This is a genomic window from Bacillus sp. SRB3LM, assembly GCF_015712745.1.
Lineage (GTDB): Bacteria > Bacillota > Bacilli > Bacillales > Bacillaceae_G > Bacillus_A > Bacillus_A thuringiensis_K.
In genome coordinates this window covers 115,343-230,685 of sequence record NZ_VWVQ01000103.1, presented here as the reverse complement: position 1 = coordinate 230,685, position 115,343 = coordinate 115,343, and the positions used below count along the sequence as shown (strand labels likewise).

Here is a 115,343-nt window from a genome sequence, read left to right as displayed (position 1 = left end):
AAAAAGATGCATTATTAGAAGAGATTACCGATTATGTATTAAATAAAGAGGTTACTAGTGCAGAAGCATTCAGTACAGCTCGTTACGTATTACTTGATACACTTGGATGTGGAATTTTAGCACTGCAATATCCAGAATGTACGAAATTACTAGGACCAGTTGTGCCAGGAACAATCGTGCCAAATGGTACACGTGTACCAGGTACGTCTTATGTACTAGATCCAGTAAAAGGTGCATTTAATATCGGATGTATGATCCGTTGGTTAGACTATAACGATACTTGGCTTGCAGCAGAGTGGGGACATCCATCTGATAACCTAGGCGGAATTTTAGCAGTTGCAGATTATATTAGCCGTGTTCGTATTTCAGAAGGAAAAGAAGCTTTAAAAGTACGTGAAGTATTAGAAATGATGATTAAAGCACATGAAATTCAAGGCGTGCTTGCTTTAGAAAACAGCTTAAACAGAGTTGGTCTTGACCATGTATTATATGTAAAAGTAGCAACAACTGCAGTAGTTGCGAAAATGCTTGGCGGAACACGTGAAGAAATCTTTAATGCATTATCACATGCGTGGATTGATAATTCTAGTCTTCGTACATATCGTCATGCTCCAAATACGGGCTCACGTAAATCATGGGCTGCAGGCGACGCAACGAGCCGCGGTGTTCATCTTGCAATGACTGCTCTAAAAGGTGAAATGGGTTATCCAACAGCATTATCTGCGCCAGGATGGGGATTCCAAGATGTATTATTCAATAAACAAGAATTAAAATTAGCAAGACCACTAGAGTCATATGTAATGGAAAATGTATTATTTAAAGTGTCATATCCAGCAGAATTCCATGCACAAACGGCTGCAGAATGTGCAGTGAAGTTGCATCCGGAAATTAAAGAGAGATTAGATGAAATTGACCGTATTACAATTACAACTCATGAATCAGCAATTCGTATTATTGATAAAGAAGGTCCATTAAATAACCCAGCTGATCGTGATCATTGTTTACAATACATTACGGCAATTGGTTTATTAAAAGGAGATATCGTTGCAGACGATTATGAAGATGCAGTAGCAAACGATCCACGTGTAGATGAATTACGTAATAAGATGGTTGTTGTTGAAAACAAACAGTACAGTTTAGATTACCTTGACCCGAACAAGCGCTCAATCGCCAACGCTGTTCAAGTTCACTTTAAAGATGGCACAGTAACAGAAAATGTGGAATGTGAATATCCACTTGGTCACCGCTTCCGTAGAGACGAAGCAATTCCAAAAGTTGTTCAAAAATTCACTGCAAATATGGCAGGTCATTATTCTAGTAAGCAACAAGAACAAATTCATGAAGTTTGTTTAAATGAAGAAAAACTAGAAAATATGAATGTAAACGAATTTGTAGATCTATTCTTAATTTAATAATAGGGGGGAATTTAGAATGGCTTGGGTTGTGAAAAAGCAGTCAACACAAGAGGAGCTTGCGAATCGATTCCGAGCTTTAGTAGAAGCAAATGAAATTTTGCAAATTCCAGGTGCTCATGATGCAATGGCAGCTCTTGTTGCGAAAAATACAGGTTTTTCAGCTCTTTATTTATCAGGAGCTGCTTATACTGCAAGTAAAGGCTTACCAGATTTAGGTATCGTGACGTCTACTGAAGTGGCTGAGAGAGCAAGAGATTTAGTAAGAGCTACAGACTTACCTGTTCTTGTTGACATTGATACAGGATTTGGTGGTGTACTAAATGTGGCGAGAACAGCTGTAGAAATGGTGGAAGCGAAAGTAGCAGCTGTCCAAATTGAAGATCAGCAATTACCAAAAAAATGTGGACATTTAAATGGTAAGAAACTTGTTACTACAGAAGAATTGGTTCAAAAAATTAAAGCGATTAAAGAAGTTGCACCGAGCTTATACATTGTAGCACGTACTGATGCTCGTGGCGTTGAAGGATTAGATGAAGCAATTGAAAGAGCAAATGCATATGTAAAAGCAGGTGCAGACGCAATTTTCCCTGAAGCGCTTCAATCAGAGGAAGAATTCCGTCTATTTAATAGTAAGGTAAATGCACCTTTGCTTGCGAATATGACTGAATTCGGAAAAACTCCATATTATAGTGCAGAGGAATTTGCGAATATGGGTTTCCAAATGGTTATTTATCCTGTAACTTCACTTCGCGTTGCAGCGAAAGCGTATGAAAATGTGTTTGCTTTAATTAAAGAAACAGGTTCTCAAAAAGATGCACTTTCTAATATGCAAACGAGAAGTGAATTATACCAAACAATTTCATATCATGACTTTGAAGAGTTAGATACTGGTATTGCAAAAACAGTATTATCAGAAGATCAATAGATAAAGCAGCGAAGGCGATGAAAATACATCTTTGGCAAAATAAAATGCTTGATGTGAAAAATCATCGCCTTCTATTTTCAAAAAAGATATTCCACTCATCGTAGACGAGCATAAGCAAAAAGCTATGAAAGCCGAATGATAGGGGGATACATATGGAGAAAACGAAGTTACCATGGGATGAATTTTTTTCACTTAATAAAGATATAAATCATACTTACTTTACACCAGAAGATTTTTCAGGTGATGAAGATTTAATCGCAAAAACGACAGAACAATTCGTTAAACAAGAAATTGTTCCACAAATGGAGAATATTGAACAACATAACTATAAAGTTTCTCGTCAATTATTTGAGAAAGCTGGGGAACTTGGATTATTAGGCATTGAGGTACCAGAAGATTATGGCGGGTTCGAGTTAGGAAAGGCTGTCTCAGGTCTTGTAGCAGAGAAAATGGGTTACGCTGGTGCGTTTAGCGTTTCTTTTAATATACACGCTGGTGTCGGTACATTGCCTTACATATATTATGGAACGAAAGAGCAAAAAGAAAAATATTTACCGAAAATCGCATCGGGAGAATGGATTGGGGCTTATGCTTTAACAGAGCCAAATGCTGGTTCGGATGCATTAAGTGCAAAAACAAGCGCCGTATTGAATGAAGAGGGAACAGCTTGGAAGTTAAATGGTGAGAAGCAATGGATTACAAATGCTCATATGGCAGATGTATACGTTGTTTTTGCGAAGACAAATAAAGGAATGACAGCGTTTATTGTTGAAAGAACATGTGAAGGTGTATCTATTGGATTAGAAGAAAAGAAAATGGGGATTAAAGGTTCTTCAACAGCGACTCTTATTTTAGAAGATGTTGTCATCCCTGCTGATAATGTTTTAGGGGAAGTTGGGAAAGGGCATCACGTAGCCCTTAATATTCTTAACTTTGCTAGACTTAAACTTGCTTTTGGAAATATTGGAACAGCAAAACAAGCAATTGGTTTGTCGGTTCAATATGGAAAAGAGCGAAAACAGTTCCAAACGGAATTAGTAGACTTTACGATGATTCAAGAGAAAATTGCAAATATGATCATTGCTACATATGGAGCCGAAAGTGCAGCTTATCGTACAGCAGGTGTAATCGATGAAGCAATTCATGAGAGCGATGAAGATCTTATGAAGAAAATGTCCCAATTTGCAATTGAATGTGCACTGAATAAAGTAAATGCTTCTGAAACACTTGCTTATATCGTAGATGAAGCTGTACAAATTCATGGTGGTTACGGTTATATGCAAGAGTATGAGGTAGAACGATTATATCGTGATGCAAGAATTAGTCGTATTTTTGAAGGAACGAACGAAATTAATAGATTAACAGTTGCTAAAATGTTAATGAAACAAATCGAACAATTAGAAGACACTGAAGTAGAAAGTAATGTAGCAAATGTAGAAAGAAACCATCGTTACATTTTATTAGCGAAAAAATTGTTGAAACAATCTTTGAAAACGCTCTCTAAAACTCCAGGCCTAAAAATTGACCAAGAACAAGAATATTCACGTGTAATTTCAAATATGTTGACGGACGTGTACGTCATGGAATCAGCATTTTTACGTACGAGAAAAGCGGTACGTAAAAATGGAGAGGAAAAAGAACGTACGAAGCAACTAATAACGGATGTTATTTGTGAAGAAGGATACCGTAAAGTAGAAGAAGCGGTGATCTCTGTACTTTCAGCGGCTGTTACAGAAGAACAAGATAGACATGTGATTTTAGCTGAAATCCGTCAATTATTAGTGCCTTTATACACGAACGTATTTACGAAGAAGAGAGAAATTGCGAAAGCTATTATAAATCGCGGGAAATATATTGTGTAAATAGGAGGAAAGCGATATGAAAAAGATTGGTTTTATCGGTTTAGGTAACATGGGCCTTCCAATGTCAAAAAATCTAGTTAAATCAGGTTACACAGTATATGGCGTGGACTTAAATAAAGAGGCGGAAGCGTCCTTTGAAAAAGAAGGCGGAATTATCGGTCTATCAATCTCAAAACTAGCAGAAACATGTGATGTAGTTTTTACAAGTTTACCTTCACCTCGCGCTGTTGAAGCGGTATATTTTGGAGCTGAAGGATTATTTGAAAATGGTCACTCGAATGTAGTTTTCATTGATACAAGTACGGTATCGCCGCAGTTAAACAAACAGTTAGAGGAAGCTACAAAGAAAAAGAAAGTAGACTTTTTAGCAGCACCTGTGAGCGGTGGTGTAATCGGAGCCGAAAACCGTACATTAACGTTTATGGTTGGTGGATCAAAAGAGGTATATGAGAAAACGGAATCTATCATGGGCGTACTAGGCGCGAACATTTTCCACGTTAGTGAGCAGATTGATAGTGGTACAACTGTTAAGTTAATTAATAACTTATTAATTGGTTTTTATACAGCTGGTGTGAGTGAAGCTTTAACATTAGCGAAAAAGAACAATATGGATTTAGATAAAATGTTTGATATTTTAAATGTAAGTTACGGTCAAAGTAGAATTTATGAACGTAATTATAAAAGTTTTATAGCACCTGAAAACTATGAGCCAGGATTTACTGTGAACTTATTGAAGAAAGATTTAGGATTTGCAGTTGACTTAGCTAAGGAAAGCGAACTCCATTTACCGGTAAGCGAAATGTTATTAAACGTATATGACGAAGCGAGTCAAGCTGGATATGGTGAAAACGATATGGCTGCTTTATATAAGAAAGTTAGCGAGCAATTAATTTCTAATCAAAAATAAATTATACAAAGGAGAGAATACAATGATTACAACTGAAATTAAACGAGTAAAAAATCACATTAACGGTGAGTGGGTTGAATCGACAGGTACGGAAGTAGAAGCAGTTCCAAATCCAGCGACTGGAAAAATTATCGCTTACGTTCCACTATCTCCCAAAGAAGATGTTGAAAAAGCTGTTGAAGCGGCAAAAGCAGCATTCGAAACATGGTCTAAAGTACCAGTTCCAAATCGTTCAAGAAATTTATATAAATATTTACAGCTATTACAAGAAAACAAAGATGAGCTTGCAAAAATCATTACGCTAGAAAATGGTAAAACGCTAACGGATGCAACAGGTGAAGTACAGCGTGGTATTGAAGCGGTAGAACTTGCAACATCTACGCCAAATTTAATGATGGGTCAAGCACTTCCGAATATCGCTAGCGGAATTGATGGATCAATTTGGCGCTACCCAATCGGAGTTGTTGCTGGTATTACGCCGTTTAACTTCCCGATGATGATTCCGTTATGGATGTTCCCACTTGCAATTGCTTGCGGTAATACATTCGTATTAAAAACATCTGAAAGAACGCCACTTTTAGCGGAGCGACTTGTAGAATTATTCTATGAAGCAGGATTCCCAAAAGGCGTATTAAATTTAGTACAAGGCGGAAAAGATGTTGTAAATAGCATTTTAGAAAATAAAGATATTCAGGCTGTCTCGTTCGTTGGCTCTGAGCCGGTAGCACGTTACGTATATGAAACTGGTACGAAACACGGAAAACGTGTACAAGCGTTAGCAGGTGCGAAAAACCATGCGATTGTAATGCCAGATTGCAATCTTGAGAAAACAGTACAAGGTGTAATTGGATCTGCATTTGCAAGTAGTGGAGAGCGCTGCATGGCATGCTCAGTAGTAGCAGTAGTGGATGAAATTGCTGATGAATTCATTGATGTATTAGTAGCAGAAACGAAAAAATTAAAAGTAGGCGATGGCTTTAACGAAGAGAACTATGTTGGACCATTAATCCGTGAATCTCATAAAGAGCGCGTTTTAGGCTACATTAATAGCGGTGTAGCAGATGGGGCAACTTTATTAGTAGATGGCCGTAAAATTAATGAAGAAGTTGGAGAAGGTTACTTTGTAGGTGCGACAATCTTTGATGGCGTGAATCAAGAAATGAAAATTTGGCAAGATGAGATTTTTGCTCCAGTATTAAGCATTGTACGAGTTAAAGATTTAGAAGAAGGTATTAAACTAACAAATCAATCTAAATTTGCAAATGGTGCAGTTATTTATACGTCAAACGGTAAACATGCACAAACGTTCCGTGATAATATCGATGCTGGTATGATCGGTGTAAACGTAAACGTTCCAGCACCAATGGCATTCTTCGCATTTGCAGGAAATAAAGCGTCATTCTTTGGTGATTTAGGTACAAATGGTACAGATGGCGTTCAATTCTATACACGTAAAAAAGTTGTAACTGAGCGCTGGTTTTAATATAAAATAAACAGTCAAATTAGTTATTAAATGAAAACCACCACTATTAATAGTGGTGGTTTTCATCTTGTTAATTACTTTTTTCAAAAGCAAGTTTAATACCAAAACCAATTAAGACGACTCCCGTTAACCCTTGAATATAACGTTGCGTCTTCGGTTTTTTCATAAAAGCACTAATTTTATCAATTAAAAATATATAAAAAGCGAACCAAATGGCTGTTAAAACGAGGTAAGTAAGGCCCATTACGAGTAGTTGGATAAACGTATTATGATTTGGATTTAAAAATTGCGGTAAAAACGTTAAAAAGAATACTGCAACTTTAGGGTTTAATAAATTCGTAAGAAACCCTTGTCGAAAGCAAGAGGTGTGTTCATCTTCATTATTCAAAGATATATCGTTCGTATCAATGCCTTCTTTATTTCTTACTGCTAAAAGTGCTTTAATACCAATATAAATTAAATATAGAGCCCCAACGTACTTGAAAATAGAAAATAAAAGAGCTGACTTTACAATAAGTGCAGAAAGACCAATTACAGCAGCTAAAGTATGAATTAATAGTGCAACACATGTACCAAACACTGTTTTTACTCCGCCGACTTTACCAGCAACTAATGTATTTTTTGTAGCCATTGCTGTATCAGGACCAGGTAAAATAATAAGACAAATAGACATAATGATGAAAAGAAAATAATTTTCAATCATAGTCGCTCCTCCTTTTTTATTTTTAGAATATTTGATTAAAAATAGTGTAGCATATATTTGGATTTAATAAAATTAAATTTTATTAAAAATCATTAAATAAAAAAGGCTATATAGTAGCTGTAATTACACTACTATATAGCTTCGATTTTATACTGCTATTTGCGGGTAGTAAGATTTTCACCGCACAAGATTTAGCTGAAGCAAAGAAGTTAGGTGGGGGATGAACGAGACACCCCCTCATGACAGTTTCATTTTATGCATTAAGTAAGTTAAAGAAACGATTCACATCTTCTTCTGAAACGTCACTTAACTGTTTATATTTATAATTCGGATTTTGATCTTTATCAACGACAACGGAGCGTACTCCTTCGAAGAAATCTTCATGTCTCATGAAATTTTTAGCAAGTATAAGGTCCGTAGCGAAACATTCTTTAACGGATTTATCTTTTCCATCAATAAACTGTTTTAATGTTACTTTTAGTGAAATAGGGGATTTTGATAACAGTGTTTCTTTCGTTTTTAGAGCAAAGGAACTTTCATCTTTCTCCAATGAATGGATGATTTCTTCAATTGTATCGAAAGCAAAATGTGAATTGATTACTTCTATTGAAGGAGCAAGCTCGCTTTCTAAGTTTGGAGCAGTTGCAAATGTACGAATAACTTCTTTTAAATTAGTATGTACATCATCTTCTTTATGCCAATTTACACTTTCAAGTTCAGTAAGAAACTTTGGTAATGAATCAGATGTCATAAAGTAATCAGCAGCATTAATAAATAATACGTCAGAAGCTTTTAAAATAGATGCTGTTAAAGCAACGAATCGTCCTGTATATCCAGGCGCTTTATTTAAGAAATATGCAGCTCCGACGTCTGGGAAGAAGCCGATATTCATCTCTGGCATTGCCCATTTCGTACGCTCAGTTACAATGCGATACTTCGCACCATTTGTAAGACCGACACCACCACCCATTACAATTCCATCTAAACAAGCAATAATCGGTTTTGTATATTGATAAATATATGTATCAATTTCATACTCTTCTTCAAAAAAACGTTCTGCATGTTGCAATGCCACTTCATTGGAACGCGCTTCATAAAGAGTTTTAATGTCGCCGCCTGCACAAAAACCTTTTGTGCCAGCTCCTTTTAACACGATAAGTGCAATACGCTCATCGTGTTCCCATTCTTTCAGTTTTTGTCCGATAGGCTGTAACATGTCATAAGATAAAGAATTAAGTGCTTTTGGACGGTTTAAAGTAATTGTCGCAACGCCGTTTTCACTAACAGAAAATAAAACGTGTTCAGTCATAATGCTTCCTCCCTTACATATCTTCTTATTCTTAATTCTTGATATGTACTGAAATGTCCTTTATAAATTTTGTCAAAAGTTGACGGTAAATATTAATTTGGTCACTGCATATTTTGACGAGTTATCTTTGCAGGATTTCAGAGACTGAGGGGGAATATTACAACATTACTGTAAGTGTAATTATTTGAAGTTATAATGATAAAAGCGCTATTATATAGGTGTGAAATGTTCATTATCAATTCTAAAAGTGTGTTTGAAGAAAAAATAAATCGTACAATTGTAATAAAAAATTTTACACTGAATTAGAAATAGAGAAAGGAGAAATCGGAATGCCAGGACCTTTACTATTGTCGGTTATTATTTTGTCTTTTTTAATGATAGGAATAACGCAGTATTTTCATCATACAGATACGACAGAAGAAGTGAAGGATAAAGTACGTCTCGTATTTCCGATTTTTATAATATCTATTTCATTCTGTATTTTATTAAATAAAGATGGGTACATTGTCGCAGTGTTCTCATTTTTCGTCGCAATCGTTTTAATTACCGTTTTATATTATGTAATGAAAGACTTTATACAAAAATAAAGATGTCATAATAGGCATTTTTATTTTGGGGAAAATATAAAATTTCACATACCGTATTTTATATAAAATACATAAAACATATAACAATAGAAAAGTGTGTACTTTGCTGTGTATGTACTTGTCAATCTTGCATAGCCACTATACTATTAAAATGTAGAGATTATAAAAAGGGGTTGTATCTATCATGAAATTTGAGATGCACACAAAAATTATTTCAAATGAAAAAGAAGTAAGATTACATATTGAAGAAAATATATTTCAATTAATATTGGATGGTTATCACTTATTTACAGTTCAAGAAATATTGCCTTTATATAAATCAAATGAAGAAAGAATTGGAAGTGCAACGATATTGAAGCTAGAGTGGGAGAACGGAAAAACTACAATAAACTATCAACTCGTTTCACTAAAATCAGTAAATTAAAAGGAGTAGAAAAATATGAAGTTATTTCATACAGCGGATTGGCATTTAGGTAAGCTTGTTCATGGCGTGTATATGACTGAAGACCAAAAGATTGTATTAGATCAGTTTGTACAGGCTGTTGAAGAAGAAAAACCAGATGCTGTAATTATTGCAGGGGATTTATATGATCGAGCAATTCCACCTACAGAAGCAGTAGACTTATTAAATGATGTGCTGCAAAAAATAGTTATTGATTTACAAACACCAGTTATTGCAGTAGCTGGTAATCATGATAGTCCGGATCGTATCCATTTTGGAAGTAGTTTAATGAAAAAACAGGGCTTACATATTGCAGGTCAATTTCAATTCCCGTATGAACCTGTTGTACTAAATGATGAATATGGAGAGGTTCACTTCCATCTAATACCGTATGCAGACCCAAGCATAGTGAGGCACGTGTTAAAAAATGAAGACGTACGTTCTCATGATGATGCGATGCGCATTTTTATGAATGAGCTCTCTGAAACGATGGATAAAGAAGCTAGACATGTATTTGTTGGACATGCATTTGTAACTTCTTCAGGAGAAGCGGAGGAGAATACAAGTGATGCAGAACGACCACTTTCAATTGGTGGTGCTGAATATGTAAATAGTCATTATTTTGATAAGTTTCATTACACAGCGCTTGGACATTTACATCAAGCGCATTTCGTACGTAATGAGACGATTCGATATTCAGGTTCACCACTTGCCTATTCAATTTCTGAAGAGAAACATAAAAAAGGTTATTACATTGTAGAACTGAATGAAACTGGTGAAGTAGCAATTGAAAAAAGGTTACTTTCACCACGTCGCAAAATGCGAACAGTAGAAGCGAAAATAGATGAATTATTACAGCACCCAGTAAGTGAAGATTACGTATTTGTAAAATTATTAGACGAAAACCCCGTCTTACAACCAATGGAGAAAATACGATCTGTATATCCAAATGCAATGCACGTTGAAAGAGCGATGCAAAGGCGAGAACTAACAGATACAAATGAAGTAACTGTTTCAAGACATAAAACGGATGATTTATCTCTTTTAAAGGCTTTCTATAAAGAAATGAAAGGGTTAGATTTATCAGAAGAGAAAGAACGCCTATTTATAGATGTATTACAAACAGTGCAAGAACGGGAAGGTGAACGAGGATGAGACCGATTCAGCTTATTATGACAGCATTCGGGCCATATAAACAGAAAGAAGTAATCGATTTTGAAGATCTTGGAGAACATCGTATTTTCGCTATTTCTGGGAATACAGGAGCTGGAAAAACAACGATTTTTGATGCGATTTGTTATGTGTTATATGGTGAGGCTAGTGGAGAAGAACGTAGTGATACGAGCATGCTTCGAAGTCAATTTGCTGATGATAATGTTTATACAAGTGTTGAACTAACCTTTCAGTTAAAAGGGAAACGCTATGAAATAAAACGACAACTTGGACATAAAAAACAAGGGAACAAGACGATCACAGGACATGCAGTAGAATTATATGAAGTAATTGATGAAGAGAAGGTTCCAGCCGTTGATCGTTTTCATGTAACGGATGTAAATAAAAAAGTAGAAGATTTAATTGGTTTAAGTAAACATCAATTTAGCCAAATTGTTATGTTACCCCAAGGGGAATTCCGAAAACTATTAACATCTGAGACGGAAAACAAAGAAGAGATCTTACGTCGTATTTTTAAAACGGATCGTTATAAGTTAATGCGTGAGTTACTTGACCAAAAACGAAAACAATGGAAAGACGTCTTACAAGAAAAGCAGAAAGAGCGAGAGTTATACTTCCGCAATGTTTTTAAATTACCAATCCGTGATGGAGCATTATTAGAGACTTTAGTGGAACAAGAACATGTAAATACGCATCAAGTAGTAGAAGCATTAGAACAAGAAACAGCTGTGTATAAGGCAGAGGTTGAGCAATTACAAGTAGAACAAGATGTTCAAACGAAGCAATTAAAAGATGCTGAAACACGTTTTCATGCAGCGAAATCTGTAAATGATAAATTTATAGATTTACAACAAAAGAATGAGAAATATAACATTTTACAAGAGAACCGTTCAGCAATTGAAAGGAAAGAAAAATTCTTTAAACGTGCGGAACAAGCAAAGCGCTTATTACCATTTGAACAATGGTATGAAGAAGCGATGCAAAATGAGCAGAAAGCTGAAAGTTTGTTAAAACAGATAATTGTCAAACAAGAACAGATAATGAATAGTTTTGAACTTGCTCAGGAGAAGTATGAAGTAGTAAAGAATAAAGAAGCTGAACGAGAAGAGGCTAAAAAACTTGTTCAAAGATTAGAAGAGTTACAAGCGATTATTGCATCATTAGCTGAGAGAAAGTTGAATTTACAAAATGCCGAAATTCAAATAGGGAAATTAAAAGAAAGTATGCAAAAGTTGGATCAACAACTAGAAGAACATACAAACCAAAAACAGAGAATGTCTGATGAAATGCAGCAATTAGAACAAGCACTTGAGCAATATGTAGCTAAAGTGGAAGAACTAACGAATATGCGAGAAGATGCAAAAGTTTTAAAGCAAGCATATGATGTTTGGCAAGAAAAACAAAAATTCGAGCAAGAAAAAGAAGCGGCAAATAATAAAATGCAAGTGGCAGTTCGTGCATATGAAAACATGGAGCGCCGCTGGTTAAGTGAACAAGCTGGTATATTAGCTCGTCATTTACATGACGGTGAATCTTGTCCGGTATGTGGTAGTACGAATCATCCTCAAAAAGCTACAGAGCAAAGTAATGCGATCGATGAAAAAGAGTTAAACGATTTAAGAGATAAGAAGAACATTGCTGAAAAATTCCATGTGCAAGTAGAGGAGAAATGGAATTTCTATCGACTACAATATGAACAAGTGATAGAAGAAGTTGTGAAGCGTGGCTATAACTCCGAAAAATTAGTTGAAACATATAGTGCACTTGTTCAAAAAGGAAAACAATTAGTAGCAGACGTTAATACGTTAAAAGCAAGTGAAGAAACACGTAAGCAGATTGCTGCGAACATGAAAAGCGTAGAAGAAAAAATAGAAGAACTTCAGAAACAAAAACGAGAAGTGGAAACAATGCAGCACCGTACAGAAATCGAGTGTATGCAACTTCGTACGTCATATGAACATGATAAACGAAATATTCCAGAAAACTTACAAACAGTACAAGCTTGGAAAGCACAGTTTAATCAAGCTATGCAGGAACTTAGGTTAATGGAGGACGAATGGAAGAAAGTCCAGGAAGCGTATCAGCATTGGCAAAATGAAAATATACGTATTCAAGCTGAACAAAAAGGTGCTTCTAATCAATTTGAAAGTGCAAAATTAAAGAAAGAAGAGACTTTCGCACGCTTTATGAAAGAGCTAGAACAAAGCGGGTTTACAGATCAATTCACGTATAAAGAAGCCAAATTAAGCGATGCCGAGATGGAGATGTTACAAAAAGAAATTCAAGGTTATTATTCATCGCTTGAAGTACTTGCAAAACAAATTGAAGAGTTAAACTCAGAATTAAAAGATAAAGAGTATATGGATATTACATCTTTAGGTGAACACATAAAAGATCTAGAAATTAATCTCGATATAATTAAAGAAAAACGTCAACGTGCGCAAAATGCGGTAACATATATTTCTGATTTACATGAAAACATTAGACGTATTGACGAACAAATTCACGAGGAAGAAAAAGCCTTCCAAGAACTAGTTGATTTATATGAAGTAATGAAAGGTGATAACGAAAGTCGTATATCATTTGAACGTTACATCTTAATTGAGTATTTAGAACAAATTGTTCAAATCGCAAACGAACGACTACGTAAATTATCAAATGGACAATTTTATTTAAAACGAAGTGAGCGAGTTGAAAAAAGAAACCGCCAAAGTGGATTAGGTTTAGATGTGTACGATGCATACACTGGCCAAACGCGCGATGTAAAAACATTATCCGGCGGAGAGAAATTTAACGCATCACTTTGCCTAGCGCTAGGAATGGCAGATGTCATTCAAGCATATGAAGGCGGTATTTCCATCGAAACGATGTTCATCGATGAAGGGTTCGGTTCATTAGATGAAGAATCATTAACGAAAGCAGTAGATGCCTTAATTGACCTACAAAAATCAGGCCGATTTATCGGTGTCATTTCACACGTACAAGAGCTGAAAAACGCAATGCCAGCTGTATTAGAAGTAACGAAGCAGAAAGATGGATGTAGTCAGACTAGGTTTGTGGTGAAGTAAGCTTAGAGAATGGAGTAGGGAATCTACCGATACTTTTAGTCTCGTATGTAATAAAATAAAACGTCGTCTCTTCATTGGAGACGACGTTTTATTTATATATCTATGAATTATCGGAAGAAGGCGGCGTATTCTCCAAACGATTATAAGCTTGAAAAGCTGAAATTGCCGATATAGCCCCGCCTACTAAAAATAAAGTCGATCCTCCAACTAAGATGATATGACTGACATATGTTTCCGGTGCTTCTTCGACTTCTTCTTGTAACGCTGTAGGCATATGAATTCCCCTTTATAAAAGTTGCTTTATTTCCCTATTTGCCGTGCAGTAAGACGCCCATCTCAAAATTCAGCGGAAGCAAAGAAATTATGAGGGGGGCAGGTTGCCCGTAAAAGCACGATTGGTGAGGGCTGATTAAAGTTTTACTTTATAAATAGTATATACAAACGCCTAAAATGTGTTAAAGTAACTGATGATTTTATGCAGTGAGTAATTAGATGAGTAGGATGCGAGTGGCTAAATAAATCTTCATCACAAATTTATGTGAACTTCACATAGAGCACATATTAACATTGTATTATGTATATGTACCAAATAAATAAATAAAGTGAATGTAAGTTCTGTTTTCAAAAATTTAAAATCCTTTTATTTCTATATAAAAGTTTTAATCAAGGGTTTTAAAAAATTTGGAAATAGATCTTATGAATATGGAATTCATATAAAAGGGGAATGTCTTATGACAACATATACGAGTGAAATGAGAAAAACTTTAGTTTCAGAAGAAGATGTAGATATTTTAAAAATTATGGCGCATCCAATCCGACTGCAAATTGTAAATGAATTAAGTACGAGAAAAACTTGTAATGTAACACAATTAACAGAGTTACTGAATATTCCGCAATCTACTGTTTCACAACATTTATCAAAAATGAAGGGTAAAGTGTTACGAGCAGAGAGAAGAGGTTTAGAAATTTATTATCATATTAACAATTTAAAAGCGAGTAAGATTGTTAATGTTTTAGGGTATATAAACTAGTGAAATATTTTTATATAAAATAGCCCCTGCTGTTGAGCAGGGGCTATTTTGTGTTGTTTTATGTATTTGTATTTAAAACTTTATAGTTTTTATGATTTACAATTGTTCGATCAAATTCAAAAGTACCACCGCTTACATTTGTAATTTCAACTAAGACCGATTCAGTATAAAGTTTTAATACAGATCCTGTAATCTTTAAATTATTTCGTTGAAAAAGTATAGTATCCCCTATGTTTGCTTTCATAGTACCTCCTCATTAAAGACAGAAATTTTTTTATTATATATATTAAACCACGGATAGATATATTAGTGAATATTTAGTTTTATTTATCAAAAAAATATTTGTTGTCTATGTGTGCAGAATTAAAAGAGGTTTTAACAAGACGTATTAAAAATGCTTTCATTATGATGGAATTTGTTTGTTAAATCTTCACATTTTAATAAACAATTATAAGCGTATAAAGAAAGTCAGGCTTTTGAATTGACTTAATAAAACCGTTTCTTTAATAAATAGTTTTTTGTATTTCGTCCTTCATTTTCTGTAACTGATTCCATGTTTTTGACGCTCTATCTTGTAAGTGCTTACATAAATGAAAACATCTTATACAATGAAGGTGTCAAATCAAAAGAGGTGACCAAAATGAACATAAAAAAAGTAAATTTAGCGAATAGCATTGAAATAGAAAGAGGGGGCGGAAAGATATGAAAAAATCAACTGTTAATCCATGGCTTGTTGTCCTTGGCACAGTTATAGTACAGATGGGGCTTGGGACGATATATACATGGAGTTTATTCAATCAGCCTTTAGTTAGTAAATATGGTTGGAGTCTTAACGCTGTTGCGATAACTTTCTCAATTACTAGTCTTTCTTTAGCATTTTCAACTTTATTTGCGAGTAAATTGCAAGAAAAATGGGGACTTCGTAAACTTATTATGATAGCTGGATTAGCATTAGGACTAGGATTAATACTTAGTTCACAAGCATCCTCACTAATATTATTTTATGTACTAGCGGGAGTTGTTGTAGGTTATGCAGATGGTACAGCATATATCACTTCACTATCAAATTTAATAAAGTGGTTTCCAGAGCGTAAAGGTTTAATTGCTGGTATTTCTGTCTCTGCATATGGTTCAGGTAGCTTAATCTTTAAATACGTTAACGCACAGTTGATTGAATCAGTTGGTGTATCCCAAGCATTTATATACTGGGGTTTAATTGTTACAGCTATGATTGTAATTGGTGCTTGTTTAATCCATCAAGCTGCAGATCAAGGAGCAGTTCATGAAACAAAAACTAAGGAATACACAACGAAAGAAATGTTAGGCACAAAACAAGTATACTTATTATTTATCATGTTATTTACATCATGTATGAGTGGCTTATACTTAATTGGTATGGTAAAAGACATTGGTGTTCAACTTGTAGGACTTAGCGCAGCAACAGCAGCTAATGCGGTGGCTATGGTTGCAATCTTCAATACATTAGGTCGTATCATTTTAGGACCATTATCGGATAAAATTGGGCGTTTAAAAATCGTTACTAGTACTTTTGTTGTTATGGCGAGTTCAGTCTTAGTTCTAAGTTTTGTAGATTTAAATTATGGTATTTACTTCGTATGTGTAGCAAGTGTAGCGTTTTGCTTTGGTGGAAATATCACTATTTTCCCAGCTATTGTTGGTGATTTCTTCGGTATGAAAAACCATAGTAAGAACTACGGAATTGTGTATCAAGGGTTTGGATTTGGGGCGCTTGCAGGTTCCTTTATCGGTGCACTTCTAGGTGGATTCAAACCAACGTTCATGGTAATAGGTGTATTATGTGTCGTGTCATTCATTATCGCAATTTTAATTCAAGCACCTAAGCAGAAAAAAGAAAAAGAAGAAGAGTATCGCAGCGTAGCATAAGTATACAAATCTTCTATAACACTATGATTACGAAAAAGCATCCTATTCTATTAATTAGGGTGCTTTTTTTATGAGTTATTTTAACAAGGTTAAATTACTTTTGGGATTTTTATAGATGTAAAAGTGAGTGGAATACCCATTTGGAATATAATAAATTGATACATCGTATTCGAAATATATATTAAATCTTAAATGACAAAAAAGACATTCATTAGTATTTGTAAGATATATTTTCAGAAAAATATTGAGAAAATATATACTTGAGTTTTTCATAAAGCATTGTAAATGAACGTATCTCTAGTTTAGTTTCTTCAATTTTAAAAAGAGGACTTTGAATTTTATTTATAATATAAGTACTTTTAATGCGTTTACATATGATTTTATTAAGAAGCATTAAAATGGTTTATCTGAAAAATAAAAAAAGATTGACAAGTTTATTGAGAAACATTATCATTTCGGTGTAAGATGGTAAATGAAAAACATTATCAATAAAATGGATTTTAAAGTAATGCGCACTTGACCAATTAGTTTAGTAAGTGTATTATTTTTTACAACACAACTGATAATGAAAATCAATATCATCGGTGTTACTTAATGAAATTAATGTTTATGTGAAAGGATAGAGAAAATGAACTTAGGGGAATTTGATGGGCAAACAGTTTTAGTAACAGGTGCAGCACAAGGCATAGGCAGTGTCGTTGCCAAAATGTTTTTAGAAAGAGGAGCCAAAGTTATTGCGGTTGATCAAAATGAAGAGGGGTTAAATGTACTCTTAAATCAAAATGAATTAAATAATACACGTATGAAAACGTTTCGTTTAGATGTGAGTGATAGCGCCGCTGTTGAAGACATGGTAAATCATATTACAAATGAAATAGCGCCAATAGATATTTTAATAAATGTTGCAGGGGTTTTACGTATGGGACCAATTCATTCGTTAAGTGATGAAGATTGGAATAAAACATTCTCTGTAAATACGACAGGGGTTTTCAATATGTCCCGAGCGGTAAGTAAAAATATGATGTTAAGAAAATCGGGGGCAATTGTTACAGTCGGTTCAAATGCGGCAAATACGCCAAGAATGGAGATGGCTGCGTATGCTGCGTCAAAGGCCGCAACGACGATGTTTATGAAATGTTTAGGACTAGAGCTTGCGGCATACAATATACGCTGCAACTTAGTTTCTCCAGGTTCTACTGAAACTGAGATGCAAAGATTACTATGGGCTGATGAGAATGGAGCTAAAAATATAATTGCTGGTTCTCAAAATACATATAGACTCGGAATTCCATTACAAAAAATTGCACAACCTTCAGAAGTTGCTGAAGCAGTGTTATTTTTAGCCTCAGATAGAGCGAGTCATATTACAATGCACAATTTATGTGTCGATGGCGGTGCTACGTTAGGAGTTTAATAAAAATTCAGGAGGTTATTATATTATGAATGAACATATAGCTGTAAAGGAATTGTCAGAAAAACTTTTAGATGATTATAAGACTGAATCTTCATTCTTTTTCGCTTCACCAACTCGAACGATATTAACAGAAGGAGAGTTTACTACAGTAAAGCATCGTGAAATTGAAAGTTTCCCAGAGCTTGTGCAAACGACATTAAGTAATGCGAAACAAGCTGGAAATCCAAATCCTATCGTTGTGGGTGCTTTGCCATTTGATCGTAGAAAAGAAGTCCAACTCATCGTACCAGAATATAGCAGAATTTCTGAGCGGTTACAATTGGATACAACAAATCAGCTTGAAACAAATGAGAACGCAACATTTGAAATGACGCCAATGCCAGACCCTGAAGTTTATATGAATGGTGTGAAGCAAGGAATTGAAAAAATACAGGACGGTGATTTAAAGAAAATCGTTCTATCCAGATCGTTAGATGTTAAATCTTCCGAAAAGATTGATAAGCAAAAACTTCTGCGAGAATTAGCAGAGCATAATAAGCATGGTTATACATTTGCTGTGAATTTACCGAAAGATGAAAAGGAGAACAGTAAAACGCTAATTGGAGCAAGCCCTGAATTACTTATTTCACGTAATGGTATGCAAGTTATTTCTAACCCGTTAGCTGGTTCAAGGCCACGTAGTGAGGACCCAGTAGAAGATAAAAGAAGAGCAGAGGAATTACTTTCTTCTCCAAAAGATTTACATGAACATGCGGTAGTAGTGGAAGCGGTTGCCGCTGCACTTCGTCCGTATTGTCATACATTACATGTTCCAGAAAAGCCATCAGTTATTCATAGTGAAGCGATGTGGCATTTGTCTACAGAAGTGAAAGGTGAACTTAAGGATCCAAATACTTCTTCTTTACAATTAGCAATTGCCCTTCATCCTACGCCAGCAGTTTGCGGAACTCCGATGGAAAAAGCAAGAGAGGCTATACAGCATATTGAGCCATTTGACCGCGAGTTCTTTACAGGAATGCTAGGATGGAGCGATTTAAATGGAGATGGAGAATGGATTGTTACAATTCGTTGTGCTGAAGTACAAGAAAATACACTTCGTTTATATGCAGGAGCTGGAGTTGTTGCTGAGTCAAAACCAGAAGATGAGTTAGCAGAAACATCAGCTAAGTTCCAAACAATGCTAAAAGCTTTAGGGTTAAGAGATAGTTCACTTAATGAAAAATAGGGGGAAGAAAGAATGCTAGTAGGTTATACAGAATGGCCAAAAGAATTTGCCGATCGTTACCGAGAAGCAGGATGTTGGCTTGGTGAAACATTTGGAGGAGTGTTAAGAGAGCGAGCTGAGAAATATGGAAATCAAATCGCGGTTGTAAGCGGTAAGACGCATATAACGTACAGTGAACTTAATAAAAAGGTAGATCGTTTAGCAGCAGGTTTACTGAATTTAGGAATAAAGAAAGAGGACAGAGTTGTAATCCAGTTACCTAACATTATCGAGTTTTTCGAAATATGTTTTGCGCTATTTAGAATTGGAGCGCTTCCTGTCTTTGCACTACCTTCACATCGAAGCAGTGAAATTAGTTATTTTTGTGAGTTTGGCGAGGCGAGCGCTTACGTTATTTCAGATAAGGCTCTTGGTTTTGATTATCGAAAACTAGCAAGAGAAGTGAAAGAGAAAGTGCCAAATTTACAACAAGTTATTGTAGTGGGAGAAGAAGAAGAATTTGTGAACATAAATGATCTGTATATGGATCCCGTCTCATTACCAGAAGTTCAGCCAAGTGATGTTGCGTTTCTCCAATTATCAGGAGGGACAACAGGACTTTCTAAATTAATTCCTCGAACGCATGATGATTATATTTATAGTTTACGTGTTAGCGCTGAAATTTGTAATTTAAGTGCAGAGAGTGTCTATATGGCCGTTCTTCCAGTAGCACATAATTACCCGATGAGCTCTCCTGGAACATTTGGAACTTTCTATGCAGGTGGAAAAGTTGTGCTGGCAACTGGGGGTAGTCCGGATGAGGCATTTGCACTTATCGAAAAAGAAAAAGTTACGATTACTGCTCTCGTACCGCCATTAGCAATGATATGGCTTGACGCTGCATCTTCTCGTAATGCTGATTTATCGAGTTTAGAGGTTATTCAAGTAGGTGGTGCTAAGTTTAGTGCTGAGGTTGCAAAACGTATACGCCCTACATTTGGATGTACGTTACAGCAAGTATTTGGTATGGCGGAAGGATTAGTGAACTATACAAGATTAGACGATCCGGAAGAAATTATTATTCATACACAAGGTAGACCAATGTCTGCACTCGATGAAGTACGAGTTGTTGATGAAAATGACAACGATGTAAAACCTGGCGAAGTAGGTAGTTTATTAACACGAGGTCCATATACAATTCGTGGTTACTATAAAGCCGAAGAGCATAATGCCCGATCATTTACAAAGGATGGGTTTTATCGCACAGGTGATCTTGTAAAAGTAAATGAACAAGGATACATCATTGTAGAAGGAAGAGATAAAGATCAAATTAACCGTGGTGGTGAGAAAGTTGCTGCGGAAGAAGTTGAAAATCATCTATTAGCACACGATGCGGTCCATGACGTAGCAATTGTATCTATGCCTGACGATTATTTAGGTGAACGCACCTGTGCTTTTGTTATAGCTCGCGGACAAGTTCCAGCAGTAAGTGAATTAAAAATGTTTTTAAGAGAACGTGGTATAGCGGCTTATAAAATTCCAGATCGAATTGAATTTATTGAATCATTCCCGCAAACAGGAGTCGGAAAAGTCAGCAAAAAGGAACTACGTAAAGTCATTGCTGAAAAACTTATTACAGTAAAACAATAATAAAAACCGGAAGGAAGTGATTAGATGGCTATCCCATCTATTTCAGTATATAAAATGCCAATTGAATCAGAACTACCAAAAAATAAAGTGAATTGGACACCAGATCCGAAACGTGCAGTACTTTTAATTCATGACATGCAAGAATATTTTCTTGATGCATATAGCGATAAAGAATCACCAAAAGTAGAACTTATTTCAAATATTAAAATGATAAGAGAAAAATGTAAGGAACTTGGTATACCAGTTGTTTATACAGCACAACCTGGTGGACAAACGTTGGAACAACGAGGTTTATTACAAGACTTTTGGGGTGACGGTATACCTGCTGGACCAGATAAAAAGAAAATTGTTGATGAACTTACTCCTGATGAGGATGATATATTCCTAACAAAATGGAGATATAGTGCATTTAAAAAGACAAATCTATTAGAAATTTTAAATGAACAAGGAAGAGATCAACTCATTATTTGCGGTATTTATGCGCATATTGGCTGTCTTTTAACAGCTTGTGAAGCATTTATGGATGGTATAGAGCCGTTCTTTGTAGCAGATGCAGTTGCTGATTTTTCACTAGAGCATCATAAACAAGCATTGGAGTATGCATCTAATAGATGTGCAGTAACGACATCAACAAACCTACTGTTAAACGATTTACAAAGTGTAAAAGATGATGAGAGTGAAGGAATCACTATACAGGAAGTGCATGAACTAGTTGCACAACTACTTCGTGAGCCAGTAGAGAGTATTGATATTGATGAGGACTTATTAAATAGAGGGCTTGATTCGGTCAGAATTATGAGTTTAGTAGAGAAGTGGCGTCGTGAAGGGAAAGAAATCACTTTTGCAGATTTAGCAGAACGTCCAACTGTTGCAGGTTGGTACAGTTTACTATCTTCACAAACAGCACAGGTGCTGTAACAAATAGACTACATAATAAAGGGGTAGTAAAGAATGCCTAACAGTCAAAAGATTCGTCATTCGTTATCATCTGCGCAGTCTGGTATGTGGTTTGCGCAACAATTAGATCCGCTTAATCCAATTTACAATACTGGAGAATATGTAGAAATAAACGGAAATATTCATCAAGAAATTTTCGAATTAGCTGTACGTAAAGTTGTAATGGAAGCAGAAGCACTTCATGTTCGCTTCGAGGAGGATGAAATTGGCCCATGGCAAGTTATTGAAGAATCACAGTTTCATATGCATTTTATTGACGTTCGTAAAGAAGAAAATCCTGAAGAAGCTGCTAAAGTATGGATGAAAAATGATTTATCTATGCCAGTCGATTTGAAAAAAGATACATTATTTACTGAAGCACTTATTCAAGTTGAAAATAATCGTTTCTTTTGGTATCAGCGCATCCATCACATTGTGATGGATGGCTATGGATTTTCACTTCTTAGCCAAAAAGTAGCGAATGAGTATACATCACTTATAGAAGAAACAAACAAGAATGAAAAGCCATTTGGTTCTCTTACAAAGGTCGTGCAAGAAGATATTGAGTATCGTGAGTCTAAAAAATTTCAGGAAGATCGTACTTTTTGGTTAGAAAAATTTGCGGATGAACCAGAAGTTGTAAGCTTGGCAGAGCGAGCACCGAGAACATCAAATGGATTTTCACGAGAAACAGCTTATTTATCTAGTTCTAGCACGAAAACTTTATTAGAAGATATCAATATTTCGTTAACAAGTTGGCCGGAATTCATTGTCGCTGTAACAAGTATTTATATGCATAAGTTAACAGGTGCAAATGATATTGTTTTAGGTTTACCGATGATGGGACGTCTAGGTTCGGTATCTATTCATACACCAAGTATGGTAATGAATTTAGTGCCACTTCGTATTACAGTAACTCCAAATATAACTCTTGCGGAATTATTGCAACAAGTTTCTAAAGAAATCCGAGATGTACGTCGCCATTATAAATACCGTCATGAGGAATTAAGAAGAGACTTAAAGTTACTAGGTGAAAATCAAAGGTTGTTTGGACCGTTAGTGAATGTTATGCCTTTTGATTACGGGCTAAATTTTGCTGGAAATCGTGGTATTACGCATAATTTATCAGCAGGACCTGTCGATGATTTATCAATAAATGTATATAAACGTTTTGATCAAAATGAGCTAATGATTCATTTTGATGCAAATCCTGAAGTATATAATGGCGCGGAGCTAGCATTGCATAAAGAAAGATTTATGAATCTATTTGAATTAGTAGTAAATAATTATGAGAAAAACGAGTCGATTGGAAAAATAAACATTACTCTGCCTGAAGAAAATCATAAAGTTTTATTGGAATGGAATGAAACGAAGGAAGACGATGAGTTAATCAGTCTGCCTATATCATTTGAAAAACAAGTGCAAAAAAATCCCAATAAACTAGCCATTACTTGTGACGGTGTAAACCTTACGTATAAAGAGCTAAATGAACGAGCGAATGAACTAGCACATTATTTAGTAGAAGAAGGAATGCGACCAAACCAGTTTGTAGCTTTAGTATTCCCTAGATCAATAGAAATGGTAGTTAGTATGCTAGCAGTCTTAAAGGCTGGTGCAGCGTATTTACCAATAGATCCAGAATACCCAGCAGAAAGAATTAATTATATAGTAAATGACGCAAAACCAGTTTGTATCATAACACATTCATCTGTTTCATCTAAGTTAGTTATAGAAAATGATATGAAAAAAATTGTATTAGATGAAGAAGAAACGAAACTAGCGTTACATACATATTCTCGTATGAATATAGCATGTAAGAATGATGTATCACTTTTAAACCCAGCCTATACAATATATACTTCAGGCTCAACAGGAAACCCAAAAGGTGTAATTGTTCCTATGAGAGGTTTAAGTAACTTTTTAATGGCTATGCAACAAAAATTTTCATTACATGAAAATGATCATTTATTAGCAGTTACAACGTTTGCATTTGATATTTCTGCACTAGAAATTTATTTACCTCTTATTAGTGGTGCAAGTTTAACAATTGCACAAAAAGAAGACATACAAGAGCCATCAGCAGTAGCGACACTTTTACAAGAAGAAAGAGTGACAATTATGCAGGCTACACCGACGCTTTGGCAGGCGTTAGTAACTGATTATCCAGAGAAGCTACAAGGGCTAAATATACTTGTTGGTGGTGAAGCTCTTCCAGAGCATTTAGCAAATAAATTAAAAGAATTAGGTTGCTCAATAACTAATTTATATGGACCAACTGAAACGACGATTTGGTCTACTTTCATGAACATTGATGAAGGTGAAAAGGGTATACCTCCTATTGGAAAGCCAATTTGCAATACAGAAGTGTATGTATTGGATGCAGGGTTACAACCAGTTCCACCTGGAGTTATTGGGGAATTATATATTGCAGGGGAGGGACTTGCAAGCGGATATTTAGGAAAACCTGAGTTAACAGCTGAACGGTTTATTGCAAATCCTTATGGAGAATCAGGGAAGCGCATGTACCGTACAGGAGATCTTGTGAAATGGCGTAGTGATGGTGCGTTAGAGTACATTAGTCGTGCAGATCATCAAATTAAAATTCGTGGATTCCGAATTGAATTAGCTGAAATTGAAACGGTATTACAACGACATGAAAATATTCAACAAGCGGTAGTAATGGTACGAGAAGATCGTCCAAATGATAAACGCATCATTGCGTATATCGTTGCAGAAGAAAAGGAACCGATTAATCTTTCAGAAATTCGTTCTTATGTTTCAGAAAGTTTAGCGAATTATATGATACCATCGGCATTTGTTGTGCTAGAAGAATTACCATTAACGCCAAATGGTAAGGTTGACAGAAAGAAATTACCTGCTCCTGATTTTAATGGAATGAACAATGAGAGAGTTGCTAGAAATCCGAAAGAAGAAATATTATGTGATTTATTTGCAGAAGTACTTGGTGTTTCTCGAATTAGCATTGATGATAATTTCTTTGAAATGGGTGGACATTCACTTCTCGCATCTCGTTTAATGGCAAGAATTCGTGAAACGTTAAGTGTGGAATTAGGAATCGGGAAACTATTTGAATCACCAACTGTTGCCGAACTGGCGAAACAATTAAACGATGCAAAAAGTGCAAGACCAGCTATTCAGAAAGCAAGTAGGCCAAATGAAGTTCCACTTTCATTTGCACAGCGCAGGTTATGGTTCTTAAATTGTTTAGAAGGTCCAAGTCCTACTTATAATATTCCGCTAGTCATTCGTATGAATGGAATATTGAATCGGGAAGCATTACAAGGTGCTTTTTATGATGTAGTTGAGAAACATGAAACACTTAGAACAATTTTCCCTAACGTATTAGGTAGTTCCTATCAGAAAATTTTAGATATGGAAAACTTAAATCTAGAAATGGTTATAACTAATACATGTAAAGATGAATTAGAAAGTGTACTTTCAGAGGCGGTAAGATATAGCTTTAACCTCGATTTTGAGCCGGCAGTTCGTTTGCAACTTTTTACAGTGAGTGAAAACGAACATGTATTATTAATTCTATTACATCATATTATAGGTGATGGCTGGTCATTACAGCCGTTAACGAGAGACTTTACAGCGGCGTATAAAGCGCGATGTCAAGGTGACAGAGTTCAGCTGGAGACACTTCCCGTTCAATACGCGGATTATGCACTTTGGCAACAGCAATTGCTAGGTGATGAAACGACACAAGAGAGTCTTATTTCAACACAATTAGATTTTTGGAAAGAAGAACTTAAAGGTTTACCAGACCAAATGGAGTTACCTACAGATTTCCAGCGTCCAATTGAGACGAGTTACCGCGGGGAAACAATTCATTTTCATATAGATGAAGAAATGCATAGTAGGTTAGTAGAGCTTGCACGTGAAAATGGAGCTAGTTTGTTTATGGTATTGCAAGCAGGGCTTAGTGCACTATTTACAAGATTAGGTGCAGGCACTGATATACCAATTGGAAGTCCGATTGCTGGAAGAAATGATGATGTACTCTCTGACATAGTCGGCTTATTTGTAAATACATTAGTGTTACGTACAAATACATCAGGAGATCCAAGTTTTAAAGAATTATTGAATAGAGTAAAGCAGACAAATCTTGCAGCTTATGAAAATCAAGATGTTCCATTTGAACGACTCGTTGAAGTGTTAAACCCAGTGCGTACTCGAAATAGTCATCCGCTATTTCAAGTTATGTTAGCTTTCCAAAATACGCCAGAAGCAATCTTTGATGCCCCGGATATAGAAGCGAACCTTGAAATTCAAAGCGTCGGTTCTGCAAAATTTGACTTAACATTTGAAATTAGTGAGAGTAACGGGGGGGACGGTACTCCGAACGGTTTACATGGATTACTAGAGTTTAGTACCGATTTATATAAACGTGAAACGGTTCAAAAACTAATAGAACGATTCATTTTGTTATTAGATGATGCAGCGAAACATCCGGATCGATCCATTGGCAGATTAGAAATATTAACTGTAGCAGAGAAAAATACAGTGTTAGAAAAGTGGAATGGTGGTTTTCAAATTGCACCAGAAATGACATTGCCACAATTATTTGAAAAGCAGGCTCATATAAATCCAAATTCTATTGCTGTTGTCTTTGAAGATAAGAAATTAACTTATGAAGAGTTAAATAGAAAAGCAAATAAAATAGCTCGATTCCTAATAGCAAAAGGGATTGGTCCTGATCAACTCGTTGCTTTAGCGATGCCAAGATCATTAAACATGGTTGTAAGCTTATTAGCTGTTCTTAAAGCTGGTGCTGGATACCTTCCGTTAGATCCAGATTACCCAGCAGACCGTATTTCATTTATGCTACACGATGCGAAACCATCATGTGTTTTAACGAATTCAGAAGTGGAAATTGAATGTAATGAGGCACTAAAAGTTTTAATTGATAATGTAAAAGTAATAGCAGAAGTTGAGAAATATAGTGAAGACAATATTGATGAAGTGGAACGTATTAAGCCATTATCTCCATCACATATTGCTTACGTTATTTATACGTCAGGGTCAACGGGTAGACCGAAAGGCGTTATGATACCTCATCAAAATGTAGTAAGACTTTTAGGAGCAACTGATCATTGGTTCCAGTTTGATGAAAACGATGTTTGGACGATGTTCCATTCATATGCTTTTGATTTCTCGGTTTGGGAAATTTGGGGACCTTTATTATACGGAGGGCGTTTAGTTGTAGTGCCACATACTGTAAGTCGCTCACCGAAAGAATTTTTACAGCTTCTTGTTAAAGAAAAGGTTACGATTTTAAACCAAACTCCATCAGCGTTCTATCAATTGATGCAAGCAGATCGTGAAAATGAAGAGATTGGCCAAAAATTATCTTTACGATATGTTGTTTTTGGAGGAGAAGCACTTGAGCTAAGTCGCTTAGAAGAGTGGTATAGTCGACATCCTCATAACGCACCAAAGCTTATTAATATGTACGGTATTACGGAGACGACAGTACATGTTAGTTATATTGAATTAGATGAAACTATCGTCTCTTTACGAGCAAATAGTTTAATTGGGTGCAGTATACCTGACCTTAAAGTGTATGTGTTAGATAACTATTTACAACCAGTGCCACCTGGAGTAGTTGGAGAAATGTATGTTGCAGGTGCAGGGCTTGCGCGTGGATATTTAGGAAGAGCAGGATTAACGGCTGAACGCTTTATCGCAGATCCATTTGGCAAGCCAGGTACAAGAATGTATCGTACAGGAGACTTAGCTCGCTGGCGTAAAGATGGGACGCTAGATTATATAGGACGTGCAGATCATCAAATCAAAATTCGTGGATTCCGAATTGAATTAGGAGAAATAGAAGCAGTCATAATGAAGCACCCTAAAGTTGAGCAAGTAGCCGTTATTGTACGGGAAGATCAACCAGGGGATAAACGGTTAGTTTCTTATATCGTTGCATCAAATAATGAAGCGATTGATACGAATGAAATGCGTCAGTTTGCTAGTGGTAGTTTACCAGATTATATGGTTCCATACGCTTTTGTAGTAGTAAATGAGTTACCTTTAACTCCAAACGGTAAATTAGATAGAAAGGCATTGCCAGCTCCAGAATTTATTGCATCATCTTCTAGTTGTGGTCCAAGAACACCGCAAGAAGAAATGTTATGTGACTTGTTTACAGAAGTGCTAAGTGTACCTCAAATTGGAATTGATGACGGATTCTTTGATCTTGGTGGCCATTCACTCCTTGCAGTGCAGCTTATGAGCCGCATGAAAGAGGCGCTTGGAGTGGAACTAAATATTGGTACTTTATTTGCAGCACCGACTGTTGCAGGGTTAGCTGAAAGACTTGAGATGGGGAATGGTCAAAGTGCACTTGATGTGTTGCTTCCATTACGAGCAAGTGGGGATCAATTACCACTATTTTGTGTACATCCAGCTGGTGGATTAAGTTGGTGCTATGCAGGACTTATGAAATCTTTAGGAACAGATTATCCAATCTATGGTGTACAAGCACGAGGTATTGCTAAAAATGAAGAACTTCCAAAAAGTTTAGAGGAGATGGCGGCGGATTACTTGAAACATGTTCGTGAAGTACAGCCTTATGGACCATATCGTTTACTAGGTTGGTCGCTTGGAGGAAATGTTGTGCATGCAATGGCGGCGCAATTACAAAATGAAGGGGAAGAAGTAGAATTACTCGTTATGCTTGACTCTTATCCTGGACACTTCTTACCGAATACGGAAGCGCCTACTGAAGAGGAAGCGTTAATCGCATTACTTGCTTTAGGCGGATATGACCCAGATAACATGGATGGTAAACCACTTACAATGGAAAGTGCAGTTGAAATCCTTCGTAAAGATGGAAGTGCATTAGCAAGTCTTGAAGAAGAGACTATATTGAACTTGAAAGAAACATATGTAAATTCAGTAGGGTTGTTAGGGAAATATGTACCGAAAGTTTATAACGGAGATATCTTATTCTTTAGATCTACTGTTATACCAGACTGGTTTGATCCTATTTCTCCAAATACGTGGCTAAATTATTTAGATGGGCAAATTGTGCAGCACGATATTGATTGTAGACATAAAGATCTATGTCAGCCAGGTCCACTTACGGAAATTGGACAAGTATTAGCGAAATATTTGCAGAATAAGAAAGGGGTAAGTAGAGTATGACGAATCCATTTGAAAATGATAATTACACATATAAAGTATTAATAAATGAGGAGGGCCAGTATTCTCTCTGGCCTGCTTTTCTCGATGTACCTATTGGCTGGAATGTCGTATATGAAGAAGCTAGTAGGCAGAGTTGCTTAGAATATGTTGAATATAACTGGAAAGATTTGAATCCACAAGGTAATCAAGTTCGCGAAAAAACATTAGTAGGAAAACGATAATGAAAGAAAAACTAAATCCAAAAGTAGTTGTAAGTATCGTTTATATAACTGCGATGTTTATGGCTGCGATGGACGCAACGATTGTAAATGTAGCACTGCAAACGATAAGTAGAGAACTACAAGTACCTCCATCTGCAATGGGGACGGTTAATGTTGGGTATTTAGTTAGTTTAGCTGTTTTCCTTCCGATTTCTGGTTGGTTAGGAGATCGTTTTGGTACGAAAAGAGTGTTTTTAATTGCTCTTTTCGTATTTACAATTGCATCTGCTTTATGCGGAATGGCTAACGATATTACTTCATTGAATATTTTCCGTATTATTCAAGGTGCTGGCGGAGGGCTTTTAACACCGGTTGGAATGGCGATGTTATTTCGAACATTTTCACCAGAGGAAAGACCGAAGATTTCCCGGTTCATTATACTTCCAATTGCTGTAGCACCAGCAATTGGTCCTATCATCGGTGGTTTCTTTGTAGATCAAATGTCTTGGCGTTGGGCATTTTATATTAATCTACCGTTTGGAATCGTTGCATTGCTATTTGGACTTCTATTTTTAGCAGAACATGTTGAAAAATCAGCTGGTCGCTTTGATTCGCTCGGCTTTATTTTATCAGCACCAGGATTTGCGATGCTCATATATGCACTCAGCCAGGGACCATCAAAAGGGTGGATTTCTCCAGAAATTATGAGTACTGGGATAGTTGGGGTTGTATTCATTACATTGTTTATAATTGTAGAACTGAAAGTAAAGCAACCGATGTTAGATTTACGCTTATTAAAAGAACCAGTCTTTAGAAAGATGAGCCTTATATCATTATTTTCATCAGCTGGTTTATTAGGAATGTTATTTGTTTTTCCTCTTATGTATCAAAATGTGATAGGAGTTTCTGCACTGGAATCAGGACTTACGACATTTCCAGAGGCGATTGGATTAATGATTTCTTCACAAATTGTACCATGGTCATATAAGAAATTAGGAGCTCGAAAGGTAATTTCTATTGGATTAATTTGTACCGCGGTTATCTTTGTTTTATTAAGTTTTGTAAATCACGATACGAATCCGTGGCAAATCCGGGCATTATTGTTTGGTATCGGTATTTTCTTAGGTCAATCTGTCGGTGCGGTTCAATTTTCTGCCTTTAACAATATCACGCCGCCTTCTATGGGGAGAGCGACTACTATATTCAATGTGCAAAATCGACTAGGTTCAGCAATAGGAGTAGCGGTTTTAGCTAGTATACTAGCTGGTTTTGGAGGTAATAACGTTCAATCCGATTTTTTACCATATCAAGCAGCATTAATTGGGTCAGCAATATTTTTGCTCATAGCACTACTATTTTCTTTACGTATTTCCGATAAAGAGGTAATGTCAAAGAAGAAAGAAAAAACATTATCTGTATCAGAAAAAGAGAAAGTACTTGTCAATGAATAACAATATACGTATGCTTTTTTATGAAAATTGATATTCGTTGAATAAAGGAGAGTTTACATGATAGAAAGTAAAGTTGTAGATTCTATTCCAACTTTGAATGAGAATGATTGTCAAATATGGTGGGCAAGAATTTCGGATTTACAATCATGGCATTACAATTTACTAAATGATATAGAGCGAGAGAAAGCAAATTCGTATCATCATTCGGCAGATCGAGCTCGTTTTATAATAGGTTGCGTAATAAGTAGATTAGTTCTCGGCAAGATACTTTCTATGTCACCAGTCCAAGTACCAATTGATCGAATGTGCTCAGTATGTAAATTGCAGCATGGAAGACCACAATTACCAGAAGGTATGCCGCAATTATCCGTTTCGCATTCAGGTGAGTGGGTTGTCGTTGCATTTACAAAATCCGCACCTGTTGGCATAGATGTAGAACAAATGAATCCAAGTATAGATGTTATGAAAATGGCAGAAGGTGTATTAACAGACATTGAAATAGCGCAAGTTATGAAACTGTCAAATGAACAGAAAATAGAAGGTTTTTTAACATATTGGACTCGAAAAGAAGCGGTGCTGAAAGCGACAGGTGAAGGACTAATGATTCCACCAGTACATATTACAGTATCAGCTCCAAATGATCCTCCAAACTTGTTGGTTTTTAAGGATAGACAAGAGTTAGCAAGTAATACAATGATGGAAGATGTAAGGCCTAGTTTAGATTATAGGGCTTCTGTTGCAATATTCAGTAAGGAAGTGACTGAAATTACGCAATTAGACGCAGCAGCACTTTTAAATCTTAAATAAAAAAATTACAGAAGAGGTGTTCCTCATGTTAGTAGCGGAAAATAGAAAGAATGAATTCACTTATAATGTACAAGCAATTAAAAATATTTTATTTTCTGGAGATACATCATCCATTCATGCTTTAGAAAAGCTTTTAAATGATACAGTTCAGTTTGATGTTCTTGAACAAGAGGCACTTGGTAGACAGTACATTCCGAAAGAAGCAAAGAATTTCTTTGATAAAGATGGAACATTTCTTTACCGTGTATCTAATGTTAGTTATAAAGGAAAGGTGTTATCTGAAAATCTAATTTTTGCAGACACTTCGTTTTTACCGGACGCAATAAAGAGTGAATTAGAGAGTGGAAATATTCCTGTTGAAAAGCTTATAGAAAAGATGGAAGTAAGAAGAAACGTATTATATGAAGGATATCAGCCATCTGGAAATATTATTGAATTGTTTGATGGATGTTCTGTTACAGCGAATGTGTATCCAACTAGAAAGTATCAAATTGTAAGTAACTGCAAATGTGTATTTTATATTTGTGAAGTGTATCATGCAGAGAATATAAAGCGATTGCTTAAATAAAAACAAGAAACCAGCCTATAAAATGGCTGGTTTCTTGTTTTTATTTAACAGCTTCTTTTAATTCTTTACCCGCTTTAAATGCAGGAACTTTACCAGCGGCGATTTGAATTTCTTCGCCAGTTTGCGGATTACGTCCTGTACGAGCAGATCTTTCGCGTACTTCAAAAGTTCCAAACCCGATTAGTTGAACCTTATCTCCAGATTGTAATGCATTAGCAATTGTGTCAAATACGGATTGTACAGCTGCAGAAGCGTCCTTTTGAGAAATATCAGCTGATTGGGCTACGTTTTTAATTAATTCTGTTTTGTTCATGTTTTCACCTCATAAAAAAATTTTTGGAATGAATGTTTTAGTATAATAGATAGTAAAGATAAAGCTATCACTATGATTAGAAAGAATACTATATAATTATGTTAATTTCGTTGCAAGAGACTGAATCCCTTCTATTATTTAGGGATTAATTAAGAATCGATGCATATAAAAAGCTTTAATATGAGGATGAGGGGGAGTATACGAATGATTTTTCGTGAAAAAAATGAGAAGGAAAGTATTTTAATTCGTCAACATGATCATGGTTTTTTAGCTGGAGAGATTGCAAAGCATATAAAAGAAGACTTTTTTGAAGATAAAACATATTTAAAAGAAACAGTTGATGCAATATATGAGCATGACAGAGGATGGATAGAGCTTGATAAAGTACCAATTTTGAATGATGCTAAAAATATTCCATATACATTTATGGATTGTCCAAGCCCATTACGTTTTGTTTTTTATACGATTGGGTTGAATGAAATTGAAAATTCTAATCCATACGGGGCATTGCTTTGTAGTAAACATTTTTTATCATTTCCACTAAACGAGGAAGATGAAGAAATGATGTCATTTTATAAACATGAATTAGAACGACAAAAAAGAATTTTGAAAACGTTAACAAAGGAACAGTTTGCGATGTTCGATAAGCATTATAGATTATTAAAGTTTTGTGATGAACTTTCTTTATACGTATGTATGAATAAGCCTGGTGTCAAAAAGAAAGATGAAATTGACTTATTTAAAGATGGTTTTGAAGGAACAGAAATGTTTAATAGTAAAGAGGAGAAACTTATTCAAGCTGAATGGGTGGACGAGGAAACAATTCGGATTACACCATTTCTATTTCAAACGGAATTTTATACGTATGTAAAATATAAAACGATAAATAAGCATGAAATGAAAGAAAAAGGGATTGCAAAGGCTGATAGAGAATCAGAAATGAAGAAACAAACCATTCGTTTCATACAATAAGGAGGTAATATAAATTGAAAGATTATATATTAAAACAGTGTGATTACCATGCTTGGGCTAATACTAGATTATTCAATCGATTAAAAGAGTTACCAAACTATGAGACAATTTTTAATGAGCAGATACAGAGTGTATTCCCATCCATTAAGGATACTTTTGTGCATATTTATATTACAGATCAAGTGTGGTTACATATATTGCATGGTAAAAGTATGAATGAAGCAATACAAGACCGAGAAGATTTACGAAAACAAATTGAAACTAAATCGTTACATGAATTAGAAAAAATGTTTGAAAACATGGCAAATCAATATAAAGAGTTTTTAATTACAATACAAGATGTGAATGCTGTATTTGTTATTGAGAATCCATACGTAGGGAAATTAGAAACTTCGATTTTAGAATTAGTGCAACATGTCGTAAATCATGGTACATATCATAGAGGAAATATAACAGCGATGATCCGTCAACTTGGTCATTCGTCGACAATGATGGATTTTGTACTGTATTTACATATGGTTAAAAAGCAGGGAGAGTAATATAGTTTGTAAGAAGGAGAGGCTGTAATTGTAGAAGTCTCTCCTTCTATTTTATCCGGCATTAATGGTAGATCGACCGATTAAAATTTTACTTTATTTATTAAGAAGCTTTATTTTCTTGTAATTGCTTAGCGTATTGTACAGCCTTATATGCATTGACTCTACCATTTTTCCAGTACGTACCTGTACCACTAATTTTATCAGAAGTTGACTCAATAATTTGGCGGATTTGTGTATTGCTATATCCTTGATTTGCTAAAAGAGCAGCGACTCCTGCAACATGAGGTGTTGCCATAGATGTACCACTTAATGATTGATACGTGCTTCCTTTATATGTTGAATATATATTTGAACCTGGTGCTGCAACATCTACCCAGCTACCATAAGTAGAAAATGAAGATTTTCTATCTGATTGATCTGTAGAAGCAACTGCAATTACTTCGCTGTAATAAGCAGGGTAATTAGCTTTTGTGTTTCCAGCATTTCCAGCAGCTGCAACTATAACAGAGCCTTTATTCCATGCATATTGAACGGCTTGTTGTAATGCAGTACCACCATTTGGAGCTCCTAAACTTAAACTAATTACTTTTGCACCCGAATCAGCAGCTTCTCGAATACCTTGCGCTACAGCATCAAGAGTACCACTTCCTTGATTATCTAATACGCGGACAGCATAAATTGAAGTTTGTGGGGCAACACCAGCAATTCCGACACTGTTATTTGTAAGTGCTCCAGTAATTCCAGCGCAATGTGTACCATGACCATTACCATCATCAGATGTATTGTCATTATCAACATAATCATGCCCGTAAATTACTTTCGAAGCCAAATCAGGGTGTGATCCTTGGACTCCTGTATCAATAATAGCTACTTTTACACCAGGATCACTTCGTTGGCTATCCCAAGCCTGTGGAGCTTGAATCTTTTGCAATCCATATTGATTTTTAAAATATGGGTCGTTTGGAGTCCAAAAGGCGTGAACGTAATAATTCGGTTCTGCATATTCCACATCTGGATTATTTTTATAACTCTTTATTTTTTCTTTTACAGTACCTTTCGAAAATTGTACGACTTCAAAACCTAACTTATCATCTTTAGATAAGACATTAGCTCCGACAGATTTATGAAAAGATTGCACATTACTTAAAGATGTATTTTGCTTGAACTTAACGATTAATTGGTTAGGAACGTAATCAGTAGATGAAGTTTCAGCACTTGAAGTATTTGTGTTAAAGAAGAAACCACCAATAATAAATGACAAAACAGATAGGAAAGCAATGATTTTGTTTTTCAAAAGATTTTTCCTCCCTTTTCTTGGATGAGTTTTTCAGCGACTCTTTAATGTCGCATTCCTTTTCAACTATATAGTTAGACCATACGATTTATGACATTTATGTGAAAAACTTTTGGAGGAATAAAAAGGAGTAAACATTGATATAAATATATTTTTAATGACAGTAATTAAGTAAAAGAGGGGATGAAAAAAGGAATGCTCAACATGTATGAGTCATTCCTTTTTTCATAGATTAACTTGCCTGTTTTTTATTACTTTCTTTCAATTTCTCTGCTTGTAAAAAGCGATTCGTTTCAGCAACAACAATACTACTTAATCCAATTAGACCAATCAAGTTTGGAATTGCCATAAGTCCATTTGCAATATCAGCAAATGTCCATACGATTCCTAGTTTTAAATTAGCACCAATTGCAATCATGACAATAAAGATTGCTTTATAATATTTAACTGCACTTTCTCCGAATAAATAAGCTACACATTTTTCTCCATAATACGACCAGCCTAAAATAGTAGAGTAGGCAAATAAAATAATTGCGATACCGAGAATCGTACTACCAGCAGTACCGAATACAGATTGGAATGCAAGTGTTGTAGCTTCAACGCCAGTTTTACCAGATTTCCAAGCGCCTGTAGTAATTAATACTAGTCCTGTAATTGTACATACAATAAACGTATCTAGAAAAGTACCAGTCATTGAAACTAAAGCTTGCTTTGCAGGCGAATCAGTTTTTGCAGCCGCAGCAGCAATTGGTGCACTCCCTAAACCAGCTTCGTTCGCAAATACACCACGCGCCATTCCGATTTGGATAGCTGATGCAACTGTTGCCCCAATAAAACCACCAGCAGCTGCCGTACCATTAAATGCACCAGAAAAAATAAGTGAAAATGCTTCTGGAATTTGGTCGTAGTGATAGAAAATAATTATAAGACCAGCAATTATATAAAAGAAAGCTTTTATCGGAACGACATAACCCGTCACTTTCCCGATTTTTTTTACACCGCCTAAAATAACAATTGCGATTAAAAATGCCATTAGTATACCAGTTAAAGCAGGAGGGAAAGAGAAATTAATTCGCATTGCCTCTGCAACTGAGTTAGATTGCACCATATTACCAATACCGAAAGAAGCAGTTGTACCAAATATAGCGAATAGTATAGCAAGCCATTTCTTACCTAAACCACGCTCTAAATAATACATTGGTCCACCTGAATATTCACCATTTTCATTACTAACACGGTATTTCACTGCAAGTATTGCCTCGGCATACTTTGTTGCCATACCGAATAAAGCGGTAATCCACATCCAAAATATTGCACCAGGACCACCAATTGTAACAGCTGTTGCAACACCTGCGATATTTCCCATACCAATCGTTGCGGCCATAGCTGTCATAAGTGCTTGGAAGTGACTAATATCTCCAGAAGAAGAGGTATCTTCTGATTTTTTAAATGCTAGTTTGTGAGCGTATAATAGTTTACTAAACTGTAAACCTTTCAAACGCACTGTGAGAATGATACCAGTTCCAACGAGTAGCAACAAAGTTGGTAATCCCCACACGTATTGATTCATTTGTTCTAATACTTTACTTACTGTCTCCATCTTTATTCTCCTTTATTTAGAAAAAATAAAAACCACTTCAAGTAAATGAAATGGTCTCTGGAGAAACAAGGGATAGAAAAATAAACCGATACAATCGGCTTTTTCTTTCGCTTGTCTCTGTCCTTTTACCTGAGAGATTATCCGCTAAAGTAGCGGATTTGCTCCTTCGGTGCTCGTTTTCCTCCGCGCTCTATGAAAGCGAGAGGGAGTCTCTCCAGAGATTCGTCCCCATGCAGTTCTACTTGTAACCAAGACCTGAGAGTTTCAAAGTTGGTATAACAACTTTTTGCCCCGTCGGTAGATCAATAGACCTTCTCCTGAATGGTTCATCCGAATTATAAAATTTATAAACACATTGATTGTAAATCAATAAAAACATTATAGACATACAAATTGTGAATTGCAATCATTTTTTATTTTAAAATAGTAAATAGTTTTATTTTTTTGTAATTCCTAATTTATCTTTAACTTCATTTAAAGTAGATAAAGCGATGACAATATGTTGATCCGCAAGTCCTAAAGCTTGTTTTGTTTTTTCAATAGTTTCATTGGTTGGAGTAGAGTTATTTGCTCCGTCTATAATTAAATTTGCTGCATTTTTCATGAAATTTGATGCGGATTTAAACTGAGTTGTGAATTGAAGTAGTTGTTTTTGTATATCTATATCTGTTATGTTTTCTTCAATTTTAAGCGTGTCTATTTCGTTCATAATTGTTTCGTACTGCTTCGAAACAGCACTCATTGTAACTAATAGTTTATTTCGATCTACTGAATCTCCATTCGTGTTAATCTCTTCCCAGGCAGGTAACCAATCTTTTTCGATGATGTCATTATAATGAGTAGTCAATTCATTGATTTTAGGCTGTAATTTAGTTTTGAAAGTTTTTGTATCCGCTGTTTCTACAGTTGCTTTTTCATTGTTATTTTTAACATTAGTAGCGTAGAGAATCGTACCGAAAATGATGAAAATAGAAATAACAACTGTCCATTTAGTAAAAAGTAATTTCTGCAATATGTAACGCCTCCAAAATTTAAAAACTTATAATTATAATATATAACAATCATGTTGCTTAAAGTAGAGAAAATAGGCTAGAAATAATTTAAATTATTTCTTTTCTATACATAAATAATTAAAGTTAGTAAAATGATGAAAGTTATATGCGAGAAAAGAGGATTTTAGTGAAAATGAATAGAAGAAAATTGGTTTCAAATATTTCAATGGCTATGTTATTAGTTGGTTTAATTGCATTCATATTTATGGATAAAGAATCTAAAATTAAAGGTTTTCCAGTACCAATGTCAGCAATTCATATTAACGATGATAAGGAAGAGGACTATCAATATATAAGTGTAATGCCTATTACAAAGGCCAGTGGATGGGAGAACTTAGGGGAAAACGGGCATACTATTACTTTTAAAAAAGGGGAGAGGAATGTAACTGTAATACATTATCCGGGAGAACTAACGTATTATTTATTTGAGAAAAAGGTGAATATGGGAGATAAGATAAAGATGTAATTCGTTAAGGGTTACATCTTTTTTTGATTCTGAATTATTTGAAATAAAATTAGATAGATGGTTTGATAGATGTAGTGATAAATATGATAAGTTCTATATGTTGATAAAAAGCATCGAAGAGACCATAAAAATATTATGTAAATTAAAAGTTGTAAGTGGAAGATAAATTATATCTTAAGGGGGAATTAAAAATGTTACTAAAAACAATTTACTGTCAAGTGGAAGAAGAGAAAAAAGAGTTATTTTCAAACGCACAAGAAAAATGGCGCGATATACAGCATCTAGATGGATTTCATGGACAATTTGGTGGATGGAATAAAGATGAGGCATGTGTATTTACTTTATGGGAAAATCGAAATGCATATCAATCATTTATGAATGGTGCTCACGATACAATTTATTTAAATAGTAATCAAGAGGATACGTTTCTTTCATGTGAAATTGAATTATTTCAAACGTTGTATGATATAACTGATACGCATTTAAAAGACGTTGTTACAGAAGGATCATTCGTAAGAGTTGCTATATGTGATGTAAAGGTGGAAAAGGAAAATCATTTTTTACATAAGCAAGAAACAATTTGGAATAAAGGAATGGAAAAAGCAAAAGGAATGTTAGGTGGAGTAGTTGGGAAGTCTTTAAAAAATGAAAATCGTTACATAGTGTTAACGTATTGGAAAGATGAAAAGACGCATCAACATTATGTGGACGAGATTTTCCCAGATTTATATAAATTAGCTAATATTCATGAAGATACAGAAGAGATAAAAGGAAAACAAGCTGTATGTAAGGAAGAATGGCTTGTATATTAAACAAAGAAAAAGTGCATAAATGAATGTATAATAAAGATATTTTCTTATAAACAAGTAATTAATAGAAGACGTTATATACCCTTTCATGTTAATATATTTAAGTTATAATAGGAGGCTTACCCTTTTGTATTGTACGGTAGAAGCAGTGTGAGCTTGAAATTTTTTTAGAAAAGGATGTGCCTAATTTGCGTATCAATAAATTTATTAGTGAAGCTGGAAAAGCGTCCCGACGTGGAGCGGATAAACTAATTAATGAGAGAAGAGTAATTATTAACGGTAAGGTTGCAAAAATTGGTGACCAAGTGAACCCAGGTGATGATGTACGAGTAAATGGAGAGCAACTTCGAATTGCTCGAGATCATGTATATATCGCTTTAAATAAACCAGTAGGTATTACATGTACGAGTGAAAAAGCTGTAAAAGGTAATATTATCGATTTAGTGAACCATCCTTTACGAATTAGTCACATTGGACGTCTTGATAAAGACTCAGACGGTTTAATTTTGTTAACGAATGATGGTGATATTGTTAATGAAATTTTACGTGCTGAAAATAAACATGAGAAAGAATATATCGTTTCAGTAGATAAGCCTATTACCCCTGATTTCTTAGAAAAAATGGCAGCTGGTGTGAAAATTTTAGGAACGAAAACACTTCCTTGTGAGATCACACAGTTATCAAAATATGAGTTCAAAATTATTTTAACACAAGGGCTAAATCGTCAAATTCGTCGTATGTGTGAAGCTTTAGGTTATCAAGTATACACGTTAAAACGTACGAGAATTATGAATATTGAATTGAATAATTTACCCGTTGGACAGTGGAGAGATTTAACGAAGAAAGAGAAAAGACGTCTATTTGCAGACTTAAATTACGAACCACAAGATTGGTAAAATTGTGAAGTGAAACCAAAAAAATTTGGTTTAACTTTTTTAAATTAAATAAATAATTTTTTTAAACACTTGCAAAAATAAAATGAATAAGATATATTAAATAACAATAAATGGATGTTTTACAAAAGCGAAGAAAAGGACACGAGTTATTTTCCCCGGTTATACAGAGAAGGAAGGAAAGCTGAGAACTTCCTAACGCAGAAAAATAACTTACCACCTTAGAGCTGCACTGGGGAAATTAAGTATCTAGTGCCGTATAAACGACGTTACCGTAAAAGAAGCCATTGTTTGTTCACAATGGGAATCTGGGTGGAACCACGGGTATAAGCACGCTCGTCCCTATTTTAGGGATGAGTGTGCTTTTTATTATGAAATGGAGAGATGAAAAATGAAAGAACAAATGATTGAAATTAAATTTCCAGATGGTAGCGTGAAAGAATTTGTAAAAGGAATTACTTTAGAAGAAATTGCGGGATCCATTAGCAGTAGTTTGAAAAAGAAAGCAGTCGCGGGGAAAGTAAATGATGGATTATATGATTTACGCCGAAATATTGAAGAAAATGCGGAAGTGGAAATCATTACTATAGATTCAAATGAAGGGGTAGAAATTGCAAGACACTCAGCAGCACATATTTTAGCGCAAGCTGTAAAAAGAATGTATGGTGATATAAATCTTGGAGTAGGGCCTGTTATTGAAAATGGATTTTATTATGATATGGATCTTCCAAGTAGTGTAAACATGGAAGATTTACGAAAAATCGAAAAAGAAATGAAAAAGATCACAAATGAAAATATAAAGATAGAACGAGTTGAGGTTTCTCGAGAAGAAGCAGCTAAACTGTTTCAAGAAATGAACGATCTCTTGAAATTAGAACTTTTAGAAGCAATTCCTAGTGGGGAAAGTGTAACACTATATAAACAAGGTGAATTTGTAGATCTATGCAGAGGACCACATTTACCGTCAACAGGCTATTTGAAAGCCTTCCAATTAACTCACGTTTCAGGTGCATATTGGCGAGGAGATAGTAACAATCAAGTGCTTCAGCGTATATATGGCGTTGCATTCTCTTCTCAAAAAGAATTAGAAGAGTATTTACATTTCGTTGAAGAAGCAGCAAAGAGAAATCATCGCAAATTAGGTAGTGAGCTGGAGTTATTTATGTTTTCTGAAGAGGCTCCTGGAATGCCATTTTATTTACCGAAAGGACAGATTATCCGAAATGAATTAGAAGCATTTTTAAGAGAAATTCAAAAAGAGTATAAGTATCAAGAAGTACGCACTCCGTTCATGATGAACCAAGAAGTATGGGAGAGATCAGGGCACTGGGGACATTATAAAGATAATATGTATTTCTCTGAAGTAGATAATAAAAGTTTTGCATTAAAACCGATGAACTGTCCAGGGCACATGCTTATGTTTAAAAATAAATTGCATTCTTATCGTGAATTACCGATTCGTATGTGTGAATTTGGTCAAGTACATCGCCATGAATTTAGTGGTGCATTAAACGGGTTATTAAGAGTACGTACTTTCTGCCAAGATGATGCACATTTATTTGTAACTCCAAAACAAATTGAAGATGAAATTAAATCAGTAATGGCGCAAATTGATTACGTATATAAAACTTTTGGATTCGAATATGAAGTAGAGCTTTCTACTCGTCCAGAAGATTCAATGGGTGATGATAAATTATGGGAGCAAGCAGAAGCAGCATTAGAAAATGTATTACAATCGCTAAATTATAAATATAGACTAAATGAAGGTGACGGTGCATTTTACGGGCCGAAAATTGATTTTCATATTAAAGATGCTTTAAATAGAAGTCACCAGTGCGGAACAATCCAGCTTGATTTCCAAATGCCAGAGAAATTTGATTTAAATTATATAGATGAAAATAATGAAAAGAAAAGACCAGTTGTTATTCATCGGGCAGTTTTAGGTTCATTAGATCGCTTCTTAGCAATATTAATTGAGCACTTTGGAGGTGCGTTCCCGGCATGGGTAGCACCAGTTCAAGTGAAAGTAATTCCAGTTTCAAATGCAGTACATGAACAATATGCCAGTGAGGTTGCACATAAATTAGCACAAGCTGGGATTCGTGTTGAACAAGATGCACGAGATGAAAAACTAGGATATAAAATAAGAGAAGTACAAATGCAAAAAGTACCGTATGTTCTTGTTATTGGCGATAAGGAAATGGAAAAAGGAGCTGTAAATGTACGTAAATATGGGGAAGAGAAGTCAGAAGTTGTTGCGCTAGATGTGTTTGTGGTAAGTATTGAAGAGGAAATAAAGAATAGAAAATATTGATTGTAAAGAACACACACTATTAGAAATTAGTGTGTGTTCTTTTTTATCTTACAAAAATGTAAGGTAAATGTAAGCGAAATCGAGGGAACGAGTTGTAGAAAAATGAGAATATGAAGTAGGAAATAGGAAATAGATTCATGTTAAGGGTGTAACCCTTATTGAATGAATAATTAAAAAATTATTAAGGATTTACATGACAAAATAATAAGAAATATGTGAGAAATTAATTTTATACAAAAGGGATGGAGTGAAAGAGATGTCAGTAAATGTAGTTACTGTAGAAAGTGTAGAAAAAACGTATGGAAAAAGAAATGAGAATCAGTCAAAAGCATTAAGGGGTGTATCGTTAAGTATTAAAGAAGGAGAATTTGTCGGGATCATGGGACCTTCTGGGTCTGGAAAAACGACGTTACTTAATGTGATAAGTACACTTGACCAAGCGACAGGTGGTAGTGTGACGATAGCTGGTACAAATATTACTTCTATGAAGGGCAATGCGTTATCTGATTTTCGCTCTCAAAAATTAGGTTTCATTTTTCAAGATTTTAATCTACTAGAAAACTTATCAATTTATGAAAATATAGCTTTACCACTTTCTTTGCAAGGCGTACCATCAAGTGAGATTACTGGGAAGGTAAATGACGTTGCGAAGAAATTAGGCATCACTGAAATTTTAAAAAAATATCCGACGGCTGTTTCTGGAGGACAAAAGCAAAGAACAGCGGCAGCACGAGCTTTAGTACATAATCCAGCAATTGTATTAGCAGATGAACCGACAGGAGCGCTTGATAGTAAAAATGCAAAAAGTTTATTAGAAGCGATGCAAGATTTACATGAAAATCACAATGTAAGTATTTTAATGGTTACACACGATGCATTTAGTGCAAGTTATTGTGAGCGTATTTTATTTATTCAAGATGGTCTTCTTTATAAAGAATTAAATCGTCAAGGCACTCGAGAGAATTTCTATCAAGACATTTTAGGTGTGCTCGCTCATATGGGCTCAGCTGCTGAGTCTAAGTAGGGGGCGAAACTATGTTATTTAAATTATCACGTCATAGTATGAAAAAGATGTTAAAAGATTATATGGTTTTACTTATTGGCCTCGTTATTAGTATTAGTATTTTCTACATGTTCCAAACGATGGCGATGAATAGTGAATTTACGAAAGATAATAGCCTAATTAGTAGTATTAGACTCGTCTTTTGGGTAGGTGCAATACTATTATCTTTCATTACTGTATTTTATATTATATATGCCAACTCTTTCTTACTCACGTTAAGAAGAAAAGAACTCGGTATGTACATGATGCTTGGTGCAAAAAAGAAAAAAGTAGCACAGTTATTATTTATTGAAACATTCGGTATGGGTATTGTCAGTATTATTATCGGTATTTTAGTAGGGATGTTACTTGCAAGTGTCGCAGGAAACTTTTTAATGAATGGAATGGAAATTTCAGCAAAAGGTAGTTATGCATCTGTATACACACCAGCAATTTTAGTTACAGCTATTTTCTTCTTAATACTATTTTTCATTACTGGCTTAATGAACGGTGTCCGATTGTTACGTAAAACTGAACTAGAGTTAATTCGTGAAGATGAAACACTAGATGAAGTGAAGAAAAGTAAAACTCGCATTATAATAATGACAGTACTTGGTGTATTACTAGTAAGTACAGGGTACTATTTTATGATCAATGTAAAAATATATGCTGAATTAGGTTTTATTATAGCAACCATCGTTACAACACTTGGAACATATTTTATCTTTAGTTCATTACTCCCATTTTTTGTGATGAAAATTAAGGGGAATAAAAAACGAAATGAAACGGGCTTAAATAGTTTTACATATGCACAGCTACGCTTTCGAGTAAATAGTTTATCGAGAGTATTAGGTACTGTAGCGATGTTAATTGCATTAGGCGCAGGTGCGATGACGGCAGGTATGGCTTTCCAAAAAAATGTAGGTATTATGACAGACCTTTCTCGTGTATATGATGTCGTAATTCATGATCCAAATGATCAAGATAAAGCGGCCTTAAAAGAAATGGAAATTGTTGAAGAAAGCAAGTACAACTATAAAGTAGATGGGGAAGCGGTTTATTACTTACGTAATGATTTAACAGCGAAACCACCACTAATTTCCGAACGTTTTGATACGAAAACTTTAAAAGAGCCTGCGCGTAAACGGGTGGCTGAACCTTTAACTGAACCTATATATTCTGCTTTGGAAGCTCCTGAAGTAGCAAAATTTCCTCGTATGCCAAAAGATTGGGAAGATGCGATTGTAAGAGAGATACAAATTACACATAATCAATTCAACGGAAAACCTGTAAGAATTGCAGATGAAGCGCATTATAAAGGAATTCAAGGAACAGAACACACTGTAACATTAGCAAAAGTAGATGATATGAAAAAGTATAAACCGTTATTGATTGAAATAGATAAGAGACAAAAAGAACAAATTGAAAAAACAACAGGTACAAAAGTAGACATATTTACGAAAATGACAATTTATCAGTTAACGAGCAGTTTCATGAGCGGAACAATGTTTATGGGATTTTTCCTCGGAATTGCCTTTTTAGCAATGATGGCGAGTTCCCTTATGTTCAAAATATTAACAGGTGCTTCTCGTGATGTACGCCGTTATGAAATGTTACGAAAAATCGGTGTAAGACGCAGTATGTTAACGAAAAGTATATATAAAGAAATTTCGTATTTATTTATCTTCCCAGCGATCATTGGCATTTCTCACGTATTAGTAGGGCTTAACTTATTCAGCTTTATATTAGTTGACCCGTTTGTAAAAGTATGGGTGCCGATAGGGATTTTCTTAGTCATTTATTTCATGTATTACTGGATAACTGTTCAACTTTATAAAGGTATGGTAATGCCGAAAGAAGAAGTAGCTAAATAGTTTATGAAAAGAGTCCTTGTGTTGAGAATAAGGGCTCTTTTTTATGTTTTTTATAAAGAAGGAAAAGATTGGATAATGGTCGAAAAATATAATATTATTTCTAATAAATTACTAAAATGATAATGTTTTAGTAAGAGAAACGATCTGAAGTATGAAAGAAATACTACAGTTAGTTGGAAACAAAGTGTATGCACGTTTTTTCTAGGGAATATTTTAGAGCGAATTAGTTCTATAATTGTTGGAATTATTCTTTCTATAGAGAGATAGAAAGAATAAAAAAGATAGCTGAAAACAAATTGTTTTCAGCTATCTTTTTTGTTTAATTTAGTGATGTCCAGCTAGTAGAGTAAACGCTATTATTAGGAGAACACCACTAGTTGCCCACATTAGAAATGTAAGGAAAGAGAGCTGTTTCTTAGCTTTCCAAAGCATTTCATGAATTGTGACATATCCAAGTGAACCGATAGCACTTCCCATAATGAGCCCTTGCAGATGAAGAGCTTTTCCTTCCATCAAAATTCCAAAAACTGTGCCAGTACCGAGAATAAGAGAAAGTAATAAAGTCGTTAATAAAAAGGAAATATATTTATGTTTTGTAAAAAGAAATGGAATAATTAAAGCTAATCCTTCTGGAATATGGTGAACGACAATTGCTATTAAAAAGGGAATGGCAGAGTCATTATGATTTATAAAAGCTGTACCTAACGCAAATCCACTAGGTATATTATGAATAAATATAGCGAAAGAGAGAAAAAGGAAGGTTTGCCATGCTTGTTGATCTTTTTTATGTATCATTGGATGGTGACAATAGTTATCTAATAAGCTCATAACTAAAATACCGATAGCTATACCAAGTATAGGCCCAACTATTTCGTAGCTTGAAAATGTTTCAGGAATAATTTCAAGGGATAAAAGCCCAAGTAAAATACCACCACATAATGCGTATAAACGATGCATCTTTTCTTCAATAAGTTGGCGTGTTGCTACTCCAACAGCACCTCCTAATAGTAATCCACCGAACGAAAAAAATGTTACAATCATTGGAATCCATAAACGTTCCATAGTATCACACTCCGATTCTATTCCCTTATTTTTAGCTTACGAAAAGGAAAGTTAGATTAGTCCAAGTAATTGTGTTTGATTATAGAGAAAAAAGTAGTGATTCGTTATAATTTATATATTAATTTTAAGTGAGAAAATGAAAAGGGGAATTGGTTATGCAACAAATTAAAAAAATAGGAAACTCATTTTGGTATATGACACCTGTTTCTGAAACAGATAGACCTATCTTAGGAATGGTCGTTGGACAAAAAAAAACGTTAATGATTGATGCAGGGAATTCAGAAGAACATGCACAATTATTTTTAGAAATGTTAAAAGAACAAAATGTATCGATTCCTGATTTTGTAGCACTAACGCATTGGCATTGGGACCATATTTTTGGATTATCCGTATTACGGAATGCATTAACTATTTCGCACGCTGAAACGAAAAAAGAAATGCAGGCAATAGTATCTTATGAATGGACAGATAAAGCGTTGGATGCACGCGTAAAAGAGGGTACTGAAATTGAATTTTGTGCGGATTGCATCAAGAAAGAGTTTGAAGAAAAAGCGAGAAATATTAACATTATTCCTCCAACCTTAACGTTCCAGGGTCAAATGGAATTAGACCTTGGTGAAGTGACATGCGTGTTAAAACATGTGGGCGGAGATCATGCACATGATTCTGTTGTTATGTACATAAAAGAAGAAAAGATATTGTTTTTAGGAGACTGTATATATGCAGATATTTTTTCTTCGAAGTGGAACTATACGACGAAAAGAACGTTTGCATTAATAGATGAATTAGAGAAATTTGATGCTGAGACATATATTCTTTCTCATGGGACAGCTATAAATCGAGAAGAGTTTTTACAAGAAATTCATTTGCTAAAAACAGTAGGAACATATACAGAAGCTTATAAAGGCGATGAAGAGAAGATAAAGGCAGCGTATAAACAAGAGCTAGATAGAGAATTGAATGAAGATGAGCTAGAAACAATAACGTATTTTGTCAATGGTTACGAAATGAATAATCTGTAAGACACTACATTAATCAAATATAATTAAATTGCACAAAAAGAGTATTGAAATTTAATTCAATACTCTTTTTAATAGTTAAATATCTAGTTACAACCAATTTCTAAAATTAGGGCTCGTTATCTGAAGTTATATCACTTTATAGGGGTTCAGATAGAAGCTTTCTTTGCTAATTCAGTAATATACTCAAAGAAAACATCATGTTTTACATCATAAACGACATTTACAGGTCGTCCATCAGTAGTTTCCTCTGTACGTCCTTGGCTTGGTCCGTATGTATGAACGATACTATTAATCGTTTCAGTTTTTGCAAGGCTAGTGTTTCCGACAAAAGCGGTAGTTAGTACATCCCATAAATAGTAAGTAGAGTTCGTTGAGAAGTGAACCAGAGGGGGAACCATTGCATAGCATTGACCAAGGAAATCCATACCAATATACTTTCGCTCTTTTGCCCACTGTTCACGTATGTTTATAGTTAACGGAACTTGGTTTGTACTTTCTAGTGTCACTAAGTCGATTTTAATTTTTGCATCCCATACACGAGCCACCGCTTCAGGGTCCCAAAACGAATTCCACTCAGCTGTTCCATCATGCTCTGGTTCATGTACATTGCCAGCTTTAAGAAATGTACCACCCATCCAAACAAGGCGTTCAATTTGATCTTCGATTATGGGAGCTTCATATAATGCACGAGCAAGGTCAGTTAGGGGCCCGGTAAATAATAAAGTTGTTTTTTCTTCCGTTTGTAGAAGCGTTTCTATTAAATGATGATGCGCAGGTTTTGCCGCCACGGGTGTTACAACTTTTCCAGACTCATTTAAAATTGGTAAAGCATCTACATAAAATGCATGCATCCGCCAGTCTTTCGGAAACGGGTTTTGCCCGCGAGAGTTTGAAGCGGCTACGGCAATATTACCTTTGCCGAAGCGATCGATAATTTTACGACTGGCAGACATTGCGGGTTCTAAATAGCAGTCTGCTGGGATAACAGATACACCGGTAAGCTTAACGTTTTCCATTTGAAGTAATAAAAATAATGAAATTAAATCATCTACGCCGCCATCATGATTGAAGTACACTTTTTTCTTCATTGTAATCTCCATCCTATATGATTTAGTTAGAAATTAAATATGAATTGAGGAGAAGTCATCAATAATTTCCACAACTTCAATTTCTCCATTAATCAGTAGTTCAGGAAGCTCATTTCTAATATTTCCTTTCCAATACTCTCTAGCTTGTTCGAATTTTTGAGAAAAAGGAATACCATCTTCTTTCGGTAAAAGATTACCGTCACCTTCAAAAGAACTTCCGATTACTCGTAGTTTAACAATCTGTAAAACTTCTCGATTGTAAGAATCAAATAATGCTTTCCATTTTAAAGCATCTTCATAGCTTTTAGCAGCATATAAGCAAGATAACCTGGAAGGGTATTTAGGGAATTCTTGTAGTCTAACCATTTCTACAATTGTTTCTCTAACTGCTCTAATTGTTTGATCCATATAACTCATAATTACTTTAGCATTTTCATTATTTATATGTAATTCTTCATTTTTATAGTGATTATTTAAAATTTGTATGCCATCTTCACCACTAGCATTTAATTGTTCTCTTTCAAAAAAGAAGTGATATAGAGTATTGTGTTGATTTTTGTTAACAGGAATGATTTGTCCGATATGCATTTTTTTCTTTGTTACGATATGATATACGAAAAATTCTTGTTCATTCATGGTTCTCCTCCTAGTAGTAATGTTTAAATTTAGTAATTCAACATCGAAATATATAAAACCTTTATAAGTAAAAGTTAGAATTTGAGATGAAAGTAAAGAGAATATATGAAAACGTTTTAAGTTTGTTCACAAAATGTTCACTTACGAAGGGGTTTCCAATGTCGATATAATGACAAAGACTCAAAGAGAAAGGATGATGAAGTTTGCCAACAACAAGAAAGGAAAACCTCCAATTTGGCATGATGATGTGCCTTGGGATGGTTATCGTAATGACGTTTTACAATTTACTAATGAATGAAGCAGGAGGACCAATTTATATTAAAGAGATTGCATTAGAACTATTGATTGGATTTATTATTGCGCTATTAATTGAAATATGTATCGTTGGACCTTGTGCGAAAAAAATTGTATTTATGTTACCATTTGATAAATCTAAGAAAATAAATATTATCGTTGCGATGGCGACAACTATGGTAATCGGAATGGTGTTCTTTATGTCATTTTTCGGTATGGCTATGATGCATTTACATGGTGGACTACAAGGAGATTCATTTGTTTCAATTTATGTTTCAATTTTTATTAAAAATTTCATAATGGCATATCCATTACAATTAATTATTATGGGACCGCTTGTGCGTTTCTTATTTGCAAAGTTTGTTATGAAAAAGAAATCTTTTAATGTAGCGTAATTATAATTTAAAAAACATTATATACAAATAAAAACCACACCTCGCATTTTTGAGGTGTGGTTTTTTGTTCATTCCTAGTTATTTTCATAGTGATGTGACATTTGTCCTTTTGCCATTATAGGATTATAGCTTTTAATTAAGTCAGAAATAAAAGATGAGGAGATGATTTTTTGAAAGGTATTATATTTGCTGTTTTTGCGGGGATATTTATAACACTTCAAGGAACCTTTAATGCGAAACTTAGTTCACATATCGGTATATGGTCGACGAGTATTATAACCCATTTAATTGGATTCATTATTGCAACAACTGTATTTTTGTTAAAGAAAGAAGAGAAAGTAACAGATTTAAAGAGTGTGAAAAAAGTATATTTAGCAGCGGGTGCATTTGGTGGATTCATTATTTGTGCAGAAACTATGTCGATATATTCATTAGGAGTTACATTGACAGCTGGTACACTAATGGTTGCTCAATTGTTAACGGCAACAGTTATTGAAATGAAAGGACTGTTTCATATAAAAAAGATACAGATGGAGAGATATCATATTGTGGGAACAATAGTAATGATTATAGGTATTGTTTTATTTAATATGTAAATGAAAGGGGGAAATGAATATGTGGGATAGATCAAGTTTAATTACGCATTATTTAAAAAACAATAAAACGCTCGAGGTATTTTCAGAAATAGATACAGCGTATTTTCAAATAAATCACTTTGAAAAAGGCGAGCTTATTTGCAATATAGATGACGAAATGGATCGTTTATATTTTGTTGTTAAAGGTAAAGTAAAAGTTTATACGATTACACCTGAAGGGAAGAAACTAATTCTTCGCTTTATCAATCCATTGGCCATTGTTGGTGATATTGAATTAATTCAAAATAGCAAAGCACATAATGTCGTTGAAGCTTGTTCAGATGTTGTAGCAATCTCTATTTCTAATACGGTTATTAGAAACAAGTTATTACATGATCCTATATTTATGAAGTTCTTGCTTGAAAACATTGCGAACACGTTAAAAATATCGACTCGTTTTACTGCTCTTAATTTACTGTATCCTGTAGAAGTACGTGTAGCTAGTTATTTACTTTCAATTTCAACAGATAGTAACGGGAATATGTATAAAGGGGATTTGGATGCAACTTCGGTAACGAGTATTGCAGATTTTATAGGGGTAAGTTATAGGCACGTAATTCGGGTATTACAAAGATTTTATAATGAAAAACTAATTGAAAAGAGTAATGGAGTTATTGTAATTAAGGATTTTTCTAGAATGAAGGAAGTCGCTAAAGATAATATATATGAGCAATGAAAGGGAGAGGAAGATTTTGATTGGATTTAGTTTAGCCATATTAGCAGGAATATTAATTAGCTTACAATCTGTTTTTAATGCAAAAGTAAATGAAAATGTAGGACAGTGGTTAACGACTACATGTGTCCTTGGAATAGGTCTCATTAGTTCTATTCTATTTTATATCATTACAGAAAACAGTAGTAACATTAAAGTGTATACTACAAATTATTTGTTTTATGTAAGTGGACTGTTTGGCATCGGGTTAATTATTTGCATAATGGGTGCAATAAAGAGCTTAGGTCCAGCATATACGGTGCTAATTAGTCTTATTACTCAATTGGTCGTTGCGTTATTCATTGATACATTCGGATTATTTGGAATGGAGAGCATTCCATTACAAATAAATAAATTAGTTGGTATAGGTTTATTAATTGTGGGAGTAGGAATTTTTAAAAATCTATTTTTGAATAAGAAAGCTATTAAAATAACTGAAGATGAGATTTAAAGAATATAAAGGAAATGTGTTAATGTTCAGATTATATATTTATGCAGTAGGGAATGCTTTTCTTATATGCCCTGTTTGTGAAAGGTTTGTATCTATTTAATAAAAAAACGTGAGTTAGCAATTAGCATAGTTGAAAAGAAAACATCGATATGTCGAGGTCTTCTTTATTTATTGTTTTGAGATTATAAGAATTTAAGTATAGGATTATGAGAAGTGTTTTTAGATAAGGAGAATATGACTGGAAATTAAAATATTACTAAATATACGTAACTAATGAATACAATGTCTTTTTCAGTTATTAAGTTGTAAATCATTTTATGATAAAATCTTTTACATAATTTAATAAAGGGGTAGTATTCAATGGGTTATTTCTCAAATGGTTTATTAGTTTTGTTTGTGCTAATCGTATGCAGTTGTATATTTTTTGGTTGATAATATAATGAGAGTCTTATATAAAAGAAGTTATCTTAAGTGAGATAACTTCTTTTTATTTTATATTGAGAAGGAATTCTATCTTTCTTATTGAAGTTTGTTCTAGTTATTTTTACATCGATCAGATTTGTGTAAAGGGAATTTTATGAAATAAAAACAAGCCTGAGAATAGGGAGTATTGACATGGAAAATAGTATACGCTACACAAGTGAACATCCTACAGATTTTAATGGATTATTATCCTTATACGAATCTTTAGGATGGAATTCTCTTAAATTAACGGTTAACGAGTTAGAACGAATGTGTAAGCAAAGTTGGTATGCAATTTATGTTTTTGATGATAAGAGGTTAGTAGGGATGGGGCGTGTCATATCAGATGGAGTCATAACAGGCATTATTTGTGGAGTTGGTGTATTGCTAAAATATCAGTCTAGTGGCATCGGAAAAGAAATAGTGAAACGATTAATCCAGCACTGTGAACAAAATAAGGTTATTCCACAACTTATGTGTGTAGAAAAATTGCAATCTTACTATGAATCTATAGGGTTTGAAGCATTCTCTATTGGGATGACAAAACATATTATAAGATAGAGGTGCTTTATCCCGCTATTTGTCGGGTAGTAAAACCCCACGGATTAAAGTTTCACTTTATATTTTCAGTTTACTCGTACATATTTTCAAACTTCAATATAAAGGAGAATGGCTGTATGGAGATTGCTAAAGGGATAGAAATGTTACAACTTGAATTTCAAGAATTTGTTATTCATCCAATTCTTTTATGGGATGATGAAATGGCAGTATTAATAGATACGGGTTTCCCAGGACAAATTGAAGATATACAAGTAGAGATGGAAAAGATTGGGGTATCATTTGATAAGTTAAAAGTCGTGATTTTGACGCATCAGGATATTGATCATATAGGTAGTCTGCCAGAATTGTTGCAGCGCTGTCGAAGTAATATTAAAGTTTATGCGCACGAACTAGATAAGCCATATATCGAGGGGGATTTACCTTTATTGAAGGACGGAAATGTAGAGAACCGCCCAAAAGGAAAAGTGAGTGATACTGTGATTGACGGGCAAGAACTTCCGTATTGCGGTGGAATACTAATTCTTCATACTCCAGGGCATACTCCGGGTCATATTAGTTTATATTTGAAACAAAGCAAAATTCTTATTGCAGGAGACTCTATGTATAGTGTGAATGGGATGTTAGGAGGAATTCACGCCCCAACAACTATAAATATTAAGGAAGCAAAGCAGTCTTTGAAGAAGTATTTAAATTTACATATTGAATCTGTAGTTTGTTACCATGGGGGATTAAGTAAGGAGAATATAAATGTTCAACTTCAAAATTTGTAAAGTTAAAATGGAGTTTTTTGTTAAGTGACGTTGAAGTATAATCTGATTATTAGTATATAAATAAATTATAAAAGAGCATGTTTGAACTGCACCCCAATTGTTAGACACAGTCTAACAATTGGAGGTGCAGTTTTTCTATGGCTAAATTTACAGCTGATGAAAAAATACAAATCGTTCTACGTTATTTGAACGGAAATGAAAGTTATCGAGAAATGGGTAAATCGATTGGTATAAGTGACACAATTATTTTGAATTGGGTAAACCAATATAAACAAAATGGTATAGAAGCTTTTCTAAAACGATGTACAAATTACACACAACAATTTAAACTAGACGTACTAAACTTTATGATTGAAAACGGTATGTCCTTATTTGAGACGGCAGCTATCTTTAACATTCCTGCCCCTTCAACGATTTCTGTTTGGAAAAAACAGCTCGAAACACAAGGAATTGATGCCCTTCAATCTAAAAAAAAGGGGCGTCCATCCATGAAAAAAGATTCAAATAAACAATTAAAACAAACTTTAGCTGACGGGTCAGTCGAAGCACTTGAAGCACGTATTAAACAGCTTGAAATGGAAAATGAGTACTTAAAAAAGTTGAATGCCTTAGTTCAAAACAAGGAAAAATCACGAAGCAAGACAAGGCGCAAGTAGTCTATGAATTAAGGCATAAATATTCGGTGAAGGCACTCGTGGAGCTAGCTGGTATTCCACGGAGTACGTATTATGATTTAGTAAAGAAAATGAATCGTCCGGATCAAGATGCCGATTTGAAAGCTGAAATTAAAGCGATTTATGAGGAAAATGAAGGTCGTTATGGCTACCGTCGCATTCGTGATGAGTTAACGAATCGTGATCAGAAAGTGAATCACAAAAAGGTTCAGCGCATTATGAAAGAGCTTGGATTAAAGTGTGTTGTGCGTATGAAGAAATAGAAATCCTATAAAGGGAAAGTCGGTAAAATTGCACCTAATATTTTAGAGCGTAATTTTTATACAGATGCCCCGAATCAAAAATGGGTAACGGACATCACAGAGTTTAAATTGTTTGGAGAGAAACTGTATGTATCACCTGTATTAGACTTGTATAATGGTGAAATTATTACCTATACAATTGGTTCTAGACCGACGTATTCACTTGTTTCAGAGATGTTAGAGAAAGCATTAGAACGTTTACCTGAAAACCACCAGCTACTAATGCATTCGGATCAAGGATGGCATTATCAAATGAGTCAATACGTCCGCACACTTGAATCAAGGGGTATCGTACAGAGTATGTCTCGAAAAGGAAACTGTTACGACAACGCAGTAATAGAAAATTTCTTTGGGATTATGAAGTCGGAGTTCCTCTACATAAAAGAATTTGAAAATGTAGAGCACTTTAAAATAGAATTAGAAAAATATATAGATTATTATAATACGAAACGGATTAAGGCAAAATTAAAAATGAGTCCGGTACAATACCGAACTCATTTTTATCAAGCTGCCTAATGAAATAACCGTGTCTAACTTTTAGGGGTCACTTCAGTTTGAAAAAATTAAACATGCTCTTTTATTAAAGTAAATCAGTTTAATATGAATGACCTAACCCATTCCAATAAAAAGAAACGATTTCTTGTGCTAATTCATCTATATTTGCCAGAATAGGATTGTGATTTTCATCTTTAAAATTCCCAATTGATAATAAAGATACGAAAGCATGAGCCACAAATTTAGCGTTTCCTTTCGGAATTTCTCCCATGTGCATCGCAGTATCGAGTGCTTTTTCTAGCACTTCATACATATTATTTTCAGCATTTTTTAATTCCTTCAATTGTTCTTCAGATAACGACAGTTTAGCATCTTTCATAAAATTTTTCATATCAATATCCATCGTTGCGTGTAAGTAAACTTTGGCGAAGTCTAATAATCTTTCTTCTAAAGTTTTGTTTGTAGAGAGTATTTGAGACATATTCTCTCGTATACGTATCATCATTTGGGTCATAGTAGCGGTAAATAAATCGGCTTTTGTTGAATAGTAATAGTAGACGGTTGCTTTCGTAACACCACAAACTTTTGCGACTTCATCCATAGAAACGACTTGATAATTTTGTGTAAGAAATAAGCGAGTTGCCACTTCTAAAATGGTTTCTTTTGTAGATTTTGTATTTTTATTTTGACGTGGCCTTCCGAGAGGACGTTGTTTTTGTTCCAAATCCATTCGCTCCTGACATTTATTCTTGAGATAATTATAACATAATTTTCAATCATTCTTGATTAATTAACCTACCAGTATATATAATTAATAATGAAGGAAAAAAGGAAGGTGGGTTTTTATGAAAAAGCACCCGTTACATATGTTAGGGAGGCTTGTAGCAGGAAAAAATACGCAATGGATCACTTTATCGGTGTGGGTTCTTATTACATTATTACTTTCATTTACGTTACCACAAGTAAACAGTACGAAAGAACCGAATCCAAAAAATTTACCTGAAACAGCTATGTCACAGCAAGCGGAAGCGCTTATGAAAAAAGAGTTTCCGAATAATGCAGGGAATCCGTTGTTAGTAGTATGGTATAGAGATGGTGGATTACAGTCACAGGATTATAAACTCATACAAGACGTTTATAAAGAGTTAAAAGCTAGTCCTTTAAAAGAACAATCAACGTTACCGCCATTTGATACAATTCCAGAGCAAGTATTATCAAAAAGTGCATCAAAAGATGGTACATCATTTGTTACACCGGTATTCTTTAATAAATCTGCTGGTACGGATATATTAAAAGGAAATCTTGAAGAGTTTAGAGAAATAGTGAATAGTAAGGTGGATGAAGATCCATTTAAACAAAAAATAAGTGAATCTGGTTTACATGTTCGATTATCTGGACCTGTAGGTATTCAAACGGATGCAGTTAGTTTATTTAGTCAAGCAGATGTGAAATTGTTAGTGGCTACTGTATTATTAGTCTTGGTCCTATTAATTTTACTTTACCGTTCGCCAATTTTAGCAATTTTACCTATACTTGTTGTTGGCTTTGCATACGGTATCATTAGTCCTACACTCGGTTTTTTAGCTGATCATGGATGGATTAAAGTAGATGCCCAAGCAATATCAATTATGACAGTATTATTGTTTGGTGCTGGAACGGATTATTGTCTATTTTTAATTTCGAGATATAGAGAGTACTTGTTAGAAGAAGAAAGTAAATATAAAGCATTACAACTTGCGATTAAAGCTTCTGGCGGTGCAATAATAATGAGTGCGTTAACTGTTGTACTTGGATTAGGGACATTATTACTTGCTCATTATGGTGCCTTTCATCGATTTGCAGTACCATTTAGTGTTGCTGTATTTATAATGGGAATCGCGGCTTTAACGATTTTACCAGCACTATTATTAATTTTCGGTAGGATTGCATTTTTCCCGTTTATACCGAGAACAACTTCAATGAATGAGGAGTTTGCAAGAAAGAAAAAGAGGGCTGTAAAAGTTGAAAAATCAAAAGGCTCCTTTAGTAAAAAACTTGGAGATGTAGTAGTACGAAGACCGTGGACAATAATTATGCTAACTGTGTTTGTATTAGGTGGATTGGCTTCGTTCGTACCACGTATTCAATACACATATGACTTATTAGAATCGTTTCCAAAGGATATGCCTTCTCGTGAAGGGTTTACGTTAATTAGTGATCATTTCTCAGCTGGTGAACTAGCACCAGTAAAAGTTGTTGTTGATACGAAAGGAAAAGAGCTTCCTATTAAACAAGAACTAGAGAAATTTTCTTTCATAAATACAGTGAAAGAGCCAAAAGAGGGAAAAGAAAATAAGCAAATACAAATGTATGAAGTTTCTTTAGCGGAAAATCCATACTCAATTGAAGCGTTAGATCAAATTCCTAAATTGAAAAGTAATGTAGAAAAAGTATTAAAAGATGCTGGGATTAGTAATGCTGAAGAGCAATTGTGGATTGGTGGAGAAACAGCTTCATTATATGATACAAAGCAAATTACTGAACGTGATGAATCAGTAATTATTCCAGTAATGATTAGCATTATCGCTTTATTATTACTTGTCTACTTACGATCGGTTGTTGCGATGATTTATTTAATTGTAACTGTTGTCTTATCATTCTTCTCAGCGTTAGGAGCAGGATGGATATTACTTCATTACGGTATGGGAGCGCCGGCCATTCAAGGTGCGATACCGTTGTACGCATTCGTATTTTTAGTTGCTTTAGGTGAAGATTATAATATCTTTATGGTTTCAGAAATATGGAAAAACAGAAAGACACAAAATCACTTGGATGCAGTAAAAAATGGTGTAATACAAACAGGTAGTGTTATTACATCGGCAGGTTTAATTTTAGCAGGAACTTTTGCAGTGTTAGGTACACTTCCAATTCAAGTATTAGTTCAATTTGGTATTGTAACTGCAATTGGCGTATTACTAGATACGTTTATTGTAAGACCGTTACTTGTACCCGCAATTACAGTTGTGTTAGGCCGATTTGCTTTTTGGCCAGGTAAACTTTCAAGAAAGAGTGAAGAAATACAAAAGGTGGATGCATAGTTAAAAAAGCCAAGGGTATTTTCCTTGGCTTTTTCAATGTAGTTAATTAATTTTTTGAAGTCAAATCATCAGCTGCAGCGTGATCAGCATCTTCAATTGTTGTTTCGGGCATTCCGTATAAGCCGTTCATTGCTTGTTCTTCAATAGTAAGGTTTGCAGTATTATTATTTTGAATAGATGTAGTATTTTCAGTAATATTTTCTTTTTTATTCATATTTTTGTTATTCATGTATGTATCCTCCAAATTTCATTTGATTTATCTATAGTATGTGGATGGATTTCAAGAAATATGTGAATTGATTCTTACATATGTTATATAATTAAATAAATAATTAGGGTGAAATGTAAACTGTTAGGAGTGAACAATTATGGTGAAAGCAAGGGAAATAGCCTTCTAAAATAAAAAGAAAATTTTAGGAGGCTATTAGAATGAAGTTTCATGTAATTGATAGAGAAGATTGGAATAGAGAGCAGTATTTTGAGCATTATTTAAAGTTGAAATGTACATTTAGTATGACTGTTAATGTTGATATCACGATGTTATTAGAGGAATTATATCAAAAGGGAATAAAATTTTATCCCGTTTTTATATATTTAATTTCTAGAGTAGTAAATAATCATAAAAAATTTCGAACATGTTTTAACGATGAAGGAGTTTTAGGCTATTGGGAGGAAATGATACCGAGTTATACAATCTTTCATAAAGATGATAAGTCTTTTTCAAGTATATGGACGGATTATTCAAGTGATTTCCGCACTTTCTATAAGAATTATGAAGACGATATGAGATGCTATGCTAGTGTTCATGGTTTTTTCACGAAAGAAAATATTCCACCTAATGTATTTCCGATTTCTAGTATACCTTGGACTAGTTTTACTGGATTTAATCTTAATATTAATAATGATGAAAATTTTCTATTGCCAATTATAACTTGTGGGAAATATTTTAATGAAGGAAACAAGGTTATGCTACCAGTTTCATTGCAAGTACATCATTCGGTTTGTGATGGATATGATGCGAGTCAATTTATAGAAGATTTACAGCAGTTAAGTAATACTTGCAACGAGTGGCTTAAATAATATTTAATTTTTAATTATATAAAGTGAAACTTTAATCAGTGGGGGTTTTGTTCAGCCCCCACTGATTATTAGCCTGACCCCCACCTAACTTCTTTGCTTTCGCTGAATTTTGAGGTGGGGGTCTTACTGCCCAGCAAATAGCGGGATAAAATTGAAAATGAATAAAAGAAGAGACCATGTTGGTATTACATGGTCTCTTCTTTTATTCATTAATACTAAGTAATTGTGGAAAATATAGGGTGATTTGTAGTTTAATAGTAAAGAGAGTGATTAGTATTAATTTTCTTTGTTTTTAAAATTTTAAGTATATAAATGTTTAACAGGGGGGGATAAAGTGAAATTCGTAAGCATTAAAAAAGATGAAATCTTAATTGGGGATATGGCAAAATTGTATTGTAAAGTATTTGAGAAAATAAATTTCAATGAAATGATCGAGCGAATGAATAGGCATATAGAATATACAGGTTTTAAAGGTATAGTAGCAATAAATGATGAAAATGAAGTAGTTGGCTTTACTTATGGTTATCGCTCAATGGAGGGACAGTACTATAATCAATTAATGAGAGAAGCGTTACATCTAGAGCAAGTAGACGAATGGTTACAAGATTGTTTTGAATTTGTAGAGTTAGCAGTCCACCCACAATATCAAAATGAAGGTCTTGGAACGAAATTACATAATGAATTACTAGAAGGGATTCCAAATAGAACGAGTGTTTTAACAACACAAATAAACAATGAAAAAGCACGTTCGTTATATGAAAGATTAGATTGGATAAATGTATTGGAGCCATTTCATCCAAGTACAAATGATGTTCCATATGTAATAATGGGAAAAGCATTAAAAACAAAAGTGAATTGATAATTATGCCATTCACAAAAATGGTTGGTTTGTAATAATGAAGGGGAAAACGAAAATGACGAGAATATCTATAGAAAAAGCTACAATTTTAGATGCTGAGAAATTAACAGAAATAATGAAAAGAACATTTGATGCAGAAGCAAAACAATGGCTATACGGCCAAGATGATGTCATTGATTATAACATTCAACCGCCAGGGTATTCTTCAGTTGAAATGATGGAATATTCCATTGAAGAATTGGATTCTTTCAAAGTTGTAATGGATAAAGAAATAATTGGAGGGATAATAGTTACGATTTCTGGTAAGTCGTACGGTCGAATTGATCGTATTTTTGTAGCTCCTGTTTATCAAGGAAAAGGAATTGGATCACATGTTATGAAATTAATAGAAAAGGAATATCCAAACATAAAGATTTGGGATCTCGAAACATCTAGTAGACAAATTAATAATCATCACTTTTATAAAAAGATGGGCTACCAAATGATTTTTGAATCGGAAGATGAGTATTGTTACGTGAAAAGAATAAAAACAAGCTCAAACAAAGAGAGTGTAGTTACAAATAAAGATATGAAAAATAGTCAATACGAAAACTGTAATTTAGCAAATACAGGGTATTATCAAGTGAATTTAAAAAAACAGTTCATTTGTTGGTAGCAATATAATGAATACGAATATGAGTAATTGCAATGTAAGTCAATCAAAGTTTAGAAATATAAATTTTAGAAGTTCATCATATGCAGATTTAAATCTTTCTGGCAGTAAATTTAATTTGGTGACTTTAGGTGGAGTACAATTCAAAAATACAAGTCTCGGAGATGAGAAGGAACCTATTGTATTCGATAAATGTGACTTGGAAGGTAGCACCATAAGTAACAGTAATCTGAAAAATATTGAAATAGAAAATTGTGATATAGTCGGTATGGAAATAAATGGTATTCAAATTGAAAATTTGCTTAATTTATATAGCAAGGTGAAAAGCTAATCATATAGATATGTTGTTAATCTTTTTGGAAATTAAATATTATATCGGAATAATTATGTAAAAATGACATAAAGAAATACGGATGAGAAGGTCATTCATGAACATTTCTAGAATACACACAAATATATTGTTATTTATATGGAGGAGAGAAAGATGGGGGTTAACGTTAGAGCAGTAGAAATACAAGATGCTAGAGCAATTCATTGTATATGTATACAAGATGACGTTTTACCGTATATGGTTTTCTTACCTAGCATGCGTGTAGAAGCTATGGAAAATAGAATTCGAAATTTAGCACCAAATCAATTTGAATTTGTTGCAGAATATGATGGAGAAGTTGTTGGATTTGTAAGTTTAACACAAAGTCCAGGCCGAAGATCTCATTCAGGCGATTTATTCATTGGGGTAGACAGTGAATATCATAATAAAGGAATTGGGAAAGCACTTCTTATGAAGATGCTTGATCTGGCTGATAATTGGTTAATGTTAGAGAGAGTAGAACTAGGTGTGTTAGAAACGAATCCAAAAGCAAGAGCTTTATATGAAAAATTTGGATTTGTAGAAGAGGGGGTAAAGATAGGGAATTTGAAAGCTCACGGAAAGTTTATTAATGAAATTATGATGAGTCGTTTTAGACCGAATGGTTTAATTGTACATAATTGATAGTTAAAAGCATGACAGTATACTGTCATGCTTTTTCATTAGAATTTGGCTGTAATAAAAATAATGCTAAACCAATAAAAATAACGGCAATTCCTAGTCCTTGTTGTAAAGAAATGGTCTCATGTAATATAAAGTACGCTAGCATACAAGTGCCAATTGTTTCACCTAAAATACTCATTGAAATTACAGTAGCACTCATCCATTTTAATAACCAATTAAAAATGGTTTGTCCTAAAATTGTAGCAATGAAAGCTAATCCAATAAAGCACAACCAAGTTTGTGTAGAGTAATGGATGAAAGATTCTTGTTGCGTGAAAGCAAATATGCCAAGAAAGCCAGCACTACTTCCATAACTAATTACCGAATAGGGTATAAGTGACAAATCTTTACGGACGTGTTGGCTAATGAAAAAATAAGCAGTAATGATACCAGCAGCGATAAATGCTAAAATATCTCCATATAAAGCTTCTCCACTAATTTGGAAATCTTGCCAGCCAATGATGATACTACCTGAAATGGCGATGAGGCAACCAATAACCGCTCCTTTCGTAAATCTCTCCTTAAATAAAAAATAACCACCAATTATTGAGAACAAAGGTTGTAACGTTACGATAACTGTAGAGCTTGCTACAGAAGTATATTGTAATGATTCAAACCATAGTACATAATGTGCAGCTAAAAATAGCCCAGATATGAATCCGAATGTCCATTGTTTTTTCGTTAAAGTTTTTAGCTCATTTCGACTATTTTTATTAAATAGTAATAACGGTAACAGGATCAGTGTGGCAAAGAATAATCGGTAAAAAGCAATGATTGTCGCAGGAGCAGCTGCCAATTTTACAAAAATTGCTGAAGTTGATAAGGCGAATACACCAAAAAATAAGATGAAATATGAAAGAATAGGTGATTTCAAAGTTTGTCCCTCCGATAGATTGTTTATTATAATAAACTTAGTGCGATATAATATACAAAGGTAAGTATATAAGTCCCGGAGATAATAGGAAAGGATTATTTGCCTTTGTTTAGTATGTCAGCACAAAGACAATGAAATATGCATTATGATGGACGAAAGGAAGTTTTACTATGATACATGATAGGCTTGGACAAACGGTATTAAGTTATCGTAAGAAAAATAATATGACAATTCGTGAATTCGCTGAGTATGCAGGGATTAGTACATCACTAATTAGCCAAATTGAAAGAGGACATGCTAATCCTTCTTTAAATGTTTTGGAGTTAATTGCAAAAGCATTAAATGTACCGCTGTTTACACTTTTTATTAACGATATTGATACAGATTCGCTCATTTCCAAGAAAAAAGATCGAAAAAAAGTATATCGGGAAAACAATGATCACATTGTATATGATGTATTAACACCTGATTTTATGAAAGCACGTATTGAAATGCTAATGATGGATTTAAATAAACAAGCAAACACAACAGAAAGCCATTATTCCCATGAAGATAAGGAAGAGATTGCTGTTATTATGAAAGGGGAAGTATACGTAGAATTGGAGGGAAAAGAATATTTTTTAGAAGAAGGCGATGTTGTACGTATTCCACCAAATGTGAAGCATCGATTTTTGAATAAAAGTGATGAATCGAATCACATTTTATTTGTCCTGACACCATCTTTAGGATGAAAATATAGTGATTTTAATTAGGGGAGAAAGAAAATGGAAAACAAAAGTATTTTAAAAGGCGGCCTTTCAATTATTTCTCAATGCAAAAAAGAAACAAATGATATTTGGCATGCGCATTTTGGAGCAGCTGCAATTGCTAGTTATTTTAATCATATAAAGAGAGCTCCAAATTATAAAGATATAACATTAGAAAAATTCCGGTATGTTATTCATTCTTAATGAACTTTAATAATCTGAAAAAAGAAGCTTAATCTAGTTTCTTTTTTTGTTAGTAGTATATTATTTTTTCAAATATGTAAGATTTTACATGCGTATTTTACTTTTACTAATTATGTAAGTAGGCTATACTGAAATACATACATTTTATTTTTGGAGAGATGTAAAACGACATGGAACTAGCGAAATTGGAAAAAGTAATTGAAATAAAAAAAGAAGAACTTTTATATTTAGTATCGGATTATGGAATTCAACATGAAAAAGTATTGGCATTGAGTCAAGAACTAGACAAATTAATCAATTACTTTATGTTTTTAAAATAAAGAGAACTATGACGGGGTTTGTAAATGTTATAGTTCTTTTTTATTAGGTAATTTGAAAATATATTCAAATATATTGTCTAATTTCTTACAGAATGCGCAACTTGCTAGTCGAATATAAGGACTTTTGGTTATAATAAAAAGGAATTATTAATTGTATCGGTTAGGAGCGCAGCACATATGAAAACAGTTGTTGTTATCGGTGGAGGTATAACGGGACTTTCTACTATGTTTTATTTAGAAAAATTAAAAAAGGATTATAATATCGATTTAAATTTAATTCTTATTGAGAAAGAAGAGTATTTAGGTGGTAAAATCCATAGTGTGGAAGAAAAGGATTTCATTATGGAGTCAGGAGCGGATTCAATCGTTGCTCGTAATGAATATGTTATGCCACTTGTAAAAGATTTAAATTTAGAAGATGAAATGGTATATAATGAAACGGGTATTTCTTACATATATTCTGAAAACATGTTACATCCGATTCCTTCTGATACTATATTTGGGATACCTATGAGCGCCCGGTCGCTGTTTAGCAGTACGCTAGTCTCAACGAAAGGGAAAATCGTAGCTTTAAAAGATTTCATAACGAAAAATAAAGAGTTTACGAAAGACACATCACTTGCTCTATTTTTAGAAAGTTTCTTAGGGAAAGAGTTAGTGGAAAGACAAATTGCTCCTGTGCTTTCAGGCGTATATTCTGGTAAATTGAATGAGCTTACAATGGCATCTACATTACCATATTTACTGGATTATAAAAATAAGTATGGAAGTATTATTAAAGGTTTTGAAGAGAATAAAAAACAATTTCAATCAGCAGGAAATAAAAAATTCGTATCATTTAAAGGTGGACTATCTACGATAATTAATCGCTTAGAAGAAGTGCTGACTGAAACTGTCGTAAAAAAAGGTGCTATAACGACGGCTGTAAGTAAACAAGAAGATCGATATGAGATTTCTTTTGTAAATCATGAAACAATACAAGCTGATTATGTTGTTTTAGCAGCTCCACATGATATAGCACAAACTTTATTACAGTCTAATGAGTTAAATGAGCAGTTTAATACATTTAAAAACTCATCTCTTATAAGTATTTACTTAGGATTTGACATACTAGATGAACAACTACCAGCTGACGGCACAGGGTTTATTGTAACGGAAAACAGTGATTTACATTGTGATGCTTGCACATGGACAAGTCGAAAGTGGAAACATACATCGGGTAAACAAAAATTATTAGTAAGAATGTTTTATAAGAGCACCAATCCGGTATATGAAACAATCAAAAATTATAGTGAAGAAGAATTAGTACGAGTTGCTTTATATGATATTGAAAAAAGTCTCGGAATTAAAGGTGAACCAGAAGTAGTCAAAGTTACAAATTGGAAAGATTTAATGCCGAAATATCATTTAGAACATAATCAAGCGGTTCAAACATTGCAAGAAAAAATGACGAATCTTTATCCAAATGTATATTTAGCTGGTGCCTCATATTACGGTGTCGGAATTGGTGCGTGTATTGGAAATGGAAAGAATATAGCCAATGAAATAATGGCTACATTAAATAAATAATACTGTAGAATAAATAAAAACTGTCCCTTCAGCAAAATGGAGGAACAGTTTTTATTTATTTTATTTGAATCGAAATTGTATTGTTTTTTACATTGTTTTCTTTTATTGTTAATGTTATTTCTCCAGACTCTTTAAATGAATACGGTGATAGTTGATAAATATCTTTTATATCATGTTTTTCTTGTAATTTATTTACCGGTATTGATACGATATTTGGCTTCCATGTTTCTTGTTTTCCTGAAGGATATTCTATAAGTATTACCGGATTTTTTAACTGTATTGTTTTCCAAGAGACGAAATATAGTTGTACTTCTGTATCTTTTTTTAATAATTCTTCGAAGAAATAACCGAATTCGCCTACATTACCGAAAACAGTATAATTTTGATTTTTTAATTTAATATCTAAATAACTAGGTTGATATGTTACTGCATGATAAGTTCCATATGAAAGTGAGAGTATGGCAGCGATTAAAATACCGATTGAAAATGTCCTAAAGCTATTGCCTTTAAAGCTAGTCATCATGAATGAGTTTGGTGTGAATTTTTTTGCGAATAAAAAAATAAGTAATATGAGTAAGAGGGATAAGCCGATGAATATATACATAGGAAATTTACACCTCCACAATAAAAAAATACATTAACTATATTTTACCATAAATGTATGGGGTAGGGTGGTTGTTTAGAAGGAGAAAATGAAGAAACAATTTCTTTACAGTTCTTGATAATTTAAAATTAGATTTATGGAAATTATAGCGTCATGTTTGATTGGCAATCAGAAGGTATCCAATTCGTGTATATAGAATAAAGAGGGAATGCGCCATTAGAAATGTTTGATTTATGGAACAATAAGGACTTTACTAATTATACATATTTTTTCTGATATAATGAACGAGTAGAGAGAAAGGAGTGATCCTATGGCATTTCCTATATTAGAAACAGAACGCTTACGTTTAGTTGAAATAGAACAATCTTATTGTCAAAAAATATATGAAATCTTTTCATTGGATGAAGTGACGTGTTATTACGGTATGAATTCTTTTACGGAGTTTGGACAAGCTTCACGTATGATCGAATCTTTTTCAAAAAATTACTTTGAGAAAAAGGCAATACGATGGGGAATTGTGTTAAAAGAAACGAATGTTTTAATAGGAACAATTGGACTAAACAATTTACAATTATGGAGCAAACGATCTGAGATTGGATATGATCTGCATCCTCATTATTGGGGAAATGGTTATGCTTCAGAAGCAGCTCGAGAAATTATTGATTATGGATTTAAAGATTTAGGTTTGTTTAGAATTGGAGCTATTACATATCCTGAAAATGTTACTTCTTGTAGAATGTTATCTAAAATTGGCTTCCAAAAGGAAGGTCTATTGCGCGGATATATTCATCAAGGAAATAAGCAACACGATGCATTATTGTATTCTATAGTACGAACTGATATTGAGGACATAAATTTATAATAAAAAAACCTCTTAATTAAAAGAGGTTTTTTTTATTATAAATTAACCTAATTTAGGTAATAAACGTTCTCCGCTTTTCATGCTACTTTTACATAAAGGGCATTTAGGCTCTTCTTCAAATGAAAAGTTCTTTCTCATCCATCCTAAACAATCCTCTGATTCACATTCCCAAACAGGGGTTTGTTCTGGTGGTACTTCTGCTACATCGTTCTTTCGATTGCGATACATGTAACCACTCCTTTTATGTAAAAAATTTTAGTTATATATTAAAAAGGTTGTTAACCTTGCTGGTAACAACCTTTTTATTGTTTGAATTATAGCTTTACAACGTTTTTAGCTTGAGGTCCGCGGTTACCTTCTTCAACTTCAAAGCTAACTTCTTGACCTTCGTCAAGAGACTTGAAGCCGTCGCCAGTGATAGCTGAGAAGTGAACGAATACATCGTTACCGTCTGCAACTTCGATGAAACCGAAACCTTTTTCGCTGTTAAACCATTTTACTTTACCTGTTAATGTCATGGTAATGCCTCCTAAAAGTAGAAAAATTACAATATGATCGGCCTTATTTGAATGAAAATAAAATTTCACATATTATCAAAAACCCATAAGGAGTACAAACTGTCCCTGATTGATACTTGATAATATGCAAAGAAAATATAGTGTTAAATTGACCTTAATTACTATCTTACAACAAATGGTGGGAAATAGCAAGTGCTGGTAATACCACTGAGTAATCTGGGTGATAATAGTAAAGGCACAAAGGCACCTCTTTTATTTATATATTATTCCTAATTTGGATTTATGCAAAATCATGTAAGAAAAACTTAGAGTAAATATTAATAATGTATTTTTCGTGGTAAAATATGGATGTTTACTATTGGTAGTTAAATATTATAAAAGGAGAAAAGAAAGTGAAAAATAATTCATTTTTAATAATTGAAGCAGCAAAAGCAGGGAGAAAAAAGGTCCATCCAGTCTTTGCTGTAATATTAGCCATTATATTTTTGACTTTAGGCGAACTTTTTATGTTATTTATGTTATTTTTACCGAAAGCTGAAACGATATTCATGAAAGGTATTTATGACAATGTTAGAATGGTGTTAACGTTTGGCGGAGCTATATTTATTTTATTTATATGGGTTCGTTTTGTAGAAAAAAGACCTTTTTCATCTATTGGCTTTTGGAAAGAGAAATGGATGAGAAAATATTTAAAAGGTGCGTTAATAGGGTTTGTATTTATTTCAACGCCAGTTATTCTACTATTACTAATGGGGAGTGTGAAATTGCAAGTACAACATATTACCTCAACAGTGATAGTAGGAATAGTAGGATCTCTAGTTGCATTTTTAATACAAGGGGCAACGGAAGAAATTATTGTACGAGGTTGGTTATTCCCGATTCTTTCTGTTAGAAGTCGTATATGGGTTGGAATAATTGTAACTTCATTTTTATTTGGATTTCTTCATCTACTTAATCCAGGAATTACAATATTATCTATATCGAATATAATATTAGTGGGTGTTTTCACAGCTTTATATGTATTGAAAGAAGACGGTCTGTGGGGAATATGTGCATGGCACTCAATTTGGAACTGGGCTCAATATAATGTATATGGTTTTGCAGTTAGTGGCACAACTGTATATTCTACTCCAATTTTTAAGTCTATAACAAATGGACCAGAAACATTGCATGGAGGCACGTTCGGAATTGAAGGTAGTATCATTACAACAATCATGCTCACTATTGCTTCAATTGTTTTATGGAGAAAGTTATGGGGAAGAAAAGTGAAACAACGAAATTTTAGTTAATGAAAGAGGGAGAAACTATGGGGATAATAGCATTTGAGGGAGCAAGCGCTGTTGGTAAAAGTACCACGTGCCGTGAATTAGAAAAGAATTATGGTGCTTATATAATACCTGAAGTGAATTCTTTATTTGAAAGGCCAAAAAATGACCATAGAACATGGTATTTTGAAAAACAAGTTGAGCGCTGGAATATAGCTGTTCAGAAGTCAAAGCAATATGAATTAGTAATACTCGATGGCGATATTTATCAGCCACTTAGTTATAATTGGTGTTTTCATTTTGATATATTTAATCAGCCATTATCTTTAATAGAAAATTTTTATAAAGAAAAGATGATAAATAGGGAAATTGGCTTTCCGGATCAATATTTTTATTTATATACGAACGATGAAGAACTTAGAAAGCGGAAAGTATCTGATGAGACGAAAAGAAGAAGAAACTTTGAAAAACATTTACATATATCAAAATCGTTTCAGCGTTATTATGAAAATTTAAATACTGTTACAGATGGGTATTGTAAATTAATTGAGGCAAAAAGTGTAAGAAATAATGAATTAGAAATAGTGAGAAACTCACAAAATTTGAACGTGTGTGAAGAAAGACGTTTTGATGTTTCGAAGTTAGATGCTATTACGAAGTGGTTAAAAGAAAATCGTGCATAAAGTAAAAACAACGAGTGTTGTAGAACGCGCTCGTTGTTTTTTTGTTTCTTTATAAATATAAAGGAAAAATTTGTAGAATATTTTCATTATTTAACAGAATAATCTTTCAATTTTAAAGAAAAAGAAATACAATATGAGGAAGTATATATAAATAATATGATAGGGGATGGGATGCGATATTTTGAATGAAGTAACAGTTTTTATATAAGAAATAATTAGGTAGTCAGAACGGAGATATTTGGGAGGAAACAAGCGAGATGAAAACATTTTTGAAAATAATAGGTGTTATAGCTGGTATGGCGGTAATTGGAGTAGGTTTAACATATGGTATGCTGCATTATTTAAATAATAGTAAACCAGCTGCGAAAAAGGCATCACCAGCTGCTCCAGCAGTAGAAGTATTAGCTGATAGTAACGTAAAAGCAGAAGATGCAAAGCTTTTAGAAAATGGAAATTATTCATTGCCGAATAGTGGTTTTAATAAAAATTTTAAATGGACAGATGAGAACATACAGACAGCATTACATGAAATGGCACATCAAAAAGCGAAAGCTGATCAAAAGTGGGGCTATATTTTTATTACACAAGAGCGGATTGAAAGCTTAATTGATATTGTAAAGAGTAATGATCTTGTACAGGGAAGTACATATGTAGAAATTTTAGAACGATGGAAACAAGGAAAATATGAAAAGGTTGATGGGGATCATAATAAGATTTGGAAATTACAAAGTGGGAATTTAGGAGAAGGAAAAGGAGTAATGTCGGTAGCTGAGCAAAAAGAATTAATTAATCAAGTGTTTATGAACAAAGGTACATATTCAGGTAGTAAATTAATTGCAGGTGGGGGACAGACTAATAAATAGTATACTAATTAATGAAAGAGAGTAATTGTGAAGTGACCCCTAAAAGTTAGACACGGTTATTTCATTAGGCAGCTTGATAAAAATGAGTTCGGTATTGTACCGGACTCATTTTTAATTTTGCCTTAATCCGTTTCGTATTATAATAATCTATATATTTTTCTAATTCTATTTTAAAGTGCTCTACATTTTCAAATTCTTTTATGTAGAGGAACTCCGACTTCATAATCCCAAAGAAATTTTCTATTACTGCGTTGTCGTAACAGTTTCCTTTTCGAGACATACTCTGTACGATACCCCTTGATTCAAGTGTGCGGACGTATTGACTCATTTGATAATGCCATCCTTGATCCGAATGCATTAGTAGCTGGTGGTTTTCAGGTAAACGTTCTAATGCTTTCTCTAACATCTCTGAAACAAGTGAATACGTCGGTCTAGAACCAATTGTATAGGTAATAATTTCACCATTATACAAGTCTAATACAGGTGATACATACAGTTTCTCTCCAAACAATTTAAACTCTGTGATGTCCGTTACCCATTTTTGATTCGGGGCATCTGTATAAAAATTACGCTCTAAAATATTAGGTGCAATTTTACCGACTTTCCCTTTATAGGATTTCTATTTCTTCATACGCACAACACACTTTAATCCAAGCTCTTTCATAATGCGCTGAACCTTTTTGTGATTCACTTTCTGATCACGATTCGTTAACTCATCACGAATGCGACGGTAGCCATAACGACCTTCATTTTCCTCATAAATCGCTTTAATTTCAGCTTTCAAATCGGCATCTTGATCCGGACGATTCATTTTCTTTACTAAATCATAATACGTACTCCGTGGAATACCAGCTAGCTCCACGAGTGCCTTCACCGAATATTTATGCCTTAATTCATAGACTACTTGCGCCTTGTCTTGCTTCGTGATTTTTCCTTGTTTTGAACTAAGGCATTCAACTTTTTTAAGTACTCATTTTCCATTTCAAGCTGTTTAATACGTGCTTCAAGTGCTTCGACTGACCCGTCAGCTAAAGTTTGTTTTAATTGTTTATTTGAATCTTTTTTCATGGATGGACGCCCCTTTTTTTTAGATTGAAGGGCATCAATTCCTTGTGTTTCGAGCTGTTTTTTCCAAACAGAAATCGTTGAAGGGGCAGGAATGTTAAAGATAGCTGCCGTCTCAAATAAGGACATACCGTTTTCAATCATAAAGTTTAGTACGTCTAGTTTAAATTGTTGTGTGTAATTTGTACATCGTTTTAGAAAAGCTTCCATACCATTCTGTTTATATTGGTTTACCCAATTCAAAATAATTGTGTCACTTATACCAATCGATTTACCCATTTCTCGATAACTTTCATTTCCGTTCAAATAACGTAGAACGATTTGTATTTTTTCATCAGCTGTAAATTTAGCCATAGAAAAACTGCACCTCCAATTGTTAGACTGTGTCTAACAATTGGGGTGCAGTTCACTGTTTCATTCAGTTTTACTCTTTTTTCTATTGAATCTAATAATCAAATAGTTTCTTAGAAGTATTAAAAGACTTAAAAAAATGGATTATAAAAATATTAGCTATTAATGAGCGTGTTTTGTAGAGGAAATCATGATTAATCAACACGCCTGACTTCACATATTACTTTTGGTGCCTGATTTTATTAATTCACACCATTCACAAGATTTTCACAGAATTAAAGACTATACTAATTAACAGGATGTTCAAATGAAAATGATTATCAATAGCGATTCAATTGAATAAAAGTTACTTTCTAATTCAATCTATGGATGTCATCATTTTCGAAATAAATCACACTATAAGGAGTATACATATGAAAAAATCTATGCTTTTAAAATTAGTGAGTATTCTAGCAATTTTTACTTTAATGTTAGTAGCTTGCTCAAATCCAAGTAATGATACTAAAGAGTCAAAAGCTAATAAAGATAATAGTAGTGATAAGCCAAAAACGGTTGAAATCACTGATGCTCATGGAACTGTTAAAGTCCCTGTAAACCCAAAGAATGTAGTTGCTTTGGATAACAGAACTTTTGAAACTTTATCTGATTGGGGAATTAAATTAGCGGCTGCTCCAAAGGATATCATGCCTGCTGATTCAGCATATAAAAAGGATGATTCAGTTCAAAACATTGGGAATCACCGTGAACCAAATCTAGAAATTATTGCAGCGGCAAATCCTGAACTTGTAATCGTTGGTCAAAGATTTGCTGACCATTACGAAGAAATCAAAAAATTAGTACCAAATGCAGCAGTTATTGATCTTAATTTTGATGTTTCTGAGAAAGCTACTAAGCCTGGCGAAAACTTAGTAAAAGGACTTAAAGATTCTACAATTACTTTAGGAAAAATCTTTAATAAAGATAAAGAAGCTAAACAATTAGTAGCTGATTTTGATAAATCTATTGAAAAAGCAAAATCTGCTTATAACGGAAAAGATAAAGTTATGAGTGTTATCGTTACTGGTGGTAATATTGGTTTTGCTGCGCCGCACTCTGGTCGTGTTTGGGGACCAATGTATGAAATTTTCGGTTGGACTCCAGCGTTAGAAGTTTCAAATTCTACTGCAGGTCATAAAGGTGATGACGTTTCTGTTGAAGCTATTGCACAAACAAATCCTGATTGGATTTTCGTATTAGATCGTGATGCTGCAACATCTGATGCAGCTAAGTCAACACCTGCTAAGGATGTTATTTCTAAATCACCTGCTCTTCAAAACACAACTGCTGTTTCTAAAAAACAAGTTATTTATGCACCAGAAGATACTTACACAAATGAATCAATTCAAACTTATATAGAGTTATTTGGAAATATGGCAAAAACTTTAGCTAAGTAGTGTAAAGGAGTACGAAACAGTGTCAAAAAATATAATTTCTAGGGTTGAGAATATTTCTCAACCCCAGTTTTATAATCACAATAAATTATGGACAAAACCTTTTATAATAGCCATTATAGTTGTTATAATTTTAGGGATTATATCACTGTTTACTGGAGTTTATGATATACGTGGACAAGAGGACGGGACAGAGATGTTTTTCATAACTCGTGTTCCGAGAACAGCTGCATTAATGCTTACTGGAGCTGCGATGGCGATGGCAGGGCTCGTAATGCAACTCATTACACAGAATCGCTTTGTTGAACCTACTACAACGGGGACTATTGAATGGTCAGGCTTAGGCCTGCTTTTTGTGTATTTATTATTTCCTGCCCCGACTTTAGTTCAAAGAATGACTGGTGCAATCATTTTTTCTTTTATAGGAACTATGATTTTCTTTCTATTTTTAAGAAGAGTTAAGCTTCGTTCGTCTTTAATTGTTCCGATTATTGGATTGATGCTTGGAGCAGTAATTTCTGCAGTGTCTACTTTTTTAGGACTCCTTTTTCAAAAGACGCAAAGTATTGAAACTTGGTTTGTAGGTTCATTTGCTAACATTCAGGTGGGAAGATATGAATATTTATGGCTGATTGTTATCATTACTTTTCTTATTTTTATGTATGCGAATAGATTGACTTTAGCTGGACTAGGAGAAGATGTCGCAACAAGTCTTGGAGTTAATTACAATAGAATTGTTCTTTTTGGGACTGCTCTTATCTCTGTTGCAGTTGGAATTGTTGCAGCTGTTATTGGACACTTACCTTTCTTAGGATTAATTGTGCCAAATATCGTTTCAATGTTTAGAGGTGATGATCTTAGGAGTAATTTACCTTGGGTTTGTGTGATCGGAATGGGATCAATAACTGCCTGTGACATCATTTCTCGAACAATTATACAGCCTTTTGAATTACCTGTTTCTTTAATACTTGCAACAGTGGGAGCAGTCGTGTTTATTACTATTTTATTGAGACAAAGAAAACCAAGGAGGCTACGATGATCACATTAGAATATAGAAAAAAAGAAAATGTCGAAATCGATTCTAGCCTTCATAATGAAAGTAGATCAGCTAGCGCTTTTCGGTCTAAGAAGGAAGCAAGACGTTATTGGATTTTACTGATAACATTGATTGCTTTAGGTCTTCTTTCTTCATATGGACTTTTAGTTTATAACAATCCAGTTCCGATAGATTCACCTTCTTTTATCCCAGTCGTTAAGAGAAGGATAGTAGCTATTGTTGCAATGATTATTGCTGCGGTTTGCCATAGCTTGTCGACAGTTGCTTTCCAATCTATTACGAATAATAAAATTATTACTCCATCGCTTTTAGGTTTCGAATCACTTTATTCAGCAATTCAAACGAGTACAGTATTCTTCTTTGGTGCTAGTGCGTTAATAAATTTTAATGGAATTGGATCATTTTTATTCCAAGTTGTTGTTATGGTCTTCATGAGTTTGATACTTTATGGATGGTTACTTTCCGGTAAATACGGGAATTTACAACTTATGCTTTTAGTTGGAATTATTATTGGTACCGGGCTAAATTCTGTGTCAACTTTCATGAGAAAACTACTTGCGCCTTCAGAATTTGATATCTTACAAGCAAGATTATTTGGTTCTGTTAATCATGCAGATCCTGCATATTTTCCTATTGTAATTCCTATGATCATAATTGTAGCGGTATTAATTTTTGCTCATTCTAAGAATTTGAATGTTTTGTCACTAGGAAAAGATGTTGCTACTTCTTTTGGAGTTAAATACCAACCTAGTGTAATTTATACGCTTGTATTAGTAGCTATTTTAATGTCCATTTCAACAGCTCTAATTGGGCCACTTACTTTCTATGGCTTTTTAGTGGCAACTTTGAGTTATCAGGCAGCGTCAACTTATGATCATAGATATATTTTTCCGATGGCTTTTGCTATAGGATTTTTAATAATGACCAGCGCATACTTTTTAATGTATCATGTATTCCATGCTCAAGGTGTAGTTTCAGTTATTATTGAATTATTCGGTGGAATCATATTCTTAACTATAGTTTTAAGGAAGAGGGCTTTATGATAAAAATTGATAATGTTAAAAAGTTCTATACGGATAAGGTAAAAATAGGACCTTTGGATATTGAAATACCAAAAGCAGGCTTTACTTCTTTAATCGGACCAAATGGTGCTGGAAAGTCAACGACACTTTTGATGATTGGTAGACTTTTAGATATGGACGAAGGTCAAATCCAGGTAGCAAATATGGATGTTTCTGAATCTAAATCAAAAGACTTAGCAAAAGTTTTGACTATATTGCGACAAGAAAATCATTTTGTAACGAGGCTTACTGTTAGACAATTAGTTGGATTCGGGCGCTTTCCTTATTCAAAGGGAAGATTAACGAAAGAGGATGAAGCTATCATTTCTAAATATATCGACTTCCTAGATTTAACTAATTTAGAGAATAGATATTTAGATGAGCTTTCTGGTGGTCAAAGACAGAGGGCATACGTAGCGATGGTATTGTGCCAAGAGACTGAATATGTACTTTTGGATGAGCCTCTGAATAACCTGGATGTTGCTCGATCTGTTCAAATGATGGAGCATTTGAGACGTGCAGCTAATGAATTTGGAAGAACAATTTTGACTGTTATGCATGACATAAATTTTGCAGCCAAATACTCTGATAAAATTTGTGCTATGAAAGATGGACAAATTGCTGCTTTCGGAACAGTAGAAGAAGTTATGGACTCAACACTTTTGACAGATATTTTTGAAACAAGAATAGAAATTATTAAAGGTCCTTATGGGCCAATCGCTGTTTATTAGTTATAAAATGTAAAAAATACTGTAGCTTGCGTAGATTATGCAAGCTACTCTAGTTGAAGTTGCTGTCTATATTTTATAGGCAGCAGCTTTTTTTATGTGACTACTCATAAAATGCAAAAGAATGCTTCACCTTTTCAAGTATGTACCAAACGAAAAAAATATCTCTGTATAACTTTTTAAAAGAATTCAGCTTGTTTTTTTTTTATGTAATATTGCATACCAGAGTGTATTGATAAAAGTGTAAGGGGTCACTATAATGAGGGCATAAAGATAAATTACATTTTCGTAGCAATAAAAAGGAGGAAATAATATGGAAATCGCAATGGCAGTATTAAAATTTGTAGGTGGCGTAATCCCGTTAATTCAAGAACTTTTAAAAGCATTTATGTAAGTTTATTAGTTAGCTATCATTTATCAATCATTATCATATTTTACTAAAAAAAGAACGGGGTGATTTTTCTGAATATTAAGAAAAACACTAAAAGAAGAAAGTTCCTTGCATGTTTATTAGTCAGTCTATGCACTATTAATTATTCATCTATTTCCTTCGCAGAAACACAAGCAAGTAATGCAACTGATGTAACCAAAAATGCTAGTGGCATTGATACTGGTATAGCAAATCTTAAATATAATAATCAAGAGGTTTTAGCTATAAATGGTGATAAAGTAGAGAGTTTTGTTCCGAAAGAAAGTATCAATTCAAATGGTAAATTTGTAGTGGTGGAACGCGAGAAAAAATCACTTACAACGTCACCAGTCGATATTTCAATTATTGATTCTGTAGTGAATCGCACGTACCCAGGAGCTGTACAACTTGCAAATAAAGCTTTTGCAGACAATCAACCAAGTTTATTAGTGGCTAAGAGAAAGCCTCTGAATATTAGTATAGACTTACCGGGTATGAGAAAAGAAAATACAATCACTGTCCAAAATCCGACATATGGTAATGTAGCTGGAGCAGTAGACGATTTAGTATCTACTTGGAATGAAAAGTATTCTACAACACATACGTTACCTGCAAGAATGCAGTATACGGAATCTATGGTTTATAGTAAATCACAAATCGCAAGTGCTCTTAATGTTAACGCTAAATATCTTGATAACAGTCTAAACATTGATTTTAATGCGGTTGCAAATGGAGAGAAAAAAGTGATGGTTGCCGCATATAAGCAAATATTTTATACGGTAAGTGCTGAACTACCTAACAATCCATCCGACCTTTTTGATAATAGTGTTACTTTTGATGAGTTAACTCGAAAAGGCGTAAGTAATTCGGCTCCACCTGTTATGGTTTCAAATGTAGCTTATGGTAGAACGATTTATGTAAAATTAGAAACAACATCTAAGAGTAAAGATGTACAAGCTGCTTTTAAAGCCTTACTTAAGGATAACAGCGTTGAAGCAAGTGGACAGTATAAAGATATTTTTGAAGAAAGTACCTTTACTGCTGTAGTATTAGGCGGAGATGCGAAAGAGCATAACAAGGTTGTTACTAAAGATTTCAATGAAATCCGAAATATCATTAAAGATAATGCTGAATTAAGTCTTAAAAATCCAGCATACCCAATTTCATATACAAGTACTTTCTTAAAAGATAATGCAACTGCTGCTGTTCATAACAATACAGATTATATTGAGACGACAACTACAGAATATTCAAGTGCTAAAATGACACTTGATCATTACGGTGCTTACGTTGCTCAATTTGATGTATCTTGGGATGAATTCACATTTGACCAAAAGGGTAACGAAGTACTAACACATAAAACATGGGATGGTAGCGGAAAAGACAAAACGGCTCATTACTCTACAGTTATCCCACTTCCACCGAACTCAAAAAATATAAAAATTGTTGCAAGAGAATGTACAGGTCTTGCATGGGAATGGTGGAGAACAATTATTAATGAACAAAACGTTCCATTAACAAATGAAATAAAAGTTTCAATTGGAGGAACAACATTATACCCAACAGCTAGTATTAGTCATTAAGTATAAAAAAAGCGCCCTATAAGTAGGGCGCTTTTTACTTAGTCACAAATTTTATTTTGTATCGGTATGTTTTTAGGTTTTGTAAATCATCAACTATAAGGTGGGAATATTGTGAAGACGAAAAGCTACATGTTTTTCGTCTTTTCGTTCTCTTGCTTAATAAGAAAGATCCTGTAACTCAGTACAGGCTCTTTAATCAAACGTTTTTAAAAGCTAAATTGTGGTTTCATATCACCTTTATAAGGTTCATGTTCAACGAATATAGTTATATCGTTACCAGCTTGGTCTTTACCAGTTCTTTTATACGTAAATTTATTCTTATTTAGTTCAGTAAGCTCAAGAGCAGCACCGTATTTATTATTTCCAATTGAAACATGGGCTCTTATTTTATTTTCGTGTACAACATCGAAGTAGCCATAATCACCGCGGCTTTGACCTGTTTCGCTATTGAAGAACTCATATTTATTAGATTTTTCATCAAATTTTGCTAGACTTATAAAATTCGAATTAAACTGTGTTACATCGTTACCAGCTTCGTCTAATACCTTTGTTCCGTGCCAAAGGGTACCGCCTAAAATTTTATCTCCATCAACGTTTTTAACAATATCTCCTGTAGTCGTGTTCAGCTGCTTGTCAGGATCAGTGAAAGAAAGTTCTTTTTCTTTATATGGAACATGTTCAACGAAAACTTCTACATCTTTACCGTTAGCGTCTTTCCCCATTCGTTTATAAGTAAATACATTTTTATTTAGTTTTGTCATGTCAACGACAGCTTGATACTTCATTGATTCTGAAATTAATATTCTCTTCTTCCCATCATTTGTGACAAAGAATGTTCCTTTATCGCCACGACTTGCACCTGTTTTAGCATCGAAAAATTCATATCTGCCTGACTTCGCATCATATTTTGCTAGACCAATGAAGTTTGCATTCTCTTTTGTTAAGTCATTCTTATCTTTGTCATACACTCGTGTACCTTGCCAATTCGTCTCGCTAAGAATATTAGCCATTTTTTGCCCTTTAGTTAATTTGTTTTCCTGTTTTGTTTCTTTAGCAACTTGTTCTTGTTTTTGTTTCCCATGATTTTCTTCAGCTTTAGTACCAGCACACCCTGTTAATGCTAATGTGAATCCGAGCAGTATGGATGATAGTGCTTTTGTTTTTTTGTTCATGTTTTATCGTCTCCTTATTTTATAATTTTAAGTAGTACGGTTTGCGATTATAGTAGCAGTGCGTCATATATAAACTTAGTTGCTACGTTTCTTATGTTAATACTCGACTATAAACTGCCTCTAAATAAAACATTAAAAAAAGATAAACTAATTCCTAAAAAATGTTCATATTTATAAAAAGGTCTTTTACATGAGGGGAATGTAAATTTATCATTTTGAAAATGGCGTAATCACATTGGGGTATACACATTATGCTTACATTGCGATTTTAGATGTGATGTTATACTGTGTATAAGATTTTATGTGTGTATGTTGTGTCGGTTTTTGTCGGTAAGTCGATATATTTCGAAAATCGCTGATATATTTGGAGTTGCGCCGATATATTTCGAAAATCGCTGATATATTTGGAGTTGCGCCGATATATTTCGAAAATCGCCGATATATTTGGAGTTGCGCTGATATATTTGAAAAATCGCTGATATATTTTGGAGGGGGATAAAAATGATTGTGAAAGAGCGGAAAATGCCCGTATATTTGCTGCAATTAGAAGCTTTACTTAGAAGATTGCCTGCTCATCATCCAAAAAGGAATGTGGTGGTTGAAAGTCTAGCGAAATTTATGGCCGGCTATAAAGGAGAGCAGGCGATTGAGTATCCACTTAGTTTTTTACCCGAAACAGAATACAGTATTTTACATGATATTAGGTTATTTGATCAAAAACATTATTTCCAAATTGATACCCTCATAGTTTCATCCTATTTTCTTCTTTTTCTTGAAATAAAAAATATTATTGGTACATTAATTTTTGATGCAAAGTTCAATCAGCTTATTCGAATAGCAGATGGTACTACGGAAGAAGGATTCCCAGATCCGCTTTTACAACTGAAACGGCAAGAGATGCAACTGAGAAAATGGCTGAATTTACATGATTTACATAATATTCCGATCGAATCCCTTGTTGTAATTAGTTCCCCTCGTACAATTATTAAAACTTCAGATGAAATACTGTCTAGTAAAATTATCCACAGTGCAAGTTTACCTAATAGAATAAAACAGATTAAAAATCAATATAAAGAAAAAGTGATTGATAATATAAATGGACTTATAGGCCAGATTATGAATGAGCACACTCCGCAACGACAAAATGTTCTTGCACAATATAAAATTAAAAAAGAGGAGTTGCTAAAGGGTGTACAGTGTGAGGAATGTTTTATAATGGCGATGTTAAAAGAAAAGCAGGGATGGCGTTGTTCAAACTGCAATAGTATGTCTAAACATGCTCATTTACGTGCTGTACAAGATTACACACTTCTGTTTAGTATGATAACTACTAATAGCGAATTAAGGGAATTTCTTAATATGGAATCTAGTTCTGCGGTTAAAAGACTCCTCCACACAATGAACATCACCTATACTGGCAACAACAAAGGACGAATATATGATTTAACTTCTTTCCAATCGTAATTTTGCTATAATAAATAAGTACTTATACGAAGGGGAGTTTAAAGATAAAATGAAGTCGTTTAATATCGATCATGTTATAGCTAGTATTTTGCAATGGATATTAAATATAGCTTTAATTATATTATCCATTGTGTTATCGATTTTCTTAGTGAATGAGACGATCACGTTTGTGCAGTATATTTTTTCGTCAAAAGAGTATACGTCTTATAAATTGGTTGAAAGTATCATCGTCTATTTCTTATACTTCGAGTTCATTGCATTAATTATTAAGTATTTTAAATCGAATTATCATTTCCCGTTACGTTATTTTATTTATATCGGAATTACGGCTTTAATTCGGTTGATTATTGTGTCTCATGAGGAACCGATGGAGACGTTATTATACGCGGGAGCAATTCTTGTTTTAGTTATTGCTTTATACATATCGAATATGAGAGATTTGAGAAAAGAGTAGTAGTGCAGACGTAAGTTTGCACTACTTTTTTACATCTTGACCTTCAAGTTGCTTGAAAGTTTACAATGAAATTAGGGCGTTTGAAATCGAAAAAAATTGAGAAATTAAGTGAAGAGGTTTTTTTACTTGGAGGTTATAGGAATGAATCAGGAATTGAAGTTACGTCCATTAGAACGAGAAGATTTAAAGTTTGTACACGAACTGAATAATAATGCGCACATTATGTCGTATTGGTTTGAAGAGCCATATGAGGCATTTGTGGAGCTGCAAGACTTATACGATAAACATATACATGATCAAAGCGAACGCCGATTTATCGTTGAGAAAGACAATGAAATGGTTGGATTAGTTGAGTTAGTAGAAATTGATTATATTCATCGTAGAACAGAATTCCAAATTATTATTGATCCGAATTATCAAGGATATGGTTATGCAGTGGATGCGACGCGTTTAGCAATGGATTACGCTTTTTCTGTACTAAATATGCATAAGATATATTTAGTTGTGGATAAGGAAAATGAAAAGGCAGTACATGTTTATAAAAAAGTTGGGTTTATGGTAGAAGGTGAGCTTATCGATGAGTTTTTCGTTGATGGTAACTATCATAATGCGATAAGAATGTGTATGTTTCAGAAGCAATATTTTGAAAACAAGTAGTTGAAAGATTCAGAAGTAATGTTGACGCTTCGTAAAACCGTATGCTAAAATCCCTTTTAAGTATTAAGGAAGGTGCAGAATATGCTTTATATAAAATTTGTAAAACTCATTAGAAAACTTTGCTCCGCACAAATGTATACGGTGAAGCGTTGTACGGAGCTTAATCAAGGGGTTTAAATCCCCTATATTCATCGGCTGAATAACTTTTCGAAAAAAGTATAGTATATCTATGCTTATTTCGTTATGGTTTTTCAGCTGGTGTATAAAATAGATTAAGGGGCCATAGACAATGCTTTGTCTATGGCCCTTTGTGTATATTATTCTGATGAGTCTTTACTGTAAATTGGAGTAGTATAGGAAAAACCACGAAGCAGAGGGCTAGTGTCGAATGACGCTATCTCTCTGCTTTTTTTAATTTCAGGAAAAGAGGAATAAAAATGAGTTTACTTAAAGTTGAAAGTTTATCACATAGTTTTATAGATAAAGTATTATACGAAAATGCTTCTTTTGATTTGCATAAAGGGGAGCATATGGGAATTGTTGGACAGAATGGTGCAGGAAAAAGCACATTAATGAAAATATTAGTGGGGGAAATTATTCCTGATAAGGGAGACATAAAGTGGCAACCCAATATTCAAATTGGGCATCTTGATCAATACGCTGAAATTGATGAGGGTTATACCATTTCACAATATTTAAAGAGAGCCTTTTATGATTTGTATGAAATGGAAAAGAGAATGAACAAGTTATATGAAGAAAGTGCGATGACTGGAGATGAGAATCAACTACTAAAAGCAGCTGAAATGCAAGAGCAGCTGGAGGCTCGTGATTTTTATTCAGTAGACAGCGTAATAAATAAGGTGGCAGCTGGTCTAGGTATTGATGTGATTGGGATGGATCGTGTTATTGGTGAATTAAGCGGAGGTCAGCGTGCAAAGGTAATTTTAGCGAAGCTCTTATTAGAAGAGCCTAATATTTTATTACTAGATGAACCGACGAATTTTCTCGATAAGGAGCATGTGGAGTGGCTTGCTAATTATTTAATGAAGTTTGAAGGAGCGTTTATTGTCGTATCACATGATTTTGATTTTTTGGAAAAAGTGACTTCTTGCATATGTGATGTAGAGTTCGGAACGGTTAAGAAGTATTATGGCAAATACTTAGATTTTGTAAGACAAAAGGAGCATTTGCGAAAAGATTATATTCGCCAATATTATGCACAGCAAAAGAAAATTGAAAAAACGGAAGAGTATATTCGTAGAAATATTGCCGGGGTGAATTCAAAAATAGCGCAAGGTCGTCGAAAACAATTGCAGCGTATGGAAAGAATTGCGCCACCAAGTTTTACTCATAAACCGTCTATTCATTTTCAGGAACTTCCCATTTCAGTTCAGACAGTTCTTGAAGTAAATAACCTTGAAGTTGGTTATGACTTCGCTCTCTTACCAAAGTTGGATTTTTCAGTAATGGGTGGGCAAAAACTTGTTATTACAGGTTTCAATGGAGTAGGGAAATCTACTTTATTAAAAACAATCGTTGGAAATATTGCTAGTATTTCTGGAGAGTTTCACTTTTCAGAGCAAATAAAGATTGGATATTATGAGCAAGATTTAAATTGGAGCAATGATTCTTTAACTCCGCTTCAAATTATTTCAGAACAGTTTCCTAAACTGAATATGAAGGAAATACGCCATCATTTAGCTGCGTGTGGTGTGAAGGATACGCACGTTTCGCAAGAAATTCGTACGTTAAGTGGTGGTGAACAATCGAAGGTGAAACTGTGTGGATTATTACTATCACCTTGTAACTTCTTAATTTTAGATGAGCCGACAAATCATTTAGATGCAGAAGCGAAGGAAGCTTTACAAAAGGCGCTAATTAAGTTTAAGGGCAGCATTATACTCGTATCTCACGAAGCGAGTTTTTATCTTGATTGGGCAGATAGCATTTTTCATATAGAGACGGGATTAGTTAATGGGGTGTGAAACATATGAGTGAAAACAATTGGAAAACGAAAATTATATTATTTTTGACCGCTCAAACTATTTCGTTGTTCGGTTCCTCTCTCGTGCAATACGCGATTATATGGTATATCACCCTTACAACATCATCAGGAGTGATGTTGACTATTTCAACTGTTTGCGGTTTTCTACCACAAATTGCGATATCTTTGTTTGCAGGTGTTTGGATTGATCGTTATGACCGCAAAAAGATGATTATGTTATCGGACGGGATTATAGCGATTGCGACGTTAGTTTTAGCAATTTTATTTTTAACAGGATATAAAAGTATTTGGTTACTTTTTATTGTGTTACTCATTCGTTCAGCTGGAACAGGAGTACAAACGCCAGCTGTGAATGCATTAATTCCGCAAATCGTTCCGAAAGAGTATCTGATGAAAGTAAATGGAATAAATAGCAGTATTACATCTTTAATTATGTTTCTTTCTCCAGCAGCAAGTGCGGTGATTCTTTCTATTGCCAGCATTGAAACAACATTTTTTATTGATGTTATTACAGCTATGTTTGGAATTAGTATTATGTTTGTCATTCAGGTGAAAGGACATGTGAATGTAGAGAGTAAGCAAAAATCTAATCTACAAGGAATTAAAGAAGGGTTCTCTTATTTAAAAGAAAATGTATTTATTAAAAGGCTAATCGTTTTATTGATTATCGTCATGATTTTAATAAGTCCAGCTGCTTTTTTAACACCTTTAATGGTAACTCGTTCTTTCGGGGCTGAAATGTGGAGACTTACTGCTAGTGAGATGACCTTTAGTGCGGGTGCGGCAGCTGGTGGCATATTGATTGCGGCATGGGGTGGTTTTCGTAATCGTATGCATACAACAGCGCTAGCTTGTGCATTATATGGACTGCTTATGATTGGACTAGGGATCGCTCCGGTATTTATTATGTATTTAGTATTTAACTTTTTAATTGGTATAACAATGCCGTGCTTCAATACACCAGTTACTGTGTTATTGCAGGAGAAAGTAGAACCATCAATGCACGGACGGATGTTTAGCCTTGTACAAATTGCGAATTCATGTGCGCTTCCTTTAGGAATGATAATATTTGGTCCATTGTCGGATATGTTTAGTGTAGAGATTTTGTTAATTTATGCTGGGATATTTGTGCTATTTTGCGCAATGTATGTTGTATTAAGCAAGAGGTTTGAAGCGTAAAGATTTATTCCGTTATTTGCGAGTCGGGCTGCCCGTAAACGCCCAATTGGTGAGAGCTGATTAAAGTTTCACTTTATAATTTAGAAGGTTTGCAAAGTGATTTAAGATGCTTTGCAAACCTTTTTGTTATTAGTCTAATTAATAAGTATTTATTGTTAAACGATAAATACTTATTGACTGTTAATGCCATTTTAGATAATATGATGTTAACGATCCAAGGAGAATTACACGAGTAGAGGAGAATTTGAAATGAAAAATAAATACGTAGTAGCTATTTCTTTCATGATTTTAGCAATTATTTCTTTAACTATACATGCTTCAAACAGTAAAGTAGGAGCGGATGGATTCCTTGAAGAACCTTTCTTTTTCCTAGTACCGATAAGTTATGTATTGTTCCTTAGTGGTATTGGTGTATTATTATTTGGATTTATTACTTCAAAGCTGAAAAAGGACAATAGATAGGGACAAAACACTCACTATGAAATAGAAACATACCATATGGAAGAAAAAGAATAAGTGAGATGAATCATGATGAACCATCATTTTTATAATGGAAGACAAGTAGGAGCAGCTATTACTTTGGCTGGGGCACAGGGAACTATTCATGCTGTGAATCAAGCTATTCAAATGCAACAACAAGCATATTTTGCACAAATGATGCAAAGTCAGTATATGCCGTATTCACAGCTTCCGATGCAAATTGTACATTACGATGTACATCCAGCTGGTTTATTTTCCATTCCATATGGCGGGACATACTTCTTATGAAAGAAAGCGACTGGTTAGAGTCGCTTTTTTTATGTTCCGCCTAGCTTTATTCCAAGGAATGCAAAGGCGATACCAATTATGTAAGTAGCGCTTAAGTATAAAAGGAATGTGCTAAAGTTTTTACGATTGAGGAGTTGAACAGATTCTAGTTTAAACGTCGAAAATGTTGTGAATGCCCCCATAAATCCAGTACCTAATAGTAGTTGCCAGCCTGTAGTGACCCCGTTTCCAATTATATATCCAAGTAAAAACGCCCCTGTTATGTTAATAAGGAATGTAGCAAGTGGGAATTGTGTTTTATTTCTTTTCTTAAACCAATTGCTAATTGCAAATCGTGTAATCGCACCGAAAAATCCTCCTGTTGCGACTAATAAAGCCTCTATCATGAGTAATCACCTTCCGTAAGAGATTTCTTAATTAAGAAATCTCCAAGTGTATAGCCAAGACTAGACATAATGAGGCCACCAAGTATGCTACATGATACATATAAGAAGGCTATACTCCACTCAGAATGATTGATCAATTGCACAGTTTCTACACTAAATGTTGAAAAAGTTGTAAAGGAACCGATGAATCCAGTCCCGATGCCTGTGATAATCTCTGAAGGTAAGATGTTTAGCCGAGCGATATAAGTAGTTAGCCACGCTAAGAAGAAGCAACCGGTTAAGTTAATGAGTAATGTTGCTAATGGAAATGAATGATGCCAAAATGTGGTGATATTAAGACCTAAATAATAACGAGAAAGAGCTCCTAATATACCGGCAATGCCGACGATAATATAAATCAATTTTCTCACCTCTTTAAATAGCTTGCTCAAAAAAATAGACTCCTACCAGTATATATACTGGTAGGAGTCATTAGCTAAGCAGCGTTTATGGCGAACTCCATCGCCTATGATTATTACATATAGTGTACTAAAAATACCGTTTAATTTCCAGTGAGGAGGTAGGTGTAACTTTTCTTTTTTTTGATGTCTGAAGGTTTTTTAAGTAATTAAAATGGGATTGATTACTTATCAACTAAATATAATGATATACGGTTTTAATTATGATAAAATGTTTCTTATGTGTGTCGTTTTGTTTTATTTGACTGAAAATAAAGAAAAATAAATTCGCGTGAAAAGGAGTCATTTATTTGAAGAAATTTTTAAAAATCGTATTTACATGTGTTTTAGTGGTAGCGGGCATTGTAGGGGGATTTCTAGCGTATATGACACTTACTAAAGAACAGCCTGTTGATGTTATAGCCTTGAAGGTGGAGAATAATAAGGAGCGCGTATTAGCGACTGGACATGAATTTAAAGTTACAACATTTAATATTGGATATGCTGGATTAGATAAGGATCAAGATTTCTTTATGGATGGCGGAAAGGGATCTGGTTCAAGTAGTAAAGAGCAAACGGAAACTAATTTAAAGAATATGCTTTCGTTTTTACAAAATGAGAATAGTGATTTTGCACTATTACAAGAAGTTGATATAAAGTCACTTCGTTCATTTGATGTAAATGGACATGAATTTTTGAAAAAAGGATTACCTGATTATGTTTCGTCATTTGGCAAGAACTACGATACGAAATGGGTTCCAGTGCCAATAACAAATCCAATGGGATATGCGGAGGCTGGATTAAGTACGTTTTCTAAATACACTGTTCAAGAAGCGAAGAGGTTCCAGCTTCCTGGAATGGAGCCTTGGCCAAAGCGTTTGTTTGATTTAGATCGAGCAATTGTGGAATATAAAATTCCTGTTAATAATGGGAAACATGTTAGACTCGTAAATTTACATTTGTCTGCTTATGATGAAGGCGGGAAAATTAGAAAACAGCAAGTAGAGTATTTAAAAGAATATATGAACAAACATTATGAAAAAGGTGATTACGTAATAATGGGTGGAGATTGGAATCAATTAGTTTCGAACGCTCAATTAAGTGATCCAAAGTTCGTGAAAGAGCGTCCTGAGTGGTTAGTAGAGTTACCGAAGGACTTTACGGACGGTGGCTTTAAGTGGGCTGTAGATCCGTCTGTTATGACTGTGAGAGATGATGTGAAGAAATATGTAGAAGGTGAAAATTTCGTTACTATTATTGATGGCTTTATCGTTTCACCGAATGTAGAGATTGTAAAAGTACAAGGGAAAGATTTAAAGTTTGAAAATAGCGATCATAACCCAGTGAGTGCGGTATTTAAACTGAAGTAATTGATATGTATAAGTAGAAGGTGGGGCTTCATATGGAGTGGTTAAAGAGGACTTGTTTTTCTAACCTTGAGAAAGAATCACAGAAAAATCATTTATTACTGTTTATAACGATTTGTAGTTTCTTCCTTGGGATAATCGCAATTGGGTATTATGGATATATTTTTACAGAGAGAGCAATAGCGTTTTGGATTTGTGGTATTTCTGTCGTTGCATTTGGAACGATTTTTACTTTTATAAAAAGTATGGAATCAGTGTATAAATATATCATGACATTTATGTTGCTTACAATGTCTTACATTATGGTACAAGCTTTTAATGAAAGCCCGGCTGTATTTCAAATGGTCTATTTCACATTAGCTGTTTCACTTATTTACTTAAGTGAGCGCCTTATTTTAATTCTTGGCGGGGTAGCTGTTGTGATTACATTTATCCTTTGTAGCTATTGGCCGGAGCAATTCTTTGCTTATACAGCCTCGTCTGAAGCTGCTAATTTTGCAAGTTTGTTAGCGATTGTAACAATCGCTATGTGGGGCGTCACGAAAATCGGTTCTAATCTGCTCCTTCGTTTAAGTGATGAGAAGCAAGAAGTAATGAGAAAAGCACAAGAGCTAGAAGAGACGCAAAGGCTTATTGAAGAAACAGTTGTGAAACTAGATAGTAATTTCAATCATTTAAGACAAAATATGAACAAGTCGATGGAATCGATGAGTGAGATTAATTTTGCCTTTGAAGAGGTGGCAGTTGGTACGCAATCACAATCAGAGATGATGTATCGCTCGGTAGAAGTATTGAATGATATGGAGGTAAATATTGAACAAATCATCTCTCAAGTAAGAACTGCATCGGCTCGTGTGGATGAAAGTTTAGAAATTTCAAAGGGTAGTGTACATACTTTAAGAAATTTTGAAACTAACATGAGAAGTTTAAATGATGTTGTTTCACAGTCTGGAATTATATTTAGAGATTTAATGATGCAATTGAAACAAATTAATGAAATTGTAGATGTAATAACGAATATTTCAAGTCAGACGAGTTTGCTAGCTTTAAATGCAAATATTGAAGCTGCGAGGGCAGGCGAGCATGGAAAAGGTTTTGCTATTGTAGCGAGTGAAGTGTTAAAGCTTGCTGAAGAATCAAATCGTTCTGCGGGAAGAATTCAAGGGATTTTGAAGGAGTTTAGTAATCAAGCAAGTAAGGTAGAAGTGCAGGTAGAGAAGTCAGAAAGAGTACAAGAAGAATGTAACGAGATGTTAGCAAGTGTTTTAACAAATGTAACTGATTTAGGGAAGTTTATTGATGCAATTAATGAAGTAATGCGAGAGGTTGTTGTTCATCAAGAAAGTTTCCAAGTTAAAACGACGAATATCGTAAAGGATGTTACGCATGCTTCTAACGTAATTCAGCAAACTTCTACAGCTACAGAAGAAGTGCTAGCGAGTGTGGAAGAAGAAAAATATCGAAATGATACGTCAGTGAAGACGTTGCAAACTGTTAGCGAGCAAGTGAAGTTGTTAGAAGATATTTTAGAAAAGTAATATTACTTGGAAAGAGCACGAATGATGTGCTCTTTTTTCATTGAAACGAATACTTGATAGGAATTTAATTGCTTTTCTGCGCGTTTTCTGCCAAGCTTAAGGAGATAAAGTGAGACTAGTACATACTGATTATTAGCCCTCACCAATCAAGCTATCCGCAAATAGCGGAATAAAATACTTCAAAGAAAGAATTATATAGGTGACGCATATGATCGAAGTTAAGACTTCTGAACTTAGTGATGGAGAATTTAATAGAGGTGTATTTGCAACTCGTGATATTAAAAAGGGTGAGTTGATACACGCCGCACCAGTTATCTCTTATCCGAATGAACAGCATGAACATATTGAGAAGACGTTACTTGCTGACTACGCATTTGAGTATGGGATCAATCATACGGCAATCCTTTTAGGATATGGTATGTTATTTAATCATTCATATACACCGAATGCAACGTATGACATCGTTTTTGAGAATCATACATTTAACTTCTATGCTTATAAAGATATAAAAGCAGGAGAAGAAATTTTAATCAATTATAATGGTGAAGTTGATAACGATGAGCTGTTATGGTTTGATAAAGAAAAAGAAGAGAACGAAAAGTAATATAAAGAGTATAGAAAGAGCACATTCTGTCGGATGTGCTCTTTTTTCATTGATGTAAATAAAGTAAAAAGTACAAAAAAATACCACTTTATTTTTGTATGGTATAGTAAGATACTGAGGGATAGTGTTTTGAAAAAGTCACATATTTTACAAATTGTTGTCTTTCTGATGACATGTCAAGTTTAGTAGTCCATTTGGGTTGCTTTATTATGCAATATATATTTTAATATGAGTGGCACCTCTTATAAATTAAGAGGTTTATAGGTGTCTCGAATTGATTTTGGGTACACTGTATCCACCACTTTAGGTTCTTTCATGTACGTGGGGATATTATGGGCCCGTATAACGGGATAAAATGAATATAGAAATAGAGGAATCGTAAAATGAATATGCAAGAGGTTTATAAATATTTAAGTACGGTATTGCCTGAAGGACATGTTAAACAAGATGAAATGTTAAAGAATCATACGCATATTAAAGTTGGCGGAAAAGCAGATGTTTTTGTTGCGCCTACAAATTATGATGAAATTCAAGAAGTTATCAAATATGCGAATGAATATAATATTCCAGTTACGTTTTTAGGAAATGGATCGAATGTCATTATTAAAGATGGTGGAATTCGCGGGATTACAGTAAGTTTAATTCATATTACAGATGTTACTGTAACAGGAACGACGATTGTAGCACAGTGTGGTGCAGCAATTATTGACGTATCACGTATTGCCTTAGACCATAATTTAACGGGTCTTGAGTTTGCTTGTGGTATTCCAGGTTCAGTTGGCGGAGCATTATATATGAATGCTGGTGCATACGGCGGTGAAATTTCGTTTGTATTAACAGAAGCTGTCGTAATGACAGGTGATGGAGAGCTACGTACTTTGACGAAAGAAGCATTTGAATTTGGATATCGTAAGAGTGTATTTGCGAACAACCATTACATTATTCTTGAAGCGAGATTTGAACTTGAAGAAGGTGTACATGAAGAAATTAAAGCCAAAATGGATGATTTAACGTTTAAACGTGAGTCAAAACAGCCTCTAGAATATCCTTCATGTGGTAGCGTATTTAAACGCCCACCAAATAACTTTGCTGGTAAGTTAATTCAAGACTCAGGACTACAAGGTAAGCGAATTGGTGGAGTAGAAGTTTCTTTAAAACACGCTGGATTTATGGTGAATGTTGATAACGGAACAGCACAAGATTACATCGATTTAATTCATTTCGTACAAAAGACAGTTGAAGAGAAATTTGGCGTGAAGTTGGAGCGAGAAGTAAGGATTATTGGAGAAGATAAAGAATAACGAAATACGTATGAAGATATGAATTATTTTAAAATAATATTTGGGTATTGTTGACAATTTGTTTTCGATTCAATATAATGGCTAATAATTTAACAAATAACATACGTTGAAAGAGCCCAGTAGCAGTTTGTCACTGTTAACGAGAGAGCTAGGGGTTGCTGTAACCTAGCACAAACAAACTTGCGAATTACACTCTGGAGTATCTTAGGTAATGCTAAGCGGACTAGCAATCGATATTATTGCTAAGAGTGGTATGAGTAGCTATGCTATTTATGCAAACTGGGTGGTAACACGGTGAATAATCGTCCCTATGTCTATCGTAGACATAGGGGCTTTTTTGTTTTTAAAAAATAAAGGGGATGACAAAAGATGAATATTATTGATGAATTAGAATGGCGTGGCGCCGTTAATCAGCAGACTGACGAAGAAGGCTTACGTAAGCTAGTAGAAGGGAAAAAGATTTCACTATACTGCGGAGTTGATCCAACTGGTGATAGTATGCATATCGGACATTTGATTCCGTTTATGATGATGAAGAGATTCCAATTAGCTGGCCATCATCCTGTTATTTTAATTGGCGGGGCAACAGGAACAATTGGTGATCCGAGTGGACGACAATCAGAGCGTCAACTTCAAACGTTAGAAGTGGTTCAGCATAATGTAGATGCGCTAACAGCACAAATGAAAAAGCTATTTGATTTTGGCGGAAATAGCGAAGTGAAGATGGTAAATAACTATGATTGGACACATGAAATAAATATTATTGAGTTTTTACGTGATTACGGGAAAAACTTTAGCATCAATAGCATGTTAGCGAAGGATATTGTAGCAAGCCGTTTAGATACAGGTATTTCTTTCACAGAATTCACGTACCAAATTTTGCAAGCGATGGACTTCCATCATTTATACACGAAAGAGGATGTTCAACTTCAAATTGGTGGCAGTGACCAATGGGGAAATATTACGAGTGGTTTAGATTTAATTCGTAAGTTAGAAGGTCATGAGGCGAAAGTATTCGGATTAACGATTCCATTATTATTAAAATCGGATGGTACGAAGTTTGGTAAATCAGCAGGTGGTGCGGTTTGGCTTGATCCTGAAAAAACGACACCGTTTGAATTTTACCAGTTCTGGGTAAATACAGATGATCGTGATGTCGTTAAATACTTGAAATACTTTACGTTCTTAACGAAAGAGCGTATTGATGAATTAGCAGCGAGGGTAGAAGCGGAGCCTCATAAACGTGAAGCACAAAAAGTGTTAGCAGAAGAAATGACGAAATTCGTTCATGGAGAAGAGGCGTTCCTGCAAGCTGAAAAAATCACAGCAGCGTTATTTAGCGGAGATATTAAATCGTTAACAGCTGATGAAATTGAACAAGGCTTTAAAGAAATGCCAACATTTCAGTCTTCAAAAGAGACGAAAAACATCGTAGAGTGGCTAGTCGATTTAGGAATCGAACCATCTAGACGACAAGCACGCGAGGACATTAATAATGGTGCGATTTCTATGAATGGTGAGAAAGTAACAGATGTGGGTACGGATGTTACTGTAGAAAATTCGTTTGATGGAAGATTTATTATTATTCGTAAAGGGAAGAAGAACTACAGTCTTGTGAAATTAGGATAATAAGTAAGGCTGGAAAATATATCGGCGATTTTTCGAATATATCGACCGTAACTCGAATTATATCGGCGATTTTTGAAATATATCAGCGCAAATCCGAATATATCAGCGATTTTCCCAATATATCGATTTACCGACAAAAAGCGACAATAAGAGCTGTTCCGAACGGGACAGCTTTCATTGTAAAAAGTCAGTATATTCAGATAAATTTAAAGGGTATATAATTTTTTTGACGAATAAATAAGTTAGAGAAAATTACGGATAAAAATAGCCCGAACCATGCAGGGCATGATTCGGGCTTATATTCAGATTAGTAAGCTAAGCTGAATAGACCTTTAATGTGTGATAAGTAACGAACGTTACTTGCTTCTTTCATTAATGATGCTGGTAAGCCTTTAAGTGGAGTATTGCTTGCTCCAATTGTAGCAACCGCATCTTTACGTCCTAGACTAGCAAGTGTTCCAGAGTTTACAGGTGCGAACTCTTCGAATGCTTTGCCTTCTAGTGCTGCGTATAAGTTGTATCCAATTAACTCACCCATTTGCCAAGCGATTTGTGCAGTTGGTGGGTATGGACGTCCGTCTGGAGCGAAGACAACAGCGCTGTCTCCAGCAACGAATACGTCTTTGTGAGAAGTAGATTGTAGGTATGCATCAACTGTTGCACGTCCACGGTTAACTTCAAGACCTGATTCACCGATTAGTGGGTTACCTTGTACGCCGCCTGTCCAAACGAATGTGTTAGCAACAAGTTTTTGACCGTCTTTTAAGTCGATTTCGTTGCCAGCAACGTTTGTTACAGGAAGACCAGTTAAGAATGTAACGCCGCGTGCTTCTAGGCTAGTAGTTGCACGTTCGATTAAGTGGTCTGGTAATACTGGAAGGATTTTTGGACCTGCTTCAACAAGAAGAAGTTTCACTTCTTTTGGATTTACGCCGTGGCTTTTTGCAAGTTTAGGCATAATGTCAGCAAGCTCACCAACTAGCTCAACGCCAGTTAATCCGCCACCACCGATTACGATTGTAGCATCAGCTTCGTTTTTCGTTTTCGCATATTCACGAATACGGTCTTCAACGTGTTTGTAGATTTTGTTTGCATCAGCAGCAGATTTTAATACCATGCTGTTTTCTTCTAGTCCTGGAATACCGAAGTAAGCAGTTTTACTTCCTAAAGCAACTACAAGTGCATCGTAAGATAAAGTAGTGCCGCCAGCTAGTTTGATTTCTTTGCTATCAACTGAGAATGACTCAACTGTTGCGATTTTAAGATCGATGTCTTTCCCTTTGAAAAGCTTTGTAAGTGGCATTGCAACTGCTTGCTCAGACACGTTACCAGCTGCAAGGCGGTGTAGTTCAGTGATGATTTGGTGTGTTGGGTATTGGTTAATCACTGTAACTTGTGCTTCTGATTTGCTGTAATATTTACGTACGTTTAAAGCGGCAAGAAGACCGCCATAACCAGCGCCTAAGATGACAATTTGTTTTGACATAGTATGATATCCCCCGTCTTTACTAATTGTTGTTATAAGTTAAATTATTTATTGTTACGTTCTGCACTAATTTGAAGATATGCGTTCACAAAGCGGAACATTTTTTGTGCTTGTGGATCTTTTAGTAATTTTAAAAGACCGAATAGGCCGATAACTTCGTTGCTTTCTTCAGCACGATCTTTCGCTTCGATTGCAGTTGCAGCCATGCTTTTCACTGTATCTTTTACAGGTTCTACAAGCTCTGTAATTGCACCAACAGTGTCGCTTTTTAATACTTCATCAGTAGCAACAGTTTGAGCGAAGTCATAAGATTTAGTTAAAATGTTAACAAGCTCAGTTAATTTTGGAAGCTGTTCTACTAGTGTTGTTAATGATTCTTGTACCTCAGGTTTTAACAACTGATCAAGTACATCAAGTTGTCCTTGGCTAGCAGAAATTTGTACAGTTTCTTGTTCTGGCTTTGTTTGAGTCATAGTTTCTGGCATCTCCAATTCTCCTTTACGATAGCAATACTCTTATTTTTTGATAAGTAAGATAGTAAACGCTTGCGAAACTTTATACAAAGTTTCACAAAACACAATAAAATGCCTTTAAATTTACGACAGCAAGTAAGCTGCAAACATAAATCTAAAACCATAACGTCTCACTTATCATTTATGAACTGTCCGATACATGGCTTGTCCGCATAATGGAAAAGCTCCGCTACCGGAAAGTGTATATAATATATATCCTATATTATATACTATATGCACCTATGTTAACATAAAAATGATTCCTAATTATTTGATATTGAGTGTATAACGTAGTACTGACAAGGTATGAAAGCGTATAAAATATTTTGTTCCAGTTAGAAATGTATATACATATAAAGAAAAAAAGGGAAAAATGAACAAATTCATGTTCGTTTTTTCCTTTTTCCTATTATTCACCTTCTACAATTAGCATCGATGTGTTACCGCTTTTTTCAAGATGGCATTCGCCCCAAGTACAAAGAGAATCAAGAATGGATTCTAAAGACCAACCGTATTCTGTAAGTGAATATTCTACTTTTGGTGGTACTTGATTGTATACCTTTCTTTGAATGACCCCATCGTCTTCTAATTCACGTAATTGCTGAGTTAACATTTTTTGTGTAATCCCAGGCATTAAACGTTTTAGTTCACTCGTTCTTTTTGTGCCTTTCGTTAGATGACAAAGGATAACAACCTTCCATTTTCCACCGATAACCTCTAAAGTCGCTTCAACGGGAATATTATATTTTTTCATATAAAAATCTCCTTTGATGAATGTAGATTTAAGTTCTCCAACAAAAGAAGCTAAATAATTAAATGTTACTAAAAAGTGCCTATAGCACTTTAAAGTACGTACTTTTTATCATGTTGAATATGTTCCATAATAGCATACGTAAGAGGGAAATGAGTAGTACGGTACTAAAAAGTGCCTATGTTACTTTTAGGTACCTATCGTACTTTTAAGTGCGTTCTTCAAAAAAAGAGTAAAGCCATTCATAATAGCGTATATCAACAGTAAAGTTATTTTTGTAGAAGATAAAAAGGCCTTTTTATCATACTATTATGATTGGATTTCTCGCATTAAGGAGGAGTTCAATTGAATTCATATACAGTATCTTCTTCGGCAGTACAGACGAATCGGAGAAGTATGTTTGCTTTATTAGCACTAGCAATTAGTGCGTTTGGAATTGGTACAACTGAATTTATTAGTGTCGGCTTATTACCATCTATCTCAGAGGATTTACATGTTTCTGTTACAACAGCGGGGTTAACTGTTTCTTTATATGCATTAGGAGTAGCGTTTGGTGCTCCAGTATTAACGTCATTAACAGCTAGTATGTCGAGAAAGACGTTATTAATGTGGATTATGATTATTTTCATTATTGGTAATGGCATTGCGGCAGTAGCAACAAGTTTTACTGTGTTACTTATTGCGAGGGTTGTATCTGCATTTGCACATGGTGTTTTTATGTCAATTGGATCTACAATTGCGGCTGCTCTTGTACCTGAGAATAAACGTGCAAGTGCCATTGCGATTATGTTTACTGGATTAACAGTTGCGACTATTACAGGTGTGCCAATTGGAACGTTTATCGGTCAACAATTTGGCTGGAGAGCCTCGTTTATTGTTATTGTGGCCATTGGAATTGTTGCTTTAATCGCCAATAGTATGCTAATTCCTTCTAATTTAAAAAAAGGTACGTCTGTATCATTTCGCGATCAATTTAAGCTGATTACGAATGGAAGACTGTTACTTGTATTTATTATTACTGCATTAGGATATGGGGGAACGTTCGTAACATTTACGTATTTATCTCCGTTATTACAAGAAGTAACAGGATTTAAAGCAAGTACCGTTACAATTATTTTGTTAGTGTATGGAATTGCAATTGCGATTGGGAATATGGTCGGTGGAAAATTATCAAATCATAATCCGATTCGAGCGTTATTTTACATGTTCTTTATTCAAGCGATTGTATTATTTGTTTTAACATTTACAGCACCATTTAAAGTTGCTGGATTCATTACAATTATTTTTATGGGACTATTTGCGTTTATGAATGTCCCAGGGCTACAAGTGTATGTCGTTATCTTGGCTGAGAGGTTTGTACCTAGCGCTGTTGATGTAGCATCGGCGATTAACATCGCAGCATTTAACGCAGGAATTGCTCTTGGTGCTTACTTGGGCGGTATTGTAACGAACTCGTTAGGATTAATTCATACGGCTTGGGTAGGCGGAATTATGGTAGTAGGTGCTGTGATTTTAACAGCGTGGAGCATGACATTAGAAAAAAGAGATCAAGTAAAATAAAAGGAGAGAAAATAAAATGAAAAACTTACAAAGTAAAACAGTATTAAATAATGGTGTAGAAATGCCTTGGTTCGGTTTAGGTGTATTTAAAGTAGAAGAAGGACCAGAACTTGTAGAAGCTGTAAAATCAGCGATTAAAGCAGGATACCGTAGCATCGATACAGCTGCAATTTACGGAAATGAAAAAGCTGTAGGTGAAGGAATCCGTGCAGGTATTGAAGCGACTGGTATTTCAAGAGAAGAATTATTTATCACTTCAAAAGTATGGAACGCAGATCAAGGATACGAAGAAACAATTGCTGCATACGAAGAGAGCTTAAAGAAATTAGAACTAGAGTATTTAGACCTATATCTTGTTCACTGGCCTGTAGAAGGAAAATATAAAGATACGTGGAGAGCGCTAGAAACACTTTATAAAGAAAATCTCGTACGTGCAATTGGCGTAAGTAACTTCCAAATTCACCACTTACAAGATGTAATGAAAGATGCAGAAATTAAGCCAATGATTAACCAAGTAGAATACCACCCTCGTTTAACACAAAAAGAATTACAAGCTTTCTGTAAAGAACAAGGTATTCAAATGGAAGCATGGTCACCACTTATGCAAGGTCAATTATTAGATAACGAAACATTACAAGAGATTGCTGAGAAATATGGCAAAACAACAGCGCAAGTTATTTTACGTTGGGATCTTCAAAATGGAGTGATTACGATTCCAAAATCAACGAAAGAACACCGCATTATTGCAAATGCTGATGTATTTAACTTTGAATTAACGAAAGAAGATATGGAAAAAATCGATGCGTTAAATCAAAATCACCGCGTTGGTCCAGATCCTGATAACTTCGATTTCTAAGATTAAGGTAAGAAAAAAGAGTGCGTAAAAGCACTCTTTTTTTTGTATAAAAATATTTTCTAATTAAATACTACTTAGTATTAAGTTTGTTATTAAGGGGCTGTGAACATGAATATAAAGCAATCGTTCAAACTTTTAGCTATGTTTTTAAGTGTTTTATTTGTGTTATTCCCACTTCAAAAAGCATTCGCAGAAGTGATGGACCATACAAAGTATCAAATGGATTGGAGTTATAGTAAGTCCAAGAAGAAACCAATTCGAACAGAGCTTATTAAAACGGCAGATGGCAAAATTGCTTTTTGCTTAAATGTAGATTTAAAATCTCCAAGCGGTCAAGATTTACCGGAAATGGGGAAAGTGGATATTAACGTATATCGCGTATTATTGAATGGATATCCACAAAAGAGCCCGCAAGAATTAGGTGTTTCTGATTGGAGAGAAGCTCATTATGCAACGCAGCTTGCAGTATGGAATGCGTTAAAACAAATCGATATTAATGATTTAGATTTCCGTAATAAAAATGTAGAAAAGGTGACGAAAGATATCGTTGCAAAAGCTAGCGCTAGTGAAGAGTTACAAGAAATTACGATGAGTGTCGTACCAACAGAAGAACAAGAAGCGGTATTGAAAAATGATTTCTTTGAAACAGGCTTATATACAGTAGAAACAAATGCAAAAAGCGGAACGTATAAAGTGCAACCAACAGGTGCACCAGCGGGCGTGAAATTTGCAAATGAAAAGGGCGAAACAAAAACAGAATTTAATGTAGGAGAGAAGTTCCGCATTTTAATTCCGAAACAAACACCAGCTGGTGGATTTAGCTTTAAAGTAATCGGGAAATTAACGAAGCTACAAGGGATTGCACATAAAGGTACACCCACAATTCAAAATGCAGTTGTATTACTTGAGCGTAGTGAAGAAGAAACAAGTCCGGAGTTATCAGTGAGTTGGAAAAAAGGAAATGGTCATGATAATAATAAACCACATACTCCAAATGAACCGCATAAACCGAATCAATATAAAAGGTAAGGATGAAAGCATTGGTGTTAACCAATGCTTTTTATATATGAAATTTAAAATTATATCAAGATAATTATTAATTAGATAAAACACTGTTTTTATGTTGAGAAAATTATTTGGAAATAACAAAATATAATAAAATCCAAACGTTACAATAAATAGATTAAATTCACAAAATTGTAACATTATTCTAATTGAAAAGTCTATCAAACAAAGTGTAAAGCGTGTACAATTCAGTTGGAAAAACTACCTATAGATGGTCATATATGAAGAAAATGTAAGGTTTTATTTTTAGATGTATAGATGACGAGACTAAAATATATCTTTTACTATGTTTCTTTTATGTAAGAAGAGAACTCATCACAAGTAGAGTGAAGTGAGGAGGGCATAATACATGAAAAATTTTACAATGTAAGAAAGCGAATACATTTAGAGAAATGCGGAAGTAATTGATATAGGTGCGAGAGGCGTTAGTCTATTCGTTAAATGTTTTTATAAAAATAATAGGATTTCTTATTAAATGAATATATAGGATGGTTTGTCTAAAAAAAGGACAGGGGACACAGATTATGTCAAAGCAGAAAAAGAGTAGGGTATTAGTAGCTGGTATTTGTATATCTACATTATTATCACCAGTAGCTTTCGAAGCATCGAAAGGATATGCGGCGCCTTTGGAAGAGAATAAGGGCGGGCAGTTGGAAGAGAGTAAAGAGAATCGTTTGGAGCAGAGAACGTTTCATTTGCCTGGGAAAGGTAGTATTGAAGAAGAGCAAAAACGCTTAAAAGTACGTTATGTACTTTCAGCGAATGAACCAACTGGAATTTATGCTGGTCCAAATGAAGAAATTAAAATTGAAATAAAAGGAACGCAATCTATTAAAGCGTTCATAGGAACGAAGTCATATGATGAAAAAGGGTTTGAAGAATTTGAGTTAAAACCTGGTGAAAATAATATTTCATCTTCAATAGGTGGAATACTATATTTTTATAACATGAATAATGATGGCGAAGTAACAGCTTCAGTTATTCATGGAGGAAGTCATTTTCCATTATTTATCTTAGGGAAGCACACAAAAAAAGATTGGGATGCAATGTTAAAGAAGTATAAAAATCCTTATGCAGTTGAATTGAAGGGTGAGAGAAGTTTAATTACTGCAAGTCCTGAAGCAGTGGAAAACTATATGGGAGAGACGGATCCAGTAGAATTAATGAGGCTACATGATAAGATTATTCGCTTTGAAAATTCTGTAGCAGGATTATCTGAAGATGGTATAGGGGTGTCAAAAGCTCCAAACCACTATATCCAATTTGTTGAAAAGAGAAAACCAGATAAAGATGATTGGATGTTTGCTACTCATTATCATACAGGGTATGTTCCAGAGACTATGGATAGGGTTTTAAATATAAAGAGATTACAAGGAGATGGCTGGGGACCATGGCATGAAGTAGGGCATTTACATCAGCAAGCTCCTTGGTTTTGGTCAGGTGTAGGAGAAGTAACAGTAAATATATATTCATTATCGGTTCAAAGAATGTTAGGCAATAAATCAAGTCTAGAAGAAGATGGTCATTATAAAAAAGCTTTTGCTTACTTAGATAATCCTGATGCTCAAAAAAATATGGAAGAATTCGAGAAACTAGTAATGTTTTGGCAACTTGATTTAGCTTATGGAGAGCATTTTTACCCTAATTTACATCAAATGTATCGCTTATTACCAGAATCTGAAATGCCTGCTTCAGATGAAGATAAAAAGCAAATGTTTATTTATATGGCATCGAAAGCGGCTAAACAAAACTTAGTACCGTTTTTTGAGAAATGGGGATTAGGTCCAAATGATGAGGTTAGAGGGAAAATCGAAAATTTAAATTTACCTAAATTAGAAAAAGAAATATGGAAAGCAACAGATAGTAATATTATTCGTGAAAAACAAGTGAAACCATACGGCGGGCTTCCTTATGGTGAAGCGTCTAATGTGGTACAAGATCTCATCGTTGGTGCGAATTTTAATGAAAATCTAGCAAATAGTCTTGTTCAAAATTTAGGTGAAAATGTAAAAGTAACAGGTAGAATTATGTGGCTGGATTTAGAGGTTGGAAAAAGAGCGGTATTAGTAGAAATTGAGGATGAGAAAGAACAGAGGAATTTCATTTCTGTTCCAGTTAACAGTCTTTATGGAGATACTATGGTATTTAAAGGTTACGGTGATGAGGTAAATTCTGTTATAACGCTCCTTCATGATGAAAAGAAAATCAACGTTTCTTTCGTTGGTAATGAGTTCCATGAGCGCTTTAAAAATGAAAAGTATGTAGGGATTACCTTATATGATAAGGACGGAAATGAAAAGAAAAATATTTCTATAGAAGGTCAAGAAAATTCTAAAAAAGTTGCTTTGCAACTTGAAGGTGTTGAACTTCAATATGGCGATATTATGAAAGTATATCATGCAGAACCAAGTCGTTTCGATTGGTATCAAAGTAATAAACTTGTAGAGCAAGGTGGAGCTAAGAATAAAAAAGAAAAGTTCTTTAAGATTACTCCACAAGGATATGAACTAATAGACGGTATACAGGAAGTAGAAGCAGTACCGCAAAAAGTAGTAATCGGGGCAGACGCTGAAAAATTAGAGGCGAACAACTTTGTTCAAGTAAAAGGTGGAGAAGTAATTGGTTTTGTAGAAAAACCGAATACAATGAAAATCGGTGAACAAAAAGTAAAAGTGGAAACGAAAGATCGTTTTGGAAATAAGAAAGTGACGGAAGTTCCATTAGAAGTGACATATGGAGATAGTTTACTTGTATATGGGTTAAGCTATGATGGTGACGATATGAAATCAATTATAACGTTACATCAGGATACGAAAAAAATGAGTGCGACAGATACGGATAATTTGATTCATGATTACTTTGGAGATGAGAAGTATTTTGAATTCACCTTGTACAATAAAGAGGGAAAAGAGAAGAAAAATATAGAGGTAAAAGGCTTGGAGAATACAGAAGCTTTTGCCAAGGAAGTAAATGGGTTAGTATTTGAATATGGAGATGTGGTGAAAGTATACCATGCAGAGTCTTCACGTTTACATTGGTATCAAAAAGGTTTATATGTGGGAGAAGGAAAAAATAAAGAAATAAAAGAATTATTCTTTGAAATTACTGAAAATGGATTTGAAAGATTAGAAGCTCTGCAAGAAGTAACGGCAGTACCACAAAAATTAGTAATTGGAACAGACGTTGAAAAATTAGAAGCAAAAGATTTTGTGCAAGTGAAAGACGGAGAAGTAGTTGGATTTGTAGAAAAACCAAATACGACAAAGATTGGTGAACAAAAAGTAAAAGTAGAAACGAAAGATCGCTTTGGTAATAAGCAAATAACAGAAGTGCCAGTAGAAGTGATTTACGGAGATAGCATTATGTTCTTCGGTACATGGCACGACGAAACGAATATTAAATCGATTGTTACATTAAATCATAAAGAAAAGAAATTCAGTACAACAGATTCAGAAGGTCCAATGCATACTTCATTTGCAGATGAGAAGTATATGGGAATGACTATGTATGATAAGGATGGAAAAGAGAAGAAAGATTTATCAGTAAAAGCATCTGAAAATACAAAAGAGTTTGCAGCACAGCTCAATGAAATGTCCTTTGAATATGGTGATATAGTAAAGGTTTATCAGAGAGAATTCGATCGTTTTAAAGTATATAAAAAGAATGAGTTCGTAGATACAAAGTATGGTGTAAATGAAGTATTCTTTAAAATTACAGAGCAAGGCTTCGAAAGAATGGGAGCTTTACAAGAAGTCACAGCGAAATCTCAACAAGTAGTAATCGGAACAGATGTTGAAAAGTTAGATCCAAAAGCTTTTGTTGAAGTGAAAGACGGAGAAGTAGTTGGATTTGTAGAAAAACCAACTACATCAAAAGTTGGAAAACAAACAGTAAAAGTAGAAACGAAAGATCGCTTTGGTAATAAGCAAATAACAGAAGTGCCAGTAGAAGTAACATATGGAGATAGTCTTGTATACCAAGGGCTGGGTGATGATATTCGTTCTATTGTAACGTTAAATCATGATGATAAGAAACTACATGTAACGTCTACAAATGAACAAATTCATAGTTACTTTAACAATGAATTATATATGGGAATTACCCTATATGATCAAAATGGAACGGAGAAAAAACATGTAACGGCAGAAGGACAAGAGACTTCAAAGAATTTTGCTGAGCAAGTAAATGGTATGATGTTCGAGTATGGTGATGTAGTAAAAGTGTATCATGCAGAATCTGATCGTTTAAGTTGGTATAAAACTGGTGAGTTAATTGGAAAAGGGGATGCGAAAAAATTTAAAGAGATTTCCTTCAAGATTACTCAAAATGGCTTAGAGCAAGTACAATAATAAGAAAAAGCTCGTAAAACATAATGTTTTACGAGCTTTTTTATTATTCAGCTTCAGAAACTACTGTGAAGCGTTCGTTTACATGTTTTGGATTTTCGATTTCATCAAGTGCTGCTACTGCGAAATCTTCGTAACTTACGTAGCTATCACCTTTTGCGTTAACAAGAAGGTTGTCTTTACCAGCTTTGTAAGAACCAGTGCGTTTTCCTAATGCGAATAGTGCAGAAGGGCTGATGAATGTCCAAGTGATATCATTTGTTTGTTGTAAGATTTCTAAGTTTTTGCCTTGGTTTTGAGCTGTTGCAAGGTATTCGCCTGGGAAACCCGGTGTCTCAAATACACGTGTTGTTTTCTTTTCGTCTACAAATAAGCTTCCAGCGCCGCCAACTACAAGTAATTTTGTGTTAGGTGCACCTTTCATCGCTTCGATTAGTACGTTTCCTGCATCTACGTGAAGGTGTTCTTGTCCTGCTGGAGCACCGAATGCATTTACAACTACATCGAATGCTTGTAGGTCGTTAGATGTAAGAGAAAATACGTCTTTTTCTAACACTTTTACGTTTTCTTCTGTAATTTTTGCAGCGTTTCTTACGATTGCAGTTACTTCATGTCCGCGATCTAATGCTTCTTTTAAAATACGACTTCCTGCTTTACCAGTTGCTCCGATAATTCCGATTTTCATAATAAATCCCTCCAAAGTGTTTTGTTAAAGTGTATATCTGAAAGTGAATGAATGTATTGTAATTAGGTTTGTTACAACCTGCTGTAATCATTATAGTTACAGGTTGGTGTTTTTGTCAATGGGGTTGTTTGTGAATTTATTTTTTGTTTTAGTATGCACAGTTAGAGGGAGGGCAGTCATAAAGATATTGTTACTGCGAGCCTGGCTAATATTTGGAAATTGCAAATTGTCGAAAAATGTTGATTTTTGAATGTTTTTTAAATATAATTCGTTTTATGGAGAAAAGGAGGGGTTAATTGTATGAATATTTTAGAGCAATTTGTTTCATCAACGAATACAATTCTTTGGTCATATATTCTTATTGCGATGTTAATTGGTTTAGGTCTTTATTTTTCTATTAAATTGAAATTCGTACAAATTACTCATTTAGGGGAAATGGTTCGACTAATGAGTGATGGATTAACTGGAAAGACGCGTAAAAAAGGTAGTGTATCTTCTTTCCAAGCGTTTTGTATGAGTTCAGCAGCTCGTATTGGTATCGGTAACTTAGCTGGTGTAGCGTTAGCTATATCTATGGGAGGACCTGGCGCGGTATTTTGGATGTGGGTTATTGCGATTATCGGGGCTTCTTCAAGTTTTGTAGAAAGTACGCTGGCCCAAATTTATAAAATAAAAGATGGCAGTGGCTTCCGTGGTGGTCCTGCTTATTATATGGAAAAAGGTTTAAATAAACGTTGGATGGGAATTTGGTTCTCTATCCTTATTACAATTAGTTACGGTTTAATTTTTAACTCAGTACAAGCAAATACAGTAACATTAGCATTTGAAAATGCATTTGGTTTAGAGCGTTATATTGTTGGTATTGTATTAGCTGCATTAGTTGCGGTTATTATTTTTGGTGGTGTAAAAAGTATTGCACGTATGTCGGAAATGATTGTTCCGCCAATGGCGCTTATTTATATTGCGGTAGCTATTTTTGTTGTTATTAAAAACTTCTATTTAATACCAGATGTGTTTACGGAAATCTTTAAAGGTGCATTCGGTTTAGATTCAGCTGTAGGTGGCGGTATCGGCGCTGCGATGAAATACGGTATTCAGCGCGGATTATTTGCGAACGAAGCAGGTATGGGTAGTGCGCCAAACGCGGCAGCGACGGCTGATGTAACGCATCCAGCAAAACAAGGTTTTATTCAAACAATTGGCGTATTAGTAGATACATTCTTAGTATGTACATCAACAGCATTTATCGTACTATGTTCTGGTGCATATAAAGCAACAAATTTAGAAGGTATTGAGTTAACGCAAAATGCATTAAGTTCACAAATCGGTCCATGGGCAAGTAGCTTCTTAGCGATTATTATTTTCTTATTTGCATTTAGTTCTCTTTTAGGAAACTACTATTATGGTGAAACGAATATTGAATTCATTAAACAAAGTAAAACGTGGTTAACGATTTACCGTATTGCGGTAGTAGGAATGGTATTATTCGGTTCTGTTGCGACGCTTCAAGTTGTATGGAATATGGCGGATCTATTTATGGGACTAATGGTAATCACAAACTTAATTGCGATTACACTTCTTGGACGATTTGCGTATGCTGCATTGGCAGACTATGTAAGACAAAAGAAACAAGGAAAAGATCCAGTCTTCAGTGCAGATTCTATTCCTGGCTTAACAAATACAGAGTGTTGGGATAAGTCAGCAGTAATGGATAAAGAAAAAGCAGTATAATGAAAAGGCGAGCATCGAGATGAATTCGATGCTCGCCTTTTTTGTTGTAGTAAATGATGAAAAGGGTGAGAGGTAATTATTAATATAACTTTTTTGTTTGTTCCTCTCGTTATTTGTGGGGAACGTACTATTTTAAAAGTATGACTGGTCGAAGAGGATAAGTGATTGAGTATTGGATAAATGCATGTGATGGCTATATTTTTATGTAAAAAAACATATATGTTAAGATATTTGACATACTCATGTCATAAAACCTTACATAAAGTTCTTGATTACTTAAAGTTTTTAGAATATAATTTTCTTATTGTTAGGAAGAGGGGGCAATGCAAATATGGATTTTTTAGCTAAGGTAATTGGGGATGTAAATAATATCCTTTGGTCATATGTCATTATTGCGATGTTAATTGGGTTAGGGCTCTATTTTTCATTTCGTGTGAAATTTGTCCAAGTTCGTTACTTCGGTGAAATGATTCGTTTGCTTGGGGATGGAGCAAGCTCGAAAACGAGAAAAGCGCAAAAAGAGAAGAGCGGCGTATCATCATTTCAAGCATTTTGTATGAGTACAGCTTCTCGTGTAGGTACTGGTAACTTAGCTGGTGTAGCTATTGCAATCTCAGCAGGTGGTCCAGGAGCAGTATTTTGGATGTGGTTAATCGCGGTAATTGGGGGTGCTTCTGCATTTGTAGAGAGCACATTAGCGCAAATTTATAAAGTGAAAGATGGGAATACGTTCCGTGGTGGTCCAGCGTATTATATGGAAAAGGGTTTAAATAAACGCTGGCTTGGAGCTATTTTCTCTGTATTAATAACAGTAAGTTTCGGATTGATTTTTAACGCTGTGCAATCTAATACTGTAGCAGCTGCTTTTGATGGAGCATTCAAAACAGATAGTAGATTAGTAGGTCTTGTAATGGCTGGTTTACTTGCAGTTATTATTTTTGGCGGAGTAAAACGAATTGCTCGCGCGGTTGAAATGATTGTTCCAGTAATGGCAATTATTTATGTAGCAGTGGCATTATTCGTTGTTGTAACAAACATTACGGCAATTCCATATGTATTTAAAGAAATTTTCTTACATGCTTTCGGAATTAAAGAAGTAGTAGGCGGAGGATTAGGAGCTGCGATTTTATTAGGGGTAAAACGTGGGTTATTCTCAAATGAAGCAGGTATGGGTAGTGCGCCGAACGCAGCAGCGACTGCAAACGTAACGCACCCAGTTAAACAAGGTTTCATTCAAACTTTAGGGGTATTTACTGATACATTATTAATTTGTAGTTGTACAGCATTTATTATTCTTTTATCAGATGTGCATAATGCAGCTGATTTAAATGGAATTCAATTAACGCAGCAGGCGTTAAGTCAACATATCGGTCCATGGGCTTCTATATTTGTAGCAGTTGCGATCTTCTTGTTTGCATTTAGTTCATTAGTAGGTAACTACTACTATGGTGAAACGAATATTGAGTTCTTAAATGGAAGTAAAGTGTTATTAAATGCATACCGCATTGCTGTACTTGGTATGGTTATGCTAGGATCTGTAGCGACAATTCAAATCGTTTGGGATGTAGCAGATTTATTCATGGGTATTATGGCTGTTATTAACTTAGTGGCAATCGTATTCCTTTCTAAGTATGCCTTTGCAGCATTATCAGATTACGTAAAGCAAAAGAAACAAGGAAAAGATCCAGTCTTTTATGCGAATTCAATTCCAGGCCTGGAAAATACAGAGTGCTGGGAAGAGCAAGTAGCTGATAAAGAAAAAGCAGTATAATGAGGTGAGCATCAAGTGAAACTTGATGCTCATTTTTTGTTTTATCCATATATTTGTTGGGAGTAAAAGACGAACATTAATGAGTGTTTTATAATAAAATGTAATTTTTTTAAGAAAAGTGCGGATATGAGATGTGATTTGTGTTAGAATGATAAATGCCTTTGAAACAAGAGGTTTTATGATTTTTCCTATTCGATTGAAGGTTTTGGAGGAGAAATAGAAAGTTCGGATTATTTCTTGTTTTGAGTGGTCAGACGTTCAACGTTAATGAAGAGTTAAATGGAGGATTTTATTAATGAAGTTTGTTATGTTCCTTGTAGGATTACTTGTTGTATTTGTACTCGGTTTTCTTATAAGTGCCGATCGAAAGAAGATTAAGTATAAACCAATCGCAATTATGCTTATTATTCAGCTAGCATTATCTTATTTCTTATTAAATACGCAAGTCGGTTATATTTTAGTAAAAGGAATTTCAGATGGATTTGGGGCACTTCTTGGATATGCGGAAGCTGGAATCGTTTTCGTATTTGGTGGTCTTGTTAATAAAGGAGAGGTTTCATTCTTCTTAACAGCGCTATTACCAATCGTATTCTTTGCCGTTTTAATCGGAATTCTGCAACACTTTAAAATTTTACCTGTATTTATTCGTGCTATTGGTACGTTGTTAAGTAAAGTAAATGGTCTAGGAAAACTAGAATCATATAACGCAGTAGCAGCTGCCATTGTTGGACAAGCGGAAGTATTTATTACAGTAAAAGATCAATTAAGTAAAATCCCAAAACATCGTTTATATACATTATGTGCATCTTCTATGTCGACGGTGTCGATGTCAATCGTTGGTTCTTATATGAAAATGATCGAACCGAAATATGTAGTAACAGCACTTGTATTAAATTTATTTAGTGGTTTCATTATCATTCATATTATTAACCCGTACGATATTACAGAAGAAGAAGATACACTGAAATTAGAAAATAAGAAAAAACAATCATTCTTTGAAATGCTGAGCGAGTACATTATGCTTGGTTTCACGATTGCGATTACAGTAGCAGCTATGTTACTTGGTTTCGTAGCATTAATTACAGCAATTAATAGCTTGTTTGATTCCGTGTTCGGTATTACATTCCAAGCTATTTTAGGATATATTTTCTCACCATTAGCATTCGTAATGGGTATCCCACAAGCTGAGATGGTAACAGCGGGACAAATTATGGCAACAAAATTAGTATCAAATGAGTTTGTTGCGATGCTTGATCTTGGAAAAGTAGCTGGTGATTTATCGGCTCGTACAGTTGGTATTCTTTCTGTATTCCTTGTATCATTTGCGAACTTCTCATCTATCGGAATTATCGCAGGTGCAACGAAAGGTATCGATGAAAATCAATCAAATGTTGTATCATCATTTGGTCTACGCCTTGTGTATGGTGCGACATTAGTAAGTATTCTATCAGCGATTATCGTTGGTGTTATGTTATAAAGTGAAACTTTAATCAGTGGGTGGCTTTATCCCCCGCTGATTATTAGCCCTCACCAATCGGGGTAAAAAAGGATGGTCCTAGCTCATAGCTAGGGCTATTTTTATGGTAAAATTGCATGAAAAAACCAATTAATTAGGAATATATTAACATATAAAAATATTTTAAAATTTATATTGCATTTCGTCTAGATAACGCTTACAATTTGATTTGTAGGTGGTATCAATTTCAGACTTTCAAATATGGTAGGAGAGAAGAGGCTACCTTTTATAAATTGCAATTTATGTAAACGCTTACTGATTTTAGATGACAGTTGAATAGTATTTAGGGGTTTTAAATTTTTTTAACATCAATGGTCAGACGTCATTCGTTATACGTTATACGACCAATAACTCATGGGAGAAGTGGAGGATTCACATATGAAAATAGTAATGTTTCTAGTCGGTTTACTTGTAGTATTTGTACTAGGTTTCCTTATCAGTTCAGATCGTAAGAAAATTAAATATAAACCAATTGCACTTATGCTTGTCATTCAATTGGTACTTGCGTATTTCTTACTAAATACAAAGGTCGGATTTGTATTAGTAAAAGGGATCGCAGATGGATTTGGCGCTATTTTAAAATTTGCGGAAGCTGGGGTTAATTTCGTATTTGGTGGTCTAGCAAACGATGGACAAGCACCATTCTTCTTAACAGTATTATTACCGATTATTTTCTTAGCAGTATTAATCGGGATTCTGCAACATATTAAAGTTTTACCGATTATCATTCGTGCAGTAGGTTTCCTATTAAGTAAAGTTAACGGTTTAGGAAAACTAGAATCATATAATGCGGTAGCAGCTGCAATCGTTGGTCAAGGGGAAGTATTCATTACAGTAAAAGATCAACTAAGCAAATTACCGAAAAATCGTTTATACACACTTTGTGCATCTTCAATGTCTACAGTATCGATGTCAATCGTCGGTTCTTATATGAAAATGATTGATCCAAAATATGTAGTAACAGCACTTGTATTAAACTTATTCAGTGGATTCATTATCGTTCATATCATTAATCCATATGAAGTAAAAGAAGAAGACGATATTTTAGAATTACAAGAAGACAAGAAACAAACATTCTTTGAAATGTTAGGCGAATATATTATGCTTGGTTTCTCAATCGCTGTAACAGTAGCGGCGATGTTAATCGGTTTCGTAGCATTAATTACAGCAATTAACGGTGTATTCGATTCAATTTTCGGAATCACATTCCAAAGCATTTTAGGATACATCTTCTCACCATTAGCATTCGTAATGGGTATTCCAACATCAGAGATGCTACAAGCAGGACAAATTATGGCAACAAAATTAGTAACGAACGAATTCGTTGCAATGCTTGACCTTGGAAAAGTAGCTGGTGATTTATCAGCTCGTACAGTAGGTATTTTATCTATCTTCCTTGTATCATTTGCGAACTTCTCATCTATCGGAATTATCGCAGGTGCAACGAAGAGTATCGATGGCAAACAAGCAAACGTTGTATCATCATTCGGTTTAAAACTTGTATACGGTGCAACGTTAGTAAGTATATTATCAGCGATTATCGTTGGGGTTATGCTTTAATAAATTAAGAAAAGCAATGAGCGTGGGCTCATTGCTTTTTTTGTTTAACTTGCTTTATCCAAGTCTCTTTTAAAACGTGGTTTCTCTAAATAAGTTCCCAGTCTCCACGCATATTCCACTGGCCCCATTCGGTATTTTTGGAGCCAATAGGTGCTAACGAATAATTGAATCGTATAAATTCCGATGGTTAAAAGAATACCGAAGAAATAGCCAATTTTCCCGTATAAGTCAAATCCATATGCGTAAAAAATGGTTGTTGCGATAATAGATTGCGCTAAGTAATTACTAACGGACATTTTCCCCATGTTCGCCATGTATGTTAGTAGACGGGTTGCTTTTTTGTAATGGAATAATAAAATGATTGTGCTTCCGTAAAAGAAGGTCATAGTTACTGGTGTAAGGCCATCTTGTAGCATAATTAAAAGCGGGTGCTTTACGAACATAGCTAAGATTTTAATTGTAAAAGAGAAGAGACCGGTGGCAAACCATATTTTTTTGATAGCAGGTATATGTTTACTGACCTCAAATAGCCAGCCTTTTTTCCCTACATACATTCCGAGTAGGAACAGTGGAGACATAAAAATTATTGCGAAAACTGATATGAAAAATAATCCGAATGCACCGTCAATTCCCATGTAATCAAAAGGATTTTCAGTCAATCTAAAGTTGACGTGATCCATATAGCTTCCAGTTTGATGGACTTTATGTTCTTTTTCAGTATAAGGTGCAAAATCATCTATATTTGTAGATGGATCAGTTTGATAAGACATAAGTGTAATAAGTGCGAGTAGAATAATCGCCCAAATGAGCAAAGTTTTCGGTTTTCGATTGATGAACATCATTAAGAAAATCCCGATTATTCCGTATGCAAATAAAATATCGCCCTCCCAAACAAAAGTGCCGTGAATGTAGCCTAGTAGTAAAAGAATGATAATACGTCTTATGTATGTGGGGAAGAATTTTTTTCCTTTTGCGATAATACTTTTTTGTAACAAAATAATGCTAAGCCCAAATAGAAAAGAAAATAGGGATATAAAGTTATGTGTGCCGAAGAATTGAATAAACCAATTAGCGCCTTTATCAAGATCGCCGAATAGATAAGTTGGTTTTTCACTGGTGAAGAACCCGAATTGAATTAATGTCATATTGACTAGTAAAATGCCAAACAAAGCGAAACCACGAATTGCATCAACAGCTTCTACACGTTGATTCATTTTTCCTCTCCTCGTATATTCGTTTTTATATTGAAAATAATACCATTTTATAGCTGGCACTATGTCAAATATGAGGAAATTTAAGGTGATTTTAAGATAGAGAGCAAACAAAAAAATCACCTTAATACATGTATTAAGGTGATTGAAATATTATTCAGCTGGAGGCGTAAATGTACGTTTCTCTAATTCAGCATCTAGCATAAACAGTGCGTTTGAATCGCTTGTAATACGTTTTAATTTTTGAATGATGCTATCGAATGAAGCTTCTTCTTCCACTTGTTCGTCAACGAACCATTTTAAGAATGTAATTGTTGCATGTTCACGCTCGTCCCAAGCGATATCAGATAAGTTATAAATACGCTTCGTTACTTCACGCTCGTGTTCAAGTGCGATTTCAAAAGCGTTTAATACAGATTCGTATTCGTTATTCGGATTATCAAATCCAGTAATAATAGCACGCTCTCCGCGGTCATTAATATAGTTGTAAAGTTTCATTGCGTGGAAACGTTCTTCTTCAGCTTGTACAAGGAAAAAGTTAGCGAATCCATCATAGCTCTCCGCTGTACAGTAAGCAGCCATTGCCATATAAGCATGGGCAGAGTAAAATTCAAAGTTCATTTGTTCATTTAATGCGTCGTGCAATTTTTTTGATAACATAAAATCCCCCTTAGTATTGTGACAAGAATATTATACCATAATTGATAATATTCTCATTTGGATGTCTCGAACCTTTTCGAAAGCTTTGTGACGTGTGCGTCCATAATGTCTTGTAAGTCTAAATCATATTTTTGCGAAAGAATAATAAAGTTAGATAGTACATCACCAAGTTCTTCTTTTAGTTTTTGTTTTAGCTCTTCTTCTGTTTTCGCGTCTTCATCAGGACGATCACGACCGATTTCGATTGCGCGAACAACGCGTGAAACTTCTCCAACTTCCTCTGTTAAGAAATTTAACCGAATAAAAGCATTATACTGTGACCAGCTTCGTTTTTCGTAAAATTCCTCAACCCATCTTTGAAATGCAACGATATCCATTTCTTTCTCATCCCCTCAATATGTTGTACAATGTTCATTGTATCATAACAATATATAGTTTCGGGGTGTAAGAATGAGAAAGATTTGTGTGTTTGCAGGTTCAAATTTAGGGGAGAGACCAGAATTTAAAGAGCAGGCAATTCAGTTAGGTAAAATGTTTGTTGAGAACGACTATGAGCTCGTATACGGTGGTTCATGTGTCGGATTAATGGGAGAAGTAGCAAACGAAGTTCTTCGTTTAGGTGGACGTGTAACAGGTGTTATGCCGCGCGGTCTATTCCGAGGAGAAATTGTGCATACAGGATTAACAGAATTAATTGAAGTAGAGACGATGCACGAACGTAAAGCTAAAATGGCAGAGCTTGCGGATGCTTTTATTGCGCTGCCAGGCGGATACGGAACGTTTGAAGAACTATTTGAAGTTGTATGTTGGTCACAAATTGGTATACATAATAAGCCGGTTGGTTTATTAAACATAAAAGGTTTTTACGGACCAATTTTGCAAATGGTTGAACGTGCAGCGGAAGAAGGATTCATGAATCCATCGAATAAAGAATTGATCGTTTCAGCAGAGACAGCAGATAAACTAATTCATGCAATCCAAAATTATGAGCGTCCTGTTTTGGGAACGAAGTGGAAGCAACTATCATAGCAAATACGGAAACACATGTCGTTTTAATTTAAGATGGCATGTGTTTTTAAATTGGTTAAATATGTTAATGTTGAGATATGATGTTTTTTGGAAAAGGAGAAATTGATGGAGGAGTTTGTGTATTTACGTCCTGTTTTTAAAAGTATTTTAGCAGCGTCTATTCTTGTTATGCTAATCGTTTCAACGCAGAAGAAAGAGCTAATTAATGAATTTTCGCTTTGGTTTATTTCGATATTGTGTATCGGTGTTTCGGCGATAACACTCTTTATGATTGGCTTTATTGTTGATGAGTATAATTTGGCTGGAGATCCACAATCGTTTTGTATGTTTATTGCGATTGGTTGTATTAGTGGCCTGAATTTCATTATTTATTACAGAAGGCAATAAAAGAGGCATTCCATATTACTTTGGAATGCCTTTATCATTTTGATTGCTTTGTTTTTTATACAGGTACCAGCCACCCCAGCCGCCACCAATTGCTACGACAACGAGGAAAGCATAGTCCTTAACCTCGACATGTATATTGAAAATATTAGCTATAAGTAAGAGAATCCCAACTGTTATTAACGCAAAAAATGCTCTAATTAAGTAGTCTTTCAACTGAACCACTCCCGTCATTTAAGTAGTAAATGATGAATTTGGAAAAGCTTTTTGGGTCTATGATACTAAAGGGTGTTTCCTATATTTTAACATAGATGAGATTGTAATATATTGATAAAAGTAGGGGAGAGGGGTGTGTTAATATTGTCGTGATTTGTCGATAAGTCGATATAATTGAAAAATCGCTGATATATTGGAGGGAATCGCCGATATAATTGGATAATCGCTGATATATTGGAAAAATCGCTGATATAAATTTCATGTACCAGCATGCGCGATAATTCCATGGAAAAAAGCGACTCTGAACGAGCCGCTTCCGCTTTTAATGATATCCAGCTCCAGCGGCTAGAACAGTCGGTTGTTTCACTCCTTCATTCGAGGCAAAAAGCGCCTCGTAATCAGGAGTTCCAACACCCTCCTGTTCTAAGCGAGCCGCTTCTGCTTTAAAGTAATATCCAGCTCCGGTAGCTAGAATGTTCGGTGGCTTCGCTTTTTCCTGCGAGGCAAAGAGCGCCTCTACGTCAAAAGCTCCATCCCCCTCACATTCTGAGCAAGCTACCTCCGCTTTTAGATGATATCCAGCTCCAGCGGCTAGAATCTCCGGTCATTTCGCTCTCTCGCTCGAAGCAAAAAGCGCTTCAAGGTCGAGAGCTTGAAGTGCCCTGCGATTCTGAGCAAGCCGCTTCCGCTTTTAATTATTATTGATTCAAGAACGCACGTAGCATCCAAGCGTGTTTTTCTAGTTCTGTGTAGATGCCTAGTAGTAGGTCAGATGTCATTTCATCATCAGAGTCTTGAGCGATTTCCATGCCTTTTTTTAGTTCGACTAGCATCATTTCGTAGTCTTTCATGATTGCTTCGACCATCCCTTCTGCAGTTTCTCCGTATGCTGCTTCTTGAATAGAAGATAGTTCTAAGTATTCTTTCATTGTTGCTACTGGTTTGCCGCCAATTGCTAAAATACGTTCTGCAATTTCATCGATATGAGTAGCTGATTCTGTGTAAAGTTCTTCGAATTTCTCGTGTAATGTGAAGAATTGAGGTCCTTTTACGTACCAATGGAAGTTGTGAAGTTTTGTGAATAAAACGCTCCAGTCTGCTACTTGTTTGTTTAATACTTCGATTACTTGTTTGTTCATTATGATCAATCTCCTTTTGAGTTGTTATGTGATATCAATTGCTAATTTATAATTATTATAATCTAGTAATC

General features: G+C 34.4%; 103 protein-coding genes, 3 pseudogenes, 2 riboswitches and 2 other annotated features (1 of these 110 cut by a window edge). Of the genes and pseudogenes, 76 read left to right on the top strand and 30 right to left on the bottom strand.

The window, feature by feature from the left end; genetic code table 11:
* From prpD to F3I02_RS28335, 5 genes are all read left to right on the top strand, one after another.
* A protein-coding gene (gene prpD, locus F3I02_RS28355) for a 2-methylcitrate dehydratase (protein ID WP_000598123.1) crosses the window boundary here: on the top strand, nucleotides 1–1,412 show its 3' portion. 25 nt of this gene lie to the left of the window's left edge; the window shows 1,412 of its 1,437 coding nt (coding positions 26–1,437); the start codon falls outside the window, past its left edge; it ends in the stop codon at nucleotides 1,410–1,412.
* Nucleotides 1,413–1,431: 19 nt separating this feature from the next.
* Nucleotides 1,432–2,340, top strand: coding sequence for a methylisocitrate lyase (gene prpB, locus F3I02_RS28350; protein WP_131249954.1), 909 nt, complete (start codon nucleotides 1,432–1,434; stop codon nucleotides 2,338–2,340).
* Nucleotides 2,341–2,492: 152 nt separating this feature from the next.
* Nucleotides 2,493–4,202 (top strand): acyl-CoA dehydrogenase family protein, encoded by a 1,710-nt coding sequence (locus F3I02_RS28345; RefSeq protein ID WP_196478657.1) that lies wholly within the window; start codon nucleotides 2,493–2,495, stop codon nucleotides 4,200–4,202.
* Between the two features lie 16 nt (nucleotides 4,203–4,218).
* Nucleotides 4,219–5,109 carry an NAD(P)-dependent oxidoreductase gene (locus F3I02_RS28340; RefSeq protein WP_131249956.1) on the top strand — a complete coding sequence of 297 codons (891 nt, stop codon included), beginning with the start codon at nucleotides 4,219–4,221 and terminating at the stop codon, nucleotides 5,107–5,109.
* A 22-nt stretch (nucleotides 5,110–5,131) separates the two neighbouring features.
* A complete protein-coding gene (locus tag F3I02_RS28335; RefSeq protein WP_000633347.1) occupies nucleotides 5,132–6,592 on the top strand; it encodes a CoA-acylating methylmalonate-semialdehyde dehydrogenase in 1,461 nt (486 codons plus the stop codon).
* Between the two features lie 70 nt (nucleotides 6,593–6,662).
* Here the strand turns inward: F3I02_RS28335 and F3I02_RS28330 are convergent, their stop codons facing one another.
* Together F3I02_RS28330 and F3I02_RS28325 are read right to left on the bottom strand one after the other, a co-directional pair.
* The gene (locus F3I02_RS28330; protein ID WP_000572334.1) at nucleotides 6,663–7,295 is read right to left on the bottom strand and encodes a LysE family translocator; all 633 of its coding nucleotides are present in this window, start codon (nucleotides 7,293–7,295) and stop codon (nucleotides 6,663–6,665) included.
* A 253-nt stretch (nucleotides 7,296–7,548) separates the two neighbouring features.
* Nucleotides 7,549–8,604 (bottom strand): enoyl-CoA hydratase/isomerase family protein, encoded by a 1,056-nt coding sequence (locus tag F3I02_RS28325; protein ID WP_000134923.1) that lies wholly within the window; start codon nucleotides 8,602–8,604, stop codon nucleotides 7,549–7,551.
* A 329-nt stretch (nucleotides 8,605–8,933) separates the two neighbouring features.
* Here F3I02_RS28325 and F3I02_RS28320 point away from each other — a divergent pair, with 329 nt between their 5' ends.
* The 4 genes from F3I02_RS28320 (at nucleotide 8,934) to F3I02_RS28305 (ending at nucleotide 13,874) form a co-directional block, all read left to right on the top strand.
* Nucleotides 8,934–9,191: a hypothetical protein gene (locus tag F3I02_RS28320; RefSeq protein ID WP_001119404.1), complete on the top strand. Its 258-nt coding sequence runs from the start codon at nucleotides 8,934–8,936 to the stop codon at nucleotides 9,189–9,191.
* A gap of 184 nt (nucleotides 9,192–9,375) precedes the next feature.
* Nucleotides 9,376–9,615 carry a DUF2584 family protein gene (locus tag F3I02_RS28315; protein ID WP_000667346.1) on the top strand — a complete coding sequence of 80 codons (240 nt, stop codon included), beginning with the start codon at nucleotides 9,376–9,378 and terminating at the stop codon, nucleotides 9,613–9,615.
* 15 nt (nucleotides 9,616–9,630) lie between these two features.
* Nucleotides 9,631–10,788 carry an exonuclease SbcCD subunit D gene (locus F3I02_RS28310; protein ID WP_000765150.1) on the top strand — a complete coding sequence of 386 codons (1,158 nt, stop codon included), beginning with the start codon at nucleotides 9,631–9,633 and terminating at the stop codon, nucleotides 10,786–10,788.
* Nucleotides 10,785–13,874: an AAA family ATPase gene (locus tag F3I02_RS28305; protein ID WP_196478656.1), complete on the top strand. Its 3,090-nt coding sequence runs from the start codon at nucleotides 10,785–10,787 to the stop codon at nucleotides 13,872–13,874. Before F3I02_RS28310 ends, F3I02_RS28305 begins: the two co-directional genes overlap by 4 nt.
* Before the next feature lie 100 nt (nucleotides 13,875–13,974).
* On the opposite strand, the gene F3I02_RS28300 is transcribed toward F3I02_RS28305, so the two are convergent.
* Nucleotides 13,975–14,148: a hypothetical protein gene (locus F3I02_RS28300; RefSeq protein WP_001141665.1), complete on the bottom strand. Its 174-nt coding sequence runs from the start codon at nucleotides 14,146–14,148 to the stop codon at nucleotides 13,975–13,977.
* A gap of 457 nt (nucleotides 14,149–14,605) precedes the next feature.
* Here F3I02_RS28300 and F3I02_RS28295 point away from each other — a divergent pair, with 457 nt between their 5' ends.
* On the top strand, nucleotides 14,606–14,905 hold the full coding sequence (locus F3I02_RS28295; protein ID WP_000214801.1) for an ArsR/SmtB family transcription factor: 300 nt from the start codon (nucleotides 14,606–14,608) through the stop codon (nucleotides 14,903–14,905).
* A gap of 58 nt (nucleotides 14,906–14,963) precedes the next feature.
* Here the strand turns inward: F3I02_RS28295 and F3I02_RS28290 are convergent, their stop codons facing one another.
* Complete coding sequence (locus F3I02_RS28290; RefSeq protein ID WP_000646581.1) at nucleotides 14,964–15,149, bottom strand: YkvS family protein; 186 nt, start codon at nucleotides 15,147–15,149, stop codon at nucleotides 14,964–14,966.
* Nucleotides 15,150–15,607: 458 nt separating this feature from the next.
* Between F3I02_RS28290 and F3I02_RS28285 the strand changes: the two genes are divergently transcribed.
* The 10 genes from F3I02_RS28285 to F3I02_RS28240 all read left to right on the top strand — a co-directional run bounded on the left by F3I02_RS28285 (nucleotide 15,608) and on the right by F3I02_RS28240 (nucleotide 32,213).
* Entirely contained in the window at nucleotides 15,608–16,810 is a 1,203-nt protein-coding gene (locus tag F3I02_RS28285; protein WP_000750122.1) for an L-lactate MFS transporter, read from the top strand.
* Nucleotides 16,811–17,438: 628 nt separating this feature from the next.
* Nucleotides 17,439–18,224 carry a 2,3-dihydro-2,3-dihydroxybenzoate dehydrogenase gene (gene dhbA / locus F3I02_RS28280; protein ID WP_001048435.1) on the top strand — a complete coding sequence of 262 codons (786 nt, stop codon included), beginning with the start codon at nucleotides 17,439–17,441 and terminating at the stop codon, nucleotides 18,222–18,224.
* Nucleotides 18,225–18,249: 25 nt separating this feature from the next.
* Nucleotides 18,250–19,449: an isochorismate synthase DhbC gene (gene dhbC, locus F3I02_RS28275; RefSeq protein ID WP_001002065.1), complete on the top strand. Its 1,200-nt coding sequence runs from the start codon at nucleotides 18,250–18,252 to the stop codon at nucleotides 19,447–19,449.
* A gap of 12 nt (nucleotides 19,450–19,461) precedes the next feature.
* Nucleotides 19,462–21,078, top strand: coding sequence for a (2,3-dihydroxybenzoyl)adenylate synthase (locus F3I02_RS28270; protein WP_000960122.1), 1,617 nt, complete (start codon nucleotides 19,462–19,464; stop codon nucleotides 21,076–21,078).
* 24 nt (nucleotides 21,079–21,102) lie between these two features.
* Nucleotides 21,103–21,996, top strand: coding sequence for an isochorismatase family protein (locus F3I02_RS28265; protein WP_001007259.1), 894 nt, complete (start codon nucleotides 21,103–21,105; stop codon nucleotides 21,994–21,996).
* Between the two features lie 33 nt (nucleotides 21,997–22,029).
* The gene (locus F3I02_RS28260; RefSeq protein WP_196478655.1) at nucleotides 22,030–29,187 is read left to right on the top strand and encodes an amino acid adenylation domain-containing protein; all 7,158 of its coding nucleotides are present in this window, start codon (nucleotides 22,030–22,032) and stop codon (nucleotides 29,185–29,187) included.
* Nucleotides 29,184–29,408 carry an MbtH family protein gene (locus tag F3I02_RS28255; protein WP_000184059.1) on the top strand — a complete coding sequence of 75 codons (225 nt, stop codon included), beginning with the start codon at nucleotides 29,184–29,186 and terminating at the stop codon, nucleotides 29,406–29,408. The genes F3I02_RS28260 and F3I02_RS28255 overlap by 4 nt, the downstream gene beginning before the upstream one ends.
* Entirely contained in the window at nucleotides 29,408–30,838 is a 1,431-nt protein-coding gene (locus tag F3I02_RS28250) for an MDR family MFS transporter (protein WP_000660201.1), read from the top strand. Before F3I02_RS28255 ends, F3I02_RS28250 begins: the two co-directional genes overlap by 1 nt.
* 57 nt (nucleotides 30,839–30,895) lie before the next feature.
* Nucleotides 30,896–31,645 (top strand): 4'-phosphopantetheinyl transferase Sfp, encoded by a 750-nt coding sequence (gene sfp, locus F3I02_RS28245; protein WP_000573001.1) that lies wholly within the window; start codon nucleotides 30,896–30,898, stop codon nucleotides 31,643–31,645.
* Between the two features lie 25 nt (nucleotides 31,646–31,670).
* Nucleotides 31,671–32,213: a hypothetical protein gene (locus tag F3I02_RS28240; protein WP_000959128.1), complete on the top strand. Its 543-nt coding sequence runs from the start codon at nucleotides 31,671–31,673 to the stop codon at nucleotides 32,211–32,213.
* 40 nt (nucleotides 32,214–32,253) lie between these two features.
* Here the strand turns inward: F3I02_RS28240 and F3I02_RS28235 are convergent, their stop codons facing one another.
* Entirely contained in the window at nucleotides 32,254–32,526 is a 273-nt protein-coding gene (locus F3I02_RS28235; RefSeq protein ID WP_001043905.1) for an HU family DNA-binding protein, read from the bottom strand.
* Between the two features lie 204 nt (nucleotides 32,527–32,730).
* Between F3I02_RS28235 and F3I02_RS28230 the strand changes: the two genes are divergently transcribed.
* Complete coding sequence (locus F3I02_RS28230) at nucleotides 32,731–33,498, top strand: DUF3891 family protein (protein WP_000577280.1); 768 nt, start codon at nucleotides 32,731–32,733, stop codon at nucleotides 33,496–33,498.
* Between the two features lie 14 nt (nucleotides 33,499–33,512).
* A complete protein-coding gene (locus tag F3I02_RS28225; RefSeq protein WP_000656270.1) occupies nucleotides 33,513–34,037 on the top strand; it encodes a DinB family protein in 525 nt (174 codons plus the stop codon).
* Between the two features lie 100 nt (nucleotides 34,038–34,137).
* On the opposite strand, the gene F3I02_RS28220 is transcribed toward F3I02_RS28225, so the two are convergent.
* The 3 genes from F3I02_RS28220 to F3I02_RS28210 all read right to left on the bottom strand — a co-directional run bounded on the left by F3I02_RS28220 (nucleotide 34,138) and on the right by F3I02_RS28210 (nucleotide 37,943).
* Nucleotides 34,138–35,331, bottom strand: a complete 1,194-nt coding sequence (locus F3I02_RS28220; RefSeq protein WP_131249962.1) for a S8 family peptidase — start codon at nucleotides 35,329–35,331, stop codon at nucleotides 34,138–34,140.
* Nucleotides 35,332–35,563: 232 nt separating this feature from the next.
* Nucleotides 35,564–36,931, bottom strand: a complete 1,368-nt coding sequence (locus tag F3I02_RS28215; protein ID WP_131249964.1) for an alanine/glycine:cation symporter family protein — start codon at nucleotides 36,929–36,931, stop codon at nucleotides 35,564–35,566.
* A gap of 107 nt (nucleotides 36,932–37,038) precedes the next feature.
* Nucleotides 37,039–37,159, bottom strand: a riboswitch (glycine riboswitch).
* A gap of 208 nt (nucleotides 37,160–37,367) precedes the next feature.
* Entirely contained in the window at nucleotides 37,368–37,943 is a 576-nt protein-coding gene (locus tag F3I02_RS28210) for a hypothetical protein (RefSeq protein ID WP_001170893.1), read from the bottom strand.
* Between the two features lie 173 nt (nucleotides 37,944–38,116).
* On the opposite strand from F3I02_RS28210, the gene F3I02_RS28205 reads away from it, so the two are divergent.
* The 6 genes from F3I02_RS28205 (at nucleotide 38,117) to F3I02_RS28180 (ending at nucleotide 45,381) form a co-directional block, all read left to right on the top strand.
* Entirely contained in the window at nucleotides 38,117–38,449 is a 333-nt protein-coding gene (locus F3I02_RS28205; RefSeq protein ID WP_230876902.1) for a hypothetical protein, read from the top strand.
* 191 nt (nucleotides 38,450–38,640) lie between these two features.
* On the top strand, nucleotides 38,641–39,261 hold the full coding sequence (locus F3I02_RS28200) for a YdbC family protein (protein ID WP_000925182.1): 621 nt from the start codon (nucleotides 38,641–38,643) through the stop codon (nucleotides 39,259–39,261).
* A gap of 185 nt (nucleotides 39,262–39,446) precedes the next feature.
* Nucleotides 39,447–40,154, top strand: a complete 708-nt coding sequence (gene rluF / locus F3I02_RS28195) for a 23S rRNA pseudouridine(2604) synthase RluF (protein WP_001222158.1) — start codon at nucleotides 39,447–39,449, stop codon at nucleotides 40,152–40,154.
* A gap of 121 nt (nucleotides 40,155–40,275) precedes the next feature.
* Nucleotides 40,276–40,498 (top strand) — a binding site (T-box leader).
* A 44-nt stretch (nucleotides 40,499–40,542) separates the two neighbouring features.
* Nucleotides 40,543–42,465 carry a threonine--tRNA ligase gene (gene thrS / locus F3I02_RS28190; protein ID WP_131251798.1) on the top strand — a complete coding sequence of 641 codons (1,923 nt, stop codon included), beginning with the start codon at nucleotides 40,543–40,545 and terminating at the stop codon, nucleotides 42,463–42,465.
* Between the two features lie 256 nt (nucleotides 42,466–42,721).
* Nucleotides 42,722–43,489, top strand: a complete 768-nt coding sequence (locus F3I02_RS28185; RefSeq protein ID WP_000115831.1) for an ABC transporter ATP-binding protein — start codon at nucleotides 42,722–42,724, stop codon at nucleotides 43,487–43,489.
* Between the two features lie 11 nt (nucleotides 43,490–43,500).
* On the top strand, nucleotides 43,501–45,381 hold the full coding sequence (locus F3I02_RS28180; protein ID WP_000897851.1) for an FtsX-like permease family protein: 1,881 nt from the start codon (nucleotides 43,501–43,503) through the stop codon (nucleotides 45,379–45,381).
* 324 nt (nucleotides 45,382–45,705) lie between these two features.
* On the opposite strand, the gene F3I02_RS28175 is transcribed toward F3I02_RS28180, so the two are convergent.
* A complete protein-coding gene (locus tag F3I02_RS28175) occupies nucleotides 45,706–46,443 on the bottom strand; it encodes a ZIP family metal transporter (protein WP_131251800.1) in 738 nt (245 codons plus the stop codon).
* A gap of 155 nt (nucleotides 46,444–46,598) precedes the next feature.
* Between F3I02_RS28175 and F3I02_RS28170 the strand changes: the two genes are divergently transcribed.
* Entirely contained in the window at nucleotides 46,599–47,465 is an 867-nt protein-coding gene (locus F3I02_RS28170) for an MBL fold metallo-hydrolase (RefSeq protein WP_089148500.1), read from the top strand.
* A gap of 146 nt (nucleotides 47,466–47,611) precedes the next feature.
* On the opposite strand, the gene F3I02_RS28165 is transcribed toward F3I02_RS28170, so the two are convergent.
* Both F3I02_RS28165 and F3I02_RS28160 read right to left on the bottom strand, forming a co-directional pair.
* The gene (locus F3I02_RS28165; protein ID WP_196478654.1) at nucleotides 47,612–48,565 is read right to left on the bottom strand and encodes a nucleoside hydrolase; all 954 of its coding nucleotides are present in this window, start codon (nucleotides 48,563–48,565) and stop codon (nucleotides 47,612–47,614) included.
* A gap of 21 nt (nucleotides 48,566–48,586) precedes the next feature.
* Nucleotides 48,587–49,189, bottom strand: a complete 603-nt coding sequence (locus F3I02_RS28160; RefSeq protein ID WP_001005206.1) for a DUF2441 domain-containing protein — start codon at nucleotides 49,187–49,189, stop codon at nucleotides 48,587–48,589.
* A 203-nt stretch (nucleotides 49,190–49,392) separates the two neighbouring features.
* Between F3I02_RS28160 and F3I02_RS28155 the strand changes: the two genes are divergently transcribed.
* The 7 genes and pseudogenes from F3I02_RS28155 (at nucleotide 49,393) to F3I02_RS28125 (ending at nucleotide 54,961) form a co-directional block, all read left to right on the top strand.
* Complete coding sequence (locus F3I02_RS28155) at nucleotides 49,393–49,878, top strand: DUF2798 domain-containing protein (RefSeq protein WP_002164010.1); 486 nt, start codon at nucleotides 49,393–49,395, stop codon at nucleotides 49,876–49,878.
* Nucleotides 49,879–50,048: 170 nt separating this feature from the next.
* The gene (locus F3I02_RS28150) at nucleotides 50,049–50,474 is read left to right on the top strand and encodes a DMT family transporter (protein WP_000676016.1); all 426 of its coding nucleotides are present in this window, start codon (nucleotides 50,049–50,051) and stop codon (nucleotides 50,472–50,474) included.
* Between the two features lie 19 nt (nucleotides 50,475–50,493).
* On the top strand, nucleotides 50,494–51,189 hold the full coding sequence (locus tag F3I02_RS28145) for a Crp/Fnr family transcriptional regulator (protein ID WP_000263514.1): 696 nt from the start codon (nucleotides 50,494–50,496) through the stop codon (nucleotides 51,187–51,189).
* A gap of 16 nt (nucleotides 51,190–51,205) precedes the next feature.
* A complete protein-coding gene (locus tag F3I02_RS28140) occupies nucleotides 51,206–51,676 on the top strand; it encodes a DMT family transporter (RefSeq protein WP_000579015.1) in 471 nt (156 codons plus the stop codon).
* 615 nt (nucleotides 51,677–52,291) lie between these two features.
* Nucleotides 52,292–52,699: a GNAT family N-acetyltransferase gene (locus tag F3I02_RS28135; RefSeq protein ID WP_149216252.1), complete on the top strand. Its 408-nt coding sequence runs from the start codon at nucleotides 52,292–52,294 to the stop codon at nucleotides 52,697–52,699.
* A 116-nt stretch (nucleotides 52,700–52,815) separates the two neighbouring features.
* Nucleotides 52,816–53,469: an MBL fold metallo-hydrolase gene (locus F3I02_RS28130; RefSeq protein WP_000401468.1), complete on the top strand. Its 654-nt coding sequence runs from the start codon at nucleotides 52,816–52,818 to the stop codon at nucleotides 53,467–53,469.
* A gap of 137 nt (nucleotides 53,470–53,606) precedes the next feature.
* Nucleotides 53,607–54,961 (top strand): annotated as a pseudogene (locus tag F3I02_RS28125) (IS3 family transposase).
* A 79-nt stretch (nucleotides 54,962–55,040) separates the two neighbouring features.
* Here F3I02_RS28125 and F3I02_RS28120 read toward each other — a convergent pair.
* Nucleotides 55,041–55,664, bottom strand: a complete 624-nt coding sequence (locus F3I02_RS28120) for a TetR/AcrR family transcriptional regulator (RefSeq protein WP_000436039.1) — start codon at nucleotides 55,662–55,664, stop codon at nucleotides 55,041–55,043.
* A gap of 121 nt (nucleotides 55,665–55,785) precedes the next feature.
* Between F3I02_RS28120 and F3I02_RS28115 the strand changes: the two genes are divergently transcribed.
* Nucleotides 55,786–58,017: an MMPL family transporter gene (locus F3I02_RS28115; RefSeq protein ID WP_074594938.1), complete on the top strand. Its 2,232-nt coding sequence runs from the start codon at nucleotides 55,786–55,788 to the stop codon at nucleotides 58,015–58,017.
* 46 nt (nucleotides 58,018–58,063) lie between these two features.
* On the opposite strand, the gene F3I02_RS28110 is transcribed toward F3I02_RS28115, so the two are convergent.
* The gene (locus F3I02_RS28110) at nucleotides 58,064–58,246 is read right to left on the bottom strand and encodes a DUF4021 domain-containing protein (RefSeq protein ID WP_001060656.1); all 183 of its coding nucleotides are present in this window, start codon (nucleotides 58,244–58,246) and stop codon (nucleotides 58,064–58,066) included.
* Between the two features lie 200 nt (nucleotides 58,247–58,446).
* Between F3I02_RS28110 and catA the strand changes: the two genes are divergently transcribed.
* From catA to F3I02_RS28090, 4 genes and pseudogenes are all read left to right on the top strand, one after another.
* Nucleotides 58,447–59,097, top strand: coding sequence for a type A chloramphenicol O-acetyltransferase (gene catA, locus F3I02_RS28105; RefSeq protein WP_000668527.1), 651 nt, complete (start codon nucleotides 58,447–58,449; stop codon nucleotides 59,095–59,097).
* A 334-nt stretch (nucleotides 59,098–59,431) separates the two neighbouring features.
* Nucleotides 59,432–59,956 carry a GNAT family N-acetyltransferase gene (locus F3I02_RS28100; protein WP_000673978.1) on the top strand — a complete coding sequence of 175 codons (525 nt, stop codon included), beginning with the start codon at nucleotides 59,432–59,434 and terminating at the stop codon, nucleotides 59,954–59,956.
* A gap of 37 nt (nucleotides 59,957–59,993) precedes the next feature.
* Nucleotides 59,994–60,939 (top strand): annotated as a pseudogene (locus tag F3I02_RS28095) (GNAT family N-acetyltransferase).
* A 153-nt stretch (nucleotides 60,940–61,092) separates the two neighbouring features.
* On the top strand, nucleotides 61,093–61,602 hold the full coding sequence (locus F3I02_RS28090) for a GNAT family N-acetyltransferase (RefSeq protein WP_000538743.1): 510 nt from the start codon (nucleotides 61,093–61,095) through the stop codon (nucleotides 61,600–61,602).
* A 25-nt stretch (nucleotides 61,603–61,627) separates the two neighbouring features.
* On the opposite strand, the gene F3I02_RS28085 is transcribed toward F3I02_RS28090, so the two are convergent.
* Complete coding sequence (locus F3I02_RS28085; protein WP_000841802.1) at nucleotides 61,628–62,515, bottom strand: DMT family transporter; 888 nt, start codon at nucleotides 62,513–62,515, stop codon at nucleotides 61,628–61,630.
* A gap of 170 nt (nucleotides 62,516–62,685) precedes the next feature.
* Between F3I02_RS28085 and F3I02_RS28080 the strand changes: the two genes are divergently transcribed.
* From F3I02_RS28080 to F3I02_RS28065, 4 genes are all read left to right on the top strand, one after another.
* Complete coding sequence (locus F3I02_RS28080) at nucleotides 62,686–63,246, top strand: helix-turn-helix domain-containing protein (RefSeq protein ID WP_000581041.1); 561 nt, start codon at nucleotides 62,686–62,688, stop codon at nucleotides 63,244–63,246.
* 33 nt (nucleotides 63,247–63,279) lie between these two features.
* A complete protein-coding gene (locus F3I02_RS28075) occupies nucleotides 63,280–63,465 on the top strand; it encodes a hypothetical protein (RefSeq protein ID WP_000428904.1) in 186 nt (61 codons plus the stop codon).
* Nucleotides 63,466–63,635: 170 nt separating this feature from the next.
* Complete coding sequence (locus F3I02_RS28070; RefSeq protein ID WP_000417698.1) at nucleotides 63,636–63,785, top strand: aspartyl-phosphate phosphatase Spo0E family protein; 150 nt, start codon at nucleotides 63,636–63,638, stop codon at nucleotides 63,783–63,785.
* 177 nt (nucleotides 63,786–63,962) lie between these two features.
* Nucleotides 63,963–65,354 carry a protoporphyrinogen oxidase gene (locus tag F3I02_RS28065; RefSeq protein ID WP_000860363.1) on the top strand — a complete coding sequence of 464 codons (1,392 nt, stop codon included), beginning with the start codon at nucleotides 63,963–63,965 and terminating at the stop codon, nucleotides 65,352–65,354.
* A 55-nt stretch (nucleotides 65,355–65,409) separates the two neighbouring features.
* Here the strand turns inward: F3I02_RS28065 and F3I02_RS28060 are convergent, their stop codons facing one another.
* Nucleotides 65,410–65,958, bottom strand: coding sequence for a hypothetical protein (locus tag F3I02_RS28060; protein WP_196478653.1), 549 nt, complete (start codon nucleotides 65,956–65,958; stop codon nucleotides 65,410–65,412).
* A gap of 310 nt (nucleotides 65,959–66,268) precedes the next feature.
* Here F3I02_RS28060 and F3I02_RS28055 point away from each other — a divergent pair, with 310 nt between their 5' ends.
* Nucleotides 66,269–66,820 carry a GNAT family N-acetyltransferase gene (locus F3I02_RS28055; RefSeq protein WP_000885386.1) on the top strand — a complete coding sequence of 184 codons (552 nt, stop codon included), beginning with the start codon at nucleotides 66,269–66,271 and terminating at the stop codon, nucleotides 66,818–66,820.
* 42 nt (nucleotides 66,821–66,862) lie between these two features.
* Here F3I02_RS28055 and F3I02_RS28050 read toward each other — a convergent pair whose 3' ends face one another.
* Nucleotides 66,863–67,048, bottom strand: coding sequence for a cold-shock protein (locus F3I02_RS28050; protein WP_000286203.1), 186 nt, complete (start codon nucleotides 67,046–67,048; stop codon nucleotides 66,863–66,865).
* A gap of 86 nt (nucleotides 67,049–67,134) precedes the next feature.
* Nucleotides 67,135–67,338 carry a cold-shock protein CspD gene (cspD, locus tag F3I02_RS28045; RefSeq protein ID WP_000176366.1) on the bottom strand — a complete coding sequence of 68 codons (204 nt, stop codon included), beginning with the start codon at nucleotides 67,336–67,338 and terminating at the stop codon, nucleotides 67,135–67,137.
* A gap of 392 nt (nucleotides 67,339–67,730) precedes the next feature.
* Here cspD and F3I02_RS28040 point away from each other — a divergent pair, with 392 nt between their 5' ends.
* The 3 genes from F3I02_RS28040 (at nucleotide 67,731) to F3I02_RS28030 (ending at nucleotide 70,149) form a co-directional block, all read left to right on the top strand.
* Nucleotides 67,731–68,627: a CPBP family intramembrane glutamic endopeptidase gene (locus F3I02_RS28040; RefSeq protein ID WP_074594855.1), complete on the top strand. Its 897-nt coding sequence runs from the start codon at nucleotides 67,731–67,733 to the stop codon at nucleotides 68,625–68,627.
* A complete protein-coding gene (locus F3I02_RS28035) occupies nucleotides 68,627–69,286 on the top strand; it encodes a DEAD/DEAH box helicase family protein (RefSeq protein WP_196478652.1) in 660 nt (219 codons plus the stop codon). The genes F3I02_RS28040 and F3I02_RS28035 overlap by 1 nt, the downstream gene beginning before the upstream one ends.
* A 257-nt stretch (nucleotides 69,287–69,543) precedes the next feature.
* Nucleotides 69,544–70,149 (top strand): PRK06770 family protein, encoded by a 606-nt coding sequence (locus F3I02_RS28030; protein ID WP_000846985.1) that lies wholly within the window; start codon nucleotides 69,544–69,546, stop codon nucleotides 70,147–70,149.
* A gap of 64 nt (nucleotides 70,150–70,213) precedes the next feature.
* Here F3I02_RS28030 and F3I02_RS28025 read toward each other — a convergent pair.
* Nucleotides 70,214–71,568 (bottom strand): annotated as a pseudogene (locus F3I02_RS28025) (IS3 family transposase).
* A 410-nt stretch (nucleotides 71,569–71,978) separates the two neighbouring features.
* Between F3I02_RS28025 and F3I02_RS28020 the strand changes: the two are divergent.
* From F3I02_RS28020 to alo, 5 genes are all read left to right on the top strand, one after another.
* Nucleotides 71,979–72,998 (top strand): siderophore ABC transporter substrate-binding protein, encoded by a 1,020-nt coding sequence (locus F3I02_RS28020; protein ID WP_061884743.1) that lies wholly within the window; start codon nucleotides 71,979–71,981, stop codon nucleotides 72,996–72,998.
* A gap of 19 nt (nucleotides 72,999–73,017) precedes the next feature.
* Nucleotides 73,018–74,034, top strand: a complete 1,017-nt coding sequence (locus F3I02_RS28015) for an ABC transporter permease (RefSeq protein ID WP_000041820.1) — start codon at nucleotides 73,018–73,020, stop codon at nucleotides 74,032–74,034.
* On the top strand, nucleotides 74,031–75,095 hold the full coding sequence (locus F3I02_RS28010) for an iron chelate uptake ABC transporter family permease subunit (protein WP_000631245.1): 1,065 nt from the start codon (nucleotides 74,031–74,033) through the stop codon (nucleotides 75,093–75,095). Before F3I02_RS28015 ends, F3I02_RS28010 begins: the two co-directional genes overlap by 4 nt.
* A complete protein-coding gene (locus F3I02_RS28005; RefSeq protein WP_000590060.1) occupies nucleotides 75,092–75,844 on the top strand; it encodes an iron ABC transporter ATP-binding protein in 753 nt (250 codons plus the stop codon). The genes F3I02_RS28010 and F3I02_RS28005 overlap by 4 nt, the downstream gene beginning before the upstream one ends.
* A gap of 450 nt (nucleotides 75,845–76,294) precedes the next feature.
* Entirely contained in the window at nucleotides 76,295–77,833 is a 1,539-nt protein-coding gene (gene alo / locus F3I02_RS28000) for an anthrolysin O/cereolysin O family cholesterol-dependent cytolysin Alo (RefSeq protein ID WP_000576722.1), read from the top strand.
* A gap of 206 nt (nucleotides 77,834–78,039) precedes the next feature.
* On the opposite strand, the gene F3I02_RS27995 is transcribed toward alo, so the two are convergent.
* Nucleotides 78,040–79,005, bottom strand: coding sequence for a DUF4822 domain-containing protein (locus F3I02_RS27995; RefSeq protein ID WP_001036598.1), 966 nt, complete (start codon nucleotides 79,003–79,005; stop codon nucleotides 78,040–78,042).
* Nucleotides 79,006–79,506: 501 nt separating this feature from the next.
* Here F3I02_RS27995 and F3I02_RS27990 point away from each other — a divergent pair.
* The 7 genes from F3I02_RS27990 to F3I02_RS27960 all read left to right on the top strand — a co-directional run bounded on the left by F3I02_RS27990 (nucleotide 79,507) and on the right by F3I02_RS27960 (nucleotide 85,532).
* Nucleotides 79,507–80,469, top strand: coding sequence for a nuclease-related domain-containing protein (locus F3I02_RS27990; protein WP_196478651.1), 963 nt, complete (start codon nucleotides 79,507–79,509; stop codon nucleotides 80,467–80,469).
* Between the two features lie 49 nt (nucleotides 80,470–80,518).
* Nucleotides 80,519–80,923, top strand: a complete 405-nt coding sequence (gene psiE, locus F3I02_RS27985; RefSeq protein ID WP_000834707.1) for a phosphate-starvation-inducible protein PsiE — start codon at nucleotides 80,519–80,521, stop codon at nucleotides 80,921–80,923.
* A gap of 141 nt (nucleotides 80,924–81,064) precedes the next feature.
* A complete protein-coding gene (gene speG / locus F3I02_RS27980; RefSeq protein ID WP_001071092.1) occupies nucleotides 81,065–81,580 on the top strand; it encodes a spermidine N1-acetyltransferase in 516 nt (171 codons plus the stop codon).
* Nucleotides 81,581–82,017: 437 nt separating this feature from the next.
* On the top strand, nucleotides 82,018–83,565 hold the full coding sequence (locus tag F3I02_RS27975; protein ID WP_000054867.1) for an ABC-F family ATP-binding cassette domain-containing protein: 1,548 nt from the start codon (nucleotides 82,018–82,020) through the stop codon (nucleotides 83,563–83,565).
* A gap of 5 nt (nucleotides 83,566–83,570) precedes the next feature.
* Entirely contained in the window at nucleotides 83,571–84,764 is a 1,194-nt protein-coding gene (locus F3I02_RS27970; RefSeq protein WP_196478650.1) for an MFS transporter, read from the top strand.
* A gap of 249 nt (nucleotides 84,765–85,013) precedes the next feature.
* Nucleotides 85,014–85,226 (top strand): DUF3955 domain-containing protein, encoded by a 213-nt coding sequence (locus tag F3I02_RS27965; protein ID WP_196478649.1) that lies wholly within the window; start codon nucleotides 85,014–85,016, stop codon nucleotides 85,224–85,226.
* A gap of 66 nt (nucleotides 85,227–85,292) precedes the next feature.
* Nucleotides 85,293–85,532 carry a DUF3947 family protein gene (locus F3I02_RS27960; protein WP_000980932.1) on the top strand — a complete coding sequence of 80 codons (240 nt, stop codon included), beginning with the start codon at nucleotides 85,293–85,295 and terminating at the stop codon, nucleotides 85,530–85,532.
* Nucleotides 85,533–85,561: 29 nt separating this feature from the next.
* Here F3I02_RS27960 and crcB (F3I02_RS27955) read toward each other — a convergent pair whose 3' ends face one another.
* Both crcB (F3I02_RS27955) and crcB (F3I02_RS27950) read right to left on the bottom strand, forming a co-directional pair.
* Nucleotides 85,562–85,918: a fluoride efflux transporter CrcB gene (gene crcB, locus F3I02_RS27955; RefSeq protein ID WP_000568589.1), complete on the bottom strand. Its 357-nt coding sequence runs from the start codon at nucleotides 85,916–85,918 to the stop codon at nucleotides 85,562–85,564.
* Nucleotides 85,915–86,319, bottom strand: a complete 405-nt coding sequence (gene crcB, locus F3I02_RS27950; protein WP_000639317.1) for a fluoride efflux transporter CrcB — start codon at nucleotides 86,317–86,319, stop codon at nucleotides 85,915–85,917. Before crcB (F3I02_RS27950) ends, crcB (F3I02_RS27955) begins: the two co-directional genes overlap by 4 nt.
* Before the next feature lie 54 nt (nucleotides 86,320–86,373).
* Nucleotides 86,374–86,433, bottom strand: a riboswitch (Fluoride riboswitch).
* Between the two features lie 233 nt (nucleotides 86,434–86,666).
* On the opposite strand from crcB (F3I02_RS27950), the gene F3I02_RS27945 reads away from it, so the two are divergent.
* The 5 genes from F3I02_RS27945 to tyrS all read left to right on the top strand — a co-directional run bounded on the left by F3I02_RS27945 (nucleotide 86,667) and on the right by tyrS (nucleotide 92,794).
* Nucleotides 86,667–87,725 (top strand): endonuclease/exonuclease/phosphatase family protein, encoded by a 1,059-nt coding sequence (locus F3I02_RS27945; protein WP_196478648.1) that lies wholly within the window; start codon nucleotides 86,667–86,669, stop codon nucleotides 87,723–87,725.
* A gap of 32 nt (nucleotides 87,726–87,757) precedes the next feature.
* Nucleotides 87,758–89,260: a DUF4077 domain-containing protein gene (locus F3I02_RS27940; protein WP_000455076.1), complete on the top strand. Its 1,503-nt coding sequence runs from the start codon at nucleotides 87,758–87,760 to the stop codon at nucleotides 89,258–89,260.
* Between the two features lie 208 nt (nucleotides 89,261–89,468).
* Nucleotides 89,469–89,864 carry an SET domain-containing protein gene (locus F3I02_RS27935; RefSeq protein WP_000573649.1) on the top strand — a complete coding sequence of 132 codons (396 nt, stop codon included), beginning with the start codon at nucleotides 89,469–89,471 and terminating at the stop codon, nucleotides 89,862–89,864.
* Between the two features lie 383 nt (nucleotides 89,865–90,247).
* Nucleotides 90,248–91,165: a UDP-N-acetylmuramate dehydrogenase gene (murB, locus tag F3I02_RS27930; protein ID WP_196478647.1), complete on the top strand. Its 918-nt coding sequence runs from the start codon at nucleotides 90,248–90,250 to the stop codon at nucleotides 91,163–91,165.
* 97 nt (nucleotides 91,166–91,262) lie between these two features.
* Nucleotides 91,263–91,478 (top strand) — a binding site (T-box leader).
* A 56-nt stretch (nucleotides 91,479–91,534) separates the two neighbouring features.
* On the top strand, nucleotides 91,535–92,794 hold the full coding sequence (gene tyrS, locus F3I02_RS27925) for a tyrosine--tRNA ligase (RefSeq protein ID WP_001021124.1): 1,260 nt from the start codon (nucleotides 91,535–91,537) through the stop codon (nucleotides 92,792–92,794).
* Nucleotides 92,795–93,101: 307 nt separating this feature from the next.
* Here the strand turns inward: tyrS and F3I02_RS27920 are convergent, their stop codons facing one another.
* From F3I02_RS27920 to F3I02_RS27910, 3 genes are all read right to left on the bottom strand, one after another.
* Nucleotides 93,102–94,280, bottom strand: coding sequence for an NAD(P)/FAD-dependent oxidoreductase (locus F3I02_RS27920; RefSeq protein WP_000043202.1), 1,179 nt, complete (start codon nucleotides 94,278–94,280; stop codon nucleotides 93,102–93,104).
* 44 nt (nucleotides 94,281–94,324) lie between these two features.
* Nucleotides 94,325–94,765 carry a DUF1641 domain-containing protein gene (locus F3I02_RS27915; RefSeq protein ID WP_001115311.1) on the bottom strand — a complete coding sequence of 147 codons (441 nt, stop codon included), beginning with the start codon at nucleotides 94,763–94,765 and terminating at the stop codon, nucleotides 94,325–94,327.
* A 436-nt stretch (nucleotides 94,766–95,201) separates the two neighbouring features.
* Entirely contained in the window at nucleotides 95,202–95,546 is a 345-nt protein-coding gene (locus F3I02_RS27910) for a winged helix-turn-helix transcriptional regulator (protein WP_000760475.1), read from the bottom strand.
* A 393-nt stretch (nucleotides 95,547–95,939) separates the two neighbouring features.
* Here F3I02_RS27910 and F3I02_RS27905 point away from each other — a divergent pair, with 393 nt between their 5' ends.
* The 4 genes from F3I02_RS27905 (at nucleotide 95,940) to F3I02_RS27890 (ending at nucleotide 103,373) form a co-directional block, all read left to right on the top strand.
* The gene (locus F3I02_RS27905) at nucleotides 95,940–97,103 is read left to right on the top strand and encodes an MFS transporter (protein WP_003303256.1); all 1,164 of its coding nucleotides are present in this window, start codon (nucleotides 95,940–95,942) and stop codon (nucleotides 97,101–97,103) included.
* A 16-nt stretch (nucleotides 97,104–97,119) separates the two neighbouring features.
* Entirely contained in the window at nucleotides 97,120–97,959 is an 840-nt protein-coding gene (locus F3I02_RS27900; RefSeq protein ID WP_000793560.1) for an aldo/keto reductase, read from the top strand.
* 108 nt (nucleotides 97,960–98,067) lie between these two features.
* Nucleotides 98,068–98,988, top strand: coding sequence for a thioester domain-containing protein (locus F3I02_RS27895; RefSeq protein ID WP_001022543.1), 921 nt, complete (start codon nucleotides 98,068–98,070; stop codon nucleotides 98,986–98,988).
* A 560-nt stretch (nucleotides 98,989–99,548) separates the two neighbouring features.
* Entirely contained in the window at nucleotides 99,549–103,373 is a 3,825-nt protein-coding gene (locus tag F3I02_RS27890) for a putative mucin/carbohydrate-binding domain-containing protein (RefSeq protein WP_196478646.1), read from the top strand.
* Nucleotides 103,374–103,416: 43 nt separating this feature from the next.
* Here F3I02_RS27890 and F3I02_RS27885 read toward each other — a convergent pair whose 3' ends face one another.
* Entirely contained in the window at nucleotides 103,417–104,055 is a 639-nt protein-coding gene (locus tag F3I02_RS27885; protein ID WP_000689908.1) for an NAD(P)-dependent oxidoreductase, read from the bottom strand.
* A gap of 300 nt (nucleotides 104,056–104,355) precedes the next feature.
* On the opposite strand from F3I02_RS27885, the gene F3I02_RS27880 reads away from it, so the two are divergent.
* The 4 genes from F3I02_RS27880 (at nucleotide 104,356) to F3I02_RS27865 (ending at nucleotide 110,633) form a co-directional block, all read left to right on the top strand.
* Nucleotides 104,356–105,786, top strand: a complete 1,431-nt coding sequence (locus tag F3I02_RS27880) for an alanine/glycine:cation symporter family protein (RefSeq protein ID WP_001022944.1) — start codon at nucleotides 104,356–104,358, stop codon at nucleotides 105,784–105,786.
* 331 nt (nucleotides 105,787–106,117) lie between these two features.
* Nucleotides 106,118–107,557 (top strand): alanine/glycine:cation symporter family protein, encoded by a 1,440-nt coding sequence (locus F3I02_RS27875; RefSeq protein WP_000346393.1) that lies wholly within the window; start codon nucleotides 106,118–106,120, stop codon nucleotides 107,555–107,557.
* A gap of 295 nt (nucleotides 107,558–107,852) precedes the next feature.
* Entirely contained in the window at nucleotides 107,853–109,034 is a 1,182-nt protein-coding gene (locus tag F3I02_RS27870; protein ID WP_000673843.1) for a NupC/NupG family nucleoside CNT transporter, read from the top strand.
* A gap of 417 nt (nucleotides 109,035–109,451) precedes the next feature.
* A complete protein-coding gene (locus tag F3I02_RS27865) occupies nucleotides 109,452–110,633 on the top strand; it encodes a NupC/NupG family nucleoside CNT transporter (RefSeq protein ID WP_000706848.1) in 1,182 nt (393 codons plus the stop codon).
* A gap of 44 nt (nucleotides 110,634–110,677) precedes the next feature.
* Here F3I02_RS27865 and F3I02_RS27860 read toward each other — a convergent pair whose 3' ends face one another.
* The 3 genes from F3I02_RS27860 to F3I02_RS27850 form a co-directional block, all read right to left on the bottom strand.
* Nucleotides 110,678–111,847: a DUF418 domain-containing protein gene (locus tag F3I02_RS27860; protein WP_196478645.1), complete on the bottom strand. Its 1,170-nt coding sequence runs from the start codon at nucleotides 111,845–111,847 to the stop codon at nucleotides 110,678–110,680.
* 150 nt (nucleotides 111,848–111,997) lie between these two features.
* On the bottom strand, nucleotides 111,998–112,504 hold the full coding sequence (locus tag F3I02_RS27855) for a ferritin (RefSeq protein WP_000949398.1): 507 nt from the start codon (nucleotides 112,502–112,504) through the stop codon (nucleotides 111,998–112,000).
* Between the two features lie 53 nt (nucleotides 112,505–112,557).
* Entirely contained in the window at nucleotides 112,558–112,881 is a 324-nt protein-coding gene (locus tag F3I02_RS27850) for a MazG nucleotide pyrophosphohydrolase domain-containing protein (protein WP_196478644.1), read from the bottom strand.
* 73 nt (nucleotides 112,882–112,954) lie between these two features.
* On the opposite strand from F3I02_RS27850, the gene F3I02_RS27845 reads away from it, so the two are divergent.
* Complete coding sequence (locus F3I02_RS27845; RefSeq protein WP_001225751.1) at nucleotides 112,955–113,533, top strand: LOG family protein; 579 nt, start codon at nucleotides 112,955–112,957, stop codon at nucleotides 113,531–113,533.
* Between the two features lie 105 nt (nucleotides 113,534–113,638).
* Nucleotides 113,639–113,920, top strand: coding sequence for a hypothetical protein (locus F3I02_RS27840; RefSeq protein WP_000390916.1), 282 nt, complete (start codon nucleotides 113,639–113,641; stop codon nucleotides 113,918–113,920).
* 15 nt (nucleotides 113,921–113,935) lie between these two features.
* Here F3I02_RS27840 and F3I02_RS27835 read toward each other — a convergent pair whose 3' ends face one another.
* Entirely contained in the window at nucleotides 113,936–114,133 is a 198-nt protein-coding gene (locus F3I02_RS27835) for a hypothetical protein (RefSeq protein ID WP_000656310.1), read from the bottom strand.
* A 698-nt stretch (nucleotides 114,134–114,831) separates the two neighbouring features.
* The gene (locus tag F3I02_RS27830; RefSeq protein ID WP_001041895.1) at nucleotides 114,832–115,272 is read right to left on the bottom strand and encodes a Dps family protein; all 441 of its coding nucleotides are present in this window, start codon (nucleotides 115,270–115,272) and stop codon (nucleotides 114,832–114,834) included.
* Nucleotides 115,273–115,343: the final 71 nt, after the last annotated feature.

Bases quoted from the DNA above. Each gene is read 5' to 3' on its own strand.
- F3I02_RS28115 (WP_074594938.1), top strand. From the start codon at position 55,786: ATGAAAAAGCACCCGTTACATATGTTAGGGAGGCTTGTAGCAGGAAAA.
- F3I02_RS28135 (WP_149216252.1), top strand. From the start codon at position 52,292: ATGGAAAATAGTATACGCTACACAAGTGAACATCCTACAGATTTTAAT.
- F3I02_RS27860 (WP_196478645.1), bottom strand. From the start codon at position 111,847: ATGAATCAACGTGTAGAAGCTGTTGATGCAATTCGTGGTTTCGCTTTG.
- F3I02_RS27970 (WP_196478650.1), top strand. From the start codon at position 83,571: ATGAGTGAAAACAATTGGAAAACGAAAATTATATTATTTTTGACCGCT.
- thrS (WP_131251798.1), top strand. From the start codon at position 40,543: ATGAAAGAACAAATGATTGAAATTAAATTTCCAGATGGTAGCGTGAAA.
- F3I02_RS28305 (WP_196478656.1), top strand. From the start codon at position 10,785: ATGAGACCGATTCAGCTTATTATGACAGCATTCGGGCCATATAAACAG.
- F3I02_RS27965 (WP_196478649.1), top strand. From the start codon at position 85,014: ATGAAAAATAAATACGTAGTAGCTATTTCTTTCATGATTTTAGCAATT.
- F3I02_RS28235 (WP_001043905.1), bottom strand. From the start codon at position 32,526: ATGAACAAAACAGAATTAATTAAAAACGTAGCCCAATCAGCTGATATT.
- F3I02_RS28205 (WP_230876902.1), top strand. From the start codon at position 38,117: ATGAATAGAAGAAAATTGGTTTCAAATATTTCAATGGCTATGTTATTA.
- F3I02_RS28070 (WP_000417698.1), top strand. From the start codon at position 63,636: ATGGAACTAGCGAAATTGGAAAAAGTAATTGAAATAAAAAAAGAAGAA.
- F3I02_RS28170 (WP_089148500.1), top strand. From the start codon at position 46,599: ATGCAACAAATTAAAAAAATAGGAAACTCATTTTGGTATATGACACCT.
- F3I02_RS27885 (WP_000689908.1), bottom strand. From the start codon at position 104,055: ATGAAAATCGGAATTATCGGAGCAACTGGTAAAGCAGGAAGTCGTATT.
- F3I02_RS28165 (WP_196478654.1), bottom strand. From the start codon at position 48,565: ATGGAGATTACAATGAAGAAAAAAGTGTACTTCAATCATGATGGCGGC.
- F3I02_RS28230 (WP_000577280.1), top strand. From the start codon at position 32,731: ATGATTTTTCGTGAAAAAAATGAGAAGGAAAGTATTTTAATTCGTCAA.
- F3I02_RS27865 (WP_000706848.1), top strand. From the start codon at position 109,452: ATGAAAATAGTAATGTTTCTAGTCGGTTTACTTGTAGTATTTGTACTA.
- F3I02_RS28130 (WP_000401468.1), top strand. From the start codon at position 52,816: ATGGAGATTGCTAAAGGGATAGAAATGTTACAACTTGAATTTCAAGAA.
- F3I02_RS28090 (WP_000538743.1), top strand. From the start codon at position 61,093: ATGGGGGTTAACGTTAGAGCAGTAGAAATACAAGATGCTAGAGCAATT.
- F3I02_RS28010 (WP_000631245.1), top strand. From the start codon at position 74,031: ATGATCACATTAGAATATAGAAAAAAAGAAAATGTCGAAATCGATTCT.
- F3I02_RS28335 (WP_000633347.1), top strand. From the start codon at position 5,132: ATGATTACAACTGAAATTAAACGAGTAAAAAATCACATTAACGGTGAG.
- F3I02_RS27940 (WP_000455076.1), top strand. From the start codon at position 87,758: ATGGAGTGGTTAAAGAGGACTTGTTTTTCTAACCTTGAGAAAGAATCA.
- F3I02_RS27975 (WP_000054867.1), top strand. From the start codon at position 82,018: ATGAGTTTACTTAAAGTTGAAAGTTTATCACATAGTTTTATAGATAAA.
- F3I02_RS27855 (WP_000949398.1), bottom strand. From the start codon at position 112,504: ATGTTATCAAAAAAATTGCACGACGCATTAAATGAACAAATGAACTTT.
- F3I02_RS28080 (WP_000581041.1), top strand. From the start codon at position 62,686: ATGATACATGATAGGCTTGGACAAACGGTATTAAGTTATCGTAAGAAA.
- F3I02_RS28325 (WP_000134923.1), bottom strand. From the start codon at position 8,604: ATGACTGAACACGTTTTATTTTCTGTTAGTGAAAACGGCGTTGCGACA.
- F3I02_RS27895 (WP_001022543.1), top strand. From the start codon at position 98,068: ATGAATATAAAGCAATCGTTCAAACTTTTAGCTATGTTTTTAAGTGTT.
- cspD (WP_000176366.1), bottom strand. From the start codon at position 67,338: ATGACATTAACAGGTAAAGTAAAATGGTTTAACAGCGAAAAAGGTTTC.
- F3I02_RS28020 (WP_061884743.1), top strand. From the start codon at position 71,979: ATGAAAAAATCTATGCTTTTAAAATTAGTGAGTATTCTAGCAATTTTT.
- dhbC (WP_001002065.1), top strand. From the start codon at position 18,250: ATGAATGAACATATAGCTGTAAAGGAATTGTCAGAAAAACTTTTAGAT.
- F3I02_RS28255 (WP_000184059.1), top strand. From the start codon at position 29,184: ATGACGAATCCATTTGAAAATGATAATTACACATATAAAGTATTAATA.
- F3I02_RS28180 (WP_000897851.1), top strand. From the start codon at position 43,501: ATGTTATTTAAATTATCACGTCATAGTATGAAAAAGATGTTAAAAGAT.
- F3I02_RS27995 (WP_001036598.1), bottom strand. From the start codon at position 79,005: ATGAACAAAAAAACAAAAGCACTATCATCCATACTGCTCGGATTCACA.
- F3I02_RS28145 (WP_000263514.1), top strand. From the start codon at position 50,494: ATGTGGGATAGATCAAGTTTAATTACGCATTATTTAAAAAACAATAAA.
- crcB (WP_000568589.1), bottom strand. From the start codon at position 85,918: ATGATAGAGGCTTTATTAGTCGCAACAGGAGGATTTTTCGGTGCGATT.
- F3I02_RS28260 (WP_196478655.1), top strand. From the start codon at position 22,030: ATGCCTAACAGTCAAAAGATTCGTCATTCGTTATCATCTGCGCAGTCT.
- F3I02_RS28110 (WP_001060656.1), bottom strand. From the start codon at position 58,246: ATGAATAACAAAAATATGAATAAAAAAGAAAATATTACTGAAAATACT.
- F3I02_RS27845 (WP_001225751.1), top strand. From the start codon at position 112,955: ATGAGAAAGATTTGTGTGTTTGCAGGTTCAAATTTAGGGGAGAGACCA.
- F3I02_RS28270 (WP_000960122.1), top strand. From the start codon at position 19,462: ATGCTAGTAGGTTATACAGAATGGCCAAAAGAATTTGCCGATCGTTAC.
- F3I02_RS28005 (WP_000590060.1), top strand. From the start codon at position 75,092: ATGATAAAAATTGATAATGTTAAAAAGTTCTATACGGATAAGGTAAAA.
- speG (WP_001071092.1), top strand. From the start codon at position 81,065: ATGAATCAGGAATTGAAGTTACGTCCATTAGAACGAGAAGATTTAAAG.
- F3I02_RS28345 (WP_196478657.1), top strand. From the start codon at position 2,493: ATGGAGAAAACGAAGTTACCATGGGATGAATTTTTTTCACTTAATAAA.
- F3I02_RS28075 (WP_000428904.1), top strand. From the start codon at position 63,280: ATGGAAAACAAAAGTATTTTAAAAGGCGGCCTTTCAATTATTTCTCAA.
- F3I02_RS27875 (WP_000346393.1), top strand. From the start codon at position 106,118: ATGGATTTTTTAGCTAAGGTAATTGGGGATGTAAATAATATCCTTTGG.
- F3I02_RS27890 (WP_196478646.1), top strand. From the start codon at position 99,549: ATGTCAAAGCAGAAAAAGAGTAGGGTATTAGTAGCTGGTATTTGTATA.
- F3I02_RS28185 (WP_000115831.1), top strand. From the start codon at position 42,722: ATGTCAGTAAATGTAGTTACTGTAGAAAGTGTAGAAAAAACGTATGGA.
- F3I02_RS28030 (WP_000846985.1), top strand. From the start codon at position 69,544: ATGAAAACATTTTTGAAAATAATAGGTGTTATAGCTGGTATGGCGGTA.
- F3I02_RS28250 (WP_000660201.1), top strand. From the start codon at position 29,408: ATGAAAGAAAAACTAAATCCAAAAGTAGTTGTAAGTATCGTTTATATA.
- catA (WP_000668527.1), top strand. From the start codon at position 58,447: ATGAAGTTTCATGTAATTGATAGAGAAGATTGGAATAGAGAGCAGTAT.
- tyrS (WP_001021124.1), top strand. From the start codon at position 91,535: ATGAATATTATTGATGAATTAGAATGGCGTGGCGCCGTTAATCAGCAG.
- F3I02_RS27870 (WP_000673843.1), top strand. From the start codon at position 107,853: ATGAAGTTTGTTATGTTCCTTGTAGGATTACTTGTTGTATTTGTACTC.
- F3I02_RS28295 (WP_000214801.1), top strand. From the start codon at position 14,606: ATGACAACATATACGAGTGAAATGAGAAAAACTTTAGTTTCAGAAGAA.
- F3I02_RS28340 (WP_131249956.1), top strand. From the start codon at position 4,219: ATGAAAAAGATTGGTTTTATCGGTTTAGGTAACATGGGCCTTCCAATG.
- F3I02_RS28065 (WP_000860363.1), top strand. From the start codon at position 63,963: ATGAAAACAGTTGTTGTTATCGGTGGAGGTATAACGGGACTTTCTACT.
- F3I02_RS27990 (WP_196478651.1), top strand. From the start codon at position 79,507: ATGATTGTGAAAGAGCGGAAAATGCCCGTATATTTGCTGCAATTAGAA.
- F3I02_RS28285 (WP_000750122.1), top strand. From the start codon at position 15,608: ATGAAAAAATCAACTGTTAATCCATGGCTTGTTGTCCTTGGCACAGTT.
- F3I02_RS28060 (WP_196478653.1), bottom strand. From the start codon at position 65,958: ATGTATATATTCATCGGCTTATCCCTCTTACTCATATTACTTATTTTT.
- F3I02_RS27920 (WP_000043202.1), bottom strand. From the start codon at position 94,280: ATGTCAAAACAAATTGTCATCTTAGGCGCTGGTTATGGCGGTCTTCTT.
- F3I02_RS28175 (WP_131251800.1), bottom strand. From the start codon at position 46,443: ATGGAACGTTTATGGATTCCAATGATTGTAACATTTTTTTCGTTCGGT.
- F3I02_RS28215 (WP_131249964.1), bottom strand. From the start codon at position 36,931: ATGGAGACAGTAAGTAAAGTATTAGAACAAATGAATCAATACGTGTGG.
- F3I02_RS27905 (WP_003303256.1), top strand. From the start codon at position 95,940: ATGTTTGCTTTATTAGCACTAGCAATTAGTGCGTTTGGAATTGGTACA.
- prpB (WP_131249954.1), top strand. From the start codon at position 1,432: ATGGCTTGGGTTGTGAAAAAGCAGTCAACACAAGAGGAGCTTGCGAAT.
- F3I02_RS28035 (WP_196478652.1), top strand. From the start codon at position 68,627: ATGAAAGAGGGAGAAACTATGGGGATAATAGCATTTGAGGGAGCAAGC.
- F3I02_RS27900 (WP_000793560.1), top strand. From the start codon at position 97,120: ATGAAAAACTTACAAAGTAAAACAGTATTAAATAATGGTGTAGAAATG.
- F3I02_RS27880 (WP_001022944.1), top strand. From the start codon at position 104,356: ATGAATATTTTAGAGCAATTTGTTTCATCAACGAATACAATTCTTTGG.
- F3I02_RS27830 (WP_001041895.1), bottom strand. From the start codon at position 115,272: ATGAACAAACAAGTAATCGAAGTATTAAACAAACAAGTAGCAGACTGG.
- F3I02_RS28300 (WP_001141665.1), bottom strand. From the start codon at position 14,148: ATGCCTACAGCGTTACAAGAAGAAGTCGAAGAAGCACCGGAAACATAT.
- F3I02_RS27915 (WP_001115311.1), bottom strand. From the start codon at position 94,765: ATGCCAGAAACTATGACTCAAACAAAGCCAGAACAAGAAACTGTACAA.
- F3I02_RS27960 (WP_000980932.1), top strand. From the start codon at position 85,293: ATGATGAACCATCATTTTTATAATGGAAGACAAGTAGGAGCAGCTATT.
- murB (WP_196478647.1), top strand. From the start codon at position 90,248: ATGAATATGCAAGAGGTTTATAAATATTTAAGTACGGTATTGCCTGAA.
- F3I02_RS27840 (WP_000390916.1), top strand. From the start codon at position 113,639: ATGGAGGAGTTTGTGTATTTACGTCCTGTTTTTAAAAGTATTTTAGCA.
- F3I02_RS28315 (WP_000667346.1), top strand. From the start codon at position 9,376: ATGAAATTTGAGATGCACACAAAAATTATTTCAAATGAAAAAGAAGTA.
- F3I02_RS28055 (WP_000885386.1), top strand. From the start codon at position 66,269: ATGGCATTTCCTATATTAGAAACAGAACGCTTACGTTTAGTTGAAATA.
- F3I02_RS28310 (WP_000765150.1), top strand. From the start codon at position 9,631: ATGAAGTTATTTCATACAGCGGATTGGCATTTAGGTAAGCTTGTTCAT.
- dhbA (WP_001048435.1), top strand. From the start codon at position 17,439: ATGAACTTAGGGGAATTTGATGGGCAAACAGTTTTAGTAACAGGTGCA.
- F3I02_RS28320 (WP_001119404.1), top strand. From the start codon at position 8,934: ATGCCAGGACCTTTACTATTGTCGGTTATTATTTTGTCTTTTTTAATG.
- F3I02_RS28330 (WP_000572334.1), bottom strand. From the start codon at position 7,295: ATGATTGAAAATTATTTTCTTTTCATCATTATGTCTATTTGTCTTATT.
- psiE (WP_000834707.1), top strand. From the start codon at position 80,519: ATGAAGTCGTTTAATATCGATCATGTTATAGCTAGTATTTTGCAATGG.
- sfp (WP_000573001.1), top strand. From the start codon at position 30,896: ATGATAGAAAGTAAAGTTGTAGATTCTATTCCAACTTTGAATGAGAAT.
- F3I02_RS28050 (WP_000286203.1), bottom strand. From the start codon at position 67,048: ATGTATCGCAATCGAAAGAACGATGTAGCAGAAGTACCACCAGAACAA.
- F3I02_RS27850 (WP_196478644.1), bottom strand. From the start codon at position 112,881: ATGGATATCGTTGCATTTCAAAGATGGGTTGAGGAATTTTACGAAAAA.
- F3I02_RS28240 (WP_000959128.1), top strand. From the start codon at position 31,671: ATGTTAGTAGCGGAAAATAGAAAGAATGAATTCACTTATAATGTACAA.
- F3I02_RS28265 (WP_001007259.1), top strand. From the start codon at position 21,103: ATGGCTATCCCATCTATTTCAGTATATAAAATGCCAATTGAATCAGAA.
- F3I02_RS28290 (WP_000646581.1), bottom strand. From the start codon at position 15,149: ATGAAAGCAAACATAGGGGATACTATACTTTTTCAACGAAATAATTTA.
- F3I02_RS28160 (WP_001005206.1), bottom strand. From the start codon at position 49,189: ATGAATGAACAAGAATTTTTCGTATATCATATCGTAACAAAGAAAAAA.
- F3I02_RS27910 (WP_000760475.1), bottom strand. From the start codon at position 95,546: ATGAAAAAATATAATATTCCCGTTGAAGCGACTTTAGAGGTTATCGGT.
- F3I02_RS28200 (WP_000925182.1), top strand. From the start codon at position 38,641: ATGTTACTAAAAACAATTTACTGTCAAGTGGAAGAAGAGAAAAAAGAG.
- F3I02_RS27935 (WP_000573649.1), top strand. From the start codon at position 89,469: ATGATCGAAGTTAAGACTTCTGAACTTAGTGATGGAGAATTTAATAGA.